Origin of the sequence: Nonomuraea sp. NPDC000554 (assembly GCF_040300065.1) — a bacterium.
Lineage (GTDB): Bacteria > Actinomycetota > Actinomycetes > Streptosporangiales > Streptosporangiaceae > Nonomuraea.
Window position 1 is genome coordinate 219,731 of the sequence record NZ_JBEPDC010000008.1, and the last position, 89,119, is coordinate 308,849.

The 89,119-nt window shown below is 70.0% G+C and carries 77 protein-coding genes and 1 pseudogene (1 of these 78 only partly in view); 36 read left to right on the plus strand and 42 right to left on the minus strand.

Annotated elements, in window-relative coordinates; all coding sequences use genetic code 11:
• From ABT294_RS18180 to ABT294_RS18220, 9 genes are all read left to right on the plus strand, one after another.
• Positions 1 to 335: the end of a sugar ABC transporter substrate-binding protein gene (locus ABT294_RS18180; protein ID WP_350806966.1), read on the plus strand. The gene continues 862 nt to the left of window position 1, outside the view; only the last 335 of its 1,197 coding nucleotides appear in the window; the start codon falls outside the window, past its left edge; its stop codon occupies positions 333 to 335.
• Positions 336 to 338: 3 nt separating this feature from the next.
• Complete coding sequence (locus ABT294_RS18185) at positions 339 to 1,799, plus strand: ABC transporter permease subunit (protein WP_350806968.1); 1,461 nt, start codon at positions 339 to 341, stop codon at positions 1,797 to 1,799.
• Between the two features lies 1 nt (position 1,800).
• Positions 1,801 to 2,652 (plus strand): sugar ABC transporter permease, encoded by an 852-nt coding sequence (locus ABT294_RS18190; RefSeq protein WP_350806969.1) that lies wholly within the window; start codon positions 1,801 to 1,803, stop codon positions 2,650 to 2,652.
• Positions 2,653 to 3,073: 421 nt separating this feature from the next.
• Positions 3,074 to 4,366: an endonuclease/exonuclease/phosphatase family protein gene (locus ABT294_RS18195; protein WP_350806971.1), complete on the plus strand. Its 1,293-nt coding sequence runs from the start codon at positions 3,074 to 3,076 to the stop codon at positions 4,364 to 4,366.
• A 294-nt stretch (positions 4,367 to 4,660) separates the two neighbouring features.
• Entirely contained in the window at positions 4,661 to 5,413 is a 753-nt protein-coding gene (locus ABT294_RS18200; protein WP_350806972.1) for an SGNH/GDSL hydrolase family protein, read from the plus strand.
• Positions 5,413 to 6,606, plus strand: a complete 1,194-nt coding sequence (locus ABT294_RS18205) for an acyltransferase family protein (protein ID WP_350806973.1) — start codon at positions 5,413 to 5,415, stop codon at positions 6,604 to 6,606. The genes ABT294_RS18200 and ABT294_RS18205 overlap by 1 nt, the downstream gene beginning before the upstream one ends.
• Before the next feature lie 48 nt (positions 6,607 to 6,654).
• A complete protein-coding gene (locus ABT294_RS18210) occupies positions 6,655 to 7,158 on the plus strand; it encodes a GerMN domain-containing protein (protein WP_350806974.1) in 504 nt (167 codons plus the stop codon).
• A complete protein-coding gene (locus tag ABT294_RS18215) occupies positions 7,155 to 7,838 on the plus strand; it encodes a response regulator transcription factor (protein WP_350806976.1) in 684 nt (227 codons plus the stop codon). Before ABT294_RS18210 ends, ABT294_RS18215 begins: the two co-directional genes overlap by 4 nt.
• The gene (locus ABT294_RS18220) at positions 7,835 to 9,271 is read left to right on the plus strand and encodes an ATP-binding protein (protein ID WP_350806977.1); all 1,437 of its coding nucleotides are present in this window, start codon (positions 7,835 to 7,837) and stop codon (positions 9,269 to 9,271) included. Before ABT294_RS18215 ends, ABT294_RS18220 begins: the two co-directional genes overlap by 4 nt.
• A 171-nt stretch (positions 9,272 to 9,442) precedes the next feature.
• Here ABT294_RS18220 and ABT294_RS18225 read toward each other — a convergent pair whose 3' ends face one another.
• Both ABT294_RS18225 and ABT294_RS50840 read right to left on the minus strand, forming a co-directional pair.
• A complete protein-coding gene (locus ABT294_RS18225) occupies positions 9,443 to 10,114 on the minus strand; it encodes a class I SAM-dependent methyltransferase (RefSeq protein ID WP_350806978.1) in 672 nt (223 codons plus the stop codon).
• Between the two features lie 332 nt (positions 10,115 to 10,446).
• Positions 10,447 to 10,842, minus strand: a complete 396-nt coding sequence (locus tag ABT294_RS50840; RefSeq protein ID WP_502912066.1) for an ATP-binding cassette domain-containing protein — start codon at positions 10,840 to 10,842, stop codon at positions 10,447 to 10,449.
• Positions 10,843 to 11,466: 624 nt separating this feature from the next.
• On the opposite strand from ABT294_RS50840, the gene ABT294_RS18235 reads away from it, so the two are divergent.
• Both ABT294_RS18235 and ABT294_RS18240 read left to right on the plus strand, forming a co-directional pair.
• The gene (locus ABT294_RS18235; protein WP_350806979.1) at positions 11,467 to 13,029 is read left to right on the plus strand and encodes a flavin monoamine oxidase family protein; all 1,563 of its coding nucleotides are present in this window, start codon (positions 11,467 to 11,469) and stop codon (positions 13,027 to 13,029) included.
• Positions 13,030 to 13,626: 597 nt separating this feature from the next.
• Positions 13,627 to 14,484, plus strand: coding sequence for an NAD(P)H-binding protein (locus ABT294_RS18240; protein ID WP_350806980.1), 858 nt, complete (start codon positions 13,627 to 13,629; stop codon positions 14,482 to 14,484).
• 239 nt (positions 14,485 to 14,723) lie between these two features.
• On the opposite strand, the gene ABT294_RS18245 is transcribed toward ABT294_RS18240, so the two are convergent.
• Positions 14,724 to 14,993, minus strand: coding sequence for a helix-turn-helix domain-containing protein (locus ABT294_RS18245; RefSeq protein ID WP_350806981.1), 270 nt, complete (start codon positions 14,991 to 14,993; stop codon positions 14,724 to 14,726).
• An 87-nt stretch (positions 14,994 to 15,080) separates the two neighbouring features.
• Between ABT294_RS18245 and map the strand changes: the two genes are divergently transcribed.
• The 3 genes from map to ABT294_RS18260 all read left to right on the plus strand — a co-directional run bounded on the left by map (position 15,081) and on the right by ABT294_RS18260 (position 19,252).
• Positions 15,081 to 15,902 carry a type I methionyl aminopeptidase gene (gene map, locus ABT294_RS18250; protein ID WP_350806982.1) on the plus strand — a complete coding sequence of 274 codons (822 nt, stop codon included), beginning with the start codon at positions 15,081 to 15,083 and terminating at the stop codon, positions 15,900 to 15,902.
• Positions 15,903 to 16,129: 227 nt separating this feature from the next.
• Positions 16,130 to 16,903, plus strand: a complete 774-nt coding sequence (locus ABT294_RS18255; RefSeq protein WP_350806984.1) for a TIGR03084 family metal-binding protein — start codon at positions 16,130 to 16,132, stop codon at positions 16,901 to 16,903.
• 831 nt (positions 16,904 to 17,734) lie between these two features.
• Complete coding sequence (locus ABT294_RS18260; protein ID WP_350806985.1) at positions 17,735 to 19,252, plus strand: alpha/beta hydrolase; 1,518 nt, start codon at positions 17,735 to 17,737, stop codon at positions 19,250 to 19,252.
• Positions 19,253 to 19,321: 69 nt separating this feature from the next.
• On the opposite strand, the gene ABT294_RS18265 is transcribed toward ABT294_RS18260, so the two are convergent.
• The gene (locus ABT294_RS18265; RefSeq protein ID WP_350806986.1) at positions 19,322 to 20,245 is read right to left on the minus strand and encodes an MmyB family transcriptional regulator; all 924 of its coding nucleotides are present in this window, start codon (positions 20,243 to 20,245) and stop codon (positions 19,322 to 19,324) included.
• A 256-nt stretch (positions 20,246 to 20,501) separates the two neighbouring features.
• Here ABT294_RS18265 and ABT294_RS18270 point away from each other — a divergent pair, with 256 nt between their 5' ends.
• Positions 20,502 to 21,896: an MFS transporter gene (locus ABT294_RS18270; RefSeq protein WP_350806988.1), complete on the plus strand. Its 1,395-nt coding sequence runs from the start codon at positions 20,502 to 20,504 to the stop codon at positions 21,894 to 21,896.
• A 244-nt stretch (positions 21,897 to 22,140) separates the two neighbouring features.
• On the opposite strand, the gene ABT294_RS18280 is transcribed toward ABT294_RS18270, so the two are convergent.
• On the minus strand, positions 22,141 to 22,512 hold the full coding sequence (locus ABT294_RS18280) for a DoxX family protein (RefSeq protein ID WP_350806989.1): 372 nt from the start codon (positions 22,510 to 22,512) through the stop codon (positions 22,141 to 22,143).
• A gap of 89 nt (positions 22,513 to 22,601) precedes the next feature.
• Between ABT294_RS18280 and ABT294_RS18285 the strand changes: the two genes are divergently transcribed.
• Positions 22,602 to 23,276, plus strand: a complete 675-nt coding sequence (locus tag ABT294_RS18285) for a TetR/AcrR family transcriptional regulator (RefSeq protein ID WP_350806990.1) — start codon at positions 22,602 to 22,604, stop codon at positions 23,274 to 23,276.
• A gap of 387 nt (positions 23,277 to 23,663) precedes the next feature.
• Here ABT294_RS18285 and ABT294_RS18290 read toward each other — a convergent pair whose 3' ends face one another.
• The gene (locus ABT294_RS18290) at positions 23,664 to 25,016 is read right to left on the minus strand and encodes an MBL fold metallo-hydrolase (protein ID WP_350806991.1); all 1,353 of its coding nucleotides are present in this window, start codon (positions 25,014 to 25,016) and stop codon (positions 23,664 to 23,666) included.
• Between the two features lie 79 nt (positions 25,017 to 25,095).
• The gene (locus tag ABT294_RS18295) at positions 25,096 to 25,365 is read right to left on the minus strand and encodes a metal-sensitive transcriptional regulator (protein WP_350806992.1); all 270 of its coding nucleotides are present in this window, start codon (positions 25,363 to 25,365) and stop codon (positions 25,096 to 25,098) included.
• A gap of 219 nt (positions 25,366 to 25,584) precedes the next feature.
• On the opposite strand from ABT294_RS18295, the gene ABT294_RS18300 reads away from it, so the two are divergent.
• From ABT294_RS18300 to ABT294_RS18310, 3 genes are all read left to right on the plus strand, one after another.
• The gene (locus tag ABT294_RS18300; RefSeq protein ID WP_350806994.1) at positions 25,585 to 25,992 is read left to right on the plus strand and encodes a GNAT family N-acetyltransferase; all 408 of its coding nucleotides are present in this window, start codon (positions 25,585 to 25,587) and stop codon (positions 25,990 to 25,992) included.
• 233 nt (positions 25,993 to 26,225) lie between these two features.
• A complete protein-coding gene (locus ABT294_RS18305) occupies positions 26,226 to 26,933 on the plus strand; it encodes a poly-gamma-glutamate hydrolase family protein (RefSeq protein ID WP_350806995.1) in 708 nt (235 codons plus the stop codon).
• A 175-nt stretch (positions 26,934 to 27,108) separates the two neighbouring features.
• The gene (locus ABT294_RS18310; RefSeq protein WP_350806997.1) at positions 27,109 to 28,200 is read left to right on the plus strand and encodes a sulfite oxidase; all 1,092 of its coding nucleotides are present in this window, start codon (positions 27,109 to 27,111) and stop codon (positions 28,198 to 28,200) included.
• 62 nt (positions 28,201 to 28,262) lie between these two features.
• Here ABT294_RS18310 and ABT294_RS18315 read toward each other — a convergent pair whose 3' ends face one another.
• Both ABT294_RS18315 and ABT294_RS18320 read right to left on the minus strand, forming a co-directional pair.
• Complete coding sequence (locus tag ABT294_RS18315) at positions 28,263 to 29,120, minus strand: SMP-30/gluconolactonase/LRE family protein (protein WP_350806999.1); 858 nt, start codon at positions 29,118 to 29,120, stop codon at positions 28,263 to 28,265.
• Positions 29,117 to 29,899 (minus strand): SDR family NAD(P)-dependent oxidoreductase, encoded by a 783-nt coding sequence (locus ABT294_RS18320; protein ID WP_350807001.1) that lies wholly within the window; start codon positions 29,897 to 29,899, stop codon positions 29,117 to 29,119. Before ABT294_RS18320 ends, ABT294_RS18315 begins: the two co-directional genes overlap by 4 nt.
• 250 nt (positions 29,900 to 30,149) lie before the next feature.
• Between ABT294_RS18320 and ABT294_RS18325 the strand changes: the two genes are divergently transcribed.
• Both ABT294_RS18325 and ABT294_RS18330 read left to right on the plus strand, forming a co-directional pair.
• Positions 30,150 to 32,168 carry a beta-galactosidase gene (locus ABT294_RS18325; RefSeq protein WP_350807002.1) on the plus strand — a complete coding sequence of 673 codons (2,019 nt, stop codon included), beginning with the start codon at positions 30,150 to 30,152 and terminating at the stop codon, positions 32,166 to 32,168.
• A 49-nt stretch (positions 32,169 to 32,217) separates the two neighbouring features.
• Positions 32,218 to 33,279 (plus strand): LacI family DNA-binding transcriptional regulator, encoded by a 1,062-nt coding sequence (locus ABT294_RS18330; protein WP_350807004.1) that lies wholly within the window; start codon positions 32,218 to 32,220, stop codon positions 33,277 to 33,279.
• Here the strand turns inward: ABT294_RS18330 and ABT294_RS18335 are convergent, their stop codons facing one another.
• Positions 33,280 to 34,350, minus strand: coding sequence for a mannonate dehydratase (locus ABT294_RS18335; RefSeq protein ID WP_350807006.1), 1,071 nt, complete (start codon positions 34,348 to 34,350; stop codon positions 33,280 to 33,282). It abuts the gene before it with no gap.
• A gap of 4 nt (positions 34,351 to 34,354) precedes the next feature.
• Positions 34,355 to 35,092 (minus strand): GntR family transcriptional regulator, encoded by a 738-nt coding sequence (locus ABT294_RS18340; protein ID WP_350807008.1) that lies wholly within the window; start codon positions 35,090 to 35,092, stop codon positions 34,355 to 34,357.
• A 273-nt stretch (positions 35,093 to 35,365) separates the two neighbouring features.
• On the opposite strand from ABT294_RS18340, the gene ABT294_RS18345 reads away from it, so the two are divergent.
• The 4 genes from ABT294_RS18345 (at position 35,366) to ABT294_RS18360 (ending at position 41,884) form a co-directional block, all read left to right on the plus strand.
• Complete coding sequence (locus tag ABT294_RS18345; protein WP_350807010.1) at positions 35,366 to 36,658, plus strand: extracellular solute-binding protein; 1,293 nt, start codon at positions 35,366 to 35,368, stop codon at positions 36,656 to 36,658.
• 37 nt (positions 36,659 to 36,695) lie between these two features.
• The gene (locus ABT294_RS18350; RefSeq protein WP_350807013.1) at positions 36,696 to 37,592 is read left to right on the plus strand and encodes a carbohydrate ABC transporter permease; all 897 of its coding nucleotides are present in this window, start codon (positions 36,696 to 36,698) and stop codon (positions 37,590 to 37,592) included.
• Positions 37,593 to 37,681: 89 nt separating this feature from the next.
• Positions 37,682 to 38,512, plus strand: a complete 831-nt coding sequence (locus ABT294_RS18355; protein ID WP_350807014.1) for a carbohydrate ABC transporter permease — start codon at positions 37,682 to 37,684, stop codon at positions 38,510 to 38,512.
• Positions 38,513 to 38,542: 30 nt separating this feature from the next.
• On the plus strand, positions 38,543 to 41,884 hold the full coding sequence (locus tag ABT294_RS18360; protein ID WP_350807015.1) for a fibronectin type III domain-containing protein: 3,342 nt from the start codon (positions 38,543 to 38,545) through the stop codon (positions 41,882 to 41,884).
• Between the two features lie 65 nt (positions 41,885 to 41,949).
• Here ABT294_RS18360 and ABT294_RS18365 read toward each other — a convergent pair whose 3' ends face one another.
• Positions 41,950 to 42,756 carry a phosphatidate cytidylyltransferase gene (locus ABT294_RS18365; RefSeq protein WP_350807016.1) on the minus strand — a complete coding sequence of 269 codons (807 nt, stop codon included), beginning with the start codon at positions 42,754 to 42,756 and terminating at the stop codon, positions 41,950 to 41,952.
• Entirely contained in the window at positions 42,753 to 44,480 is a 1,728-nt protein-coding gene (locus ABT294_RS18370) for a histidinol-phosphate aminotransferase family protein (RefSeq protein ID WP_350807092.1), read from the minus strand. The genes ABT294_RS18365 and ABT294_RS18370 overlap by 4 nt, the downstream gene beginning before the upstream one ends.
• Between ABT294_RS18370 and ABT294_RS18375 the strand changes: the two genes are divergently transcribed.
• A complete protein-coding gene (locus tag ABT294_RS18375) occupies positions 44,479 to 45,516 on the plus strand; it encodes an aminoglycoside phosphotransferase family protein (protein ID WP_350807017.1) in 1,038 nt (345 codons plus the stop codon). The genes ABT294_RS18370 and ABT294_RS18375 overlap by 2 nt on opposite strands.
• A 101-nt stretch (positions 45,517 to 45,617) precedes the next feature.
• Here the strand turns inward: ABT294_RS18375 and ABT294_RS18380 are convergent, their stop codons facing one another.
• The gene (locus ABT294_RS18380; protein WP_350807018.1) at positions 45,618 to 46,061 is read right to left on the minus strand and encodes a helix-turn-helix domain-containing protein; all 444 of its coding nucleotides are present in this window, start codon (positions 46,059 to 46,061) and stop codon (positions 45,618 to 45,620) included.
• A 145-nt stretch (positions 46,062 to 46,206) separates the two neighbouring features.
• Here ABT294_RS18380 and ABT294_RS18385 point away from each other — a divergent pair, with 145 nt between their 5' ends.
• Positions 46,207 to 47,046, plus strand: coding sequence for an alpha/beta fold hydrolase (locus tag ABT294_RS18385; protein ID WP_350807019.1), 840 nt, complete (start codon positions 46,207 to 46,209; stop codon positions 47,044 to 47,046).
• 473 nt (positions 47,047 to 47,519) lie between these two features.
• Here ABT294_RS18385 and ABT294_RS18390 read toward each other — a convergent pair whose 3' ends face one another.
• From ABT294_RS18390 to ABT294_RS18405, 4 genes are all read right to left on the minus strand, one after another.
• Complete coding sequence (locus tag ABT294_RS18390; protein ID WP_350807022.1) at positions 47,520 to 47,825, minus strand: winged helix-turn-helix domain-containing protein; 306 nt, start codon at positions 47,823 to 47,825, stop codon at positions 47,520 to 47,522.
• Positions 47,822 to 48,220, minus strand: coding sequence for a hypothetical protein (locus ABT294_RS18395; RefSeq protein ID WP_350807024.1), 399 nt, complete (start codon positions 48,218 to 48,220; stop codon positions 47,822 to 47,824). The genes ABT294_RS18390 and ABT294_RS18395 overlap by 4 nt, the downstream gene beginning before the upstream one ends.
• 455 nt (positions 48,221 to 48,675) lie before the next feature.
• Entirely contained in the window at positions 48,676 to 49,539 is an 864-nt protein-coding gene (locus ABT294_RS18400; protein WP_350807025.1) for an alpha/beta fold hydrolase, read from the minus strand.
• A gap of 104 nt (positions 49,540 to 49,643) precedes the next feature.
• A complete protein-coding gene (locus ABT294_RS18405) occupies positions 49,644 to 49,778 on the minus strand; it encodes a hypothetical protein (RefSeq protein ID WP_350807027.1) in 135 nt (44 codons plus the stop codon).
• Between the two features lie 94 nt (positions 49,779 to 49,872).
• Here ABT294_RS18405 and ABT294_RS18410 point away from each other — a divergent pair, with 94 nt between their 5' ends.
• From ABT294_RS18410 to ABT294_RS18420, 3 genes are all read left to right on the plus strand, one after another.
• The gene (locus tag ABT294_RS18410; protein ID WP_350807028.1) at positions 49,873 to 50,319 is read left to right on the plus strand and encodes an SRPBCC domain-containing protein; all 447 of its coding nucleotides are present in this window, start codon (positions 49,873 to 49,875) and stop codon (positions 50,317 to 50,319) included.
• A complete protein-coding gene (locus ABT294_RS18415; RefSeq protein ID WP_350807029.1) occupies positions 50,316 to 50,663 on the plus strand; it encodes an ArsR/SmtB family transcription factor in 348 nt (115 codons plus the stop codon). The genes ABT294_RS18410 and ABT294_RS18415 overlap by 4 nt, the downstream gene beginning before the upstream one ends.
• Before the next feature lie 173 nt (positions 50,664 to 50,836).
• Positions 50,837 to 52,348: a DHA2 family efflux MFS transporter permease subunit gene (locus tag ABT294_RS18420; protein WP_350807030.1), complete on the plus strand. Its 1,512-nt coding sequence runs from the start codon at positions 50,837 to 50,839 to the stop codon at positions 52,346 to 52,348.
• Here ABT294_RS18420 and ABT294_RS18425 read toward each other — a convergent pair.
• Entirely contained in the window at positions 52,310 to 52,945 is a 636-nt protein-coding gene (locus ABT294_RS18425; protein WP_350807033.1) for a TetR/AcrR family transcriptional regulator, read from the minus strand. The two genes, ABT294_RS18420 and ABT294_RS18425, sit on opposite strands and share 39 nt — an antisense overlap.
• Positions 52,946 to 53,076: 131 nt before the next feature.
• Here ABT294_RS18425 and ABT294_RS18430 point away from each other — a divergent pair, with 131 nt between their 5' ends.
• Positions 53,077 to 54,099, plus strand: a complete 1,023-nt coding sequence (locus ABT294_RS18430) for a glycoside hydrolase family 113 protein (protein ID WP_350807034.1) — start codon at positions 53,077 to 53,079, stop codon at positions 54,097 to 54,099.
• Between the two features lie 76 nt (positions 54,100 to 54,175).
• On the opposite strand, the gene ABT294_RS18435 is transcribed toward ABT294_RS18430, so the two are convergent.
• From ABT294_RS18435 to ABT294_RS18515, 17 genes and pseudogenes are all read right to left on the minus strand, one after another.
• Positions 54,176 to 54,973 (minus strand): ABC transporter permease, encoded by a 798-nt coding sequence (locus ABT294_RS18435; RefSeq protein ID WP_350807035.1) that lies wholly within the window; start codon positions 54,971 to 54,973, stop codon positions 54,176 to 54,178.
• Positions 54,970 to 55,863, minus strand: coding sequence for an ABC transporter ATP-binding protein (locus tag ABT294_RS18440; RefSeq protein ID WP_350807037.1), 894 nt, complete (start codon positions 55,861 to 55,863; stop codon positions 54,970 to 54,972). The genes ABT294_RS18435 and ABT294_RS18440 overlap by 4 nt, the downstream gene beginning before the upstream one ends.
• Positions 55,860 to 56,222, minus strand: a complete 363-nt coding sequence (locus ABT294_RS18445) for a hypothetical protein (RefSeq protein WP_350807039.1) — start codon at positions 56,220 to 56,222, stop codon at positions 55,860 to 55,862. The genes ABT294_RS18440 and ABT294_RS18445 overlap by 4 nt, the downstream gene beginning before the upstream one ends.
• Positions 56,223 to 56,225: 3 nt before the next feature.
• Positions 56,226 to 56,768 carry a helix-turn-helix domain-containing protein gene (locus tag ABT294_RS18450; protein ID WP_350807040.1) on the minus strand — a complete coding sequence of 181 codons (543 nt, stop codon included), beginning with the start codon at positions 56,766 to 56,768 and terminating at the stop codon, positions 56,226 to 56,228.
• Positions 56,769 to 56,890: 122 nt separating this feature from the next.
• The gene (locus ABT294_RS18455; RefSeq protein ID WP_350807043.1) at positions 56,891 to 59,461 is read right to left on the minus strand and encodes a DUF7737 domain-containing protein; all 2,571 of its coding nucleotides are present in this window, start codon (positions 59,459 to 59,461) and stop codon (positions 56,891 to 56,893) included.
• Between the two features lie 5 nt (positions 59,462 to 59,466).
• Positions 59,467 to 59,889 carry a hypothetical protein gene (locus ABT294_RS18460; RefSeq protein WP_350807044.1) on the minus strand — a complete coding sequence of 141 codons (423 nt, stop codon included), beginning with the start codon at positions 59,887 to 59,889 and terminating at the stop codon, positions 59,467 to 59,469.
• Between the two features lie 66 nt (positions 59,890 to 59,955).
• Positions 59,956 to 60,753 carry an NAD-dependent epimerase/dehydratase family protein gene (locus ABT294_RS18465; RefSeq protein WP_350807045.1) on the minus strand — a complete coding sequence of 266 codons (798 nt, stop codon included), beginning with the start codon at positions 60,751 to 60,753 and terminating at the stop codon, positions 59,956 to 59,958.
• Complete coding sequence (locus tag ABT294_RS18470; protein WP_350807048.1) at positions 60,753 to 64,745, minus strand: fibronectin type III domain-containing protein; 3,993 nt, start codon at positions 64,743 to 64,745, stop codon at positions 60,753 to 60,755. The genes ABT294_RS18465 and ABT294_RS18470 overlap by 1 nt, the downstream gene beginning before the upstream one ends.
• Positions 64,742 to 65,587 carry a carbohydrate ABC transporter permease gene (locus ABT294_RS18475; protein WP_350807050.1) on the minus strand — a complete coding sequence of 282 codons (846 nt, stop codon included), beginning with the start codon at positions 65,585 to 65,587 and terminating at the stop codon, positions 64,742 to 64,744. The genes ABT294_RS18470 and ABT294_RS18475 overlap by 4 nt, the downstream gene beginning before the upstream one ends.
• On the minus strand, positions 65,584 to 66,483 hold the full coding sequence (locus ABT294_RS18480) for a carbohydrate ABC transporter permease (RefSeq protein WP_350807051.1): 900 nt from the start codon (positions 66,481 to 66,483) through the stop codon (positions 65,584 to 65,586). Before ABT294_RS18480 ends, ABT294_RS18475 begins: the two co-directional genes overlap by 4 nt.
• A 1-nt stretch (position 66,484) precedes the next feature.
• The gene (locus ABT294_RS18485) at positions 66,485 to 67,834 is read right to left on the minus strand and encodes an ABC transporter substrate-binding protein (RefSeq protein ID WP_350807053.1); all 1,350 of its coding nucleotides are present in this window, start codon (positions 67,832 to 67,834) and stop codon (positions 66,485 to 66,487) included.
• 39 nt (positions 67,835 to 67,873) lie between these two features.
• Positions 67,874 to 69,142, minus strand: coding sequence for an enolase C-terminal domain-like protein (locus ABT294_RS18490; RefSeq protein ID WP_350807055.1), 1,269 nt, complete (start codon positions 69,140 to 69,142; stop codon positions 67,874 to 67,876).
• 40 nt (positions 69,143 to 69,182) lie between these two features.
• Positions 69,183 to 72,050, minus strand: a complete 2,868-nt coding sequence (locus ABT294_RS18495; RefSeq protein WP_350807056.1) for a DOMON domain-containing protein — start codon at positions 72,048 to 72,050, stop codon at positions 69,183 to 69,185.
• A 28-nt stretch (positions 72,051 to 72,078) separates the two neighbouring features.
• Positions 72,079 to 72,324 (minus strand): hypothetical protein, encoded by a 246-nt coding sequence (locus ABT294_RS18500; protein ID WP_350807094.1) that lies wholly within the window; start codon positions 72,322 to 72,324, stop codon positions 72,079 to 72,081.
• 406 nt (positions 72,325 to 72,730) lie between these two features.
• Positions 72,731 to 73,651 (minus strand): annotated as a pseudogene (locus ABT294_RS18505) (alpha-galactosidase); the annotation flags it as partial.
• Between the two features lie 354 nt (positions 73,652 to 74,005).
• Positions 74,006 to 75,025, minus strand: coding sequence for a LacI family DNA-binding transcriptional regulator (locus ABT294_RS18510; protein WP_350807058.1), 1,020 nt, complete (start codon positions 75,023 to 75,025; stop codon positions 74,006 to 74,008).
• Positions 75,026 to 75,165: 140 nt separating this feature from the next.
• Positions 75,166 to 76,191, minus strand: a complete 1,026-nt coding sequence (locus tag ABT294_RS18515; protein WP_350807059.1) for a LacI family DNA-binding transcriptional regulator — start codon at positions 76,189 to 76,191, stop codon at positions 75,166 to 75,168.
• A 147-nt stretch (positions 76,192 to 76,338) separates the two neighbouring features.
• Here ABT294_RS18515 and ABT294_RS18520 point away from each other — a divergent pair, with 147 nt between their 5' ends.
• On the plus strand, positions 76,339 to 78,459 hold the full coding sequence (locus ABT294_RS18520; RefSeq protein WP_350807062.1) for a hypothetical protein: 2,121 nt from the start codon (positions 76,339 to 76,341) through the stop codon (positions 78,457 to 78,459).
• 282 nt (positions 78,460 to 78,741) lie between these two features.
• Here the strand turns inward: ABT294_RS18520 and ABT294_RS18525 are convergent, their stop codons facing one another.
• From ABT294_RS18525 to ABT294_RS18540, 4 genes are all read right to left on the minus strand, one after another.
• Positions 78,742 to 79,536, minus strand: coding sequence for a class I SAM-dependent methyltransferase (locus tag ABT294_RS18525; protein ID WP_350807064.1), 795 nt, complete (start codon positions 79,534 to 79,536; stop codon positions 78,742 to 78,744).
• A gap of 194 nt (positions 79,537 to 79,730) precedes the next feature.
• Positions 79,731 to 80,189 (minus strand): hypothetical protein, encoded by a 459-nt coding sequence (locus ABT294_RS18530; protein WP_350807066.1) that lies wholly within the window; start codon positions 80,187 to 80,189, stop codon positions 79,731 to 79,733.
• 327 nt (positions 80,190 to 80,516) lie between these two features.
• The gene (locus ABT294_RS18535) at positions 80,517 to 81,353 is read right to left on the minus strand and encodes a GNAT family N-acetyltransferase (RefSeq protein ID WP_350807068.1); all 837 of its coding nucleotides are present in this window, start codon (positions 81,351 to 81,353) and stop codon (positions 80,517 to 80,519) included.
• A 100-nt stretch (positions 81,354 to 81,453) separates the two neighbouring features.
• Positions 81,454 to 83,610 carry a prolyl oligopeptidase family serine peptidase gene (locus ABT294_RS18540; protein WP_350807070.1) on the minus strand — a complete coding sequence of 719 codons (2,157 nt, stop codon included), beginning with the start codon at positions 83,608 to 83,610 and terminating at the stop codon, positions 81,454 to 81,456.
• A gap of 683 nt (positions 83,611 to 84,293) precedes the next feature.
• On the opposite strand from ABT294_RS18540, the gene ABT294_RS18545 reads away from it, so the two are divergent.
• From ABT294_RS18545 to ABT294_RS18555, 3 genes are all read left to right on the plus strand, one after another.
• Positions 84,294 to 84,839, plus strand: a complete 546-nt coding sequence (locus ABT294_RS18545) for a sulfite exporter TauE/SafE family protein (protein WP_350807073.1) — start codon at positions 84,294 to 84,296, stop codon at positions 84,837 to 84,839.
• Positions 84,817 to 86,493 carry a cytochrome bc1 complex cytochrome b subunit gene (gene qcrB, locus ABT294_RS18550; protein ID WP_350807074.1) on the plus strand — a complete coding sequence of 559 codons (1,677 nt, stop codon included), beginning with the start codon at positions 84,817 to 84,819 and terminating at the stop codon, positions 86,491 to 86,493. Before ABT294_RS18545 ends, qcrB begins: the two co-directional genes overlap by 23 nt.
• Before the next feature lie 317 nt (positions 86,494 to 86,810).
• A complete protein-coding gene (locus tag ABT294_RS18555; RefSeq protein WP_350807075.1) occupies positions 86,811 to 87,092 on the plus strand; it encodes a hypothetical protein in 282 nt (93 codons plus the stop codon).
• A gap of 103 nt (positions 87,093 to 87,195) precedes the next feature.
• Here the strand turns inward: ABT294_RS18555 and ABT294_RS18560 are convergent, their stop codons facing one another.
• The gene (locus tag ABT294_RS18560) at positions 87,196 to 87,768 is read right to left on the minus strand and encodes a GNAT family N-acetyltransferase (RefSeq protein ID WP_350807077.1); all 573 of its coding nucleotides are present in this window, start codon (positions 87,766 to 87,768) and stop codon (positions 87,196 to 87,198) included.
• A 231-nt stretch (positions 87,769 to 87,999) separates the two neighbouring features.
• The gene (locus tag ABT294_RS18565; protein ID WP_350807078.1) at positions 88,000 to 88,572 is read right to left on the minus strand and encodes a TetR/AcrR family transcriptional regulator; all 573 of its coding nucleotides are present in this window, start codon (positions 88,570 to 88,572) and stop codon (positions 88,000 to 88,002) included.
• A gap of 42 nt (positions 88,573 to 88,614) precedes the next feature.
• On the opposite strand from ABT294_RS18565, the gene ABT294_RS18570 reads away from it, so the two are divergent.
• On the plus strand, positions 88,615 to 88,764 hold the full coding sequence (locus ABT294_RS18570; protein WP_350807080.1) for a hypothetical protein: 150 nt from the start codon (positions 88,615 to 88,617) through the stop codon (positions 88,762 to 88,764).
• Positions 88,765 to 89,119 lie beyond the last annotated feature (355 nt).

Sequence of the window (89,119 nt, forward strand, 5' to 3'; positions counted from 1 at the left end):
GCTTCTACGTCAGCGCCAAGTCGGCCAACCCGATCCTGGCCAACGACTTCCTGCTCAACTTCCTGGCCACCCCTGACGCGCAGCGCAAGCTGTACGCGGCGGGCGGCCGGCCGCCCGCCCTGACCTCCGTACGGGAGGAGCTGCGCGGCGACCTGGTGCTGACGGGGTTCGCCAAGGCCGCGCTGGCCGGGAGCCCCGCGCCCAACATGCCGGCGATGGACGCGGTCTGGGGCGACTGGGGCCTGTCGCAACTGGCGATCATCACCGGAGACGGCGATCCGGCGAAGCTGACCAGGGACGCCGCCGACCGCATCCGAGCGAAGATCGCGAACTGACCGATGAACAGGTACGTGAAGCCGCTCGTGCTGGGCGTGGTGGACGCGTTCGCGGTCTACGGGCTGGTGGCGCTCGCCGGCCAGCGCTCGTGGTGGGCGTTCGCCGCGATGCTGGCGGGCACGCTCGCGATCAACGTCATCTACCTCGGCAAACGGCGCGTCCCCGCGAAGTACCTCGCGCCGGGCGTGGTCCTGCTGCTCCTCTACCAGGTGTACGTCGTCCTCTATACCGGCTACGCGGCCTTCACCAACTACGGCGACGGCCACAACGGCACCAAGCAGGACGCGGTGGCCGCGATCCTGGCGGCCAGCGAGGTCAGGGTGCCGGGGTCGCCCGTCCAGCCGGTCCGGGTCGTCGAGCGGGGCGGCGAGCTGGGCTTCCTGGTGGGCGGCAGGGTCGGCTCCGCCACGAGGCCGCTGATCCCGGGGGCGGAGCCGGGCGGGTGGCGGCCGCTGCCGTACGCCGAGATCGTGGCACGGCAGGCGGAGATCACCGCGCTGCGGGTGCCGGTGCCGGGCCAGGGCAGCCTGCGCACCTCGGACGCCGTGACGGTGGCGACGTACCGCTCGACGCTTCGCTACGACGAACGCGCGGGCACCGTTACCGACCCCGGTACCGGCACCGTCTATCGTGACGACGGCCACGGCCGGTTCGCGGCGCCCGACGGGAGGGCGCTCAGCCCCGGCTGGAAGGTGTTCGTCGGGCTGGAGAACTTCCGCACGGTCCTCACCGATCCCGGCATCAGAGGCCCGTTCCTCGGCGTGCTCGGCTGGACGTTCGCCTTCGCCGGGCTGTCGGTCGGGCTGATGTTCGCCCTCGGGCTCGGCCTCGCGCTGGTGCTGGACCGGCCGGGACTGCGCGGGCACCGGGCCTACCGCTCGCTGATCGTGCTTCCCTACGCCTTCCCCGCGTTCATGGCGGCCATCCTCTGGCAGGGGCTGCTCAACCCCGACCACGGCTTCGTCAACGCCGTGCTGCTCGGCGGCGGGCATGTGCCGTGGCTCACCGACCCCTGGCTGGCCAAGCTCAGCGTGCTCGCCGTCAACGTCTGGATCGGCTTCCCCTACATGTTCCTCATCTGCACCGGCGCGCTGAAGGCCATCCCGCCCGCGCTCACCGAGGCCGCGCAACTCGACGGCGCGAACCCCTGGCGGGTGCTGCGCCACGTCAAGCTGCCGATGCTGCTGGCCGCGACCGCGCCCGTGCTCGTGGCCACCTTCGCCTTCACCTTCAACAACTTCAATGTGATCTACATGCTCACCGGCGGCGGACCCAGGGACGCGTCCTCGCCCGTCGACGTCGGCTCCACCGACCTGCTCATCTCGCTGGTCTACAAGCTCGCCTTCGGCGGCAGCGCCAGGAACTACGGTCTGGCCTGCGCGGTGTCCATCCTCATCTTCGCCGTCATCGCGGCGATCTCGCTCGCCGGGTTCCGCAGGGCGCGCAGGCTGGAGGCGAGCTGACATGGGCCGCTGGTTCCTCAGGTACGGGTGGCGCCACGCCGTCGGCGTGGCGGCGGTCGCCGTGGCGCTGTTCCCGCTGCTGTTCGTGGCCGCCGCCTCGACCAACCCGAGCGGCACGCTGACCGGCTCGAACGACCTGTTCGCCGAGCCGACCCCGGCGCACTACCTGGCGCTGTTCACCGACCCGCTGCACCCCTTCCCGAGCTGGTTCGCCAACTCCATGGTCATCGGCCTGACGACAGCCGCCGGGTCGGTCTTCCTCGGCGCGTGCGCCGCCTACGCCTTCTCCAGGTTCACCTTCACGGGACGCAGGGCCGGGCTGCTCGTGCTGGTCTTCGTCCAGCTCTTCCCGCAGCTCCTGGCCTACGTCGCGATCTTCCTGCTGCTGTCGGCGCTCAAGGACGTCTTCCCCGCCATCGGCCTCGGCAGCAGGCTCGGCCTGGTCATGGTGTACCTGGGCGGGGCGCTGGGCGTGAATACGTACCTGATGAAGGGCTTCTTCGACACCGTGCCGAGGGAGCTGGACGAGTCCGCCCAGATCGACGGCGCCTCGCACGCGCAGGTGTTCTTCCGCGTGCTGCTGCCGCTGGTCGCCCCGATCCTGGTGGTCGTCGGGCTGTTCGCCTTCGTGGCGACGCTCAACGACTTCGTGATCGCCGGGCTGGTCCTGACCGACCCCGACCAGCAGACGCTCGCCGTCGGTCTCTACCAGCTCGTCTCCGACAAGCTCGGCCAGAACTGGGGGCTGTTCGCCGCCGGCGCGCTGGTCGGGGCGCTGCCTGTGCTCGTGTTGTTCCAGTTCCTGCAGCGCTTCGTCGTCGGCGGCCTGACCAGCGGCGCGGTCAAGGGCTGAGGCCCGTGCGGGCTCATGCTCATCGCCCACGACGACGGAGATGTTCGGTGGATGTGAACGCTCGATCTGGTCGACGACACCGCGACTCCGCACCTGTCCTCTCTTCGACGGTCCTCTGGAGATGACGGCGGATCCGGTGAACGTCACCAACCCCCTGGGTGGGCCAGGCAGCACAGGCGCGCCTACGTACCTAACGTGGCTTAACGACCTTGCAGCGTTCCCAAAAGGTCGCTTCTGAGTAATCTTGTGGTCTCCCGAGCATTAGATCCTTCTTTCGACCGATTGGCGAATAAGGATCTTAAATGCCCCGTTTTCTGGCCTTGGCCATCGGGCTGCTGGCCGCAAGAACTGGATCGGCCTCTACACCGACCCGGGCAACGGGCCCGTTGACCAGAAGTACGTCGGTCCCTCGCTGAAGTGGGTGTACATCCCCTCCAGCTCGGGCACGGCCACCCTGCCCACCGACGTGCTCGAACCGGGCGACTACATCACCTACGCCCTGGCCAAGGACGGCTACGAGTGGCTGGCGGCACCCGCGAAGGTGAAGATCGCGAGCAGCGAGCCGCTCCACTTCGTGACCCGTGCATTCACTCTGCGCAACGCCCGCGCCAAGGCCCCGTACACGGCCAGCGTCAAGGGTACGGTCCGCGGCGAGGCGAGCTTCCGGAAGGCGGACGGCCCGGCCTGGGTGCGGGTCGGCCAGGACGGCACGGTGACCGGCACGCCGCCGGCGTCGGCGTCGGCGAAGACGGCCACGTTCACGGTGGAGGCGCGCAACCAGGCGGGCGAGAGCGCCACCGCCACGGTCGGCGTCCGCGTACGGCCTGCGGGCGGGCCGCTGGTGCCTGAGCTCACGACCATGTCCTGGAACCTGTGGCACGGCGGCAGCCAGGTCAAAGGCGGCAGGGAGAAGCAGCTGAAGTTCCTGCTCGACCGCGACGTCGACGTGGTCGGCATGCAGGAGACGTCGTCCACGTCCGCCAAGGAGCTGGCCGAGGCGCTCGGCTGGGACTACTACCAGGCGGGCGCGGACCTGGGCATCGTCAGCCGGTACCCGATCGTCTCGCGCGGGCCGCTGCCCTCCGAGTCGGGCCTGGCGGGGATCAACGCGAAGATCAGGCTGGATGACCGGCACGAGGTGGCGATCTGGAACGTGCACCTCGGCTACACCCCTTACGGCCCGTACGATGCGTGCTTCGGAAAGTGGAGCGTGGAGCGGCTGATGGCCAGGGAGGCCGAGTCGAAGCGCACGCGCCAGATCCAGGAGATCATGTCGGCCATGTCCGGCGACCTCGCGGACGCGAGCCGTACACCCGTCCTGCTCACCGGCGACTTCAACGCCCCCTCGCACCTCGACTGGACTGCGGAGACCAGGAAGTGCGGTTACGACTCCGTGCCCTGGCCCACCTCGGTCGCTCCTGAGCAGTCCGGGATGAAGGACTCCTATCGCGTGGCCCACCCCGATCCGGTCGCCGACCCTGGCATCACCTGGTCACCGATCTACACCACGTTCACCGGCGGGTACGATCACGACGGCCACAAGGGTGAGCCCGAGCCGCAGGATCGCATCGACTTCGTCCACTACAAGGGCGATCTCAAGGTGAAGTCGTCCGACGCGGTCGTCGAGGGCACCCCGGCGCCGATTCCGAACCACAAAGACAACGCCTGGACCTCCGACCACGCCGCCGTGCTGACCACGTTCGCCGTCCGTTGACCGGGCTCCGCATTCACGGCCCCAGCGCCGGCACGCTCGCGGGTTCGCGCTCGCCGAACGTCGCCAGCCGGAACCCCATCGTCTCGCGCACCTGCGCCGACGGCGTGAGTACCGCGCCGTAGGTGAGGGTTCAGCGAAGCTCTGTGATGGCTGATCCCTCATTGTGTGATGAAACGATGACAACGCGGTTGACCACCTGATTCGTCTGATTGCCTACGGATCATGCAACCGACGAACACCTCTCCTGACTCCTCGTTCCCCCAAAGATCCACAGGCCGCCGTCGTGCCGGAGTGATGGCGGCCGCCGTCGCGGTCGGGGCCACGCTGGCGGCCTGCGGCGCATTCACCGCAGCCCCCGGCGACGGACCGGCCGCGACGGCCCAGCACGCCAGTCAGGCCGCGACCAGCGTCAGGGTGTTGTGGATGGGCGACTCCATCGCGGGCGCGGAGGCCCCGGCCGTGGAGGCCGCGCTGAAGGCCAGCGGTGTGCAGTTCAAGGACGCCACCTCCAGCGGCGGCGGCAACATCGTCGCCGGTGATCACCCGGTGACGGCCGTGGGGGCCAAGGACACCTGGAAGAGGCTGAAGGAGGACCTCGCCTCCTTCCGGCCGACGGTGATCGCGTACCAGATCACCACCTACGACTGGGGCACGCCTCACCAGCAGCTGGCGGCCTACCAGAAGCTCTCCCGGACGGCAAAGGACGCCGGTGCCCGGCTCGTCCTGGTGTCCGCCCCGCCGTTCAAGATCGACGAGTTCTACAAGCCCCACGAGGACGCGATCAAGAACGCGCCCACGATGGCAGCCAAGGTCGCTGACGTTCGCTACCTGGACGCCTCTGAGCTGTGGGGGAACGACTACGCCGCCGACAAGGCCCAGCGTGCCAAGGACGGGATCCACTCCTGTCAGCAGGGGTCGGCGGCCTTCGCCACCTGGTTCGCCAAGCAGCTCGGCAAGCTGGCCGACTTCCCCCCGGCCGAGCCCAGCGACTGGGCCACTGGGCCGTGGACCGGCGATGAGCGCTTCGCCAAACTCGGCTGCGGCTGATGACATCAGCCCCTCGCCACGCGCATATCGGCGCGCTCGACGGGCTGCGGGGGCTCGCCGTAACCGCGGTCCTGCTGTTTCACGCCGGACATCTGGACGGCGGATTCCTGGGCGTCGATCTGTTCTTCGTCCTGTCCGGCTTTCTGATCACCGGTCTGCTGCTGAAGGACCTCGGCAGGCACGACCACCGCATCCACCTGCTGGCCTTCTGGGAGCGCAGGGCCCGCCGCCTCCTGCCCGCACTGACCGTCATGGTCGCCGCGACACTGCTGCTGGCCTGGGCGTTCGCCGCGCCGAACCTGCTGAGGTTCGCCCTCCAGGACGCGCCGTGGGTGGCCGTCCAAAGCGTGAACTGGCACTACATCGGCGAGCAGATCGGATACTGGAACGCCTCAGGCACCCGCCTGTTCGCCCACCTGTGGAGCATCGGCGTCGAGTGGCAGTTCTACCTGGCCTGGCCCCTGGTGGTGGCGCTGGCCGGGAGGGGGCGCGGCGGGCAGTGGCGGGTCGCGCTCGTCGCGCTGGCCGGTGCGCTGGTCTCGCTCCTGCTCATGATCAAGATGGGGACGGCCGTGGACACCACCCGCGCCTACGAGGGCACCGACACCCGGGCTTTCTCCCTGCTGCTCGGGGCGACCGCCGCCACGGCACCCGTACGGAACGCCGTGGCCCGGCTGTCGCGCACGACCGTGGACGTGCTCGGTGCCCTGGTGCTCTGCGCGCTGGCCGCCTCATGGCTGCTGACCGCCGGAGAAGAGGCTCCCGGCCTGTTCCAGGGCGGGATGTTCGCGCACTCCCTGGGCAGCGCCGCGCTCATCGTGCTCCTGGCCCACAGGCCGGACGGTCGAGTGGGCCGGATCGTCGGCAGCGCCGTGCCGCGCTGGCTGGGCGAGCTGTCCTACAGCCTGTACCTGTGGCACTGGCCGGTCTACCTGCTGCTGCCCCGGCCGGTGGCCGGGCTGGACAACTGGGGCTGGACGTTCGCCGCGGTCGGGCTGTCGCTGCTGGGTGCAGTAATCTCGAAGGTCGCCGTCGAGGATCCGGTACGGCTGCGCTCCCGGTGGGCCACCGGCCGACGCGGATGGGCGGCGCTGACCGTCGCCGGAGTGCTGGCGGCGGGCCTGTGGGCGGCGATCCCCCGGCCGGAGCCCGGCGCCGGAACGGTCGACGTGAGCAGGCTCGACCATGCGTAGATATCGGAGAAACGGAGGGCCCAGCACATGCCGGGGACGCTGTGCCGCGTGGCAGTCGTCCTGATCGCCGCGGCGACGCTGGCGGGCTGCGGGATCACCGACACCGACGTGAACCCCGCCGGTCAGCCGGTCCAGGGCGGCCTGACCGCGGACAGCAGCCAACTGCTGCGGGTGTACTTCGTCACGCAGGAAGGCATCTGGGCGGTCTCGCGGCCTGCACCGGCGGGAAACCGGCTGCAACGGGCCATGGACGCGCTGCTCCAAGGCCCCACGGCGGAGGAGCGGGCCAGGGGGCTGGGTACACAGGTGCCCTCGGCGCCCCGGCCGGTCCGAGCGACGACGTCCGGGGGCCGGGTGGAGCTGCGTCTGCCCTGGCAGGTACGCAACCTGCGGCCGGTGGCGGTGAGCCAGCTCGTGTGCACGGCCGCCGCCGCGGGAGGCGACGCCCCCGTCATCGAGGTGGTCGAGCCCGGCACGAGCCAGCCATGGCCGGTCAGGTGCGACGGGAACGGATCAGCCGTCCCAGTCGGCGATCAAGGAGCCTTCAGATGACCCGCGTGCTCGTGATCGAGGACGACCCGGCCGTACGCAGGGGCGTGAGCGTCGGCCTGCGCCACCGAGGCCACGAAACCGTGCTGGTCGGGACGGGCGAGGAGGGGCTGGCCGAACTCATCGCGAGCACCCCGGACATCGTGCTGCTCGACCTGATGTTGCCCGGCATGAGCGGCCTGGAGACGTGCCGTCGCATCCGCGCCTTCAGCCAGGTGCCCATCGTGATCCTGTCGGCGCGCGACGATGACGTGGACGTCGTGGTCGGTCTGGAGGCCGGTGCCGACGACTACGTGATCAAGCCTGCCAGCAGCGAGGTCATCGAGGCACGCATGCGCGCGGTGTTGCGGCGTACCGCCCAGCCCGCCTCCTCCGACCAGGCCCGCACCACCCACGGCGACCTGCTCATCGACCGGGTCGCCCTACGCGTGCTCAAGCACGGTACGCAACTCGCGCTGGCGCCGACGGAGCTGAAGCTGCTGCTGTTCCTGTCGGCCGCGCCCGAGCAGACCTTCAGCCGCCAGCAACTCCTTGAACAGGTCTGGGAGCACAGCTTCCACGGCGACTACCGACTGGTCGACGCGTGCGTCATGCGGCTGCGGGCCAAGATCGAGGACGATCCCCGCGGTCCCCGCTACATCCAGACCGTACGCGGCTTCGGCTACCGGTTCGGGCCGCTGTGATCCGGCCGCGCTTCGCCCGGGGCCTGCGGGCCCAGCTCGTCCTGGTGTTCATGCTGGTCTCGGTGCTCAGTGCGCTGATCGCAGCCACCATCACCTTCCGTCAGGGCCGCACCGCGATCGTGGAGCGCGCCCAGGCCGACGCCGTGCAGGACCTTCGCGCCCACCTCACCTCCCGGGCACCCGACCTGCCCGCCGATCCCACCGAGGCGTACCTGCGCGAACTGGCGCTGCAGCTGGACGGCGCGGCAGGCACGCGCGGCCTGCGCACCGCCCTGTCCTATCGCGGCGGACCGCTCGTCGCCGCGGTGGCGCAGGCGCCACCGCTGCCCGCGGGGCTGCGCGCCCGGGCGGCCTCGTCGACCACGGCGCTGGTCCAGCGCTTTCACCACGCCCAAGAGCCCTGGCTGGCCGTGGCCCTTCCGGTCACCTCCGCCGCACGACCGCACGGCCCCCCGCCCCTCGTCGTCTACGCCTCCTTCTCCCTGGCCTCCCAGCAGCAGGACGTGAACACTCTGGCCGCCGCCGCCCGCGCCGGGGCCCTGCCAGTCGCCCTGGCCTCCATCGTCCCCGCGCTGCTGGCCGCGGGCAGGCTGCTGCGGCCGGTCCGGCGGCTGCGCACGGCCACCGAGCGGATGGCGGCAGGCGGCCTGGACACCCGCGTGAACGTCAAGGGCGACGACGAACTCGCCGACCTCGGCCGTACCTTCAACACCATGGCGGCCACGCTCCAGTCCGACGCGGCCGCGCTGCGCGACATGGAAACGCGGGCACGCCGGTTCGCCGCCGACGTCTCCCACGAGTTGCGCACCCCGCTGGCGGCCATGTCCGCCGTGACCGAAGTCCTCGACGACGGCGCCGCCTCCGGCCGCCTCGCGCCACTCACCGCCGAGGCGCTGCACCTCGTCTCCGACGAGACACGCAAGCTCAGCCGCCTGGTAGAGGACCTGATCGAGGTGTCCCGCTTCGACGCCGGCGTCGCCGTACTGAACCTTGACGAAGTCGACGTGGGCGAGCTCATCGGCAAGACGCTAGCGCTGCGGCACTGGCACGACCGGGTCCGCACCGATGTTCCCCCCGGGCTGCGCACCCGGCTCGACCCGCGCCGCGTCGATGTGATCCTGGCCAACCTCGTCGGCAACGCGCTGCGGCACGGCGGCACGACGGTATCGGTGCTCGTCCAGGTTCGGGCCGATACCGATCAGATCGCCGTCACCGTCTCCGACGACGGGCCCGGCATCCCCGCCGACCTGCTGCCCCACGTCTTCGACCGCTTCACCAAAGGTGACGCCGCCCGTACCCGTACCGACGGAAGCGGTCTGGGCCTGGCCATCGCCACCGAGAACGCGCGCCTGCACGGCGGCACTCTCACCGCGACCAACGCCCCCCGAGGCGGAACCGTCCTGACCCTCACCCTGCCGCGGAATCCACCATGAGGAACGCCGGCGGCACCAGGTAGACAGGCAGGCCGGACCCTGGGAAGAACGAAGCCAGGGCCACCACACCAGAAGAAGTTTCGGTGGAACACCGGACACGCATACCGCGCGGTCCGAGTCGATGTGGCGGGATTCGAACTCGATGACACCGTCAGCGATTCCTGACACGGGTCAGCTCATCTTGAAGAAGAGCATGGGATTGTGCCCTCCTTCGTGCACCTGCTCGTCCATGCGCAGGGACGCCTTGAGCTCGACCAGCCGCCGGTTCAGAGCGGGGCTGGCGGCGCGCGAGGCGGTGAAGTAGCCGATGCCACGCCGGGCCAGCCAGGAGAGCACTACCCGGCCCTCGCTGAACAGCCAGGGGCGAGTGGAGTGGAAGACGTCGTGCACGCTGACGGGCACCCCGGGAGCGACGGTCGGGAACAGCTCGGCAACGTACCAGCGGGCGAACCGCCTGGTGTGCGCCGCGTCCACGAACAGGTAGTCGATCTTGTGACGGTGGTTGGCGAGGGTCTTGCGGGCGTCTCCGCGGACGAAGGTCCAGCGGCCGTCGGCGAGGTCGGTGGGCACATTGGCGCGCGCCTTGTCGACCAGATCATGGGTGTAGAGGCGACCGGTGCCGTTGTCCCGCAGCGCGCGCAGCAACCACGTCGTGGACCAGCCGTGCAGCGAGCCGATCTCGAGCACCGTCTCGGGCCGGTGCTCCCGCACCAGCAGGTATGTGATCTCCGCCTCGATGTCGTCCAACTGTGCGACGAAACCTGGAATGGCGGCGCGCAGTTCCCGCTGTTCGGAACGCGCCCTCCTCAGGTCTCCGGCGTACTTCTCGTACAGCTCCGACACGAAGTCAATGGTAAATTCAGCCGCGTTCCTGTCGAATTCCTCCGACAGCTCGGCGCGTGACCCGTTCAAGGGCTCCCCTTCCAGTTCAGCTGCGGCCGCAGGCGGTGCATCCTGCCAGGTCGTGCCTGGCGAACCAGGCACATACGCACGGCCTGGCCACAGTAATCAAAGTGCATTTCATGTCGTTATCGAAGTGAAACTTCCAGCTCCCCGGAAGAACGCGACCGAGTTATAGTCATCCTCAATTGTCAGCGATGATCAGAGGGACAAGTGACGCCGAATTCAGTCTGGTTCTTGCAACGCAACAGGAACCCGGCGGCCCGGCTGCGTCTCTACCGCCTGCCGTACGCGGGGGCGGTACCTCGGCCTACGTCGCGTGGCCGGCACGTCGGCTCCACGGCCTCCAGCACCTCCCACACGCGGGTGCGGGAAGCCTCTGCGACTGGGCGAGACAGAGCGTGGTCGTGGGCGATACGTCCCGGTGGGCGGCCCCGGCGTCGAGCAAGGGTCGGCGGTGCGCAGCGGCGCGGCCAGGTCCGCGGAGGGCCGCTCGCCGATCGCGCGGTACCGGCGTCGGGCCGGTCGAGGCCGACGAGCATCCGCGTGGTCCTGGACTTGCCCGCCCCGTTCGGGCCGAGGAACACGGTGACCCGACCGGACCGCACCTGGAAGGACAGATCCACGGTGCGCCGGCCATGGCGTTGGGACAGATGCAGAGCTTCGATCACCCCGTCAGCCTCCCGCGTCTGAAGGGGCCGGGACCATCGGGACAGCCTCCGTCCTTCATTCGGGTTATCCCGCCGTTGCCCCCGTCACGGGACCGCTTCGCCCACCGCCGCCTTGGTCGCCACCGCGGGCGGCCGAGGCAGCCACCACCCCGGCCCGGTCGCCACACCGACGCGACCACCTACCGATCCTGGCTGCAGAAAGCCGGCCTGGAAGTCGCCTCCCAAGAGTTCGTCCCAGAAGGCAACAGCGGGCATGCCTTCTTCTGGGCGCGCAAACCAGCTCACTGACCGAAAGCGGCCACCGCCCCTGAGGACTCTCGGGTTCATGCTGAGCAACCTTCACCGGCTTTCACGGGGTTCCCGTAGCTTCGGCCGAAAGCCAACAGATAGGCCTCAGACCTGCGTTGATGGCAGAGCTCAGGTCTGACCCGCCAGCCTGAGACCTCTGCATGAGCACAAGTGAGAGGCGTATCCATGGGATCCTGCACCGGGTCCCTTGGAGACGGGGCCCTGGAAGTCTCCGGCACGATCGGTCACGCCCGGTGATCTGGTGATTGAGGGCGGCCGTGCCCGTGGACGACCGTGAAAGGCGCCGGATACCACTGATTTCGTAAGAGAACCATCTTGATCGCCACGGAATCAATGCCTATTCTCGCGTATAACCGTGGAGAGGTGCTCATGCCTTCAGGTGGCGTTCAACACATGCAGGAAATCCGAGCCATAGCCCGATCCCTCCACCCCCAGCCTTCCAGACGCGACATATTGCGCAGCTGCGCGATACTCGCCGGAGCCGGCGCATTCGTCGCCGCGACCCCCAAGATCGCCCGCGCCACCCCGCACGACGCGAAAGTGGTCATCGTCGGAGCCGGTCTCGCCGGTCTCACCTGCGCCTATCGGCTCCATCGGCACGGCGTGCGCGCGCAGGTTTTCGAAGCACATGACGACAGAGTCGGCGGACGCTGCTGGACCGCCCGCAGCTTCGCCGACGGCCAACTCGCCGAGCACGGTGGCGAGTTCGTCGACACCCGGCACGTACACCTGCGACGCCTGGCCGCCGAACTCGGCCTGCGCATGGACGACAGAGGCAAGGCCGGAGAACGCGGAACCGGCCGACTGCGGCTGAACGGCAAGCCGCAGGACCGCGCGAAGGTGTTCAAAGACCTCCCTCAGGTGATCAAACGCCTGGCCGTCGACGCCAAGCGCATCGGCGACTACCGCTACAACCGGGCAAGCGACGCGGCCAGAGAGTTCGACGAGATGTCGGCCCTGGAATGGCTGAAGGCGAACGTCGACGACCCGCTGCTCCTCGAAGCGCTCGACGTCAGCCAAAGTGGCTTCTTCGGCCTGGACACCGCCCGCATGAGCGCCATCAACCTGATCGAAACCTTCGTCAAACCGCCCGGCGACGCGGACGAGCGCTACCACGTACACGGCGGCAACGACCAGGTTCCGCGCCGCCTGGCCGATCGGCTCCCTGACGGCTCCCTGCACCTCGGTTTTCCTTTACATGCCGTACGGCAGCTCGGGGACGGCACGTACGACCTGCGCTTCAAGGACCTGCATCGGACAGTTCGAGCAGATGTGGTGGTGCTGTGCCTGCCGTTCACCGCCCTGCGTGAGGTCGATCTGACCGAGGCCGGGCTGAGCGAGCGCAAGCGCCAGGCCATTGACGAGCTCGGCATGGGCACCAATGCCAAACTCCTCCTGCAGTTCCGGGACCGGCTGTCACGTCACCACAACTGGAGCGGCTCCTTCTCCACCGACCAGCCCCGTTCGGGCGGCTGGGACAGCACCGCGTACCAGCCTGGCTCCGGCTCAGTGCTGACCATCTTCAACGGCGGCCACGCGGGCGCGAGCTATCCGGTCGAGCGGGCGCACGGCCGCGCGCCTGAGGAAGTCGTACGGCGAGCGCTGCGCGTGTTGGACCGTATGGTCCCGGGTGTGTCCGATGCGTACAACGGCCGGGCATGGCTGGACTCCTGGGTGGACGACCCATGGGTGCGCGGCTCGTACGCGGGCTTCCTGCCCGGCCAGTACACGAAGTTCTGGCATTCCCTCCACATGGCCGAAGGCGCCCTCCACTTCGGCGGCGAGCACACCTCCACGCATAGCCAGGGCTACCTGAACGGTGGTGTCGAAAGTGGCGAACGCTGCGCGAAGGAGGTCATCGCCGCGCTCGGGAAATAGCAGCCGCAGGTGAGAAGCTGCTGGAGCAAGGGGAAGCCACCTGGGCCGTCGACTCAAGGTCCAGGTGGAGGCGGGAGGTTCCCACTCCGATACCCGGAGAGTGCTTGGGCAGCGAACTCTGATCTTTCCGCTTGGGGTGCGCACTCCGTTGTGATCAAGGGATGTCTGTGTCTGCGGCCTGTTCGGCGAGCATGGCGTGCAGACGGGCCATCCCGGCCACTCCCTTGGGAAGACGGGCCTTGGCCCGGCGCCGTCCTGCTCCACGTCATGGTGTGTCTCGGCCCAGTCGTCGCCCACGAAGGGGACATTCTGGGCCGCCAACCGCTGCACATGCATGAGAGCTACTTCCTCGCTGTCGGCGTACACCCGAACGCGCACCGGCGGTACGGCCGGACGTGCACCAGTTTTCGGGCTGGTTGGGAGTGTGCCGTGCAGAGCTTCGACGACGAGGTGGTGTCTCCCAACGGTTGAGCCCCTGATCGAACGGCCGGGAAACGCCCAGGTGGGAACGTTCCATGTGCGAGGTCGGCCGGACCTGTCCTACTGTCCTCGGCAGCGGGCCCGCACCCATCGTTCGATTCCAGAGAGAGGTTCTCCATGACCATCCTCGTGACCGGAGCGACCGGCACCGTGGGCAGGCACGTGGTCGATCGGCTCGTCGCGGCCGGACGGCCCGTGCGGGCGCTCACCCGCAACCCGGAGGCCGCCGGGCTGCCCGACGGCGTCGACGTCGTCAAGGGCGACCTGAACCGTCCGGGCGAGTTGTCGTTCGACGGGGTACAGGGTGTTTTCCTCATCGCGGGCCTCTTCGATCCAGAGCACGCGACCGACCTGGCGCAAGCCTTCGTCAGCCGCGCCGTGGCGGCCGGGGCCGCCCGGATCGTGTCCCTGACCAGCTCTGGCGTCACGAGCCGGCGAGCCGGCTTCTACGAGATGCTGCACGCGGTGGAACAGGTCGTCGAGAAGTCCGGGGCAGCCTGGACCCACGTACGGCCCGGCGAGTTCGCCGTCAACAAGCTCGACGTCTGGGGCGAGTCCATCCGGACCTCGAACCTGGTCCGCAACGCCTACCCCGACGGCATCGGCGTGCCGATCCACGAGGCCGACATCGCCGACGTCGCGGCGATCGCCCTGCTCCAGGACGGTCACGCGGGCCGGGCCTACGACCTGACCGGACCGCAGGCGCTCACCCACCGGCAGCAGGCGCAGGCGATCGGCGCCGGGCTCGGCCGTGCGATCGCGTTCGAGGGGCTGACCTACGGGCAGGCCCGCCGGGCCTACATCGAGGGCGGATTTCCGATGGAGGTCGCCGAGTTCATCCTGGGCTACCAGGCCGAGTACGCGGAGGAGCCCCCGGCGGTCTCGCCCACGTTCGAGCAGGTGACCGGAAGGAAGGGCCGCACGCTCGCGCAGTGGGCGGCCGACCACGCCACTGAACTGGCCCCGTCCGCCTGACGGCCAACGGCGCTCGGCGGGGCGGGTAGATGGAGGGTTCGGGTGTTCGCCCAGGATGTGCCGGTCCGCCAGCGGCGGGCGTCGACCAACTCGGTGTACGGGCGGTGGGTCGGCGTCACGGGGACCGGGGCGGGTCACGATGCCGGCTCGACCAGCAGCGGCTGGATCAACTGGCACAGGCAGCTGGATGAGGGACCGGGCGGTGTCCGCCGGGACTTCGTGGGCGGGCGCAACAGCGGCTACGAGGCGGCTTCCAACGGCAGGTCGTTGCCGCGCCAGCAAGCTGCCAACTCCTGAACCGGCACGTTGAGTGCCTCGCCGAGGCAGACGATCGTGCCGAATCCGGGGGACGGCAGTCGTCCGGTCTCGATCTTGCGCAGGGTTTCCGGCGAGATGCCGGCCGCGTGCGCGACTTCCGCTGGGTCGCGTCCCGCTCGCGCGTGGCGCAGCAGGGCGCCGAGACGCCTGCCGGCTTCGATCTGCTCAGGTGTGAGCGGTTGGCGGACCATGCTCCCAGGATAGGGGTGGTATTACTATCCCGGCAAGTGCTACAGTTCCGGTATAACTATACCAACAACCTGTGACGCGAGGTATTCGTGATCGAACTGAAGTCGCCTGCGGAGATCCAACGCATGCACGTGACCGGGCGTTTCGTCGCCGAGGTGCTCTCCGAGGTCGGCCGACTCGCTGACGTGGGCGTCAACCTCCTGGACCTGGAGCGCCACGTGCGCGGCATGATCAAACGGCGCGGGGCAGAGTCGTGCTACTGGGACTACTCGCCGTCCTTCGGACGCGGCCCGTTCCGCAACGTCATCTGCCTGTCCGTCAACGACGCCGTCCTGCACGGCCTACCCCACGACTACACACTGCGTGACGGGGACGTGCTCAGCGCGGACCTCGCAGTCAGCATCGACGGCTGGGTGACCGACTCGGCGCGCACGGTCGTCGTCGGCACTGCTGCCGAGGAGGACCTGCGGATCATCCGCGCCACCGAGGAAGCGTTGGAGGCGGCGATCGAGGTGGCACGTCCGGGCAACCGCCTGGGTGACATCTCGGCGGCCATCTGGGCGGTGGCCCGCGACTACGGCTATCCAGTCAACGACGAATTCGGTGGCCACGGCATCGGCCGCACCATGCACGAGGCGCCCCACGTCTCGAACATGGGCCGGGCAGGGCGCGGCCTTACGCTCCGGCCGGGCCTGACCCTCGCGCTCGAACCCTGGTTCGCCCGCACGACCGACCGGATCGTCTACGACGCCGACGGCTGGACCATTCGGTCGGCGGACGGCTCGCGCACGGCCCACTCCGAGCACACGGTAGCCATCACCGAGGACGGCCCCTTGGTGCTCACCCGGCGTGAATCGGAGAACCCAGCGCGGGCTGGTTCCGCCGGTCGGCTCTCCACAAAGGACGCCTAAGTCGCCCTGTTCAACCGATGCCGGCCCGATCAAACGGTGCTGACGACCGCATCTGCACCAGTGCATGAGACGAAAGGGCCGACTGCCCACGGGCGGTGTCGGCGACGCGTGAACCAGAACCAGTTCGGCTTGCCGAGATCAACCTCAGATAGCCTGACCACACCAGATCCACTTTACCCGCCCAAACGGGACAAGCCCGTTGCCGTCAATGTGTGAAGGTGACACCGATGTTGAACTACGGCCTTGACATGTCCGGTGTAGAGCACGATCGGGCGCTGCCCGACTTGGTGGCTGAAGGGGATGAGCTTGACGCCCTGGTATCAGCGCAGGCCGACTGGTCCAAGCCTACGCCGGCAGCGGGGTGGACGATCGCCCACCAGATCGCTCATCTTGCTTCAGCTGATGCGAACGTTCTCATCGCTCTACGGACCCCGGAGGCGTTCGACGTTGTGCTGAAGCAGGCGGAAGCCGCAGGCAGCCAATACGCTGATCTCGACGCCGCCGCGGGAGCAGCCAAACCGCGATCGGTACTGCTGGAACAGTGGCGCGCTGGTCGAGCCGAGCTGGCGGCGGCGCTACGTGACGTCCCACTGGACCATGGGTTTCCGTGGTACGGCTCGCAGTTGACCGCGGCGCTTATGGTGCCGCTTCGACTGATGGAAACGTGGGCTCACGGGCAGGACGTTTTCGATGCGCTGGGTGTCTCACGCCGTCCGACGGGTCGGCTCCAGCATGTGGCCTCGTTGGGCGTGGTAGGACGAGAGCTGTCGTTCTATGCAGCCCAACTGCCAGTTCCGGCAGAGCCGTTCCGTGTCGAGCTGACTGGTCCCGACGGCCAAACCTGGGTATGGGGCCCAGAAGATGCCGTGCAACGGGTTCAGGGCAGTGCCCTCGACTTCTGCCTTCGAGTCACCCAACGCAGGTCCCGAGCCGAGACTGACCTCACGGCAGTCGGCGAGGACGCGCAGAAGTGGCTCGACATTGCTCGCGTTTTCCTCTGAAGAGTGCAGGTAGCGATCTGCCGATCGAGCTCCTCAACACCACCTTCTACGTTTTCCTGAGCCAAGGTCATGGCCTGCGGAGACGGCTGCGCCCCCGCCGGTGCCGACGAGGGCGCAGACCGAGCCGTACGGGCGGTCCAGCCACCGGCGACGCTGTCGGTGGTAGCGGCGGTCAGGGCGGCGAAGCGATCATCGACCCGGGCCGCCGAACAGGCAGATCTCCGCGGCCAGCCACTCAATCAGCGCGTCTCAGGCGGCCCCCTCATCCCCCGGGAACATCCAGCGCTGATGGATGGTTACATGGATCGTGGCCGGTGTGCCCAGTGTCCCCGGGCCTCACCTATCGCCTTCGCGGACTACCGTTCGGCTGGAGCCGCGTTGCGCCTTTCGCCGAGAGGCGACACGCACACCGGTACGCACCTTTCAACGAAGGCCCGCCAGAACCGTCTGGTGGGCCTTCGTGGTGCGGGTAGCCCGGGCCCAGCCGAGACCGGCGTAGGGCGAGACGCTGCCCCGCGGCCCGTCAGCCGCGTCGCGTGGCGAGGATCTCTCGTCCGCGTTCCGGCGTGATCAGCCGGGCGGCCCACGGGTCGGCGCCAGCAGGGGAGAGCGGCGCCAGGTGGTCCTCGTCCATCTACGACCGCCTCGCCGCGGCCAAGGACGTACCGAACGGCGAACGTCCGACAGGCGCTGAACGTCCATCGCGTAAGGGGCGCGTCCTTGATCGGCGGCTCGGCTGAATGGCCATCGCGTTCGGCCATCTGGTCGATGTCGCGACGGTCGCGGGCTCCTAGCGTCGTCTGCGACCACATCCGCGATCAAAGGAGTACGATGCGCGTCGCGTCCACGGCAACGATCACGCTGGGCCTGGTCGTCCTGCTCGCGCCCACGGCGGTGGCCGCCTCACCCGCCTTCGGGCACCAGCGACTCACGTGGGGACCGTGCTCGGCCGCGCAGAAGGAGCTGCGCCAGGCGGGAGCGGAGTGCGCGAAGGTGACCGTGCCCCTCGACTACGACGACCCGGACGGCCGCACGATCCAGATCGCCGTCTCGCGTGTCAAGGCCGAGTCCCGCACCGGCCGGCGCGGCATCCTGCTGTCCAACCCGGGAGGGCCGGGCGGGACCGGACTCGCCCACACGCTGGCACTGCGTCCCGCGCTGAAGGACGTGGCGCGCCGCTACGACCTGATCGGGTTCGACCCGCGCTTCCTGGGCGAGAGCACGCCCATCACCTGCGACCCGGCTTCCCCGCCCCCCGCGCCGGGCAGGACGACGTCGCCCCGCGCGGACTTCGAGACGTCGGTACGTGACGCGCGCGCCCTGGCACGGCGCTGCGGGCAGCACGGAGACAACCGGGAACTGCTGCCGCACGCCTCGTCCCGCAACGTCGCCCGGGACATGGACGCGATCCGCGCCGCCCTGGGCGAGCGCAAACTGTCCTACTACGGCGTCTCTTACGGTGCCGACCTGGGCGCCGTCTACACCCAGATGTTCCCGGACAGGGCCGATCGCGTGGTCATCGACTCCTCCACCGACCCGGACGCCACCCAGTACGAGCTGTTCCAGCGGGCGGGCAAGCCCCTGGAAGAGTCGCTGGACGAGTGGGCAGGCTGGGCCGCCCGGCAGCACGACGACTACCGGCTCGGCCGTACCGGCAAGCAGGTGCGCGCGGCCGTACAGGGCGTGCTCGACCGCGCGGAACGGCGGCCGGTCTCCGTCGACGGCACGCGGCTGCCCGCCCCCGTGATCCGGCTGCTGCTCAGGCAGCTCATCCAGCAACAGGAGAACGACGCGGCGTTGGCGGGGGTCGTGCGCGATCTGGTCGACGCCGCGGCCGGCAAGCCGGTCAAGCCCGGTCCAGCCCTAGCCGGCCTGCTACGGGTCCTGAAGTCCCCCGAACTGGCGGACAGCATGGTGGGCGGGGCGCTGTTCATGTGCGGCGACGGCGGCTGGCCCGCCGGGGGCTGGCCGGACGACCCGGAGAGGTACTGGCGCGAGATCGTCCGCAGCCGGGCCACCCAGCCCGTGTTCGGCCCGTTCGCCAACGGGATGACCGCTCCGTGCGCGTTCTGGCAGGCCGAACCCCGCGAGCACGGCACCCCGATCGGCAACGCCGTGCCCGTGCTGATGGTGCAGGCCCGTCGCGACAACAACGTTCCGTACGCGGGCGCGCTGGCGCTGCACCGCAAGCTCACCGGCTCGCGGCTGGTGACGGCGGACATCCGCGCCCACGGCGTGTACGGCCGCGCCGTGGACGGGAATCGCCCCGTCCCCTGCGCCGACCGGGCCGTCAACGACTACCTGCGCGGCGGGAAGCTGCCCGCCGGGGACGTCGACTGCCGCGGCTGAGGCGCCGCACGATCGATGCGGCTCGACGCGACCTCACCATGGACGGGCCGGCCGGCGTGGTGAGTGTCGTCAGGGCCGGTGGAGGGGCGCTTCGGCGGAGGTGGCGTCCGCGCCCCAACTGGCCAGCAGGCGCAGGTTCTCCGCCGCGGCGGAGCCCGGCTGGGCGTGGTAGACGGTCAGGCACTGCTCGGGGTCGTCGGGCAGCCGGAGCGACTCGAAGGAGAGGGTGAGGTCGCCGACCAGCGGGTGACGCAGCCGCCTGGCGCCATGGCTCCTCTCCTTGACGTCGTGCCGGGCCCACAGGCGGCGGAACTCCTCGCTCTTCACCGACAGCTCGCCCACGAGCGCCGACAGCTGCGGATCGTCCGGATGGCAGCCCGCGTACAGACGCAGGGCGCCGACGATGTCGGCGGCCTTCGCCTCCCAGTCCACGAAGAGCCGGCGATGCTCGGGCCGCAGGAACACCAGCCGCGCCCAGTTGCGCTCCTGGGGCGGCAGCCGGTCCCAGTCGCCGAACAGGGCCGCCGCCATCGGGTTCCAGGCGAGGATGTCATAGCGCCGCCCGGTCACGTACGCGGGCACCCCCTCCATGGAGGCCAGCAAATCCCGCAGCGTGGCGCGCACCTGCTGCCGCTGCGGCGGCGGGCGCCCCTTCCGGTGCTGGTACCTGACCAGATGTCTGAGGTGCGCGTGCTCGAAGTCCGTCAGCCGCAGGGCACGCGCGATCGCATCCAGCACCTCGGCCGACACGTTGTGGCCCTTGCCCTGCTCGAGCCGGGTGAGGTAGGCGACCGACACGCCGGCGAGCTGGGCCAGCTCCTCGCGGCGCAGCCCCGGGACCCGCCGATGCCGCCCGAAGAGCGGCAACCCGACGTCCTCTGGCCTCAGCCGGGCCCGACGGCTGCGCAGGAACTCGCCGATCTCGGCACGCGGATCGATCGGCCGCTCACCGCCGACAGCCTCTGTACCAGGTCGATCGCCTATGTCCCTCATGGTGTCTGATCGTACGCATGCCAGGGCGGACGAGGCTGACCCTGGCAGTAGTAGGACCACAGGTCGTAAGCAGCACAGGGCTCTGGGAGAGCCCGCCTCACCACGGAAGGGTCATCTCCGGCCCCGCGATCGAGATGGCGGGGCGGACGACCACGACCTGGGAGAGACTTCCGATGAGTACTGCTGCGGCTCCGGCCGCCAAGGCGCCACCGGAGCGCACGCCGACCCGGCCCGGATCTCTGCGGGACGGTGGCAGATGTCGGGCGGCTTGACTCCCCGTGACCCCGCGGTCCGCAGGGAGCCCGTGCGCTGGTCGGCGCGGTTGTGGGTCTCGTTGCTCGTCTTCAGCGGGGTGATCCTGCTCGACGGTCTCGAGAACTCGATGATCGCTGTGTCGATCCCGGAGATCCAGCATGAACTCGGGTTGAGCGCGGCCACAGCGCAGTGGTTGATCGGCGCCTACATCCTGGCCTTCGGCGGCTTCCTGCTGCTGGGTGGGCGGTTCGCCGACCTGTTCGGCCGACGGCGGGTGCTGGTGACCGCGATGGCGGTGTTCGCGCTGCTGTCGCTGCTCGGCGCACTCGTCGACGACGGGGTCCTGCTGATCGTCTCGCGCTTCGTCAAGGGGATGGCCGCGGCCTTCACCGCACCGGCGGCCATGTCGCTGCTGACCGCGACCTTTCCCGAAGGCCCGCAACGCAACAAGGCGTTCGGGATCTTCAACGTGTTCGAGGCGTCGGGCTACTCCTCCGGGTTGCTGATAGGCGGCCTGCTCGCGGCGCTGAACTGGCGGGCCACCTTCGTCCTGCCGATCCCGATCGCCCTGCTGGTGCTGATCGGCGCGCTGCGCGTCCTGCCGCCGGATCCGCCGCACGCCGAACGGCGGCGGCTCGACCTCGGCGGCGCCGTGACCCTGGTCGGCGGGATGCTGCTGCTGGTCTTCACGGTCGGCTCCGCGGCGGACGCCGGCTGGACATCGCTGCGGACGACAGCCGGACTCGCTCTTTCCGGGCTGCTGCTCGCCGGCTTCGTGGCGATCGAGCGCACCGTGAAGGAGCCGCTGATCCGGCTGGGCATCCTCCGCGACCGCGATCTGGTGACCGCCAACGTCAGCGCCGCCCTCCTGTACGGGGGCGCCATGGGCTTCCAGTTCCTGCTCGCTCTGTACCTGCAGAACCTGAACGGCTGGCAGCCGTGGCAGATGGCGTTGGTGCTACTGCCCTCGGGACTCATGGTGGTCGTCATCGGGCCCAGGCTCGGGGCCCTGTTGGACCGGTTCGGCGTGACCAAGGTGCTGCTTGCCGGGCTCGTGGCGTTCGTGCCGAGCTACGCGTTGATGCTGCGCATCGGCCCTGAGCCGGACCTGTGGACGGTGCTGCTGCCCGCGTCGCTGTTGTGGGGCGTGGGCTTCGCTCTCAGTATCTCGGCGCTGATGGTCGCCGGCACCAGCGGGATAGCCGACCACGAGCAGGGACTGGCGTCCGGGCTGCTGACCAGCTCGCTGCAGGTCGGCGGCGCCTTCGGCCTCGCGGTCGTCACCGCGGCGATCGTGCCCGGCACACAGCTGGCCATGCTCCGTCCGGGCGTCGTGGTGATCCTGGCGTTCGCGGCTCTGACGCTCTTGACGCAGCTGATGCGCCGACAGAGATGACCGCTGCGGGCCCGCGCGATCAGCCGCGATTCCAGTGCCACGAGATGCCAGGCGACGCCCAGCCGGTGCACGGCGTAACTCCGGGCCTCCACCAGGTGGGCGTCGCGGAGCTCCAGGCCCGATTCCTCGTGCAGCTCGCGGGCGAGCGCCGCGTACGGCTGCTCGCCCGGATCGATGCCCCGCCTGGCAGGTGCCATCGCGCGACACCTGGCCTCGGCGGCCGGATCCCGACAGAAGCCGCTGCTTACCAGGTGTAGGGGCCGAATCGGCCCCATGCGATGACCGCCGCCGCGAAGAACAGCACCACGTTGAGGACGATCGCGGCGGGCTCCTTCCGCCGCAGGTGGGTCAGCGCGGCCAGCACCATCATCAGGGCCAGGCCGGTCGCCGCCAGAGGGGTGAGGATCGGGGCGATCCCGGTGACGGCGGGCAGGACGAGCGCGAGCGCGCCGGCCAGCTCGGCGAGCCCGATGAAGCGGACGGTGCCGGCGGAGAAGTCGGCCGTCCAGGGCAGTCTGGGTTCGAGCTTCTCCTTGGACAGGGCGGAGGTCAGCACCCCCACCGCGGCGAACATCGCCGCCAGCACAGCCTGCAGGATCCACAACAACACGTTCATGGTCTGGGTTTCCTCATCGTTCACCAGGGGTGTCGCCAAAGTATCTAGAGTTCGTCTCTAGATTTCAACTCTAGAGATATGCTCGGCTCATGGATACTGTCAAGCGGCCGGACAAACGAGCCGAGCGGTCCAGGCAGACCCGGGCGAAGATCGTCACGGCGGCCCATGAGCTGTTCGTCGAGCACGGATACGGAGCCACAAGCCTGCAGGACGTCGCCGACCGGGCGGGCGTCGCCGTGCAGACGATCTACTTCGTCTTCCGCAACAAGCGCACGCTGCTGAAGGAGCTGGTCGACACGGCCATCGCCGGCGACGACGAGCCGGTCGCCACCGTGGACCGTCCCTGGTTCCGCGCGGCGTGCGCCGCCGAGACCGCCCCGGACCAGCTACGTCGGCACGTCCAGGGCACCCGGCAGATCCTCGACCGGTTCGCCTCCATCGCCAGGGTCGTCGAGACCGCCGCCACCATGGATCCGGAGATCGCCGCGATGTGGCCGAACGAGGAGGATCCGCGTTTCACGGTGCACTCCGCCGCCGCGCGGGCCCTCGTCACCAAACCCGGCGCCCGCCCCGGCCTGTCCGCGGAGATGGCGGCCGACCTGCTGTACGGCCTGCTCAGCCCCGGTCTGTACCTCACCTTCGTCCGCGATCGCGGCTGGTCACCGGCGACGTGGGAGAGCTGGGCGCACGACACCCTGCGTCGCCAACTGTGCGACGACCTGGACGAGGCGGACCTCGCCCCGGGGCCACGCGACGCCGGTTGATCGGCGACGCAGCTCCGCGATGCTCACCCGGTCGAGCTCCGGCTGCGGCTGGTTCGGCCGGTTGGAGCGTGGGCCGCTTCGCGAAGGTACCGGTCTGCGAGTTCGCGTGCCCTGGAGCGGACGCGGGCGATCCCCGCCGGGCTGTTGAAGGCGGCGTAGGGCGGCCAGAGGAAGACGAAGACGGCGAGCCCTCGGCGTACACGACGTTGTCGGTGTGGCAGTCCCCGTGGACGAAGACCGGCGGTAGGGCACTGATCTGGTCCCGGAGTCCGGCGCGGGCCGGGAAGCTGCCGCGGCGATCGCGGTGCGACTCGTCGCGGGAGCGGTGCAGCACTGGATGCGCTGGGGTGTCGCATAGACCTGGGCTGCCCGGCTCCGCTCTCCGGCTCAGGACTCGTGGACCATCGGCCGCCCGGTCGACGCCGCGTTCGCGAACACGTCGTCGACGATCACCACGGTCCGTCCTGCCCTGCTCAGCAGCGAGGCGGCGGCCGTGGCGCGGTATCCGCTGCCGCAGTGCACCCAGATCGTGCCGGACGGGATCTCGTCCATCCGGCGGGTGAGCTCCGGCAGCGGAACGTGGATGGCGCCCTCGACGTGGGCGGTCCGCCATTCGTTGCGCAGCCGTACGTCGAGGACCACGACGTCCCCGGCGGCGGCAAGGTCGGCGAAGGTCGCGGTCGGGGTGCTCATCAGCTGCGCGGGGTCGGCGGCGAGGCGGTCGGGGCTGCCGTAGGCGGCGGCGGTGACGCGGTCGATGCCGATGCGGACGAGTTCGCGCTGGGCGGCGGCGATGTCCTCGGGCGTCTCGCTGATCAGCGTCAGGGGTGCGCCCCAGTCGATCAGCCAGCCCAGCCAGGTGGCCAGGGGGCCGTCCAGCCCCAACCCGATGGTCCCCGCCAGATGGGAGGCGGCGTAGGCGGTACGGTGCCGCAGGTCGATCACCCATTCCCCGGCTTCGAGCCGCCGGCGGAGCTCGTGCGCGTCGGTCGCGGCAGGCGGGCGGAGGTCGAGCGGGGCGGGCCCGGACCGGTTGATCACGCCCATGTGGGCGTAGTAGGCGGGGTAGGCGTCGAGCCCGGTCAGGGTCTGCTGGACGAAGTCGGCTTCGGCCAGCCGCAGCGCCGGGTTGACCGCGCGCTCGCGCTCGATCGTGGAGGCGTCCCCCGAGGACTGGGTGGCGGAGCAGAAGCTGCCGAAGCCGTGCGTGGGCCAGACGGCCGCGCCGTCGGGCAGCAGGTCGGCGAGCTTGCGCGCCGAGGCGTGCTGCTGCCTGGCCAGAGCGTCGGCGTGCTCGTCGCCGAGCAGATCGGTGCGGCCGGTGGTGCCGATCAGCAGGGACCCGCCGGTGAACACCCCCGCCCTGCCGTCGGGGCCCTCCAGGACGTACGACAGGTGGTGGTAGGTGTGGCCCGGCGTGGCCACGACGTGCAGCCGCAGCACGGGGGAGACCTCCACGACGTCGCCCTCGACCAGTGGCTCGTGATCGAAGGACGCCTTGTCGGCGGCCGCGACCGCGTACCGTGCGCCGGTCAGCCGGGCCAGCTCGAGACCGCCGGAGACGTAGTCGTTGTGGAGGTGGGTCTCGACCACCCGCGTGATGGTCACGTCGAGGCGCCCGGCCAGGGCCAGGATCCGGTCGACGTCACGTTGCGGATCCACCACGACGGCCACCCGGCCGTCGGTGGCCAGGTAGCTCCGATCGCCCAGGGACGAGGTCTCGATCACATGCACATTCATCAGTAACGCTCCGTAGGACACCCCGGGGGGTATATGACAGGTACGAGAGTGCCGCCAGGCATGCCAGGCGGCAGAGGGGTCAGGCCAGGGCGAGGAAGAGTTTCTCCAGCTCCTGCTCGGTCATCGGCGGCTGCTCGCCACGCTCGCGGGCGGCGTTGCAATGCCGCAGCCCGCTGGCCACGATCTTGAAACCGGCACGGTCGAGGGCCTTCGAGACCGCCGCGAGCTGGGTGAGCACCGCCGTGCAGTCCTCGCCCTCCTCGATCATCGAGATGACCCCGGCGAGTTGCCCCTGTGCTCGGCGCAACCGCGTCAACGCATCACCCACGAGTGCCGGACTCAGCTCCATGGCGGCCAATATACCCCATGGGGTATGGGAGGAGCCGCCCCCGACCTCGTGCGTGTGTTGTGTCCCAGTACGATCGTTGGGCTCTTCGGACGTGGCCGGGCGGTGTTCGCGGAGATCTGCGGCGTTGCGCGCGGCAAGAGTGTTCGGAGCGGCCCGGCGAGTCGCTGGCGGGTGCGGGCCAGGAGTCGATCAGCAGCACCGCGCTGGAGGAGGTCGCACGTGTGTGAGTACGAACTACGGGCCGGGACACCCTCTGTCGAGGTCTACCGCCATCTGCGCGTCGCCTCGGGGCTGAGCGACAAATCTGCAGAAGCCGCCACGCTGGGCCTGGCAGGCGGGTGGTATGCCGTCACCGCCTACCAAGACGACCAACCCATCGGCATGGGCCGGATCACCGGTGACGGCGGCACCGCCTTCCAGATCGTCGACATCTGCGTGCTGCCCGAGCACCAGGGGCGAGGCATCGGCAAGCGGATCATGGAGGCGCTGATGGCCGAGCTCCGGGAGCGGGCGCCCGCGACGGCGTACGTCTCGCTGATCGCCGACGGTGACGCCCGGCACCTGTACGCGAAGTACGGCTTCGCCGAGACGGCACCCGACTCCGTCGGCATGGCCCTGCGGCTCTGATCTACCGAGTACCGCAGGGCGTCGCGGCGATCGCGGGACGGGGGCTGTCGTGCCTGGCCGGCCCAGCCGCTCCGCCATCATCGGCTTCACCACAGCCTGCAAGATCGACACCAGCCGCTCCATCGCCACCCACGAGGCGGGGTGCGGCACGGGCGCGTGAGGAGCGCCGTGACGTGCGTTGAGGGCGGGCCGACGCGGCATGATGGCGATCAAGAATCGTCGAAAGGTGTTATGTGAAGACAATCCTGGCCGCCGTCGTCGCGAACCTGCTCGTGATCGGCCTCGCCCCCACAGCGCACGCCGTGTCCGCGGAGCCCGCACGCGTGCGCGATGTCTACGCCGACTACGCCGGCCTTTCCGCCCATGAGATCGAAGGCAGGGACTACCGCCGCGTCCAGCGCGTCCCCCGTGGAGCGAGGGTGGCGCACATCGCCATCCACGGCGGCGCCATCGAGGCGCCGACGTCGCAGCTCGCGGACCAGGCCGCGGGCCGCAGGTACGCCTACTACTCGTTCGACGGCATCAAGGCTGCCGACAACAGCGATCTGCACATCACCTCCACGCACTTCGATGAACCCAAGGCGCTCAAGGTGGTGGCGGCGGTCGACTACACCGTCTCTTGGCACGCCGCGGCGGGCTCTGCCGCCACCACCTACGTTGGCGGACGAGACACGACGTTGATCAAAAAGGTGACGGCCGGGCTACGCGCCGCCGGGTTCCCCGTCTCGGCGTCCGTGCCTGAGGAGATCGGTGGTGACAGCCCCCGCAACATCGCGAACAGAAACCGCAGAGGCATGGGCGTGCAGCTGGAAATCAGCCGTGGCCAGCGGGAGCTGTTCTTCGACGGAGGAAAGCTGAATCGCGCCTGGATCGAAAACCCCGCCAACCGCACGAAGGCCTTCTATCGGTACGTCGCGGCCGTCAACCGCGCCCTTGGCTGAGCGTGACGCTTGGTCGGGGCGGTCGGGGCGGTCGGGGCGGTCGGGGCGGTCGGGGCGGCCGGGGCGGTCGGGACGCCCGGCGCCGACCAGCGCCGCCCGGCGCCGACCAGGGCTGAACCGCATCGGTGCTGGTCACGCCGGGTTCGCGCGACCCCCTCTCGGGTAACCGGCAAGCATGACGAAATGGAGCAAACGGGACGGCATGCTCGTCCACGAAGAGGAGCCGTTCAACGCCGAGCCGCCCACCTGGGCCCTGGCGGAGCAGCTGATCACGCCTCTGGACGCTTTCTACAGCCGCAACCACGGCCAGATCCCCCAGATGGACGCGGCCACCTGGCGGCTGGAAGTGGACGGGCTGGTCGAGTGGCCGTTGCGGCTCTCGCTGGAGGAGTTGCGTTCCCGCTTCCCGGAACGGGAGGTGATCGCGACGCTGCAATGCGCGGGCAACCGCCGTGCCGAGCTGATCCAGGTTCGTGACATTTCGGGCGAGGATCCCTGGAGGTCCGGTGCCATCTCCACGGCTTCCTGGATCGGTGTGAGCCTCGCCGACGTGCTTGCCGAGGCGGGGCTGCGTCCCGAGGCCGCGCACGTCTGCTTCGCGGCGCCGGACATGGCGCAGGAGACAGACCCGCCCCAGCCCTTCGGCGGCTCCATCCCGGTGGCCAAGGCCACCGCGGGCGAGGTGCTGCTGGCATGGGCGATGAACGGCCACCCGCTGCCCGCCGCCCACGGGGCCCCGCTGCGCGTGATCGTGCCGGGCTGGATCGGCGCCCGCAGCGTGAAATGGCTGGAGCGCATCACCGTCCGCGCCGAACCCTCAGACAACTACTTCCAGGCCGTCGCGTACCGCATGCTGCCTCCCGGAGCCGACCCGTCCCAGTGCGGCCCGGGGTCCGGCATCTCCCTCGGGCCACTCGCCCTCACCTGCGACATCCTGCGCCCCGAACACGGCTCCCGCGTCCCTCCCGGACCGGTCGAGATCACCGGCTACGCGCTCGCGGGCGACGGCCGCAGCGTCGCGCGAGTGGACATCTCCCTGGACGCCGGGCGCACCTGGACCCAGGCGAAACTGGACACGCCGGTAGGTCTCTGGGCCTGGCAGCACTGGCGCACCACCGTCGTCCTGTCCGAGGGGGAGGCGGACATCGTCGCCCGCGCCTGGGACTCGGCGGGCACCACGCAGCCCGAATCACCGGCGACGCTGTGGAACCCCAAAGGGTATGCCAACACCACCTGGGGCCGCCTCCACCTCACCTGCCGCCACTGACCCCGGCAGGCGTCGGTGGTGAGCGCCGAGCGGCCGTCCGGACGCCGCGCGAAGCGTCCCGCTCATCCGGCGAACGCCGTCGACGGCGTGCCTGCGGCTCCCACCTGGTTGATGGCGAAGACCGACCCGGCGGGGTCGTCGTCGGAAAGATCGAGCCCTTCACGGGCCGACGTGACGTACAGAACGTCGAGGCGGGCTCCGCCGAACGCGCAGGACGACGGCTGGTGCACGGGCATCGGGACCTCGCCGAGCAGGTCTCCGTCCGGGGAGATCCGTGCCAGGCGGTCGCCGCCCCACACCGCGACCCACAGGCACCCTGCCGCGTCGACGGTGAGCCCGTCCGGCATGCCGGTGTGCGCGGGGACGCGGAACAGCGTGCGTCGACGACTGATCCTGGTGGACCCGGGATCGGTGTCGAACGCCGAGATCTCGCCGGCGACGCTGTCGGCGAGGTAGAAGGTGCGTCCGTCGGGGCTCCAGTCGAGCCCGTTGGGCAGGGTCAGATCCTCAAGGACGACGCGGCTCGTCCAATCCGGCATGAGGACGTGCAGAGCGCCTTTGCCGGGCTGGAAGTCCATCGTGGTGCTGCCGGCCCAGAGCCGCCCGTGCCTGTCGCACTTCGCGTCGTTCATGCGCTCGCCGTCGGGCAGGATCGCGCGCCGGATGTTCAGCGATCCGTCGGATTCGACGGTCGCGAACCCTTCGGCGGTCGCGGCGACGAAGCCTCCGCCGCGTCGGGGCACCGCGGCGCCGACGAGCGTCGGCAGCTCGATCCTGGCGGTCTCACCGGTGGCCGGGTCGCCGGTGTGGATGTGTCCGGCGAGGATGTCGACCCAGTGCAGGCGGCCGAGTTCGGCGTCCCACACCGGTCCTTCGCCCACTCGGGCCTTGCCGGGAATCGCAACCTCAGCCGTCATCATTCGGGAAGCACCACCGCGGCGTTGGCCAGCAGCCCGCCGTCAACGGGGAGCGCGATGCCGGTGATGAAGCTGGCGCGGTCACTGGCCAGGAAGGCGACCGCCTCGGCGACCTCATCCGCTCGCGCCACCCGTCCCAGCGGGTGCATGCGTCCCCAGGACTCGACCAGTGCCTGCGCGGCTTCGTCGCTGCCGTCGGAGAAGGTACGGGCCGAGAAGCGCAGCATCGGGGTGTCCACCGAGGCGGGGCAGACGGTGTTGACTCTGATCCCGTTCTTCGCCTCGTCGATCGCGATCGATCGGGCGAGTGCGTTGAGCGCCCCCTTGCTGGTGGTGTAGGCGGCGACGGCGCTCTGCGTGACGAAGGCTTGCACGGAGGAGACCAGCACGATCGCCCCCGCTCCGCGAGCGCGCAGGTGGGGCAGCGCGTGTTTGACGGTGTGGAAGGCGCCGGTCACGTTGACGGCGAGCACCTCGTTCCACTCCTCGGCGCTGGTCTCCGCCGCCGTGCCGTAGCGTTGGATTCCCGCGGCGGCGACGACGATGTCGAGGCCGCCGTGTGCGGCGGCGACGTGTGCGACGAGTTGCGCGGTGGCGGTCTCGTCGGTGACGTCGACGTCGACGTGTTCGACACCTGGAAGCGGAGCTTCGCAGTCACGTGTCGGTGGCACACCCGCGGCCACGACCGTCGCGCCGCGCGCCGAAAGCACGTGGGCTGTCGCGCGTCCGATACCGCTGAATCCACCGGTGACGATGGCGACCTTGCCGTCGAACTCCGCCACGCTCCACTCCCTCGATGTCATCCACGGGCTCCGCGCCGTGAACGGCGCTGGGGTCAGCCGCGGTGGGCATTGTCGTTGAACGATCGCCGCAACTGTCGTGCCGGGACGGGCTGTGAGCCGGTTGCGCGAGATCACTCTAAACAACGTTGTCTCAAGCCGCTAGTCTGTCGTCCCGGGTCGGGCTTACCGCTGGCAGGCAGGGCGGTCTTCGCGTGGGTGTCCGTTCGTCGGGCAGTGAGGAGCAGAGTTCGTGACAGCAGAGTGGATTCGGTGGCCCGCCAACGTCGTGGCCCGGTTCGGCGGCGAACCCGTGGCCTTCGGCGGTGATTACAACCCCGAGCAGTGGGACGAGAGCGTGTGGCACGAGGACGCGCGGTTGATGCGCGCGGCCGGCGTCAACCTCGTCACGGTCGGTGTCTTCGCCTGGTCGACGCTGCAACCGGCGCCTGACCGATGGAACTTCGGATGGCTCGACCGCGTGCTCGACCTGCTGCACGCGAACGACATCGCCGTCGATCTCGCCACGGCCACCGCGTCGCCTCCGCCGTGGCTCACCACCCGGTCCCCGGGGGTGCTGCCCGTCGATCGGCACGGGCGGACGATGGCGCAGGGCGGACGCCAGGCCTGGTCGCCATCGTCGCAGGTCTATCGCGAGCACTCGCTCGCGCTGGTGGAGAGGATGGCGGAGCGCTACGGCGAGCACCCCGCACTCGCGCTGTGGCACGTCTCCAACGAGCTCGGCGGCCACAATGCGCGGTGCTACGGCGACGCGAGCGCCGTGGCCTTCCGGGCCTGGCTGAAGGCGCGGTACCGGGGCTCGATCCACGAGTTGAACGCCGCGTGGACGACCGCCGCGTGGAGCCAGACCTACTCGGCGTGGGAGGAGATCCAGCCTCCACGGGTCACGTTCACCGACTCCAACCCCACCCAGGTGCTGGACTTCGACCGGTTCAGCTCCGACCAGCTGCGCGAGCAGCTGCGAGCGGAGCGCGCCGTCCTACGGCGGGTCACCCCGGACGTGCCGATCACCACGAACCTGGTGCTCTTCGACGCCGGCAAGAACATGGACTACAGCTCCTGGACCGACGACCTGGACCTCATCGCGAGCGATCACTACCTACGCCCGACGCCCGACGCCCACGTCGAGCTGTCGTTCTCGGCCGACCGGGCACGCGGCCTGTCGAAAGGCAGGCCGTGGCTGCTCATGGAGACGGCCACCAGCGCCACCAGCTGGCGCCCCGTCAACCCCGCGAAGCGCCCCGGACAGCTCAGGCGAGACGTGTTCTCCCACGTCGCCCGCGGGTCCGATGGGATCTGCTTCTTCCAGTGGCGGGCCGCCAAGGCGGGCGCCGAGCGGTTTCACTCCGCGATGCTCCCGCACGCCGGTGCCGACAGCCGGAAGTTCCGGGAGGTGACGGCGCTCGGCGCGGAACTCGGCTGCTGTGCCGAGGTGCTCGGAAGCCGGGTGGTCGCGGAGTGCGCGTTGCTGTTCTCCGAGGAGTCGTGGTGGGCGGCCGAGCGAGAGTCGCATCCGCACAACGGCCTCTCGTACACGGAGTCCGCCCTCACGTGGTACCGGAGTCTCCGGGACGCGGGCGTGACCGTCGACGTCCTGCCGCCGTCGGCCGACCTGTCGGGTTACCGGCTGATCGTCGTGCCCATGCTCTACCTGGTCTCCGACGACGACGCGGCCGCCATCGCCGCCGCCGCGGACGCGGGGGCGACCGTGATCGTCACCTACTTCTCCGGCATCGTCGATCCGCTCGACCGGGTGCGGCTCGGCGGTTACCCCGGGGCGTTCCGCGAGCTGCTCGGGGTGCGCGTGGAGGAGTTCGCGCCCATGGTGGAGGCGGACTCCGTGGAGATCGACGGGGTCACCGGGCCCGCCCGGGTCTCGACCTGGCACGAGGAGATCGATCTGACGGATGCGGTGGCCGAGGCCCGGTACGTCAGCGGCGACTTCGCGGGCGCGCCGGCGATCACGCGCGCGACCCGAGGCGCGGGGGAGGCCTGGTACGTGGGCGTGGAGCTGCCCGCCGACGCCCGCGCGCGCCTGCTGGGCGTGATCGCGACGACGACACCGTCCGACGGCGGACTCGAGGTCGTGACGCGCCGCTCGGCCGATCACGACTACGTCTTCCTCATCAACCACGGCGACACCGAGACCACCGTTCCGGGGTCGGGAGCCGACCTGCTGGACGGGTCCGTTCACGAGGGAAAGATCACGGTGCCCGCGGGCGGGGTGCGGGTCGTCAGACTGGTCCGTTGAACGAAGCAGGACACCGGCCGCGCCGCCTGGTCTCGGAACTACACTGCACGTGCCCGCCGAGCACGGTGACGCGGCAGAGCACGACCGGGCGGTAACAGTCGTCGACTGGAGAGACCAGGTGCTACGCAACCCCACGATGAAGGACGTCGCCCACGAGGCAAGAGTCAGCCTGAAGACCGTCTCGCGTCACGTCAACGGGGAAACGAACATCGATCCCGCCCTTGCGGAGCGCATCAGTGCGGCGATCGTGAAGCTCGGCTACCGGCGCAACCTCTCCGCGGCGAGCATCCGGCCCGGTCGGACGAGCAAGACCATCGGCCTGGTCATCAGCGACCTCGCGAACCCCTACTACTCCACGCTCGCCCGAGCCATCGAAAGTGTGGCGGACGCGGCCGGCTACCTCGTCACGATCGCCAGCTCCGAAGAGGAGGGGCTGCGGCACGATCGCCTGGTCGATCGGCTCATGGAGCAGCGGGTGGACGGCTTGATCGTGGTGCCGCCGCGGAACGCCGCCCGCGACTGGTCCGACGTCGCCGGGCCCATCCCTCCGCTGGTCTTCCTCGACCGGCCCGTGCCGTACTCCGCTGCCGACGCCGTGCTCGCGGACAACGCGGGCGGGGCCCGCGAGGCCGCCCTCGCGCTCGCCTCCGTCGGCGCGCGGCGCATCGCCTTCGTGGGCGACTCGCTTGACATCTACACGATGCGCGAACGTCACGCCGGATACGCCGCGGCGCTCGCCGAAGCCGGGTCCGGCGTGGACGACTCGCTCACGATCACGACGGCGCACACCAGGGAACAGGCGGAACACGAGGTCGGCGTCGTGCTCCGCGACGACTCGGCCGACGCCGTCTTCGCGGCCAACAACCGCTCGACGATCGGCGCGTTGCTCGCCTTCCAGAAGGCCGGGCGGCGGTTGCCCCTCGTCGGCTTCGACGACTTCGAGACGGCGTTGCTCGGCAGCCCTCCGGTGTCGGTGGTCAGCCAGGACGTCGAGCTGATGGGGCGCACGGCCGCCGAGATCGTCCTCGGCCGCCTGAACGGCGACACCTCGGCGTTCGCCACCCGGACGCTCCCCACCCAGCTCATCCTCAGGGGCTCGGAAAGGCTCTAGCTAGGCTTCGTGATCGCGCGGCGAACCGGCGCGATCCGCCGGCCCGTCGAGCGCCAGGCCGTTGAGGACGCCTTGCAGGTATCCGATCGCGTGCGCCCGGCCTCGGCTGCAGTAGGCCTCGGATGACGTGTCGCCCCAGGTGTCGAGGTCTCCGATCATCGCCGGTACGTGGTCGTCGATGAGGAATCCGGCGAATCCGGAGTCGTTGAGCCGGCGGATCACCCGTGCCGGGTTGACGTTCCCCTCGCCGATGAAGCACTCGCTGAAGCGCGGCACGGTGCCGCGTACGTCCCGGAAATGGACGTAGAAGATGGCCGGCCCCAGGAGGTCGATGACCTCGTTGACGCTCTGCTCGCCGGCCATCTCCGACACCGTTCCGAGGCAGAGGTTCAGCCCCCACGACGGACTGTGGCCGGCCTGCTTGCGCGCTTGCCCGATGGCGGCCGGGGAGGTGAAGATCCGGGCCACGCCACCCAGGGGCTCGTCGACCGGTGGGTCGTCGGGGTGCAGGGCGAGCCGCACGCCGACCTCCTCGGCGACGGGGAGAACAGCGTCGAGGAAGTACTGGTGGTTGGCCCACATCTGGTCGGCCGTGATCGGCTCGTCCACGGGCTGGTCGGGAGTCAGCCGGTATCCGGTGAGCGCGTTGCCGCGGTGCGTGTCGGCCAGGTCGAAGGCGGTGACCTTCGCGCCGCCGCGTCCCTTCGCGGCCATGTCGGTGCGCCAGACGTAGGTGGCGAGGAAGTTGTAGCCGAGCAGGTCGATCCCGACGGCGGCAAGGTTGCGGATGGTCCTCTGGTAGTTCTCGATCTGCTCGTCCCGGCCGGGCAGCCCGCGCTGGATCTTCCAGAAGTGGGCGAGCGGGACGTTCTCCAGGCCGTCGATGGCCAGCCCGTCAGCGTCGCAGCGCTCCCGGAGGGCCCGCAACTCGGCCAGGCTCCAGCAGCCGTCGACTCCGGGCAGCAGGTCGGGGGTGTGCAGCTGCACGCCGGTGAGTCCGAGCTGGTGGGCGAAGGTCGCGACGCGGGAGTCGTACGTGTCGATGTGGCCGAGGGAGAGACGGATGGTCATGCGCTCAGTCCGTGAAGTAGTCGGGGTACTTGGCGCGCAGCGCCGGGCCGAGTTCGAGAGCGCGTCTGGCGTGCCGGCTGATCAGGGCGCGGCCGGCCGGCACATCGGCGGCCTCCAGCGCGTCCACGATCAGTCTGTGCTCGTCGATCAGCTCTCGCACCGCGGCGGAGTCGGGCAGGGCGAGCCGCCGAAGCCGGTCCAGCTGCAGCTTCATCCGTTGCACCGCCTGCCACGCTCGCGGATAGCCGCTGAGCGAGAAGATCTCGCTGTGCAGCGCCTCATCGGCCGCGAAGAAGGCGTCGAAGTCTTCCGTGCGGTAGCTGTGCTCCTGCCGGTCGAGCAGTTCGCGCAGCACGGTGACGTCCGGCGCCGGATCGGCGCACACCACCTCGAACGCCGCAACCTCCAGATTCTCGCGGACGAAGCGCGCCTCTTCCACATCACGCAGGCTGATCAACCCGACCCGGGTGCCCACCTGCGGCACGACCCGCACGAGCCCCGCGTCGACGAGCCGCGCGAGGGCTTCGCGCACCGGCGTGCGACTGACGTGCAGCCGCTCGGCCAGATCCGTCTCGGACAGGGACGCTCCAGGGGCGAGTCGCACCTCGCGGATCGCGGAGACCAACTCGTCGTAGACGCGATCGGACGTCCGTGCCGGCGCACGGTCTCGGACGACCGGGGACAGCATGGGATCGCGTCCGGCGGGTGCGGGCTCGGGGATGCGCGCTTGATGGGAACTCACAAAATTGATCGTTGCATGCCGCAAGCTTGTATGCAAGTATCCCAGCATTAACGTGATCGTCGTAAAGGGGAAACAAGAGCCCGCCCGGGACGTCGGCGGCCACGCCGCCGGTGAGTCCGTGATCACCTCCCGGAAGCCGTAGCAGATCGCCCAGCTCGCGACCGGGAACGCGCTGAAGGATCTCAACGGCGACAGGAGCGTCCCGCAAGCCCAGCCGTGCATGCCCCCAGCGACACGCGACGCGCTGTACAAGTAACAGTCGAGAGGTAAGTCATGCTCAACCGAAACGCGCGACTCACTGCGGCCGCAGCCATCGCCGCCACCGGCATCGCGTTGACGGGGTGCTCCGGCAGCACCGGGGCGAGCACCGCAGGCCCAGTGACCATCACGTTCTGGGGCTGGGCCTCGGGCTACGAGAAGTCCGTCTCGCTGTGGAACGAGTCTCACCCCGACGTCCAGGTGAAGTACGAGGCCATCGCCAACGGCGGCGCGGGCGGCTACGACAAGATGTTCACCGCCGCGAAGGCGGGCACGGCCCCGTGCCTGGCGCAGATCGGCTACGAGACCTTCTCGAGCTTCCTCGCCGCCGGCATGCTGCAGGACGTCAGCCAGTACGTCAAAGCACAGCGGGCCGAATTCGCCGACTGGGTGTGGGGCAATGTCGGCATCGACGGCGCCGCCTACGGCGTGCCGGTCGACACCGCGCCGATGGGCATGTTCTACCGCTCCGACCTCTTCACCGCCGCGAAGATCACGGTTCCGAAGACCTGGGAGGAGTTCAGGACGGCCGCCGCCGCGGTGAAGGCCGCCGACCCGAAGGCCCGCATCATGAACCTGCCCACCGACCCGTACCTCTACGCCGGGTTCGCCTGGCAGGGCGGTGCTCCCTGGTTCGGAGTCAACGGCGACGCCTGGACGGTCTCGCTCGACAGCGCCGCCAACAGCAAGGTCGCCGGCTACTGGCAGGGGCTCTTCGACCAGGATCTCGTCACGTCCTATCCGGCCTTCGACGCGGCGCTCTACTCCGCGTGGAACAGCGGCAAGGTCTGGGCGGAGGTCGGTCCGGTCTGGTCGGCGTCACTCATCCGGGACAACGCCGCCGGCTCCGCGGGCAAGTGGGCCGTCGCGCCCATGCCCCGGTGGGACAGCACGGACTCCGTCGGCAACTCGGGCGGGTCGGCCACGGCCGTCATGAAGGGCTGCGCGAACCCCAAGGAGGCCACCGAGTTCGCCATGTGGATGTCGACCGACGACACGTCCGTGTCGAACCTGATCAAGTCCGCGGCCATCCTTCCGGCGTCCACATCCGGGCTCGCCAACGCGGCGCTCGACACACCGGAGAGCTACTACGGCGGCCAGCCCATCTACCAGCTGTTCCGCACGGAGTCGGGCAAGGTGAACCCGAACTGGCGGTGGGGGCCGGTGATGTCCACCACGGCCGCGGCGCTCGGCGACGGCCTCGGCAAGGTGCCCACCAAGAGCGCGACCTTCCAGGACGCGCTGACCGGCACCCAGAAGGGCACGGTCTCCGCACTCGAAGCCCAAGGCTTCTCCGTCAGCAAGTAGCGCTGGTCCTTCGACAGATAAGGTCACCGTGTCCCCTGTGACGATTCAGCGGCGGAGCCGGCTTCGCGAGCTCCGGCGAGCCGCGCCGTTCGTTCTGCCGTTCCTCCTGCTCTTCGTCGTCGTCTACCTGGTGCCGGCCGGGTACTCCGTGGTTCAGAGCTTCTTCGCGGTGAAACGCTCGGGCCTCGGCCTCGGCGGCGCCGAAACCGTCTTCGCGGGCCTCGGCAACTACGTGCGGGTGTTCCAGGACGGGGACTTCATCGCCTCCTTGGGCAGGGTGAGCTTCATCGGCGTCATCCAGGTGCCCGTGATGCTCGGCATCGCGCTCATCCTCGCTCTGCTCATCGACTCGTCCGTGTCGAGGGGGCGCAAGTTCTTCCGGGTCGCCTACTTCGTCCCCTACGGGCTGCCTGGCGTGATCGCGGCCCTGGTGTGGTCGTTCCTGTACGCGCCCACCCTGAGCCCCATCACCCGGCTCTTCGCGTCGCTCGGCGTCGACGTCAGTTTCGTCGCCGACGGCGCCCTGCCGTTCTCGATCGCGAACATCCTGACCTGGGCGTGGACCGGCTACAACACGATCCTGATCTTCGCGGCCCTGCAGGCCATCCCCGAGGAGACGATGGAGGCCGCCGCCCTCGACGGCTGCTCCGGCTGGAAGGCCGCGCTGCTCATCAAGGTCCCGCTGATCCGGCCCGCCCTGCTGCTCACCCTCGTCTTCTCCATCATCGGCACGTCCCAGCTCTACAACGAGCCGGTCACCATGAAGTCCGTGGCGCCGAATCTGCCGTCCACCTACACCCCGATCATGGCCGCCGTCCGTTCGCTCTCGGCCAACGACTTCAACTATGCGGCCGCGCAGTCCGTGGTGCTCGGCGCCCTGATCTGCGTGCTGTCCGTTCTCGTCTTCCGCGCATCGGCCAGGAGAGTCGACTGATGACCGCCGCACTGCAATCGCGCCCACGAACAGCACCCGTCGCTCCGGCGCCGAGGCGGCGGCGCCCCCGGGCGCATCCGCTCAAGACGGTGAGCCCCGTCTCGCGCTCGTTCGTGCTGGCCGTCATGACCCTCTTCGCCGTCTACTTCCTCCTCCCGGTGTGGTGGCTGGTCGTCTCCGCCACCAAGGGCAGCGGAGAGATCTTCTCGGGCAACGGTTTCTGGTTCGGCGAACGCTTCGCCCTGGTGGAGAACGTCCAGACCCTGTTCCAGGCCCAGGGCGGCATCTACGCGCGCTGGCTGCTCAACTCGCTGCTGTACGCGGTGGGCGGGGGAGTCGTCTCCACGCTCCTGGCGTCCATGTGCGGGTACGCGCTCGCGAAGTTCCCGTTCCCGGGACGTGAGGCGGTCTTCGGCACCGTGCTCGCCGCGGTGCTCCTGCCCGCACCCGTCCTCGCCATCCCGCTGTACCTCGTGTTCAGCTTCACCGGAACCGTCAACACCTTCTGGGCCGTCTTCATCCCGAGCATCGTCAGCCCGTTCGGGGTGTACCTCAGCCGGATCTACGCCGCGTCGTCGATACCGGACGCCCTGCTCGAGGCCGGCCGTATCGACGGCGCGGGCGAAATGCGGATCTTCGCGATGGGTGTGCGGCTCATGGCGCCCGCGATGGTCACGATCTTCCTGTTCCAGTTCGTCGCGATCTGGACGAACTTCCTCCTGCCCTCGCTCATGCTCGCCGACACCACCCTCCAACCGGTGACGGTCGGCCTCGTCGGCTGGCGCGAACTGCAGGGCTATCCCATCGGCTACAGCACCGTCGTCACCGGCGCGTTCATCTCGGTCGTGCCGGTCGTCGCGATGTTCCTGTCACTGCAGTCGTTCTGGAGCAAGGGCCTCGCGACGGGGGCCGTCAAGTAGCCGGCCCGTACACCACCGAAAGGGTGACCCATGACCATCCTGGCCGGGAAGCTGACCTCCTTATGCCTCGCGGCGCTTCTCGTGGCACCGCAGGGAACCGCCGCCGCGGCAGCCGACCCCCCGCCGACCAACCTCCTCGCCGCGGACATGGACACCGGATTCGACAGCGGCAAGAGCTCGCTGACCGTGGCCAACGCGGTGTCGGGAGGCACGCAGGAGATCGTGAGCGTGGGCGGGAACAACGCCGTCGAACTCCGTGACGCCGCCCAGGGCACGAACCTCTCGAGCTACTTCTACCAGCGTTGGTCCGCCGGCACGCTGAAGGACCGCATCAACGCCGTGTACCGCCAGCCGGTCGGCAGTCCCGCCCAGCAGTTCGCCCTGCGGTACGACCTCAAGCGGAGCGCGGCCAGCGACAAGCCGGTCGCGAAGGACATCTACGCGCAGATCCAGTTCGGCAACTTCGACAACAACCTGGTGCCGCGGTTTCCCGTTCCGGCCGTGAGTGTCACGACCACCTCCGCCTACGCCGACACGTCCGGCGCCCTGTCACGGGTCGACGAGACCGCCATCCCGCAGTACCGCTTCACGATCGTGCCCAACGGCGGGCAGCGGGTCATCTCGACGGTCGAGCTCGGCTTCTCGGTGCGCGTCGACACCGGCGGCACCGACGAGGCGATCACCGTCGACAACCTCGGAATCTACGAGCTGGGCAGCATCTCCGACGCGGCGCCCCCGACCGCGCCGACCGCGCTCACCCGCGGTGCCGTGTCCGCCGGCAGCGTCTCCCTCAGCTGGACGGCGTCGACCGACGATGTCGGCGTGACCGGATACGACGTCTACCGTGACGGCTACCAGGTCGCGTCCGTCAGCGGGAACACCACGTCCGCGGTCGTCGCCGGCCTGATGCCCGCGACGACCTACGCGTTGACCGTGCGGGCGAAGGACGCGAGCGGCAACGTCAGCCCGCCGAGCGCGGCGCTCACCGTCACGACCGGCCCGTACGTGCCCGAGGCGCCCGCTCCGTTCCCCGGCACCCGCGAGACCCGGACGCAGTGGCTGTGGGACAAGACGAAAGCCATGAAGGAGGAGAGCGGCGCCGTCAACGTGGCGCAGTACACGGCGCAGCTCGCCGACCACGCGAACGTGGCGGCGAACCTCGCCAAGCTCGACACGCTCTTCCAGAGCTACGACTACGAGCAGTACAAGACGATGGCGAAGATGTACTCGTACCTCATGGTCGGAGATCAGTTCAGCGCCGCCATGCTCGCGCACGTGCGGAGCTACTTCGCCTCGTACGCCTACCAGAAGCTCGCGCAGACGGAGAACCTGCGGATGAGCAACTACGCCACCGGGTACCTCGTCGGCCAGTACTTCCCCGACCTCGCCGACCTGAACGGCAACTCCGGGGCGCAGCTGAAGAGCATCAACAAGGCCAACATCCTCGAGATGGTGAACGCGGGCGTGCGGCGCGGATGGGCCGAGTACCAGAGCCCCGAGTACACCTTCATGACGTACTTCTGCCTCAACGCCCTCTACCAGTGGGCCGACGACGCCGACCTCCGTCAGCGGGTGAAGATGGCGATGGACGTCATGTGGTTCGAATGGGCGAACGACTGGATCAACGGCTACATGATCTCGTCGGAGAGCCGAGCCAAGGGCGACGCCCACGCGGCCAATGATCCGACCTGGCGGGCCGCTGACCACTCGACGCTCGCCTGGACGTACTTCGGCGGCCATCGCGCGCAGCAGGGAGTCGGCGAATCGGACAACCCGGCGCCGGCGGCGTATCGTCCGAACCTCGAGTACGCCGGCCTCGCCGCCTGGAAGGGGATGACGTACTCGCCGCCCGAGCTCGCGGTGCGGATCGGCCGGATGACCGACAAGTCCTACACCTCGCACAAGACGAACCTGCAGAACTCGAGCGGACGCGCGATGGACATCTACCGCACGAGCTACGTCCGCCCCACCTGGGGTCTCGGCACCGAGGTCCAGTACCGCCGGGTCGACAACTGGATCGAGGACCTGCCCGTCGTGCTCCGCTGGCACGCCGACGCCGCGAATCCGCTCTTCCGGCTGTCGGTCGACCAGGGCAACGCGCCGATCGGCACCTACAACCAGCCCGCCAACCAGCGGGTGATGCAGAACGGCCCCACCGCGGTGGGCGTCTACAAGTCGTCGGGCGACCAGACCTCGAACTACATCAACGCGCTGTTCCCCGTATCCGGGTCGATTCGGGAACGGCGTGAGGTCGGCGGATGGACGGTCGCCGACGCCGGGTCCATGTACTTCGCGTACAAGCTGGTGAAGCCGGGGACGTGGTACCACCAGACACCGAACGACCCGGCGAACAAGGTGAAGACGACGGCGCAGACCCACCCGACCGCCAGCCTCAGTTACAGCTACGACATCCTGCGCAGCCAGGCCGACAAGAACGGCTGGGTGCTGGAGACGGCCGACGCGTCCGCGTACGCCGACCTCGACGCGTTCGCGAGCGCCCTGGTCCGCACGACGAGCCTGGACGTGAGCCATCTCGAGGACGCCAATCCGCGGCTCGTCTACCACAGCCTCAGCGGGGACGACCTCGACATCACCTTCGACTCGGCGTCGCAGGCGCCCGGCGCCGCCCATCTCGTGAACGGCAAGGCGATCGACTACGACTCGTTCAAGCTGTTCGACACCCCGTGGCTGCAGCAGGACAAGCTGGGCGCCACGTTCACCGCCACGGTCGACGGCACGTCCGTCGTCTACGACTTCGACCAGTGGACGGTGACCGCCGTGAACGACGGGGCCACGACTGTCCCGGCCGCCGCCCGTCTCACGTCGGACAACGGGTGGGACACCGGGCTGCTCGACGGCGACTACACGATCTCGATGGACCTCTGGTGGGGCGAGAACGCCACCCAGTTCCGCCTCTTCGAGAACGGCAAGCCGCTCGGCAGCACGCGGCTGACGATGGGCTCGCCCGCGGCGCAGCACGCCGCGGTGAAGATCTCAGGGCGGCGGAACGGCACGTACGTGTACACCGGCGAGCTGGTCAACTCGAAGGGCGTCCGCACCGTCGATCCGCTCGTGGTCACGGTGCGGGACGCGGGCCCCGGAGTGCCGGCGCTCAGCGACGACAACCGGGACCACGACGGCACCTTCACCGTTCACGCCAACCTGTGGTGGGGCACCAACGCCACCCGGTACCGCTTCTTCGAGAACGGCGAGCAGGTGGGTCAGGGCGACCTGGTGGCCGCGACGCCGGGGGCGCAGCAGGCGTCGCTCGACGTCACGGGCAAACCGGCGGGGGAGTACGAGTACGTGGTGGAGTTCGTGAACGCCCTCGGGGAGACCAGGAGCACGCCCCTGCCGGTGGTCGTTCGATGACAGCAGGGCGGCGGCGGTTCACCCATCGCGGATGATCAGCCGCCGCCTCCCGTCGGCTCTGCGATTCACCGGCTGAGCAGCAGGGCGATCAGCAGGGCGAGCAGGAGGGAGTCGAGCCGGTCGAGCAGCCCACCGGCACCCGCCAGCCAGGAGGCTGAGTCCTTGGCCTCGACACCTCGCTTGACCATCGACTCCAGCAGGTCCCCCAGCGGCGCACCGACCGCCACCGCGACGGCCAAGGCCGGCGTGAGCGCACCCAGGACGGCCAGCGTGCCCAGGCCCGCGGCGGCCCCGGCCAGCAGCCCGCTCCAGCGCTTGGCAGGCGACAGCGGGGAAAGGGACGGCCCGCCCAGCAGCCGGCCGCCGAACGAGGCGGCGATGTCGGCGATCGACACCGCGGCGAACAGCGCCAGGACGGCCGGGCCGAGCAGGACCACGCCGACCAGCGGCGCGAACCAGATCACCCCGAGCACACCGAAGCACAGCCGGGACAGCCCGCCGGCCGCGTCACCGGCCAGCACCGGGACCAGCGCAACGGCCACGATGGTGAGGACGAGCACCCGGGGCAACTGGCCGGGGGCCAGCCAGGCCGTCACAGGCGCCACCGGCACGGCGACGGCGAGCACCGCGCGGTCCAGCCGGGGGAGCCGGGGGAGCCCGCCGTACTCGAGGGCGCACGCCACACCCGCCGCCGCGGCAAGGACGGCCGCACCGCCGGGGCCGACGTACAGGGCGGCGACCACGATGGGCACGCCCAGCGCCCAAGCGCACCACCGCAGCACGTACTCCCGCCGTCTGGACAGCGCGGCGGCGATGCCGCCGACGAGCAGCGCGCCGGCGAGATAGGGGACCAGGTCCGCGACCTCGATCACGCCACGCCAAGCGGGACGCGCAGCGCCTCGGCGACGGCGACCGCCACCCGGGCGTTGGCCGCGGCGTCGCGCACCGCGATCCGCACCGTCCTGCCCTCGAACGCCGGGGACAACGGCGACAGGTCTCGCAGGAACACCCCCTGCCGCCGGCACCGGTCGACGAGCTGGGCCGCGCCCGGCCCGCCCCGGGGCAGCGTGAGCAGCACGAAGTTCGCCACCGACTCGCTGACGTGCAGATCCGCGCCGATCGCGGTGAGCGCCGCGGCCAGCTCGGCACGCAGCACCACCGTCTGCGCCCACTGGGCGGCGTAGTACGCCGGATCGCGCAGTGCGTGCACCGCGGCGATCTGGGCGGGCAGGCTCACCGCCCACGGCGGGGTCCAGCGCCGCAGCTCGGCCGCGAGCCGCGGCGGCGCGGTGAGGTAGGCCGCCCGCAGACCCGACAGGGCGTACATCTTGGACAGCGACGTGCACACGACGGCGTTGTCGGCCGCTGCCGCGTACGGCTCCAGCGACTGCCCCGCACCGGCGTAACCGACGTAGGCCTCGTCGATCCAGAACCGGGTCCCGCCCGGCGCGCCCGCCAGCACCTCCCGCAGCTCGGCCGCGTCAAGGTGCACCCCGGTCGGATTGTTGGGGTTGACGACGACCACCAGGTCGTAGCGTTCCCGCAGGGCGCGGGCGAAACGTTCCGGGTCGATCCGCCAGCCCTCCTCGCGACGCAGCGGGAACCGGTCGGCGCGGCAGCCGATCACCCGCTCGACGACGTGCGCGTACTCGCCGTAGCAGGGATCGATCAGCAGCACCCGGCTGGAGGCGTCCAGCCAGCCGCGGAACGCCCGGAAGATCAGGTCGGACGAGCCCGCGCCGACGGCGACGGCGTCCTCGGGGACGCCCCGGCGACGTGCGATCTCCTCGATGAGCCCGCCGGCCTGCGCCGGCGGAGAGGTCCGCGCGATCCAACGCTGCCCGTCGGTCAGGGCCGCGACCGCGGCGGGGGCCGGCGGAAACCAGGCGTCGAGCACGTCGGCGGGTACCACGTCGCGGTGCGCGTCCAGGGTGTCGAACCCCCGGCCCAGCGCCTCGATGGAGGCGCCGCCGTGCGCGCACGACTCGTCCTCGGGGAGGAAGGCGACCTCCAGCCGCCAGCGGACCGTCCGCCGAAGATCACGCAGCAGCGGGCCGTACTGTCGCAGGGTCCGATCGGTGAGCTCGGCCACGTCGCCGGTCAGGAGCTCGAAGTCGACGGCCCCTGAGCGCACCGCCACACCCGTGGACGCCAGCCCCAGCCCCAGATACATCGGCAGCAACCCGACCCGGCCCAGGGCCACGATGCTCCTGCCTCCGTGCGCCATCACCCAGCGAAGCGCCGCGTACATGAGCAGCTTGCCGATCATCTCGCCGCGGCGGCTCGGATCGACGGTCAGGATCCGGATCTCGAACAGGCCGTCCTCACGCAGCGCCGGATGCTCGTCTCCCCGCAGGTATTTGTCGATCGAGTAGCGGCCCGCCCACGGCGGCGTCACGCTGATGAACCCGGCCGGTTCGCCGTGGAGAGCCGCCACGATGTAGACGTTGCCCTCGTCGAGGTCGTCGGTGAGCAGCCCGGCGGGATTGGGGGAGTGCTGGCCGAGTTCCCGCGCGTACACCTCGTGCCGCAGGCGGTAGATCCAGTCACGGTCCGTCTCCGACGACAGCCGCAGTTCAAGCTCATCATCGACCATGGTCACGCTCTTCACGCTATCGGGAGGTGGCATCGGCCGCCGAGCCCGCGCCCGTTCCGGCCTGCCGGCTCATGAGGCTTGCCCGACCGAAAACACGTTGCGGTCGAAGGCCGGGACGCGAAACGCTCTCGGCGTGAAGATGCACGCCAACCAGCTGACGGTGTCACCCGAGACGGTCCGCGCATTGGTGGATGACCAGTTCCCCGAGTGGCGGAGCCTGCCTGTCAGGAGCATCGCCGTCCAGGGGACGGTCAACGCCATCTTCCGCGTCGGCGACGGGTTCGCAGCTCGGTTCCCTCTGCAGCCTGGGGACGTCGACGCGACGCGACGCTGGCTGGAGTCCGAAGCGGAAGCGGCCCGCGAGCTGGTGGGCCGCACGCGGTTTCGCACGCCCGAGCCGGTCGCACTCGGTGAACCCGGGGCGGGCTACCCGCTTCCGTGGGCGGCGCAGACGTGGCTGCCCGGCGACGTGGCCACCGACGAGGACCCGGGCGCATCAGTCGCGTTCGCGCACGACCTGGCCGACCTCATCGGTGACCTGCGCGCCATCGACACGCGTGGCCGCACGTTCGCCGGCAACGGCCGAGGAGGCGAGCTTCACTCCCACGACGGGTGGATGGAAACCTGTTTCAGGCACAGCGAACACCTCCTGGACGTTCCCCGGCTTCGTCGCTTGTGGGCGACCCTTCGAAGCCTGCCGCGCGACTCAGCCGACGTGATGACCCACGGCGATCTCATTCCCGGCAACGTGCTCGTGTCCGCTGGTCGGCTCGCCGGGATTCTCGACGTCGGCGGCTTCGGGCCGGCTGACCCTGCTCTGGATCTGGTGAGTGCCTGGCATCTGCTCGAGGCGGGGCCGCGGCAGGTGCTCCGCGAGGACCTTCGGAGCGACGACACTGAATGGGAGCGAGGCAGAGCGTGGGCCTTCGTCCAGGCGATGGGCGTCGTCTGGTACTACGTCGAAAGCAACCCGGTCATGAGCCGGATGGGCCGACGCACCCTGGAGCGCATCCTGGCGGACAAGTCAGCTGCCTGAGTTCAGACGTCGACGTCGTCCCGGTAGAGGGCTGGTGTGGATCGGCTCGCCCCGCAACCGGTGGTGCACGAACGCCACCGGCGAGGCGGTGGTCGGGCTGTTCACGCCGGCTGGCTGATCAGCGTGTCGACAACCCGGAGCACGTTCGCCGTGGTGTCCAGATCGCCCAGGATGATGATCTTCAGGGTGGCCCGTTGCTCGTCGTAGACGGTCTCGACGCGTAGGTGGTCACCGCCGTCGCGTCTGTGGCGGCCGTGGACGAGGGCCAGGACCGTGTTGGTCAGGCGTATCGTCGCCTCACGGTCGATCGAGTCGATCTGCACGATGCTGGACACCTCCGCGTGGAGTGCCTCTTGGGCGGGAGGTGGTGACATGGGCGCGCCGGTGAACGCCTCCAGATCCTCCCGGGCGATCCGGTACTGCTTGCCGACCCGCGTCGCCTTGAGTCGCCCGTCCCGTACGTAGGCCCGAACCGTCTTGACGTGGAGATCGAGCAGGCCCGCCACCTGATCCACCGAGTAGAACTGCTGTACCACGGCCGCCATCCTCGGTAAGGGTTCCTCGTGCTTCCCCAAGGTAGCACGTGACACGGGCTGTTTAGGGAAGAAGGAGTGCATCTACATTCCCTGTTGCTCCCTTTGATAGGGAAGGTTAGGGTGTGTTTGTGTATAACAAGACAGTGCTCGCGTCATGAGCACGATCTACAAGTCCGAAGCCGGCGCGAGTGAGATCCAGCGCCGATACCGGGAGGCGCTGCGCGCCTGGCCGGTTCCCGCCGAGCACATCCACGTGCCGACCCGCCAGGGCGAGACCTTCGTCATCGCCTCCGGCCCCGAACAAGCGCCCCCCGTGCTCCTGCTGCACGGCTCGGGGGCGAACGCCACGATGTGGCGGAACGACGTCACCACCTGGTCGCGGCACTTCCGCGTCTACGCCGTCGACCTCATCGGCGAACCAGGCCTGAGCGCACCCTCCCGCCCGCCCCTCGACTCCGACGCCTACGCCCTGTGGCTCGACGACGTGCTGGAGGCCCTCGCCATCACCAGCGCTCCGATCGTCGGCATCTCACTCGGCGGCTGGATGGCCCTGGACTACGCCACCCGCAGGCCCGACCGGGTGACCCGCCTGGCCCTGATGTGCCCCGGCGGCGTGGGCAGGACCAAGTCGGCCTGGCTGTTCAAGGCCGTCCTACTCCGCCTGTTCGGGCGCCGGGGCATACGCCGGTCCGCACGATCCGTCGCGGGACTGGAAAAGCTGCAGGACCAATCCGTCCTCGACGATCTGGTACTGACCTTCACTCAGTTCAAGCCACGCCCAGCGCAGCTGCCCAGGTTCTCCGGCGACGCGCTGCGCCGCCTGACCCTGCCGATGCAGGTGACGGTCGGCGACCGCGACGCCCTGTTCGACTCCGCCGACACCGCCCAGCGCATCCGCCAGTGCGTCCCACACGCGACCGTGCGGCTCCTGCCCGGAGTCGGGCACTCGATCTTCGACCAGACCGACTCCATCCTGGCCTTCCTCCGCGCCTGACCCGGCGTTGATGGTCAGGTGCCAGCGCTTCGGCGGCCCAACGAGCGTGTCGAAGCCGCCCCCGACGTGCGCCCCTCCGCCGCGCTCGGTCCCTGCCAGCGCTGTCTCGCCCGCGCCGTCGCGCGGCTCGACGACCGGCTGCGCCATGGTTACGGACGATGAGGCGGAGGAGTTCGGACTGGGGCGGCGGGTGGACCTTCCCATGCCTTGAGGGAGGTCCTGCGCCTGATCGCAGGTTGCTCCCGGGACCTGACTGACCAGCGGTTCCGGCGCGCGGACCTACGCCGACGGCTACGGCTTTTCGTCCTCGCCGGATGACCGGATCGCCTACGGGCGCTCGCGCCTGCGCATCGGGCTGACCCGGATCGGCCGTCTGCTGTCGCCCAGGTCGCTTGCTTCGTTGGACGGCCCCGCCCGCACTGTCCCTCCACCCGCTGAAGGAGTCTCCGCTTGAGACAAGTCGTTTCTGTGTCTCAGGCGCGACGGGTGCCCTCCGTGATCTGCCGAAGTATGGACGTGTAAATCTGGAAGGCGTTGCGCCCTTCGTCGGTCAGCGCCAGCCAGGTTCGGGGGCGTTTGCCGACGAAGCCTTTCGTCGCCTGCACGTAGCCGGCCTTCTCCAGCGTGTTGATGTGCTTGGACAGCAGCGAGTCGCTGACCTCGATCGTGTCCCTCAAAAAGCCGAACTCGACCGTTTCCGCCGCCGCGAGCGTCGCCATGATGGACAGTCGCACCGGAGCGTGGATGATCTCGTCGAGCGTGTGCCGTGGATGGCTCACCGGTCACCCGTGGAGCGGAACACGCGCACCGCACCGTACAGCAGGGGAGCGGTCGCGATCAGTGCGACCAGTACATCGGCCACCGTCCACAGCGGGCCTGGCTCGTGCGGGTGCAGGAACATGTTGTAGACCGCCCCGATCGCGGTCGTCCCCACGAACACCCAGGTGAGAGGGAACGAGAGCCGGGAGTGCAGCCGATCGTAGACCCGCTGCCGGAAGATGTAGACGCCGCCGACCACGGTAAGGACGCCGAGCGCCAGAGGGGCGTAATCCTGGACCGTCGCGGGGCCGAGCAGCGTGGCCAGCCAGTAGCCGGTGGCTCCGAGCCACATCCCCAGGAAGAAGTACGCGCCCCGCCGACTGGACTTCCGTACGGTGCCCTGCGCGCGGTCCACTTCACGAAGGGCGGCGCGGCCTGGTCGACAACACAGGTGCCGCGGCCCACGACGCCCGAGCCGCAGCGACGGCCCTCCTGGCCGCATTCAACCCGGGCAAGACTCCCTGACACCCTCAGCGCCGGCGCACCCGCCCGCAGTCTCGTCGCCGTCGCGAGTGAAGCCCACAACGACAGGTCTGGGGGGTCGACCGGCGTATCACTTGAATGGGCTGTTCACGCCCCGTCCTCGGCAACGGCGACGTCTCCGACAGCAGAGCCGCGGCCCACCGGCCGGGACCTGCTCGGTGCCCAGCGCCCGGCCGACTGAGTCGATCGCGGCCGCGGAGTGTGTCCTGGCGGGTGTCGACTCCACCGGCGATCTCGAAGTCCTGAGCACCTCCCGGCCTTGGCCGACAGGGCCCGTTGAGGCCCGAAGTCAGTCAGTGGTCGGGGCCGGGAGATGATCGTCCACAGTCAGTGGTTGAAGACGGCTGGAAGGAACGTCGTCAGGGCCGTCGTTACCTCCGACGGTCGCTCGAGCGGTGGTAGATGGCCGGTTTGGGGGAGGTCGATGCGGCGGGCGCCGGGGATGCCCGTCGCGAGCAGCGACGAGACCTCCTGGATGCCGGCCACGTCCGACAGGCCGTTGATCACCAGGGTCGGGGCGGTGATCTCGTGCAGGCGGGTGGCGGCGGGTGGGGCAAGGAGGCGCTGGGTGGACCTGGGGCCGGTCCAGGAGCGTTCGAACATCAGGCGGCACATCTCCACCGCGGCCTCCCACGCCTCGTCGGTGAGGGCGTCGCGGCCGCGGTCGGGGCCCGCGACCTGCCAGAGCGTGTGGGCCTCGGCCATCGCGCGGACGTCCTCCGGGTGCACGTGGTCGGCGGTGCCCGCACGGTAGCGGGCCAGGCGGTCGGCGGGGACTGAGGTGTGGACTCGTTCGCGGGCCTGATCCAGCATTTCCGGCGGCCACACGTGACCGGTCAAGCTCGAGCAGATCGGGACGAGCGCGGCGACCCGGGAGGGGGCGGCGAGGGCGGCTTCGGTGGCGTACTTGCCGCCATCCGAGCTGCCGACCAGCGCCGCCCGCTCGACCTCCAGCGCGTCCATCACGGCGAGCAGGTCCTCGTGGTGGCACACTTCGCCCTCGGCATCACCGGAACGGCCATACCCTCGCCAGTCGTAGCGGATCACGCGATAGGTCTCCGACAGGGCCCGGAACTGGTGGTCCCACAGGCGCATATCGGCAGCTGACCCGTGCACGAGGACGACAGTGCCCGCCGGGGTCCTTGGAGCGGCCTCCTCGTAGGCGATCTTGACGTCGTCGATGATCAGCATGATGGGACGCTACCGCGGGGCGCGGCCGTGGGGTGAGGACGTTCGCCAGAGGCGCAGCTCGTGCTCGCCCTCGACATGCGCGCCGGTGATCGGCGTCGCCGTGCTCAACGACGGTGGGCGGCTGCGCCTTCTTCGAGCGCCTGACGTTCCAGAGCGGCAGCTGCAATCTCCCGCCTGATCGTCGCCGGCAGGTGCGCGACGGCAGCGGCGCCGTGATGGTCGAGGTCTTCGATCGCCACTACATCCGCGAAGTGCAACTCTGGGGTTGCGCCTGGAGGGATCGATGTGCAACTCTAGGGTTGCATCAAACGACGAAAGCGAAGGAGCCCCCACATGAGCGAGGACCGGATCGAACGCGAGACCCTGATCGCGGCATCCCTGGAGCGGGTCTGGTCGCTGGTGACCGAACCCGGGTTCTGGGTGGCCGACCCGGCGAGCCTGGCCGGCACCGTGGCCAAGGAAGGCGAGTCGATGGTGGCGAAGAACGCCGAGTACGGCGACTTCCCGGTGCGCGTGGAGAAGGTCGAGCCGCCGACGTACGTGGCGTACCGCTGGGCCAGCGCGTTCCCCGGGGAAGAGTTGCGCGAGGACAACAGCACCCTCGTGGAGTTCACCTTGACCCCGGAAGGCGACAAGACGCGGCTCCGCGTCGTCGAGAGCGGATTCGCGGCGCTGGCCGCGTCCGAGGAACTGCGCCAGCAGGCGGTCAAGGACAACACCGGCGGCTGGCCTCAGGTGTTCGACGCGCTCAAGACGCGCGCCGAACAGGCGCACGCGTGACGGACGAGCGTCACGGCGCCGTCGACAGCGTCCTCGTCGCGCTGGCCGACCCGACGCGACGTCAGATGCTTGATCTGCTCGCCGCGCACGGCGAGGCCACCGCGACGACGCTCGCCGAACGGCTTCCCGTCTCGCGGCAGGCGGTGGTCAAGCACCTTGCCGTCCTGGACGCCGCCGGGCTGGTTTCCAGCACCCGGGTCGGACGCGAGGTGCGATACGCGGTGCGGTCCGCTGCGCTGGACGCGACGGCGCAGTGGATGGCCGCGCTCGCGGCCGACTGGGATCGCCGGTTGGCGACCATCAAGCGCATCGCCGAGGCAGCGGAGCGCGATTCGCGCTCATAGGACGTGGCGTGATCTGCCGTCGTGCTACGGGAACTGGACGGCATCGCCGCGTCCGCCAGTGGGCGAGCCGTCCGCCCGCAGCGCCAGGAACGCCGTGCGCGGGCCGCCTGGGGGTCGGCGCGAGCGGGCCCGGGCTTGACTTCGAGCACGCTCCAAGCCCGAGCGTCGTGGTCATGAGTTCTTCAACGCTGCCCCAGACCACGGCCGGCGAGCTCAGCCGACGCCGCCGGCTCCTGGTGCTCGCGATCTGCTGCGCCAGCGTGGTCGTCGTGGTGATGGACATCTCCATCGTCAACGTCGCGCTGCCGACGATCCGTCGCGACCTGCACGCCTCGGTGTCCGGCCTGCAGTGGACGGTCGACGCGTACACCCTGGTGCTGGCGGGCTTCCTGGTGCTGGCCGGGTCCACCGCCGACCGGGTCGGCCGTCGGCGCGTCTTCCAGGTCGGTCTGGCCGCCTTCGGGCTCGGCTCGGTGCTGTGCGGCCTGGCGCCGAGCATCGGTTGGCTGATCGCGGCGCGTGCGCTGCAGGCCGTCGGTGGCACGATGCTCAACCCGGTGGCGATGGCGATCGTCGCCACCACGTTCCCCGACCCGGCTGAGCGAGCCAGGGCCATCGGCGTGTTCGGCTCGATGACCGGCCTTTCGCTGGCGCTGGGGCCGATCCTCGGAGGAGCCCTGGTCGACGGCTTCGGCTGGCACTCCATCTTCTGGATCAACGTGCCGATCGTGGCCGCCGCGATCGTGTGCACCGCGCTGTTCGTGCCCGAGTCCCGCGCCGCTCGGGCGCGCCGGTTCGACCCGGTGGGCCAGACCCTGATGATCCTGGTGCTGGGCAGCCTCGTCTTCGCGATCACCGAGGCCAGATGGTCGGGCTGGACCTCGCCGGTCATCCTCGGCCTGCTCGCCGTCGCCGTGCTCGGCGCGCTGGGCATCCTCTGCTACGAACCACGCCGCGCCGATCCGCTGCTGGAACTGCGCCTGTTTCGCAGCGTGCCGTTCAGTTCGGCGATCGTGATGGCGCTGTTCGCCTTGTGCGCGTTCGGCGCGTTCCTGTTCGTGACCACCCAGTATCTGCAGGACGTGCGCGGCCTGTCGGCGCTGACGGCCGGGCTGTGCCTGCTCCCGGTCGGGGTGCTGGTCGTGGTGCTCTCCCCGCGCACCGGCCGGCTGGTCGGCGCGCACGGTCCCAGGCTGCCGCTGGTGGTCTCCGGGGCCGCGCTGGCGCTGGGCGGCGGTGCGTCGATCTGGCTCGGACCGGCCACCCCGCTGCCGGCCGTGCTCGCGATCTATCTGCTGTTCGGCATCTTCCTGGGCACCGTCAACCCGCCGATCACCAACACGGCGGTCTCCGGAATGCCTCGCTCGATGGCCGGGGTGGCCACCTCGTTGGCCTCCGCCGGCCGGCAGACGGGCACCACCCTCGGCGTCGCGATCGCCGGAACGACCGTGGGATCGGCCCCGGCCCACGGCGGGACGGCCTACACCACCGCGGAGCACGGCGTGTGGTGGATGGTGCTCGGGCTCGGCGTCGGCATCCTGATCCTGGGGCTGCTCAGCACCGGACGCTGGGCCTCGGACACCGCCGCGCGGGCGGCGGCACTGTTCGAAGGCGTGGACGCCGGGGCCGCGGCGGGCCCGCTGCCTCTACGTGCTGGACGCCGCCTCTGGCGGAGGCGAGCTTAGGGTCGGACCGCGTCGCCGCACCAGAGGCAGGTACACCTCGTCGACGATCTCGACGAGGACGTCGTCGGGCGCGGTAGGGACTCCGCGCACGACGAACTCGTTGCGCAGCAGGACGATGGCCACGGTGGCGACCCGTGGATGGAGCGCTTCGGGGGTTGCTTCGCCGCGTGCGACCGCGCGTCCCAGGATGGTCAGCCAGGGGGCGGCCACGGCGTCGCCGGACTGGTCTTGCAGCTGCGCCAGGAGTTCCGACGCGCCGCCCGCCGCGGAGAGCAGCTCGCGCAGGATCGCGCCGAGCGGGGAGCTCCAGTGGCGGTTCGCCTGACGGAGCAGCTCGAGGACGTCGCCGCGCAGACTGCCGGTGTCAGGGGGTGGAATCGTCGTGGCCAGTTGCCGATAGGAGGCGATGCCGAGTGCGAGACGGTTCGGCCAGCGGCGGTAGATGGCGTTCTTGTTGGTGCCGGCGCGGGTGGCGACCTTGTCCATGGTCAAACCGGCGTATCCGGACTCGGTGAGCTCGTCCACCGCGGCACGCAGGATCGCCTCCTCCAGTGCGGCTCCGCGTCGCCGCGTCTGCCCGGCACCTGGCTGCCTCATCGGATCGCGCACCATGCCCTTCCTGGAAGCGGTACCGGTCGTACCTTCCTATCTTGGTTGTCATCCCTGGTCTGCAGCAACTAGGGTACGGCGAGTACCGTAAATATCTCGCTGGAAGCAGGGATGACACCATGCGCGCCAAAGGCATCAGCTACGACACCGGCTTCGTCCACAACGGCACTACCTCCCGTAAGCTCTTCGACCCGGAGGTGGTCGAGCGCGAGCTGCGCATCATCCGTGACGATCTGCACTGCGACGCGGTCCGCGTCATGGGCGGTGATCCGGAACGGCTGGAGCTCGCGGCGGAGTACGCCGCCGACCTCGGCCTCGAGGTCTGGTTCTCGCCCTACCCTCTCGAACTGACCGCCGACGAGATGCTGTCGCTGCTCGCCGACTGCGCGGCGCGCGCGGAGCGGCTGAGGCGGCGGGGAGCCGAGGTCGTGTTCGTCACCGGCGCCGAGCTGAGCCTGATGAACAAGGGATTCCTGCCCGGCGACAGCACAGACGAGCGGATCGAGTTGCTGCGTCGGCCAGATCGCCTGCGCGAGCAGATCGGCGAGGTCAGCGGACGAGTCAACGACTTCCTCGGCAAAGCCGTGGCACTCGTCCGCGAGCGCTTCGGCGGCAAGGTGACCTACGCCTCCGTACCGCTTGAGCGCGTCGACTGGGCGCCGTTCGACATCATGTCCGTGGATCTCTACCGGTCGGCCGAGATCGCCGATCGTTTCGCCGACGGCGTCCGTGGCCTCGTCGAGCAGGGAAAGCCGGTCGCGATCACCGAGTTCGGCGCGGCCGGCTACCACGGTGCGGGCGAGCGGGGCGCTCACGGTCTGGAGGTCGTCGAGTACGACAAAGCCCGCGGACCTGTGCGGTTGAACGGTGAGTACGCCCGAGACGAGGCCGGTCAGGCCGCGTATCTACGCGAACTGCTGGAGGTCTTCGATGCCGGAGGCGTCGACAGCACCTTCGTGTTCACCTTCGCGCTGTACGATCACCTGCACCGCCCCGACGGCGACCCCCGCGAGGACCTGGACCTGGCCAGCTACGGCATCGTCAAGGTCTTCGAGGACCGCCTCGGAGCCACCTACCCCGACCTGCCATGGGAGCCCAAGGCCGCGTTCGACGCCCTCGCCGACTACTACCGGGAGCACTGAGACCGCGACATGCGCCGATCCCGCGCGGAGCGACGCCGTGGATCTGCCCGGTCTGGCGGTGCCGGTCCCCATCGGGTCACACGACGTCCCGGCGCATCGGCTTGACCAGCGCCACCGCGATCGCCAGCGCTGTGTACCCGAGCAGGACCAGCGCCCCGGCCACAGGAGGCAACAGCCGGACGGGTTCGCTGGACAGCTGCTGGGCGAGGGCGTCGGACACCGCGGTGAAGTCGGTCAGCCCCGCGGTCGCGCCGCCGGGCAGCCACGGATACAGATTGCGGACGCCCGGGATCATCACGAGCAGCAGTTCGCCGCCGTAGAGGTAGCCGATCACCACGCCCAACGCCGCGACCTGGTGGCGGATCAGCGCGCCCATGCCCACGCCGAGCACCATGTAGGTGACCATCGCGACCGCCAGACGGGCCAGCAGTTCGACGATGGTCCCGGCGGGCAGGCCCAGGCTGACGCCGCGGGTCGCGGCAGCGCCGAACAACGCCACGGCGGCGCTGCCCGACAGGACGAGTCCGTAGACCATGCCGGCCAGGCCGTACGTGATCAGTTTGGCGGCCAGCACCCGCCAGCGATCCGGGGCGAACAGGAACGTGAAGTTGATGGTCCGGTGCCGGTACTCGGAGGTCACCGCCAGGGTGCCGATCGCGGCGGGGATGAAGGCGGTGAATCCGAGGAATCCGAGAACGGCTCGCACCCCGGCTTCGGTGTGCAGCCCCGGCATCGGGGGCTGGAAGTTCTCCGGGCCGACGATGGCCAGCAGGCCGATCAGGCCGCCGCCGAGCAAGGCGGCCACGAGCAGGGTCCCCAGCCACATCCGGGTCGCCAGCAGCCTGCGGAACTCCGCGTGGATCAGGGGCCTCATGTGCGGGTCCGTTCGCTGGTCAGGTCGAGGAAGAGCTCCTCAAGGCTGGGATGTTCGGTGGTCAGGCCGTGGATGCGCAGCCCGTGGGCGGCGGCCAGGTCGGCGATCCGGGCGGGGTCGAGCCCGCGCACTCGCAGGCCCTGCGGGCCGCCGGCTTCGACCAGGTCGGCGTCGCGCGCCAGGATCCGGCTCAACCTGGTGGCGTCAGGGGTGGTTACCCGTACGGCTTGCGCCGTACGGGACAGCTCGTGCAGCGGACCGGCGGTCAGCAGCCGCCCCTGCCTGATGACGACCACGTCGTCGGCGACCTGCTGCACCTCACTCAGCACGTGGCTGGAGACGAGGACGGTGCGTCCGTCATCGGCCAGACCGCGCAGGAACGAGCGCAGCCAGGCCATGCCCTCGGGGTCCAGGCCGTTGCTCGGCTCATCCAGCAGCAGGACACGGGGATCACCCAGCAGGGCGGTGGCCAGGTTGAGCCGCTGCCGCATGCCGGTGGAGAAGCCGCCCGTCCTGCGCCCGGCGGCCTCGGCCAGACCGACCAGTCTGAGCAGCTCCTCGACGCGGTCGCCGGGGTATCCGCCCATCGCGGCGTAGATCCTCAGATGGTCTCTGGCCGAGTGGTGCGGGTGGAAGGAGGCGGCGTCGAAGACCGCCCCCACCACGGTGGTCGGACGCGGGATGTCGCGGTAGCGGCGCCCGCCGATCGTCACGCTGCCGGACGTGGGCGCGACCTGGTCGACCATCATGCGCATCGTCGTCGTCTTGCCTGCGCCGTTCGGGCCGAGGAAAGCGGTGACCGCGCCCGGCCTGACGGTGAAGCTGAGGTCGTCGACGGCGGTGACCGGGCCGTACCTCTTGCTCAGGTCGCGCACCTCGATGCCGCTCACGCGATCACCGCCCTGACGGCCTCAACGAGGCGGTCGGCGTCGGGGACCGAGACGACGACCTCGTCGAACTCGTCGCCAGAGCTCGCGCGATCCAGCAGCAGGTGCAACCCGGGCAGGTGGCGGTTGACCGCGACCAGTTGCCGCGGTCCTCCGAAGACGCCCCACACGCCGATCTTGGTGCGGCCCGACACCGTCAGTCCCTTGCGCGGGCCGCGCGGGACACGCAGCGGCTGATCCGTGGCGGCCGCCCGCCGTACCGCCGTCAGGGGCACGGTGTGCCGGGCACGCCCGATGAAGAAGCGCTCCCACGGGCCGAACTCGATAGTGATCAAATCTTCAGCGATCATGACCGTTGCCACGGGTCAGCCTTTCGTCAGAGGAAGGAGGATCGTCGCCAGCAACCGAGGCGTGCGGCCCTGTCCCGGCTCGTGTGCGAGCAAGGGCTGCACCAGCTCGGCGAACCCCTGCGCGAACCGGATGAACTCCTCGTCGTCCAGGTGCAACACCAGCTGCTGGTAACCGACGCCGTCGGCCACCAGGTCGAGGTGCTCCCTGGCGAGGTAGCGCGAGAACTCCGACAGCAGGCTGCTGACGAACACGGTGAAATAGCGCGCGTGCTCCTCCGGGGAGGTCGAGGCCAGCGCTTCGGCGGTGGGTGTCACTCCGCCTTCCGGCACCGCGTACACCCGCTCGGTCGCGCCTCCGACCTTGCGCTCCTCCACCACTTCCAGCATGCCCGCCTTGGCGAGAGTGGCGATCTGCCGGTACAGCGTGGCCTGCGGCACGTCAGGCAACAGGTCGGCCAGATCGGAGGCCGTACGGCGAGCGCCTGCCACGGCAGCCAGGATCCGGATGCGCACGGGATGAAGCGCCAGCTCGGCCCAGCGCTCAGTCGAGGTACTCACGGGAAGACATTATCACTATCGATAATGAGAATGCACGCCAGTGGCGAGCCCCAGCCCGGCGGGTTGACCGTAGACGATCAGACCCCGTCCTCCACTACCGGGACTTCACGTGCTGGGCCACGTCAGGTGGCGGCCTTGCCCGTGAGGGAGTCGAGCTGAGTCAGGATCGACGGGTCGCTGATCTTCTCGTCCTCGGCGAGCAGGAGCACCTTGCTCAGGATGATGCTCGTCATCCGGTCCTCGTCGGCGAACGGCAGGAACAGCCGCCGGTGCGCCGTGGCGCCGAACGAGGCGGGCACCACACACAGGTGGCCGCCCGGGTCGAGGTGGATGCTGCCGCTGGTCAGATGCACCCGGTAGGTCGCCCGGGTGCCGCGTACCACGGCCGAGTGCCCCTCGACGGTGACCCGGGCCAGCCCCAGGTCGGCGATGAGCGCCGCGAGCACCCGCGCCCGGCTCGCCGCCTGCGCCGGCGACAGGTACGCCTCCGGCTCGGTTCCGGCGACCGACACCACCACGTCCAGGTCCCGCATGACCTCGGAGAACACCACCGGCGGCACGTCGACCAGCGGCACCGGTGTGCCGCCGACGCTGCCCGAGCCGGTCGGGGCGCCGTAACGGCCCGGGTCACGGTGGCCGCCCGTCAGGAAGCGGATCTCACCGACAAGGACGTCCCCCATCCCGAAGTAGCCGTGGAAGTCGCAGCGCAGCGCAGCGATGAGGTTGTCGCCGACGGCGCGGGTCGCCTGGTGGTCGTCGTACTCGCCGTGGGTGAACCAGCCCCGGCCGGACAGCAACTGGCCCGCCACCTTGCCGTTGACCGTCTGACCGGTGAACCGCAGCGACACGTCGCCCGCCTCGCGTTCCGCGGGAGTGAGCACGTACAACTCCCGGAACGCCTGCTTGACCGGCTGCTGGAGGCGACGCCGCACGATCTCCGCCTGCCAGTCGGCGAGCACTCCCCGCTCGTGCAGTTCGACGGGGTGGACGGCGGTGACCGGGCCGGTGGTGTCGACCTGGTCGAGCAGGTCGATCACGCCCGCTCGGTCCCGCCAGAGCAGCGCGGGCAGCATCGCCGCACCGGCGGGCAGCGTCAGCAGCCGGGCCAGTTCGTCCGGCGCCAGTGTCCCGGCGGTGGCGACCAGCCGCTCCACCAGCCCGGTCCGCATCCGGCGAGCCTGGTCCCGCAGTCGCTCCTGGTGCCCACGCAGCTCCTGGTAGCCGGGGTCGGAGCGGACGGCGGCCGGCACCGACTTCAGCGCCTTGCCTGCCCGGCTGACCGTCATCGCCGGGTCGGCGCCGTCGAACCGCAACGCGATCCGGTAGTCGCCGACCTCCGCCTCCGTGGGGGTCTCGGTGGCGATGCGCGCCTCGCAGTCCCATTCGAGACGGCTCGCCTCCGGGACGCCGGCCACCTGCGCCAAGTGGTCGAGGGCGACCGCGATCGCGGCGGCGTGGCTGTGTCTGCGGTTGGGGCCGAGCTTGGCGCCCTTCTTCGCGGACTCGCGCACCGCCAGGTAGCGGTCGAGGACCGTCTCGTCCGGGGCGAGGGGCAGCATCCCGAACGCGGCGATACCCTGCAGCGCGTTGTGCTTGACGCGCTTCAGCACCTGGGCGCGGTTCCACCCCATGACCGCGGAGACCAGTTCGTTCGGTTCGAGTTCCAGCAGGCGCCGGGCGGCGTCCGCGCCGGCGTCCTCGATCGCGGCGAGGAGGACAGCCCGGTCCTGGCGGGTGGCTTCGCCGACCGGCATCGCCCGGATCAGGCGCAGCAACGGCGCGGCGCGTGCCAGGCCGAACAGCGGTAGCAACGCGTCGGCGTCACCCGCGCGCAGCCGCCATCCGAACGCCCGGCGCTGCTCCTCCACCGGCCGCTCCCGCAACAGGTCGAGCAGGGCGGCGCGGTCCTCGTCGGTCAGTTCCGCCACGCCGAGGTGGTCGGCCACCCGCTGGTCGCCGTGCCAGGTCAGCGCCGCCCGGACGAATCTCAGGCCGCGCGGTACCGGCACCTTGGGCAGCTCGTCCCAGTCGGCCGGGGCTGGAGCGGAGACGAGCCGCCAGGTCAGCGCGTCCACGTGCTTCCGTACGGCGTCCGCGCAGGCCAGCGGCGGGCTGGTCGCGTCGCCGGTCGGCGAGTGGCCGACGATGGCGTGGCCGAGGTAGCGGTCGTCGGTGAAGGCCCGCTCGACCACGGTGGCGTCCAGGGCGCCGGCCCGGTGCAGCGTGTCGAGAATCCGCGCCACGGTCTCCCGGCGCAGGGTGCCCAGCGGGGTGGAGACGAGCACCCGCAGCAGGTGGGTGTCGGTAGTGGCGATGGCCCGCTCCGCCACCTCGTCCAGCAGCAGCCGGTGCCGGACGTCGCATCCGAGGAACGTGGCGAGCAGGGCTTTCCGGTGCGCCGTCGGCCACGGCGCGGCCAGCAGGCCGGTGATGTCGTCCGGCCGGTCGACCGGGAAGGCGGCGCCGTAGAGCTCGTCGACCTCCGCGACGATATCGCCCACGTGCGGCGCCAGGTTGCCGATCGTCTGGTCGTCGCCCTGCTTGATCCGGAGCCGGATCTCCTCGGCGGTGTCCCGCAGGCCCGCCAGGTCGCCGGCCTTCGCCGCGACCCGCGCCTGGTCCACCAGCCGCCACAGCGCCTCGCGCTGTTCGCGGACGACGTCGATGTAGATCTCTGGTACGGATCGCTCCACCGCGATCAGCCTCCCGCCAGCGCGACCAGCCTCAGGAACACGACCGGCTCACCGAGCCGAAGCACGGCCTCCTCGTCCAGGTCGACGAGCTGCCGTCCGCCGACGAAGACCACGAACGTGCCCCGGGCGAAGGCCCGGTGCGCCCGGGCCACCTCCGTGGTCACGTCCGGGTCCGCCGGCGCCTGCGGCGGCATCCTGATCGCACCGGTGCCGGCCTGCGTCCGGAGATCGTCGTTCGACAGGTACTGGCGGTCGAGGATCTGCCGGCAGCGCGCCGCGTCGGCGCGCAGCTCCCGGATCTGCTCCTCGACCGCGCGCCGGATCAGCTCCCGCACCGTCGTGCCCTCGTCGGCCAGCCGTACCAGCACCGCCGGCAGGTCATCGCCGGACCTGCCGGGCATCCGGCTGCGCACCTCGATGTCGACCATGGCCGCCACCATAGAACAGCGGGCCGACAGCCTGGCCCTATCGGGACCCCGGAGAGGCCCCCGGGCTCAGCCGAGCGGCATGGTACAGAATCCGCCGCCGACCCGGTGAAGAAGGGGATCGGCGGGGTCGAAGGCGTCGATCCCCGGGATGGCGTCCGCGAAGCTCTCGGCGTCGTCGCGCGGCCGGTAGCCGATCGCCTCGCCCTCGGCGAGCGACCACCAGCGGCGGGTGTTCGCCGAGATGCCCCACAGGATCCGGAACCCCGGCGGGTCCGCGGCGAGGCACGCCTCGACCAGCCGCGCCGCGTCCTCGTGAGAGAGCCACACCGCGAGGTCGGGGAGCGAGACGGGACGCGGCCGGAACGCCCCGATCCGCAGACAGCTGACGTCGATCCCGAACCGGGAGTGGTAGAGGCTGCCGAGGGCTTCGACCGCGGCCTTGCTGACGCCGTAGAAGGTGTCCGGACGCGGCGGCGCGGCTGCCGGGAGGAGACCGTCGTCGCGGGTCAGGAATCCAGCGGCGTGGATGCTGGAGGCGAGGACGACCTTCGGCACACCCCGTCGGCGGACGGCTTCGAGGACCCGTTGCGTGCCGTCGACGTTGGCCGCCAGGATCTGCTCCCACGGAGCCTCGCCGCTGACCCCGCCGAGGTGCACGACCGCGTCCACGTCCCGGCACGCCTTGTCGAGCGCGTCCTGATCGGTGAACGACGCCTCGACGAGTTCCACGGGTTCGTCCGGCGCCCCAGGGGGCGGCGGCGCGATGTCGAGCAGGCGCAGGGTCCTGCCGGGCCGGGCCAGCAGCGGACGCAGCGCCGTCCCGACGCGGCCGGCCGCCCCCGTGACGAGGATCCGGTGCGCCATCAGCGGCCGTCCCACGTCTCGTCGAAGACCGGAAGTGCCGCCGGCGGCTCCGCGCGGTCGTAGTGCGCCGGCGTCACCGGATCGAGCGTGTAAGGGGGCTGGTTGTACGTGTGCTGACGCCGGAACGCGGCCTCGACCGGCGGCTCCCAGTGCCGCCAGCTGCGGGGATCGGTGTCGACCGGGGGCGACTCCGGCCCGACGCCGTTGCCGTTCTCGGCGGCGACGGCGTACTCGTAGACCGTGATGCCCGGGGGCAGCTCGCCGGACGACGGCTCGGCGAAGCCCGGCACCACGCCGGCCACGTCGTCACGGTGACTGAAGGCCAGGCCCGCGAAGACCTCCCGGAATCCGACGTCGCCCTTGCGGCGCCGATACAGGCGATACCGGCTCGCGCCGAGGACCTCGCCCCACGTCGCGGTCACGCTGCCGTCCGCCGGCCGGAGCTTGAGCCCGTCAGGCGCGGGGGGACGCTCGCCCGTCGCGTAGATCGGATAGTCCGGCCCGGGATCGCTTCGGCGCGTGCCGTTCCCGGCGACGACGCGGACGTGGTACTTGGCGCCGTTCGTCAGACCGTGCAGCGGGTACGGACTCCGTCGCGCGGAGCCGACGGTCTCCCACGTCGTGCCGTTGTCCGTGCTGAGCTGTATCGCGTACGAGCCGGCCGCCGCGACGCGGGTGAAGTGCACGACGGCTCCGCCGCTGACACTCTCGGTCCGCACCACGCGCGACGGCACCGGACGAGGCGCGCCCTCGGTGAGCTCCCACCGATGCCGCCCCTCGGGCAGCTCGACGGAGAGTTCCTCGTCGCTGACCCGGAAGGCCCGCGCCGGGGCGCCGTCGACGAAGACTTCCGCGTCGCCCAGCCCGCCCGCGACGCGCAGCAGCGCCTTCGCCGGTCTCCGCGTGACGTACGTGCCCTCGATCGCGCGCGGCTCCCGGTAGTCGAGGCTGATGCCGAGCTCCGGATCGCCGGTGGTCAGCGTGACGTCGCCGGCGCCGATGAGGGTGCCGTGGAACAGGGCGAGCTGCCGCCGGCCGTCGTGCCGTAGCCGGATGGCGCCGGCCGTGCCGCGGAAGCGCAGGCCGTCCTCGGCGACGTCCACCTCGCGCTCGTAGCGGAACACGTGGTCGACGCTGTGCGGCGTCCTGATCCGCGCCCCCCACGGCGTCGTCGCCTCGGGATCCACGGTCAGGTCGTCGCGGTGGCTGACGATCGCCAGGGTGTCGCCGTCGCCGCCTTCTGGGCGCCCCTCCAGGCGGAGGATCCGCGAGGTGGGCGTCACCATCTCGCCGTCGAGCTCGCCGTCCCGCCGCACTCCCCGCACCACGTGGACGAACGGCATGCGGTCCGGCAGGCAGGCGAAGCTGTTGGCGTCGTGGCCGTTGGACTTCGTGAGCGTCGACCAGGTCCAGACGGTGCGCTGGTGGGGCGCGAACGCGTCGTAGGTCGCGATGTAGTCGGCCCCCATCAGCAGGACGCTGCGACTCCGATAAGCCAGGGCCACCGGACTGTCCGCATGCGGGACGAGCTCGGCGAACTGCGCCCAGCCGAGGTCGTGGAACGGCCGGTCCAGCGTGTTCTGGCCGATCGACCGGAACGCGCCGTCCTGCCACACCGCGCACGACGTGGTGAACGTGGCGTCCGGGACCCGCCGGTCGCCCGCGTCCTCGGGGCCGTGGCCGCTGTACGCACGTCCGGCGGCGTAGTAGTAGATGTGCCCGGAGCCGTTGTCGTCGGCGACGCCCCAGCGGTAGTTCGGCCCATGGTCGACCTGCTGGAGGAAGACGGCGACCTCGGAGGGCCGGTCCACGTCGGCGCGCAGCGTGACGCCGTAGCCGGTGTACTTGGAGCTGCGCAGCCGGGGATTCGTCCCGGCGTTCCCGGCGCTCTCGACGAGCGGACGCCACGGATCCGGCGCTCCCGGACGACTGTCCAGGTGCTTGGCCGAGGCGTCGCCGCCCCACAGCAGGTGCTCGGCGACGAGCGGCCGGTAGGCGCGCAGCGCCTCGCCCAGCAGCCGCATCTCGATCGGGGGACGACGGGGCCAGAAGGCGTGCGCGCCCTGCGCCGGATGCAGGCGCGACGCGCCGTTCCCAGGGGTCGGCTCGTCCCGCGTCAGGATCGGCGCCGTCAGAGCGTTGACGAGCCAGTCGCCGACCGCCGCGAACTCCGGCGTCGCCAGGCGGTTGCGGCCGTCGGTACGGCGGGCCAGGGCGTTGCCGAGCGTCATCGGACGCAGGAAGGCCCAGACGTACGTGGACAAGCTCTCGGTCCAGCGCCCGGCCGACGACTCGCGGCCCGGGAGCGCGGGCCGGGTGTGGAACCGCGCGGCGAGCTCGGCGGCCTTCCCGAACTGGTCGAGCCAGGCCGGGGCGGCTTCGTGGTCGGGGAACAGCCAGGCCAGGCACGCCAGCGCCGCCTTGCCGTCGGCCAGGAAGTTCGGATGCCCGCCGAACATCCTCAGGATCGGCGTCATCTCCTCGTTCGCCGAGACGTACGCCGTGAGCAGCAGGAGCGCGTCCACCCGGCGGCGCTGCTCCGCGCTCAGCCGCTCACCCAGCCGGTCGTAGCCGTCGAGGAAGCGGTCGTAGAGCGGACGCTGCCCGATGTTGAGGTACCCGGCCAGGTCGTTGACGCCGCGCGCGATCAGGCGCGGACCCTCGTCGCCCTCGAACAGCGCGGCCAGGAAGTCTCCGGTGGTCGCGAACTCGCCTTCGGCGGCGACACGGCCGGGACGCCTGCCGTCGTAGGCGAGATTCCAGTCCTTGACGCGGTCCAGGCTCAGGGTGCCCTGCCGGTGCTGGAGGTCGCGCGCGTACGTGCTCTGGTAGGCGGCGCCGTCCTCCTGCCGCCGCAGCACCTCGCGGTCCTGCTCGTGGTCGTAGCAGGCGATCCCGGTCGAGCGGGTCCCGGTGCGCAGCGGCCACGTCCAGCGCAGGACGCCCTCGGCGTGCCGGAACCGGATCTGCAGCAGGTCCGACGAGGCCCAGGACGCGTAGGAGCGGTCGTCCCACCGCGCGTGGTCCCGGATGAAGACGGCCATGGCGTCATCCGTGCGGACGTCCCAGAACGCGGCGTGCGGCCGGACGCCCCACGCGAAACTCGGCCCGTACGGACCGATGGTGAACAGGTAGTCCTCATCAGGACGCTCGGTGCCGCCGGGCCCCGAGAAGTTCGGGTCCTCGCCGCTGCCGCCCAGGGTCAGCGGCTCGTCGATGCCGAGCCATCGGTACGTCTCCGGGCTCTCGGGATCGAGGTGGTCGGCGGCGTTCTGCGACCCGGGCCAGGCCGAGGAGAAGCGGTGCGTTGGGGAGCAGCCCGTCCAGGACAGCTCCCAACTCGCGCCGGCGTCGTCGAACCCGGCCATCTCCTCGGAGATCTCGACGAAGTCGCAGCCCTGGAGGCAGCGGACGGTCGCCGTGTAACGCGCGCCGTGTGCGAAGTCGTAGACGATCTCGTAGTCAGCGAACAGCGGACCGCTCTCCACCAGCCGGGCCCCGACCCGTTCCACGCCGCCGCGGACCTCCGATCGGCCGACCCAGCCGCGTCCCCGGTTCCACGCGGTCACCGGTCCCGGCGCGACGCCGTCGGCCGCCTGCGAGGCGGGCAGCCGGACCTGCAGCGCGCCGCTGTCGAGGACGACATGCTCATCCGAGGACGTGACGCGCACGGGTCTGTCCGGCACCGCCGGAGTCCCGCCGGAGAGCACGTACGCCCGGGTCTGCCCAGGGGCCAGAGCACCGAAGAAGCAGATGACGGCTGAGACCGCGAGCCCGTCCTCCTCGACGACTTCGGCCGGCTGGAACGGCACCGGTTTCCCGGTGTCGTCGGCCAGCCGCAGCTCCTCGACCCGCACCGAGGGCCGCTGCCAGCGTACGGCGAACCGCAGCAGCGTCCGCGGCCACGCGAACTCCGGATGCCCGATCGGATCGTGCAGCCGGAACACGACCCGGTCCGCGTCCGCCGGCCACGGCGTCACCTTCCCGCTCACTCCGCCTCCCTCCGCTCGGCGGGCACCGCGAGGCCCAGCGTGCCGATCGCCGCACCGCCCGCGACGCCCTCGACCAGGTACCGTTGGAGCACGATGAACAGCAGCAGGATCGGCGCCGCGACGATGAACGTGCCCGCGGCGATCAGCGGCCAGTTCTGCGTGTGCTCGCCGAAGAACGAGTACAGCCCGCGGGTGACCGGCCACAGCTGCTGGTCCGACAGCATGATCAGCGGCAGGATCAGGTTGTTCCAGGCGTGCACGAACCCGAAGATGGCGAACGTCGCCAGCGCCGGCTTCATCTGCGGGATGATGATCGTGAAGATGAAGCGGACGTAGCCGCAGCCTTCCAGCGCCGCCGCCTCGTCGATCTCCTTCGGGATGCCCTTGATGTAGCCGACGAAGAAGAAGAAGCCCGCGCCGGACAGGCTGGTGAGGATCAGGAAGCCGGGCATGCTGTTGTACAGGCCCAGCGCCTGCGCCTCGATGAACAGCGGGATCAGGCCGCCGGGCAGGAACCCGGAGAAGACGAAGAAGGCGTAGACCGCGTTGGAGCGCTTGAAGTAGCCGCGCGAGACCGGGAACGCGAGGAAGACGCCCAGGATCAGCGTGACCGTGTCCGGGATGACGGCGTAGATCAGGCTGTTGAGCATCTGCCGGCCGAAGTCGCCCTGGGTCCAGGCCGCGCCGAAGTTCTCCAGCGTCCACGGGTGCGGCAGGCCCGTCGGATCCTGCAGGAAGCCGGTGAACGTCTTGAACGACTGGAGGAACATGTACACCAGCGGCGCCGCGAACAGCACCGCCGCGATCGCGAAGCAGAGCAGGTTGCGGCCCGTCGCCCTCACAGCTGGATCTCCCGCCTGCGCAGCGTGAACAGCAGCGTGCCGCCGATCACCACGGTGAGGACGAACTGCAGCATCGCCAGCATCGAGCCGTAGCCGAGCTGGCTGGTGCCGCCGAAGGCGGAGTCGAACATGTACAGCCCCAGCGTCTTGGTGCCGAAGTTGCCGCCGGTCATGACGAGGATCAGCGCGTACTCGCCGAGCGTGCCCATCGCGGTCAGGAAGACGTTGACGGTCGTGGCCGGGGCCAGCAGCGGCCACGTCACGTGCAGGAACGACCGCCAGCGCCCGGCCCCGTCCAGCGCCGCCGCCTCGTAGACCGGCTTGGGGATGTTGCGCAGGCCCGCGATGTAGATCAGCATCGTGTACCCGGCGAACATCCAGATGTTGACCAGCATCACCAGCGGCAGCGCCAGCGAGCTGTCGCCCAGGAACGCCGTCGTCGTGTCGAAGACCGCCTGCCACGCCTTCTCGGCCGGGCCGGTGACCGGGTCGAGGATCAGCGCGAACACCGTGGCGACGACCGCGATCGAGAAGATCTGCGGCATGAAGATCAGCGCCCGGTAGAACATGTACGCGCGCCCGGGCCGGTTGAGCAGCAGCGCCAGCCCCAGGCCGGCGAGGTTCTGCAGGACGGTCACGCCGACCACGTAGATCAGCGTGACCTTCAGCGACTCCCACACCTGCGCCGACAGCGCGGTGAACGCCGTCGTGTAGTTGCACAGCCCGCAGACGTTGAGCGGCGTGCCCGGCAGCCCGGAGTACTGCGTGAAGGAGTACCCGATGGTGGCCAGCGACGGGTACAGCCCGAACAGCAGCCACCCGATCCCGGGGATCGCGATGCTCGCCCACGGGATCCACCGCCGGGTACGCCGGGTTCCGAAGGGACTACCGGCCACGTTACCGGCCTGCCGACTTGGCGTAGGCGGAGGCCGAACGGGACAGGATCGTGTCCAGGCTGTCGGTTCCGATCGGCGCGAGCTTGTAGAAGTCGGGCCCCATCGCGTCCAGCGGCGCGCCGGCCGGGGTCCACGGCGGCGTCAGCTGCGTGAAGGAGCCTTCGCTGTGCTGGTTGAGCCAGTCCATCCAGGGCAGCCCGGTGTTCTTCAGCGCAGGCTGCGCCGACAGCGATCCGGTCAGCCTCAGCCACTCCTGGTAGTTCTCCGGCTCGGAGAACATCGTCAGCCACTGCATCGCCAGGTCCTTGTGCGGCGCCGAGGCCGGGACGACCCAGGTCAGGTCGGGCTTGAACGCCACCCGGTTGGCCGCCGGGTCGTCGGTGCCGGGCAGCGTGAAGAAGCCCAGGTTCAGCTTGGGGTTGGCCTGCTGAATGGTCAGGCCGTCCCAGGAGCCGTCGACCAGGAAGGGGTAGTCGTCGGTCTTGACCGCCCACACGCCGGGCGCGGTCTGCTGGTCGATGCCCGAGGCGGTGGGCACGACGTACTGCATGACCTTGGCGTAGCGGGCGCCGACCTCCTTGTAGATCGGGTCGGTCCACTTCTGGGTGCCGTCCCAGAACGCCTTGGCCCGGTCGGCGGAGATCTGCACGGACTCGGTGGCTCCGCGGCCCTTCATCATCAGCTGGTTCTCGATGCCCTGCCAGATGCCGCCCTGCATGCCGACCTTGCCCGACAGGAAGATCGGCGTCTTGCCCGCCTTCTTGAGCTTGGCGCAGGCGTCCAGGAACTCCTGGAACGTGGTCGGTACGGCGATGCCGTACTGGGCGAGCAGGTCCTTCTTGTACCAGATCGCACCGGCGGCGGCGTAGCTGGCGGCCATGACCCCGTAGACGCCGCCCTTGTAGCCCACGGCCGCGGCCTGCGTGGCCGCGTCGTAGTGCTTCATGAACGGCTGGTCCTTGAGGTCGGTCAGCTGGTTGGCGGTGATGAGCGCGGCGGCGCCGGCGGGCTGGATCTTGGTGTACTCCGGCGGGAAGCCGCCCTGGGTCGGGGCGAACCTGGCCAGCACGTCAACCGACTTGGCCTGTAGGAGGCTGTTGGACAGCTGGGCCCACGCGCCGTTGGCGGTCGCGGTGCTCTGCAGCTTGACGGTGACGCCCGGGTGCGCCTTCTCGAACTCGGCGTTGAGCTGCTTGGTGAACTCGATGGCGCCCGGGTTCGTCCACAGGGCGACGGTCAGCGTGGCGTTCGACGCGGACGAGGAGGTCGAGTCACCGGTGGTACACCCGGCGGCGCCGGCGAGGGCGAGGACGATCGCCAGCGTCACGGCGACCGGTGTGCGGGTTCTCATGTGCGAGCGCTCCTTGGGGGGATGGTGAGCGGGTCGGGGTCACGGTCGTTGGAGGGCGCCGTCGGCTCTGCGCGGGGGCCGCCAGGCGGTGGCGGTCGGGGGGTACTGCTTGGCCAGCTGCTCGTCCAGGTCGACACCGAGCCCGGGGCGGTCGCTGGGCCACAGATGGCCGTCGCGGATTTCGGGGCAGCCCGGGAAGACCTCCCGCAGCCGCTCGCCGAACAGGTGCTGCTCCTGGATCCCGAAGTTCGGGCTCGCGAGGTCCAGGGCGAGGTTGGCGGCGTGACCGACCGGCGAGACGTCGCCGGGGCCGTGCCAGGCGGTGCGCACCCCGAACGCCTCGGCCAGGTTCGCCAGCCGCCAGGCCGGAGTGATGCCGCCGATCGCGGAGATGTGGACCCTGATGAAGTCGCACAGCCGCTCGGCGACCACCGGCCGGTACTCGGCCGGGTTGACGAAGAGCTCGCCGATCGCGATCGGCGTGGCGCACTGGCCGCGGATGGCGCGCAGCCAGTCGAGATCCTCGGGCGCCACGGGGTCCTCGAGGTAGAAGAGGTCGTACGGCTCCAGCTCCTTGGCCAGCCGCACGGCTTCGGTCGGGTGCACGCGCTCGTGCACGTCGTGGATCAGCTCCACCTCGGCGCCGACCTCGCTCCGGAGGTGTTCGAACAGCCCGCGCACCGTGCGACGGTACGCGGCGGGGTCCCACGCGTCCGGCGTCAGCGGCGGCCGCGCGGTCGCCGGGGCGGAGGCGCTCGGCGCGCCGTACGTCCCGCCGCCGGGCACGGCCACCTGGCAGCGGACGTACCCGTAGCCCGCCTCGAGCCACTGCCGCACCTCGTCGGCGACGGCCTCGGCGTCGACCCCGGCGGCGTGGGTGTAGAGCGGGACCGCGGTGCGGCAGCGCCCGCCGAGCAGCTGCCACACGGGCAGCCCCGCGACCTTCCCCTTGATGTCCCACAGCGCCATGTCGACGCCGGAGAGCGCGTTGTTGAGCACCGGACCGGACCGCCAGTAGCCGCTGACGTGGAGTGTCTGGGCGATGTCCGTGATGTCGGCCGGGTCGCGGCCGATCAGCTGAGGCGCCAGGTACTCCTCGACCGCGGTCCGGACCGCCTTGGCCCGCTGGGTGAACGTGGCGCACCCGAGCCCGTACAGGCCGGGTTCGCTGGTGTCCACGCGGACGACGGCCAGGGTCGTCCCGGCCGGGGCGGTGAGGATGGTCCGGACCCCGGTGATCCGGAGGCCCGAGCCGTCCGCCCACGGGGGTTCCGGGGGTCGGCGGTCCGGGTCTGCGACGTCGTTCACGGGCTGTGCTCCTTGTCCGGTGGACGGTCTCGGTCCTGGGTCAGCGGCCGATGCCCCAGCGGGTGTCGACGCGCCCGCCGGTGAACTGCGCGCCGGAGGCCCAGAAGGGCGCGAAGTTGTAGCAGCCGGACGCCGGGGCCTCGTTCTGCGCGGTCCAGTAGGTGGCGCCGCGGCCGCCGGTCCCGGAGTCCTGGACCTGGACGCCCATGGTCGCTTCGTGGACCGCGCCCGGCGGCAGTGCCCGTGCCGCCGAGGCCAGTTCGGGGAGCTGGTTCCAGGCCAGCGCGACCTCGTACGTGGTGACCTTGCCGACGTCGTCGCGCGTCACCAGGATCCGGCCCTCGGAGCCGGAGCCCGGGTGGGCGTCCATGGTTCCCAGCGGCGTCGGGAGCGGCGCGTTGGTGGGGTAGTAGGTCTGGTAGTTGGTGCCGGGGGCGAGCTGGCGGTGCAGCTCGGCGACGTCGCCCTTGGCCAGCGTCGCCACGAACAGGTGCGAGATCGAGGTCAGGGCCTTGTCGTAGTGCGGGTCTCCGGCCAGCAGGTCCTCGGTCTTGTCCTGCACCGCGTCGAAGGCGAGCTGGATGCTGTCGGCCTTGAACGGGAACAGGTAGCCGTTGACCGCGAACGGGTCGTTCGACACCTGCAGGTCGTCCTGGATCCGGGCCCGGATGTGCAGGAAGTCGGCGTCCCAGGCGGCCTGGAAGGCGTACTCCTTGGTGCCGCTGGTCATGGTCACCGGCACGACCCCGTCCCACTGGCTCGCGTCCGCCCCGACCGTGATGGGCCGGAACGGGGCGTAGGCCACCTGGACGGTTCGCGTCCCGTCCTGATGGAAGCCCTTCCGGCCGGGGATCGTGGCGTCGTAGCCGATGGTGTAGCGGTTCTCCGGGTCCGCCTGCGCGGAGATGACCGGGAGCGAGACGACCCGCGACTCGCCGGGCGCCAGCTCCGGGATGGCGCTTTCCCGATGGTCGGTCTTCCACCCTTGGGGCGGGGTGATGCGGAGATTCGCGTGGACCGCCTGCGGGGAGACGTTCTCGACGCGGACGTCGATGGTGCTGTCCGGGCCGATCGGCTTCGTGAACGGCAGGGGCGTGATCTTCAGCGGGGTGTCGTAGGTGAACACCGCTCCGGTGGTGAGCGCGGCCTTGAGCTCGTCGGGGCTCAGGTCACTGTCGAAGTACAGCACCTCCCACGGCGACAGCGTCAGCGTGGCCTTCTCCGCCTCGCCGTCGAACAGCCGGCGGCCGAGGTAGTCGTACACGCGGACGCCCTGCGCGCTGGTCAGCGTCAGCGTGCCCGTGTATCCGGCGTCGGGGTGCTCCATCGTGCCGTCGAAGAGCTGGTCGGCGTAGACCGCGGCGCGCCCGTGGCCGTCGGCGGCCTTGAACAGGAAGCCCCAGGTCGACCTCGCCTTCGGATACAGCTCGGTGAGCAGCTCGCAGTCCTCCAGCAGCCCGGTCATCGTGGCGTAGGCGACGACCGCGGGCCGCGGGCTCTTGGTCTTGATGTCGTAGATGTTGAACTCCTGGCCGGAGTACGTCTTGTCGTAGCACAGGGAGAACCAGAAGATCCGCATCGGCGAGTCCTCTTCGGCCCCGGCGAGCATGTGCAGCAGATGGGTCGGGGCGAGCGTCCTGGCCACGGCGTACCCGGCCTCGTTCGGCGGCAGGCCGGGGAAGGAGTGCACCTCCGCGGTGCCGAGCTCGGTCTGCCACTGCCCGGCCCGGCCGCCGGTCCGGGACCAGAGTCTGTCCATCTTGATCTGGGGCTTGGCCATCGCGTACTGCGTGGCGTCCGGGTAGCCGTAGGCGTGGTTCACCGAGCCGTCGATGTAGCCGGTGTCCTTGGAGCCCTTGGCGTACACGATGTCGCGGTTGTAGGAGACCGAGCCCCCGCCGAGCAGGTTGACGTCGGGGAACGGCGGCTTGACCCGGTCCCAGATCAGCTTCGTCATGTCCCGGTAGTCCTGGCCGTCGCCGGTCATCCAGGCCCAGCCGTGCACCCACGGCTCGTTCCACACCTCCCAGTTCTTGACCAGGTCCTGGAGCGGGGCGATCGCGTGGTAGACCATGTCGGCGTGCGCCACCATGTCCTTCGGCCGGTTCTGGTGCGGCCGGAGGGGCTTGCCGTCGGCCCCCGGCTGGACGTTCCACGACATGTTGTAGTTGATGAACCCGGTGGGTTCGATGCCGTAGCTGTGCCACTCCGCGACCTCGGCACGGGCGCGGTCGATGTCCGCCTTGCCCCAGAAAACGCCGCGGGACGGGCACACGGTGTCGGGCAGGACGGAGAAGACGCCGCGCGTCCACTTCACCCCGATGCGCTGCGCGATCTGCCTGGTGACCAGGGGAGCCGACTCCCCGCGGATCCCCATGCCGAAGCAGGAGCCCGGGCGCCGGCCCTGGATCGTCGGGCGGAGAACGCCGAGACCGTGCGTCTCCTTGAGTAACTGCGTGCCCGCCGTGCTGGTGACGGTGACCGCGACCGCGTAGTAGTCCGGACCCAGCGTGCCCAGCGGGATGCTGGTCGTGCTCGCCTGCCCGGCGGGCGCCGTGAAACCGGTCTGGCCCTTCGTGATCTCCTGCGCGCCGCGGGCGGACACCGCCCACGTGATGGTGCCGCTCAGCGCGGTGGGGCTGTTGAACGTCACGGTCAGCACCGGGGACGCCGTGCCGGCCGCGTCGATCGGGTACAGCCCGGTCGGGTCCGCGTAGTCGGCCTCGACCAGCGGAGGGGCCGCTGCCTGCGGCGCGGTCGTGGTGCCCGCCGCCCATGCGGCAGGGCCGAACTCGACGAGCCCGGCCAGGCCGACGGCGGTCGCGGCGCCGTACCCCAGGGCTTGACGGCGGGTGATCTGCTTGGGGGAGGTGCGGTGGTTCTCGGTGCTGTCGGGACTGTCGGACATGGACGGGCCTCCAGAACGGGAACGGGGGTCAGGCCGGCCTGATCAGGCACAGGCCGGACGGGGGAACCGCCAGCCACTGCGGGCCCGGTTCCAGGCGCGCGGTTTCGGAGCGGACCGGGGCGCCGCAGACGTCCGAGACGTCGAGACGGACCACGGCGGGACGGGTGAGGTCGAGCAGGACGCCTTCGGCGTCGGTGTTGTTGACCAGGGCGATCTCGGCGAACCCGGCGGGGTCCAGCGAGGCCGCGTGGCGCTGGGCGTGGAAGATGACCACCGCGCGCGACTGCGTGCAGGACGGAGAGCAGCTGGCGAGCCGCGTCCTGTGGCGCCGCCTCCGGATCCCACATGAGCATGTCCGAGTGGACAGCGCTTTCCAGACCGGCAACGGCGAGGTCCAGGGTCTTCACGCGGTTGCCGACCGCGTCGGCCGGGCAGTCGCCGGCGCGCAGCAGGTTGCCGAACTCCCGCATGGCCGCGCCGGTGTAGGGCTGGCGCAGTTCGATCAGGAGGTCCGCGCCACGGACGGTTCGCAGCCGGTCGCGGAGGTCCACGAGGAGGGCCCGCATCGCCTCGCCGACGTCGGCGCCTTCCCCGGCGTAGACCATGGCGGCGTCGAGGAAGTCGATCTTCAGGCCGTCGAGGCCGTACTGGTCGACGAGCCGGACGCAGCTGTCGACGACGAAGCGCCGGACCTCCTCGTGCCGTGGATCGAGGACGTGGCAGCGCCATTCCGGCCTGGCGTGCGGTGCGAAGGCGGCGAGCCCGTCTCGGGCCGTGCTGTCGTCGCCGAGGAGCAGCGGGGCGATCCAGGCCAGGTACGCGAGACCGAGGCCGCGGACCGCTGCGACGTGCGCGCCGAAGTCGGGGAACTTCTCCGGGTCGGGCTCCCAGTCGCCGCAGCCCGCGTAGCCTCCGCCGTGCGCGCCGCGCTGCCAGCCGTCGTCGAGGATGAGGAGTCCGCATCCTGCTGAGGCCGCGAGCTTGGCCTCCGCCTCGATGGCGGTCGCGCTGACCTCCTGGTGGTAGGCGTACCAGGTCGAATACGCCGGGACACGTCCCGTTTCGGGCACCGGAAGCGTCGCGGCGCCGGACTGCCAGCGCGTCAGCGATCGCACCGTCTCCGCGACCTCCGCGCCCGGGGCCGCGATCCGGATCCGGCAGATCTCGCCGGGACGCAGATCCATCGCGAGCCAGACGCCGAACCGTCCGGTGCGCTCCCCGACGCCGAACCGGACGCGGGTCGAGGGAACGAGGCGGTCCGTGGCGAAGCCGAGGAGCGAGCGGCCCGAACCGTCGTGGAGGCAGCCGAGCGGCGCGGAGTCGACGAGGCCGACGGTGCGCCAGCCGGTCATCCAGTCCGCCGCGAGGTGCCGGTCCCAGCCGGCGCCGGGATGCCAGAAGCCGGCGGCGCCGCCGAGTGCGACATCCAGGCGTAACAACGTTGTCCCGCATTCCGGCCCGGCGATCTCGACGACGCCTCCGGGCTCGACGGCGGACGCGGTGGGAGCCGGACCCGGCGTCAGGCGCGTGACGGCGGCACCATGCAGGTGAAGGGCGCTTCCGTCGGCCCACAGCCGACGCGGGTCAGCGAAGTCCGCCATCGCCGCTCCTCTCGAAGAGTTGGAGGAACCATAGCTACGACGAGACAACGTTGTCTAGAGCGTCCTCACTCGTTCGTCATGTGCCCGTAACGCAGGATCACGTTCTGCCAGGACTCGAATGGCGAGCGCGGCGTCCTCGTCTGCGCCGGAGGTCTTCGCACTCGGACACGCCCGTGTGGGGGAGACCCGGTCGCGGACCGTGGACGTACCGGCAGGGGCGGTCCATCGTTGTCCGCTCCGGCGTCGTGGCCGGGCATGGGGCGTCAGCGCAGGACGAGCCGCCGGCCGGTTCGGTGGTCGCAGTCGCGGCCGATACACGCGGCGTCCCGGTGGGCGCCTTCGCCGGGGGAGAGCTCAGCCGGCGCTGCGCACCACCAGCTCGGTCGGGACGACGACCTTCCGCGGCCGTGACCTGTCGCCGGCGATGCGCTTGAACAGCAGTTCGGCGCCCATCCGGCCGATCTCGCGCGCGTCGTAGGACACGACCGTCAGCCGCCACGGCATGAACGCCGCGGTCTCGAAGTCGTCGAAGCCGACCAGCTCGACCGGCTCGGTCCGGCCGTTCAGCGCCTCGAGCGCGCCGAGCGTCAGCCGGTTGTTGAGCGCGAAGATCGCGGTCGGCGGCTCCGGCGCGTCCAGCATCCGCGCGACCGCGGCCGCGGCCTCGGGGACGGTGTGCAGGCCGTACGCGATCAGGTCCGGGCGATACGGCACGCCGGCCTGCTCCAACGCCTGCTCCGCGGCGGCCAGCCGCTCGGCCATCGTCGAGATGCTGAGCCAGTCGGAGATGACGCCGATACGTTCGTGCCCGGCGGCCACCAGGTGCTCGACGGCCTGCCGCCCCCCGGCCGCGTTGTCGATCAGGACCGTGTCGGCCAGCAGGTTGCGCGGCGGACGGTCCAGGAAGACCACCGGAGTGCCGCGCTCGATCTCGGGGCGCAGATAGACGTGGTCGGCGTCGCCCGCCGGTACCACCAGCAGACCGTCGACCCGTCGCTGGCACATCTCCAGCAGCAGGGCGCGCTCCCGCTCGGCGTCCTCTTCGGAGCTGGCCGTGATCAGCATCGTGTCGTGCTCGAGGGCGTACTGCGCGGCGGCCGCGGCGATGCCGGCGTAGAACGGGTTCGCCAGGTCCTCGATGAGCAGGCCGACAGTCGCCGAGGTGTTCCCGGCGCGCAGGTTCCGGGCCATGTCGTTGCGCCGGAAGCCCAGTTCCGACACCGCGGCCAGGACCCGTCCGGCCAGCTCCGGGTCGACGGTGGGCACGTTGTTCACCACGCGCGAGACGGTCTTCAGACTGACGCCCGCCACCCGGGCGACGTCCGTCATCGTCGGGCGGCGCGGCTCGTCCCCTCCCGCGCTGGGCGTGCTCACCTGGGGCCGGCTCCTTCGAGGTCGGTGGCGCCGAGCGGGTGCCAACGTTGTCTTGTGCGGACACTGTACCGCCGAGCATGGACGATCGCGTCGCGGAGCGCCTCCGGATCGATGGGGTACCCGGTGACGGAGGGGAGGGGTCAGGCCCGGGGCGGCGGCGCGGTCGAGCCGCGCACCATGAGCCGGCTGGCGATCACGGTCCGGCGGCCGACCGGCTCCTTGCCGTCCAGGAGGTCGAGCAGGATCTGCGCGGCGCGCCGTCCCAGATCCACGCTCTGCAGCGAGACGCTGGTCAGGGGCGGCTCGGACAGGGCAGCGGCGGCGGTGTCGTCGAATCCCGCGACCGAGACGTCGCGTGGCACCGCGCGCCCGTGCTCCCGCAGCCAGCGCAGCACGCCGAGGGCCATGCCGTCGTTGAACGCGAAGACGGCGGTCGGCGGTTCGGGGCGGTCGAAGAGCAGCGTGGCCGCGGCGTATCCGGATTCGATGGTGAAGTTCCCGCGGACGGTCAGCTCGGCGGAGGGTTCGAGATGCGCGTCGGTGAACGCGCGCTCGACACCGCGCGTGCGGGCGGCCATGGCCAGGCGGTTCTCCGCCGGCCCGTTGACGACGCCGATCCGGCGGTGCCCGAGGGCCAGCAGATGCTGGGTGACGGCGTAGGCGCCGCCCTCGTCGTCGGGATGGACCATGGTCAGGTCGCCCTCGGCGTAGCCGATCACCACGGCCGGATACCCCAGCGCGAGCAGGCCGGACAGCGCCTGCAATCCGGCTCCGCCCTCCACGAGCAGCCCGTCGACCAGGCGCCGCCGGTCGAAGCGGCGGTAGGCGGAGGCCGCGTCGCCGGCCGTCTCGCGGGTGGAGAGCAGGAGCCCGTAGCCGCGCGCGGCCACTTCCTGCTCGGCGCCGACGATGAGGCGCATCAGGTGGTCGTTGGCGAAGGTGAGACCCGGGTCGTGCGGCACCACCAGCCCCACGACCTCGGTGCGGCCGCGGGCCATCGCCCGTCCGGCGGCGCTGGGCCGGTAGCCGAGCGCGGTCATGGCGGCGAGGACACGCTGCCGGACGGGCTCGGTGACCGTCGGCTCGTCGTTCACGACCCGAGAGACCGTCTGGTGCGAGACGCCAGCGCGCGCCGCGACGTCGCGCATGGTCGGCCGGCCTGCCATCGGGTCACCTCCAACATGAGCGTTCACGTGACCACAGAGGCGCGTAACGGGCCGTTGACAGCGGTCTCACCCGATCTTAACTTCGTTAGTGGTCAAGTGAACGTTCACTTGACGACGCCCATTGCCCGGAACAAAGGGATTCTGGTCATGGACGACAAGCAAGGCATGACCCGTCGGCAGGCACTCATCCACGGCGGCGGCGCCGTCCTCGTCACCGGCCTCGGCTCCACGCTGTCAGCAGGCAGCGGGCCGGCGCAGGCCGCGGCCCCGAACAGCGCGGCTCCAAGCGTCACCACCTCCTGGGTCGGCAACACCTACTCCGGCGCCACCGAGTGGATGCAGGACTTCGTGTTCAACATCGCGGTCGCCGGAGACGGGACGGTCTACACGGTCAGCTTCTGGGACGAGGCAGGCAACTACGCGGGCATCTACAAGGACGGCCACCTGACCGGCAACTGCCAGCGGGCCAACGGGGACGCGGTCGCCGTCAACAGCACCAACGCCTACCTGACCATCGGCAACGGCCTGACCGCCTTCACCCTGGCCGGCGCCTCCACCTCGCGCACGTTCGACGTCGGCAGCCCGCCGGCCGCCGCGGCCGCGACCGACACCCAGGTGATCGCGACCGACCGGGCGCAGAACCGCGTCCTGGTCTTCGACGCCGCGACCGGGACGCTGCTGCGCTCGTGGAGCGTCAACCGACCGGGCGCGGTGGCGGTCAACAAGGCCACCGGAGACATCTGGGTCGTCGCCAACATCACCCGGGACACCAACGACGGCCACTTCTGGCACGTCGATCCGGCCAAGCCCGCCCAGATCCTGCACTTCTCCAACACCGGCACGGCGCTGCCGGGCACCATCGCCGGCTCGTCGCCGGACTGGATCCCCACCTCGCTGGCCGTCGACCGCGACGGCAACCTGCTCGTCGGCGACAACGGCCCGCTGCGCCAGGTCCACACCTACACCAACCTGTCAGCCACCACCCCGGCGAGGTCCAGGAGCCTGGGCCAGGCCGGCGGCATCGGGTCGGGGACACCCGGCGCGGTCACCCCCGGCAAGCTGTGGGGCATCACCGGGGTCGGCGGCGACTCCGCCGGCAACGTGTACGTCTCGATGTGCGAGTTCGGCTCATGGCTGCGCAAGTACGACCCGAACGGGAACCTGGTGTGGCAGCTGATGGGCGCCGAGTTCGTCACCTCGGCCGACTTCGACCCTTCTCCCGCCGCCGACGGGATCCGTATCCGCAGCCAGCAGAACCACTACCGGATGGACTACACCAAGCCGCCGGGGAGCAACGCGACCTGGGTGGGCCACTCGCTGGACTCGGTGAAGTACCCGCAGGACGCGCGCCTGTTCCTGACCGGGCACCAGCACCACTTCACCTCGCCGTTCCACAAGCGCCTCAACGGCAGGCTGTACATGTACGCGACCGGCATGTACTCCTCGCACCTGCTCATCTACCGCTACGACGGGGAGATCGCCAAGCCGTCCGGCGCCATCTTCAAGGCGCACTGGACCGGCGACGACCCCGCCTGGCCCCCGGCCCAGCCCGCGGTGGGCGAGTGGATCTGGCGGGACATGAACGGCGACGGCAAGTTCAGCGCCGAGGAGTACCTCCAGACCGGGACCGGCGCGAACTCGCCGAGCAACTGCTGGGTGTGGTTCGTCGACGACCGCGGCGACATCTGGGAGGGCGGCGACCGCAACCTGCGCCGCTACCCGATGCAGGGCTTCGACAGCCAGCTCAACCCGATGTACGACTACACGAGCCGGGTGACGATCCCGCTGCCGCAGCCGTTCACCGTCGTCCGGCGGCTGCACTACGACGTCGCCACGGACGTCATGTACATGTCCGGGTACACAGCCGCCCAGCCGTTCGAGAACGCGTGCTGGAAGGAGTGCGGCAAGGTCCTGGCCCGCTACGACAGGTGGAGCACCGGCAACACCACGCCGACCTGGACCATCCTGCTGCCCTGGGACACGACGGCGACGCCGCCGGTCTCCACGGTGTCCTGGGCCCCAGCCGGTGACTACATCTTCAGCTGTGGCGTCACCACCCGCGGCCAGGTGTGGGCCTGGCGCGCCGCCGACGGGGCGGCGGCGGGCAACTGGCTGCCGGGGGCGAACGTCGGCGGGGTCTCACGCACCGGGTGGGTCGACATCCCGTACGGCCTGAACGCCTTCAAGCGATCGGACGGCTCGTATCAGATCACGGTCGAGGACGACCTGTTCAACAAGGTGTTGGTCTACAGCTGGCGCCCGGCCTGATCGTACGCCGTCCCGGCCGGCTCGGGCGGCGGCGCCGAGAACCGCCGCCGCCCGAGCCGGACCAGAGTTCGCTGTCCGCCCCCGCCTCGGTGGACGGCGAAGCGAGCGCCGGGCGAGCGCGGTGATCTCCATCATCACCGGCGGCGACAAGCGCGACCCGCACAGGGCGGCCCAAGCCACCCGCACCCGCACCCGCGCCGGCGCTCGGCCTGGGCCATGCCGCCCGGCCTCGGCTGCGGCGCGGGCCTCCTCACCGTGCAACCGAAGCTCGGGGAACTGGCCTCACCGGGCAGGGCGAGAGGCACTTTTCCGGGCTATCAGCACGTGGAGGCTCACTGGTTCGACGAAGTGTCCGCTTGGATCGGCTGCAAGCAGAGCGTCGGTGATCTCCCGTTCGAAGGTGGGTCGTCGATCGCCGAGCAGTCGCCGCAGCGGCAGCGAAGTCGAGTACAAGTAGCCGATGATTCGGTCCACCGTCCAGGATCGCTCGAATTCATAGACCACTCGGGCAACGTCCGGAAACGGTGAATGAGCCAGCACTGTTTCATGCGGCTCGACCAGCGTGCCCGCACTGGCCTGGGGAAGCGGGCCCAGGAATCGGTGCTGCACCTCTTCGATGGCGTGCTGCCAGGGGGTGATCGGTCGCGCCAGGCAACCGTCACTGGCGATCACCACGCCGCCCTCGTCCTTCACCATGCCGGCCAGCGCTCCCAGCACCTGCTCACGATCCATCCAGTGGAATGAGCGGCCCATGGTCGCCAGCCGGAACCGTCCCAACTCACCCGGCAAGTCTGCTGAAGTACCACGCACCCAGGTCACATTGCCAACGGCACCTGCGCGTGCCTGCCGGGCGGCCTCGGCGAGCATGTCCGGCTCAGGATCGATGCCGATGGCTTCCGCGACATGCTCAGCGAGCGGAAGGGTCAGTTGGCCGGTGCCGCAGCCCAGGTCAAGGAGACGTCCAGAGCCGTCGAGCCCGAAGCGCCGGACCAGATCGTCGAAGAACAGCCTCGGATAGCCGGGACGAAACCGCGCATAAAAGGCACCTGTCCCCGCGAACAGCCCATCACTCGACACGCCGTTCACCCTATCCACACGATTGGTGGTTCTGACAGCACTCAGCGACCAAGTGGGCACGAAAGGGACAACGGGCTAGTCGGCGCAGTGAGCGCCGACTTTGGTTGCGGCTCATCAACTGCGGGGGCATTCCTGGCCTGCCCCCGCAGTTCCGTCAGGTCATTTTCTGGGCTTGCCAGCAGGGTTCGGCCTGCTCAGGCGTCCGTCGCGCGCTGGGCAGCTCTGGCGGTCGCGGCGGTGTGCTCGGCGGCGGTCATGCCCAGGTTCGGGTAGCGCTGGTTGAGGTCGTGCTGGTCGTCAGCCCACTGTTGGTAGTCCCGCCGGACGGTGGGCTCGTCGGAGTCGACAATGCCGGCGATGTCGGCCCAGGTGACCCCGGCCAGCAGTGCGTGGTGGACGTTCGCGGGATGGCGCACGGTGCGCGCGATGCTCTCCGCCAGCGCCAGCAGCTCGATGTGCTCGGCCACGGTGAGCGGAGGCCGGTCATCGGCTCCATGCCGGGCGGGATCGTAGGTCCCCCGGGCCACCAGCTCAACCCGGGCGCGAGCCGACGCGTCCTTGGCGGCCAACTCGTTGTAGCGCTCCAGTTGCCGGCTGACGGGCATGTCGTAGCGAGCGTCGCGCCAGGTCGTGAGGTTCTCAGGCATGGTCATGATGACTTCTTCGGGGCGGTTGGGGGGTTGGCTTCGGGTGGTATCGGCAGATCTTGGAAGGCTTCGACGGTGAGCTGCCGCGGGTCCATGGCAGAAGTTTAGGCCGCCTCGCCAACCTTTGTTCGTCCGTGCCGGGTGCCGGTCGGCCTGGCGAGCGGGCTTGGCCCCCGGCTGCTGGCCGCCGCCCTCCGTCGCCGCCCTCCGTCACCGCCGCGCCGCGCCGCGCCGCGCCGCGCACCGCACCGCGCGGTACGGCTCGGCGAACGCTCTGAGCCGGTCGGTGAACCCCCTCGGCTCATCCGACGGCCCGATGCCCGTGAGTGGCCCCTACCCCAGGTCGGGGTGGGGGATGTAGCGGTCGGGGGCGATCACGGCGAGGGCGGTTTGGTCGGCCATGAAGGTGTCCATGTCGCTGATCCTCCACCCGGCCTCGATCAGCGTCGGTACGAGCAGGTGCACTCCTGGCACCGCGATCCGGGCCACGCTCGGCGTCAGGTCGGCACCGGTCGCTCGGCCGACCGCGGCGAGCGCGCCGAGCACCGCCTGCGCGCAGTCCCGCGGCGTCGCACCGCCGGCCGGGCCGATCAGGACCTCGCCGTCCGTCACCCGAGTGAAGGCGTATCCCTGGTCGGTCGCGTACGGCGTGACGCCGGGCACGGAGGCGTACCAGGCGAGAGTGTCCGGCCGGGCTCCGCCCGCGGCGCGGGCGTCGAGCTGCGCGACGTCTTCTGGCCGTGCTTCCCGGACCGGCGGGGCGGGCAGCCCCGCGGCCGGGCCGGTCAGGTAGAGCAGCGGGCACCAGGGGCGCAGCCCGTACCGGATGTACAGGCTCATCGCACGAGGGTCGGACGAGGCGAACGTGACCTTCGGCCCGTCCCCGGTCAGCAACTCAGCCAGAACGGTGCGGCCCACTCCGGAGGACTGGTGCTCAGGCAGCACGAACAGGTCGCCCAGATGGGTGATGGCGCCTCGGCGCAGCGTGCCACCGAAGCCTCGAGCCTGGCCGTCCGTCGATGGGGCGACGAGCAGCGTGCCGAAGGTGCGCTCGGCGTCGAGAAAGTCGCGGGTCGCCGGCCAGCCCTTCAGGAGTCCGAAGCGCTTGGCGACCGCCCGCACGGCGGGCATGTCATCCTCGGCCGCGGCCCGCACGATGGATTCCGCCACTTCCCCCCGCCTCACACCGTTTGCGTCGTCGGCTCATCCTAGGGTCTCCTGGCTGGGCGAGCCGCCGGACCGCACGTCGTCGGAGACCGGCGACAGCGGCCTACGACATTCCGGATCTCATGCCCTGCGGTGTTCTGTCAGCGTCGTTGTCGGTCATCGGCGGTACGTGGCGCGTTTCCAGTGAAAGTCCGGTGTACTTCCCGGCGAAGGCGAGGATGTCGGTGGCCAAGGCGCGTTCCTTGCTCGCGCACGACCCGGCGTGGGCGCTGTCGGGTTCGCGGCGCATCAGAACGGGGCGCTCGCTGCTGCTGGCGTGCTGGAGGGCCGCGCACATCTTGGTGACGTGGGCCTCACCGGTCTGCAGGTCTGTGACCGCGCCGGCGAGCAGGAATGCGGGGTAGGCGGTTCCTGGAGTGACGTGGTGGTAGGGGGAGTAGGCGAGCAGCCACTGGAGTTGCTCCGGCTGTGCGGCGGTGCCGAATTCGTCGGTCCAGGTGCCCCCAAGGCCGAAGCGCTCGTAGCGCACCATGTCGCACAGTGGGCCGTCGGCGATGACCGCGGCGTACAGATCCGGGCGCCGCATGGCGGCGGCGGTGACCAGCAGTCCACCACCTGACATCCCATAGATCGCCAGTTGGCCGGGTGTGGTGTGGCCGGTGCGGACGAGCCAGCTCGCGGCGTCGTTGAAGTCGCTGATCGTCTGCTGCTTGTGCGGCCCGCGACCGGCGTCATGCCACTGTTGACCTTCTTCGCCGCCGCCGCGCACGCAGGCGGCCGCGTAGATTCCGCCGGCGTGGACCCATGCGGCCGCCATCGGCGAGTACAGCGGACGCATCGTCAGGCCGAAGCTGCCGTAGCCGTAGAGGAGAGTAGGGCGGGGACCGTCGAACTCCTCAGACGGCGTGAACAGGAAGAGCGTGATCTCGGTGCCGTCGCCGGCCGGATAACGAACGGTGCGGCTGCTGATGGTCGAGTCAGGCTTGCTCGCTGTACTGGTGGCTTCGGGTTCCACCGTCCCCATGGCGGCGTGGTAGCGGTAGACGGTCGCAGGCGTGGCGGCGTCGCAGTAGCTGAACCACAGGTGACGTCCGTGAGGGGCCTCGGTCTGCAGGGACGTCGCCACACCTACCCCGGGCAGGGGCACGGTGGTGAGTGGTCGGCCACTGGCCAGATCGTGCGCCGTCAACGTGGAGACGCCGTGGCGGGCGCGCGCTACCAGCAGCAGAGGTTGCGGCAGCGTGGGATCGTCCAGGATCAGACAGTCGTCCAAGGGGGCCTGGGTGTCTTCGGGTACCAGTGTGCGCCATGCTGACGGGTCGACGGCGTGCCTGGGCGCCGTGCAGACGCGGCCACATGGAGCCTGGTAGTCGGTGACCAGTAGCAGGCTGTCGTCAGGCAGGAAACGCGGCAGGACGTGGGCACGGATGGAGCGTCCGTCCACCGTCTTGACGAAGCGAGGAGCCTGCGGGTCGGTCAGCTCGGCGATCCACACGTCATTGTGGGGAGCGGGCCCGTCCGCCACCGTCATCGCGAGGTGGCGGCCATCGGCGCTGATGGTGAGCCCGTAGTAGCAGTCGGGGGCGTCGGCGCCGCCGAACACCACGGGGTCGGTCTCGGGCGGGGACCCGATCCGATGCAGCCGAACGCGCCGGTGCAACCGCTGGTCGCCTGGCGCCAGTTCCTCGTCGGGGACCCGGCTGACGTAGTAGAAGGCGTCTCCGCCCGGCAGCCAGGCGAGCGAGGTGTTGCGTGCGCGCGGCAGGGGGCCGTCCGTCACCTCGCCGGTACGGACATCCAGCACCACGATGTCACTGGCAGGCTGCTCGGCGACCTCCATCTGAACCGCCACCCGCTCGCCCTCACGCGACGGCCACCAGGCGTGCAGCCGCGTTTGGCGGGACGGATCCGTCGCCACCGGATCCACCAGCACGCGCCTGTCCCTCGTGCCGTCGACCACGACCAGGCGGCGTTGTTCATCGTCACGCAGCTGCTCGGTGATGAACATGAGCGATCCACGCACCAGCGGTGGATCGGAGACCCCGAAGGTGGACAACCTCTCCAGCATAAACCTCCATTTCTCGGTTTCGGGCCATTCGGCGCGATGTGCAATGAACAACTCATCCTGCTGTGCCGCCCAGGCCCGCACATGTGCGTCATCACTGACTTCCAGCCAGCGATAGGGGTCGGAAATCGAAAAACCGCATAGATTTTCTACCGTGCCATTGCGCTGAGCGTTGGGATAAATTGGTCGCGCCATGGAGAAAGCCCTCCTCGAGGACCGTCGTCGAACTTGTCATTATGTGAGTGCTGCGGCCGGAATCCGGCCGCAGCACCCGACTATCACTCAGCCCCGCTCACCGAGCAGGATGGCTTCATACCAGCGGCGCACGCTCGTACGCGGAGCCGGCCTGTAGACCTCTCCTGGCAGGTATCCGAACATGACTACCCCCTCGAGCTAGTCGGGTGGATTTTTCCTTCAATGCGACATTATGCCCCCTCCTTTCGCCGCTCACCTATGGGCGGCACAAATTCCCTCCTTTCGATATCTTGCCGAGCTCGCTCTAGACTTATGTGTTTATTTGTTCTATATTCGTGGCGTTGATAGGCATTGGGCTGATGAGGCTGCTGTTAACGAGGGTGGCGCCAGCTCGATGCGCTGATGCGCGTGGCCCCGGACGGCGCGGGAGCAGCGAAGAGTCGTTCCAGACCGGCAGGCCCACCAGGCTCCATGGTCGACATGACGCCGCCGCCACCATCGCGCCCGGCTACACCGGCGACAAGCACGGGAGTATTAGCCGCGATCGGCCGGAGAGTGGCCAACTCGCCGCCGGGTCGCCCCGTGGCCGCTGCGGGCGGCGTCGGCTGGGCTGGGCGCGGATGTGCCCCTCACCTGCAACCACTCCCGGACGCGGTGCGAAGATTGGAGGAGGGGGAGGAGTCATGTACCGGGCGGACCAGCGACTGGACGAGATACTCGATGCGCTGGACACGAACCTGCCCGCCGTGCGCTACCGGATTCGGCGCTTCCCCGAGGGAACCGGGTTCCTGCTCCTTATCAGCCCGGACGCCACACGCTCGACCTTGTTCGCGCAGGACGGCAGGTGGTTCTGCCTCACCGAAACGTCGGCCGGGGCGGCTTTCGGCCGCGATGTGGGCCGTGTGGGAGATCCACCGGATCGGATTGTCGGCCGCGTCGCCAGGCCCGCACGCCCCAGACGGCCGGCGTCTGGTCCTGTGAGGGTGGCGCGGGCGTTCGGTGTTGGTTTGTCCGCGGGTTTGGGGGCAGGAGTTCTCGCCGCTCTTGTCATGGCCATTGCCGTTCTGGGCAACGGATACGGGTATGGCTCTGACACCGTTCAAGGGGCTATCAATGTGCTGGCCGCCGTCATAGGCGTCGGCGTGGGGATCTGGCTGGCCCTACGCTCGTGGCGTTCCGGGCGCGGCCTGGCAGGTAGGGGAGCGCATGAGCACGCCCAAGATTCCTGAGAGTATTGCGGGTCCTTCGAGGTTCATCGACGATCGCATCGGGGCGGCCAACTTCCTCAAACGGAACATGAGGAAGATCTTTCCTGACCACTGGTCGTTCCTGCTGGGCGAGGTCGCGCTGTACTCGTTCATCCTCCTGCTGCTGACCGGTACGTTCCTGACGTTCTGGTTCAAGCCGAGCATGGCCGAGATCGCCTACGACGGCTCCTACGCGCCGCTCAGGGGCGTCATGATGTCCCAGGCGTACGCGTCGTCGCTGGACATCAGCTTCGACGTCCGCGGCGGTCTGCTGATCAGGCAGATGCACCACTGGGCGGCCCTGCTGTTCGTGGCGGGCATGATGGTGCACATGCTCCGGGTGTTCTTCACCGGTGCCTACCGCAAGCCGCGCGAGCTCAACTGGATCATCGGTGTCCTGCTGCTGACGCTGGCGCTGGCCGAGGGCCTGACCGGGTACTCCCTGCCCGACGACCTGCTGTCCGGCGCGGGTCTGCGGATCACCGAGGGTGTCATGATCTCGTTGCCGCTGGTCGGTACCTACATCACCTTCTTCCTGTTCGGCGGGGAGTATCCGAGTGAGGATGTCATCTCCCGGTTCTATTCGCTGCACATCCTGCTCATCCCGGGCATCCTGCTGGCGTTGATCTCGGCCCACTTGGTGCTGATGTGGGTGCAGAAGCACACGCAGATGCCGGGTAAAGGGCGGACCAACCGGAATGTGGTGGGCGCGCCGTTCTATCCGGCGTTCATGGCCAAGGCGGGCGCGTTCACGCTGTTCACGTTCGCGGTGGTCGCCGGGCTTGCGACGTTCGCTCAGATCAACCCGATCTGGTTGTTCGGCCCGTACACACCGGCCGACGTTTCGGCGGGGTCGCAGCCCGACTTCTACATGGGCTTCCTCGAGGGCGCGCTGCGGATCATGCCGTCGTGGGAGATCAACCTGTTCGGCACGTCCCACGCTGGGACGTTGCCGTTGAGCGTGATCATCCCGGCGCTGGTGCCGATGGGCATCATCATGACGGGCCTGGCGTTGTATCCGTTCCTGGAGCGCTGGGTCACGGGCGATCGCCGCGAGCACCACGTGGCCGACCGTCCGCGCAACAACCCGCACCGCACCGCGATCGGCATGTCGGCCATCGCGTTCTACGGTGTGCTGTGGCTGCTGGGCGCCAACGACGAGATCTCGGCGAACTTCCACATCAGCCTCAACGTGACGACGTACGCGGGTCGCGTGCTGATCTTCCTCGCGCCGGCGCTCGCGTACGTGATCACCTACCGGATGTGCCTGGGGTTGCAGCGGTCCGACTCCGCGATGGTCTCGCACGGTGTGGAGTCCGGTGTGATCAAGCGGCTGCCGCACGGCGAGTTCATCGAGGTGCACGCGCCGGCGTCGGAGGACGTCGAGGCGCACATGCGGGGCAAGGAGCCGGTGCTGATGCTGCCGGTCTCCGAAGACCGCGCGGGTATCCCGCCCAAGGGGATGCGCGGCCCGCTGGGCAGGCTGCGCGCCCGTATGTCCAAGGCGTACGGCGGGGAGAAGGTCCCTCTCGAGGAGGGCCGCGGACACGAGGAGGAGCACGCCGCGATCGGCAAAGGTCAGCACGGCACGACATCGTCCGACGAGGCGCCGGGTGATGACCGCGCAACGAGGTGACGGCAGGGCTATCAGCGCGGCATCCCTTCGCTGAGACGAGCCGACCGGCCGTTCCGGATCCTGGGGCCACGAGCCGCCGGTCCGGGGACGCCGGGCGGCATGATCGAGAGGGGCAGGACAACATCGCCTCGACGTCAGCCAGCCATGCCTGGCTGTCCCGGCCCGGGCTTCGTACCGTCCGTTTTGATGGCACAAGTCTCGGTACCCGACGGCGAGGGGCGCATATGGGGTTCTGGGCACGGTTCAAGACGGCCAAAAACACCAGCAACGGGGACGTCCCTGCCCCACCACCAGACGTCCCACATACCGACCCCCGCATGGCAACCGACCTCGGCGACGCGCTGACGGCCTACTGGCGTAACGGACGCTGGTGGGGCAGTGACGACTTCATCCGGTGGCTGATCAACCACGGCCACCTTTCCGAGGCCGCGTTCGCGCTGGATCAGGTCATGCAGGTGCCGCGACTCAACAAGGAGACGCGAGCGACACTGCGTCGACTGGAAAGGAAGCTGGAGGAACGACTGCGCGAGAAGCCGATGCTCACACCGCCGGTCAGCCGATCGGCCGGACCGCTTGAGGAGCCTGGCAGGGACGGCTGAGAATCCGCGATCGCGTGCCCTCGTTCGGCCCAGGACCTGCGTAAACGCCCTTCAACGGAGCATCGAGGGCACCGCACGGGGGAGTGGGCACGACCTCGGAGAGTCACCACAGCTTGTCAATCTCCCCCGGGTAAAGCTCGATGCGAGAGTGGTGGAACGAAAGCCGGTTCTCCTTGCTCTCGACCGAGAAGAAGTCGGCCATGGTGACCTTGTCGAAGCCGGGTCGGTCGCTCGGGAAGGGCGTTTCGGGGGTCCCTCCGATCAGGACCGTGCCGGGCAACGGCTGCCAGCCCGCGCTCTCGTAGAACCTCTGGAGTGGCCGGTCGCAGGTGAACAACCCGATGTCGAAGCCGGCTTCGGCCATCGCCGCATGCGCGGCCGCCACCAGGTGACGGCCGTGCCCCCGTCCGCGTACGGCCTTGCGGGCGACCACGGTGCTCAACCCGGCCGCCTGGTAGCGCCGGTCGGCATGGGTGATCTCTTTGGACAGGATGTCCAGGGCTGCCAGGACGGTCCCATCGTCCACGAGCAACATCGACATCGGGAGCAGGGCCGGGTCATGGTTGAACCGGCCGTTGCCGGGCGTTGGGGATGGCCATGCTTCCTGCTGGAGGTCCCGGACCTGGAGCAGCAGCTCCGCAGGGGTGGCCGCTTCGGGGAACGACAGGATGTGCATGGCTCCGAGTGTGCCGAGCAGGGGGCATTCCCGGCAAAGGGGTTTCGGTTCCCTCTCCGGCGGACAGGAGGCCGACCTGTTGCGTGCATCGAAACTCGGTGCCTACCCCTCCCGCCGCATCCGAAGATCGTCACCCTGCGGGTGCCGATCGAGACGCGTTCCCCGACCCGTTCGCCGAAGGGGCGAAACGCTCACGTCGGACGACGCGCTTCGGTGGGCTCGCGACGTCGGTCAGGGGTGATGGTGGTCGTGGGGGCGATCGAGCAGGATGTCGGCGGCGCGGTCGATGACTTCGGCGCGGCTCCGGTCGCCGTGGTCGGCGGCGAGGAAGTGGTTGCCGATGCGCATGCAGAAGGCGAGCAGGCTGCGGGCCTCGATCTCGTCGGGGTCGGTGCAGAAGGTGGCGATGAGCTCGCGCAGCAGGTCCATGCGTCGGTTGTCGACTCGGCGCAGACGTGCGGCGACCTGCGCGTCGCGGCGCGCCCAGTCCCGCACGGCGAGGTCGATGGGCAGCAGGCGGTCGCTGGAGAGGGTGAGCTGTCCGGCCAGCCGGATCTTTGACCGGGCGTCGCCGCCCGCGCGGTCGATGTGGTCGAGCACCTCGTCGACGCTTTCGCGTTCCCAGGTGTCCAGCATCGCTTCCAGCAGCGCGTCGCGGTCGGCGAAGTACCCGTAGAACCCGCCCTTGGTAACGCCGAGCGCCTTGGCCAGCGACTCGATCCGCACCGCGTCCACGCCGCCGGTGGCCAGGGCCCGCAGCCCCTCCTCGATCCACTCGCCGCGTGGTGTGCGCGCCCTGCCCATGATGTGCCCCTTCTCGGACTTCCGCCGTTTATACGGCATCGTATGGTTCGTATACACCAAGAAGAGCATCTCGATCTTCACGAAGCGTTCGCCGACAGCGCCTTGATCAAATGGCGTCAACAGTTCGGCATCGACGCCTACCGCGCGTTGTCGCGATCCTGCTTCCCGCTCGAGCTGCCCGTGCGACGGTGACGCGGGCCTGGGGCGTACGCCGCGCAGCGGGACCTGGCCGCGCTCACTGCGGAAGCGGCGCGGCCCGGTGCCGAACAGAGACGCAGGTCACACTCGGTGGCTGTTACATCTTTCGCATCGCATCCGAGACCTCGCTCACGCTGCGATGAACACCGGTGGCGCCATAGCCGCGGCTGGCTTCACCCCCGAAGAGCCCCGAACAAACTCAAGGGAGGTCATTCATGACGAAGAGCGTCGCCGGCGAACGCGCCGACCTGGAGCTGCCGGTCGAGCGGGGCTGCCCGTTCGCCCCGCCTACCGCCTACGAACGGCTGCGCGAGCAGGCGCCGATCAACAAGGTCCGCCTGGCCAGCGG

Excerpts from the sequence above, each read along its gene's own strand:
- ABT294_RS18185 (WP_350806968.1), top strand. The coding sequence starts at position 339 with ATGAACAGGTACGTGAAGCCGCTCGTGCTGGGCGTGGTGGACGCGTTC.
- ABT294_RS18190 (WP_350806969.1), top strand. The coding sequence starts at position 1,801 with ATGGGCCGCTGGTTCCTCAGGTACGGGTGGCGCCACGCCGTCGGCGTG.
- ABT294_RS18200 (WP_350806972.1), top strand. The coding sequence starts at position 4,661 with ATGGCGGCCGCCGTCGCGGTCGGGGCCACGCTGGCGGCCTGCGGCGCA.
- ABT294_RS18205 (WP_350806973.1), top strand. The coding sequence starts at position 5,413 with ATGACATCAGCCCCTCGCCACGCGCATATCGGCGCGCTCGACGGGCTG.
- ABT294_RS18215 (WP_350806976.1), top strand. The coding sequence starts at position 7,155 with ATGACCCGCGTGCTCGTGATCGAGGACGACCCGGCCGTACGCAGGGGC.
- ABT294_RS18240 (WP_350806980.1), top strand. The coding sequence starts at position 13,627 with ATGACCATCCTCGTGACCGGAGCGACCGGCACCGTGGGCAGGCACGTG.
- ABT294_RS18245 (WP_350806981.1), bottom strand. The coding sequence starts at position 14,993 with ATGGTCCGCCAACCGCTCACACCTGAGCAGATCGAAGCCGGCAGGCGT.
- ABT294_RS18255 (WP_350806984.1), top strand. The coding sequence starts at position 16,130 with ATGTTGAACTACGGCCTTGACATGTCCGGTGTAGAGCACGATCGGGCG.
- ABT294_RS18260 (WP_350806985.1), top strand. The coding sequence starts at position 17,735 with ATGCGCGTCGCGTCCACGGCAACGATCACGCTGGGCCTGGTCGTCCTG.
- ABT294_RS18265 (WP_350806986.1), bottom strand. The coding sequence starts at position 20,245 with ATGAGGGACATAGGCGATCGACCTGGTACAGAGGCTGTCGGCGGTGAG.
- ABT294_RS18270 (WP_350806988.1), top strand. The coding sequence starts at position 20,502 with ATGTCGGGCGGCTTGACTCCCCGTGACCCCGCGGTCCGCAGGGAGCCC.
- ABT294_RS18280 (WP_350806989.1), bottom strand. The coding sequence starts at position 22,512 with ATGAACGTGTTGTTGTGGATCCTGCAGGCTGTGCTGGCGGCGATGTTC.
- ABT294_RS18285 (WP_350806990.1), top strand. The coding sequence starts at position 22,602 with ATGGATACTGTCAAGCGGCCGGACAAACGAGCCGAGCGGTCCAGGCAG.
- ABT294_RS18290 (WP_350806991.1), bottom strand. The coding sequence starts at position 25,016 with ATGAATGTGCATGTGATCGAGACCTCGTCCCTGGGCGATCGGAGCTAC.
- ABT294_RS18295 (WP_350806992.1), bottom strand. The coding sequence starts at position 25,365 with ATGGAGCTGAGTCCGGCACTCGTGGGTGATGCGTTGACGCGGTTGCGC.
- ABT294_RS18310 (WP_350806997.1), top strand. The coding sequence starts at position 27,109 with ATGACGAAATGGAGCAAACGGGACGGCATGCTCGTCCACGAAGAGGAG.
- ABT294_RS18315 (WP_350806999.1), bottom strand. The coding sequence starts at position 29,120 with ATGATGACGGCTGAGGTTGCGATTCCCGGCAAGGCCCGAGTGGGCGAA.
- ABT294_RS18335 (WP_350807006.1), bottom strand. The coding sequence starts at position 34,350 with ATGACCATCCGTCTCTCCCTCGGCCACATCGACACGTACGACTCCCGC.
- ABT294_RS18345 (WP_350807010.1), top strand. The coding sequence starts at position 35,366 with ATGCTCAACCGAAACGCGCGACTCACTGCGGCCGCAGCCATCGCCGCC.
- ABT294_RS18360 (WP_350807015.1), top strand. The coding sequence starts at position 38,543 with ATGACCATCCTGGCCGGGAAGCTGACCTCCTTATGCCTCGCGGCGCTT.
- ABT294_RS18375 (WP_350807017.1), top strand. The coding sequence starts at position 44,479 with ATGGTCACGCTCTTCACGCTATCGGGAGGTGGCATCGGCCGCCGAGCC.
- ABT294_RS18370 (WP_350807092.1), bottom strand. The coding sequence starts at position 44,480 with ATGGTCGATGATGAGCTTGAACTGCGGCTGTCGTCGGAGACGGACCGT.
- ABT294_RS18380 (WP_350807018.1), bottom strand. The coding sequence starts at position 46,061 with ATGGCGGCCGTGGTACAGCAGTTCTACTCGGTGGATCAGGTGGCGGGC.
- ABT294_RS18385 (WP_350807019.1), top strand. The coding sequence starts at position 46,207 with ATGAGCACGATCTACAAGTCCGAAGCCGGCGCGAGTGAGATCCAGCGC.
- ABT294_RS18400 (WP_350807025.1), bottom strand. The coding sequence starts at position 49,539 with ATGCTGATCATCGACGACGTCAAGATCGCCTACGAGGAGGCCGCTCCA.
- ABT294_RS18410 (WP_350807028.1), top strand. The coding sequence starts at position 49,873 with ATGAGCGAGGACCGGATCGAACGCGAGACCCTGATCGCGGCATCCCTG.
- ABT294_RS18420 (WP_350807030.1), top strand. The coding sequence starts at position 50,837 with ATGAGTTCTTCAACGCTGCCCCAGACCACGGCCGGCGAGCTCAGCCGA.
- ABT294_RS18425 (WP_350807033.1), bottom strand. The coding sequence starts at position 52,945 with ATGAGGCAGCCAGGTGCCGGGCAGACGCGGCGACGCGGAGCCGCACTG.
- ABT294_RS18430 (WP_350807034.1), top strand. The coding sequence starts at position 53,077 with ATGCGCGCCAAAGGCATCAGCTACGACACCGGCTTCGTCCACAACGGC.
- ABT294_RS18435 (WP_350807035.1), bottom strand. The coding sequence starts at position 54,973 with ATGAGGCCCCTGATCCACGCGGAGTTCCGCAGGCTGCTGGCGACCCGG.
- ABT294_RS18460 (WP_350807044.1), bottom strand. The coding sequence starts at position 59,889 with ATGGTCGACATCGAGGTGCGCAGCCGGATGCCCGGCAGGTCCGGCGAT.
- ABT294_RS18465 (WP_350807045.1), bottom strand. The coding sequence starts at position 60,753 with ATGGCGCACCGGATCCTCGTCACGGGGGCGGCCGGCCGCGTCGGGACG.
- ABT294_RS18485 (WP_350807053.1), bottom strand. The coding sequence starts at position 67,834 with ATGAGAACCCGCACACCGGTCGCCGTGACGCTGGCGATCGTCCTCGCC.
- ABT294_RS18495 (WP_350807056.1), bottom strand. The coding sequence starts at position 72,050 with ATGTCCGACAGTCCCGACAGCACCGAGAACCACCGCACCTCCCCCAAG.
- ABT294_RS18515 (WP_350807059.1), bottom strand. The coding sequence starts at position 76,191 with ATGGCAGGCCGGCCGACCATGCGCGACGTCGCGGCGCGCGCTGGCGTC.
- ABT294_RS18520 (WP_350807062.1), top strand. The coding sequence starts at position 76,339 with ATGGACGACAAGCAAGGCATGACCCGTCGGCAGGCACTCATCCACGGC.
- ABT294_RS18530 (WP_350807066.1), bottom strand. The coding sequence starts at position 80,189 with ATGACCATGCCTGAGAACCTCACGACCTGGCGCGACGCTCGCTACGAC.
- ABT294_RS18540 (WP_350807070.1), bottom strand. The coding sequence starts at position 83,610 with ATGGCGCGACCAATTTATCCCAACGCTCAGCGCAATGGCACGGTAGAA.
- ABT294_RS18545 (WP_350807073.1), top strand. The coding sequence starts at position 84,294 with ATGTACCGGGCGGACCAGCGACTGGACGAGATACTCGATGCGCTGGAC.
- qcrB (WP_350807074.1), top strand. The coding sequence starts at position 84,817 with ATGAGCACGCCCAAGATTCCTGAGAGTATTGCGGGTCCTTCGAGGTTC.
- ABT294_RS18555 (WP_350807075.1), top strand. The coding sequence starts at position 86,811 with ATGGCAACCGACCTCGGCGACGCGCTGACGGCCTACTGGCGTAACGGA.
- ABT294_RS18560 (WP_350807077.1), bottom strand. The coding sequence starts at position 87,768 with ATGCACATCCTGTCGTTCCCCGAAGCGGCCACCCCTGCGGAGCTGCTG.
- ABT294_RS18565 (WP_350807078.1), bottom strand. The coding sequence starts at position 88,572 with ATGGGCAGGGCGCGCACACCACGCGGCGAGTGGATCGAGGAGGGGCTG.
- ABT294_RS18570 (WP_350807080.1), top strand. The coding sequence starts at position 88,615 with ATGGTTCGTATACACCAAGAAGAGCATCTCGATCTTCACGAAGCGTTC.